59 protein-coding genes, 2 pseudogenes and 1 riboswitch are annotated in these 87304 nt (G+C 70.4%); of the genes and pseudogenes, 31 read left to right on the plus strand and 30 right to left on the minus strand.

What is annotated here, in order from left to right:
• Positions 1-99 precede the first annotated feature (99 nt).
• Both ACFVX4_RS28200 and ACFVX4_RS28205 read right to left on the minus strand, forming a co-directional pair.
• Positions 100-1398, minus strand: coding sequence for a hypothetical protein (locus ACFVX4_RS28200; RefSeq protein ID WP_389982065.1), 1299 nt, complete (start codon positions 1396-1398; stop codon positions 100-102).
• Positions 1395-3428 (minus strand): transglycosylase domain-containing protein, encoded by a 2034-nt coding sequence (locus ACFVX4_RS28205; protein WP_389982068.1) that lies wholly within the window; start codon positions 3426-3428, stop codon positions 1395-1397. The genes ACFVX4_RS28200 and ACFVX4_RS28205 overlap by 4 nt, the downstream gene beginning before the upstream one ends.
• Positions 3429-3898: 470 nt before the next feature.
• Between ACFVX4_RS28205 and ACFVX4_RS28210 the strand changes: the two genes are divergently transcribed.
• The 7 genes from ACFVX4_RS28210 to ACFVX4_RS28240 are packed head-to-tail and all read left to right on the plus strand — an operon-like array spanning position 3899 to position 15484.
• Entirely contained in the window at positions 3899-4966 is a 1068-nt protein-coding gene (locus ACFVX4_RS28210) for a pyridoxal-phosphate dependent enzyme (protein ID WP_389982071.1), read from the plus strand.
• Between the two features lie 2 nt (positions 4967-4968).
• The gene (locus ACFVX4_RS28215) at positions 4969-6195 is read left to right on the plus strand and encodes an MFS transporter (protein ID WP_389982074.1); all 1227 of its coding nucleotides are present in this window, start codon (positions 4969-4971) and stop codon (positions 6193-6195) included.
• Positions 6196-6254: 59 nt separating this feature from the next.
• Positions 6255-7328, plus strand: a complete 1074-nt coding sequence (locus tag ACFVX4_RS28220) for an ornithine cyclodeaminase family protein (protein WP_389982077.1) — start codon at positions 6255-6257, stop codon at positions 7326-7328.
• An 11-nt stretch (positions 7329-7339) separates the two neighbouring features.
• Entirely contained in the window at positions 7340-8155 is an 816-nt protein-coding gene (locus ACFVX4_RS28225; RefSeq protein ID WP_389982080.1) for a class I SAM-dependent methyltransferase, read from the plus strand.
• Positions 8152-11463, plus strand: coding sequence for an amino acid adenylation domain-containing protein (locus tag ACFVX4_RS28230; protein ID WP_389982083.1), 3312 nt, complete (start codon positions 8152-8154; stop codon positions 11461-11463). The genes ACFVX4_RS28225 and ACFVX4_RS28230 overlap by 4 nt, the downstream gene beginning before the upstream one ends.
• Positions 11460-13214, plus strand: coding sequence for an AMP-binding protein (locus ACFVX4_RS28235; protein WP_389982086.1), 1755 nt, complete (start codon positions 11460-11462; stop codon positions 13212-13214). The genes ACFVX4_RS28230 and ACFVX4_RS28235 overlap by 4 nt, the downstream gene beginning before the upstream one ends.
• Positions 13211-15484: a M20/M25/M40 family metallo-hydrolase gene (locus ACFVX4_RS28240; protein ID WP_389982089.1), complete on the plus strand. Its 2274-nt coding sequence runs from the start codon at positions 13211-13213 to the stop codon at positions 15482-15484. Before ACFVX4_RS28235 ends, ACFVX4_RS28240 begins: the two co-directional genes overlap by 4 nt.
• A gap of 60 nt (positions 15485-15544) precedes the next feature.
• Here the strand turns inward: ACFVX4_RS28240 and glpK are convergent, their stop codons facing one another.
• From glpK to ACFVX4_RS28255, 3 genes are all read right to left on the minus strand, one after another.
• Positions 15545-17062, minus strand: a complete 1518-nt coding sequence (gene glpK / locus ACFVX4_RS28245; protein WP_389982092.1) for a glycerol kinase GlpK — start codon at positions 17060-17062, stop codon at positions 15545-15547.
• A gap of 47 nt (positions 17063-17109) precedes the next feature.
• On the minus strand, positions 17110-17955 hold the full coding sequence (locus ACFVX4_RS28250; protein WP_389982095.1) for an MIP/aquaporin family protein: 846 nt from the start codon (positions 17953-17955) through the stop codon (positions 17110-17112).
• 137 nt (positions 17956-18092) lie between these two features.
• Positions 18093-18566, minus strand: a complete 474-nt coding sequence (locus ACFVX4_RS28255; RefSeq protein ID WP_389982098.1) for a MarR family winged helix-turn-helix transcriptional regulator — start codon at positions 18564-18566, stop codon at positions 18093-18095.
• Between the two features lie 57 nt (positions 18567-18623).
• On the opposite strand from ACFVX4_RS28255, the pseudogene ACFVX4_RS28260 reads away from it, so the two are divergent.
• A pseudogene (locus tag ACFVX4_RS28260) lies at positions 18624-19462 on the plus strand (alpha/beta fold hydrolase).
• A gap of 16 nt (positions 19463-19478) precedes the next feature.
• Here ACFVX4_RS28260 and ACFVX4_RS28265 read toward each other — a convergent pair.
• A complete protein-coding gene (locus ACFVX4_RS28265) occupies positions 19479-19880 on the minus strand; it encodes an ArsR/SmtB family transcription factor (RefSeq protein ID WP_389982101.1) in 402 nt (133 codons plus the stop codon).
• 103 nt (positions 19881-19983) lie between these two features.
• On the opposite strand from ACFVX4_RS28265, the gene ACFVX4_RS28270 reads away from it, so the two are divergent.
• Complete coding sequence (locus ACFVX4_RS28270) at positions 19984-22101, plus strand: heavy metal translocating P-type ATPase (protein ID WP_389982105.1); 2118 nt, start codon at positions 19984-19986, stop codon at positions 22099-22101.
• Here ACFVX4_RS28270 and ACFVX4_RS28275 read toward each other — a convergent pair.
• Positions 21986-22969, minus strand: a complete 984-nt coding sequence (locus ACFVX4_RS28275) for a helix-turn-helix transcriptional regulator (RefSeq protein ID WP_389982234.1) — start codon at positions 22967-22969, stop codon at positions 21986-21988. The two genes, ACFVX4_RS28270 and ACFVX4_RS28275, sit on opposite strands and share 116 nt — an antisense overlap.
• A gap of 60 nt (positions 22970-23029) precedes the next feature.
• On the opposite strand from ACFVX4_RS28275, the gene ACFVX4_RS28280 reads away from it, so the two are divergent.
• Together ACFVX4_RS28280 and ACFVX4_RS28285 are read left to right on the plus strand one after the other, a co-directional pair.
• Entirely contained in the window at positions 23030-23581 is a 552-nt protein-coding gene (locus tag ACFVX4_RS28280) for a DinB family protein (protein ID WP_389982107.1), read from the plus strand.
• A gap of 42 nt (positions 23582-23623) precedes the next feature.
• The gene (locus ACFVX4_RS28285) at positions 23624-23884 is read left to right on the plus strand and encodes a DUF305 domain-containing protein (RefSeq protein ID WP_389982110.1); all 261 of its coding nucleotides are present in this window, start codon (positions 23624-23626) and stop codon (positions 23882-23884) included.
• A gap of 86 nt (positions 23885-23970) precedes the next feature.
• Here the strand turns inward: ACFVX4_RS28285 and ACFVX4_RS28290 are convergent, their stop codons facing one another.
• Positions 23971-25641, minus strand: coding sequence for an ABC-F family ATP-binding cassette domain-containing protein (locus ACFVX4_RS28290; protein WP_389982113.1), 1671 nt, complete (start codon positions 25639-25641; stop codon positions 23971-23973).
• Between the two features lie 637 nt (positions 25642-26278).
• Positions 26279-26465: riboswitch (cyclic di-AMP (ydaO/yuaA leader) on the plus strand.
• Between the two features lie 4 nt (positions 26466-26469).
• Here ACFVX4_RS28290 and ACFVX4_RS28295 point away from each other — a divergent pair.
• Positions 26470-26958: a transglycosylase SLT domain-containing protein gene (locus tag ACFVX4_RS28295; RefSeq protein ID WP_389982118.1), complete on the plus strand. Its 489-nt coding sequence runs from the start codon at positions 26470-26472 to the stop codon at positions 26956-26958.
• A 39-nt stretch (positions 26959-26997) separates the two neighbouring features.
• Here ACFVX4_RS28295 and ACFVX4_RS28300 read toward each other — a convergent pair.
• Positions 26998-27894, minus strand: a pseudogene (locus ACFVX4_RS28300) (FAD-dependent monooxygenase); the annotation flags it as partial.
• A 9-nt stretch (positions 27895-27903) separates the two neighbouring features.
• Between ACFVX4_RS28300 and ACFVX4_RS28305 the strand changes: the two are divergent.
• On the plus strand, positions 27904-28317 hold the full coding sequence (locus tag ACFVX4_RS28305; RefSeq protein WP_389982237.1) for a TetR family transcriptional regulator C-terminal domain-containing protein: 414 nt from the start codon (positions 27904-27906) through the stop codon (positions 28315-28317).
• A gap of 17 nt (positions 28318-28334) precedes the next feature.
• Here ACFVX4_RS28305 and ACFVX4_RS28310 read toward each other — a convergent pair whose 3' ends face one another.
• Entirely contained in the window at positions 28335-28652 is a 318-nt protein-coding gene (locus ACFVX4_RS28310; RefSeq protein WP_266430696.1) for a hypothetical protein, read from the minus strand.
• Positions 28653-29011: 359 nt separating this feature from the next.
• Between ACFVX4_RS28310 and ACFVX4_RS28315 the strand changes: the two genes are divergently transcribed.
• From ACFVX4_RS28315 to ACFVX4_RS28325, 3 genes are all read left to right on the plus strand, one after another.
• Positions 29012-30409, plus strand: a complete 1398-nt coding sequence (locus ACFVX4_RS28315; RefSeq protein ID WP_389982122.1) for an APC family permease — start codon at positions 29012-29014, stop codon at positions 30407-30409.
• A 235-nt stretch (positions 30410-30644) separates the two neighbouring features.
• On the plus strand, positions 30645-31724 hold the full coding sequence (locus tag ACFVX4_RS28320) for an NAD(+)/NADH kinase (protein ID WP_389982125.1): 1080 nt from the start codon (positions 30645-30647) through the stop codon (positions 31722-31724).
• 77 nt (positions 31725-31801) lie between these two features.
• Positions 31802-32455, plus strand: a complete 654-nt coding sequence (locus tag ACFVX4_RS28325) for an HD domain-containing protein (RefSeq protein WP_389982128.1) — start codon at positions 31802-31804, stop codon at positions 32453-32455.
• 139 nt (positions 32456-32594) lie between these two features.
• Here ACFVX4_RS28325 and ACFVX4_RS28330 read toward each other — a convergent pair whose 3' ends face one another.
• Positions 32595-32726, minus strand: a complete 132-nt coding sequence (locus ACFVX4_RS28330; protein ID WP_389982131.1) for a hypothetical protein — start codon at positions 32724-32726, stop codon at positions 32595-32597.
• Between the two features lie 3 nt (positions 32727-32729).
• On the opposite strand from ACFVX4_RS28330, the gene ACFVX4_RS28335 reads away from it, so the two are divergent.
• Entirely contained in the window at positions 32730-33602 is an 873-nt protein-coding gene (locus tag ACFVX4_RS28335; RefSeq protein WP_389982133.1) for an EamA family transporter, read from the plus strand.
• 27 nt (positions 33603-33629) lie between these two features.
• Here the strand turns inward: ACFVX4_RS28335 and ACFVX4_RS28340 are convergent, their stop codons facing one another.
• Positions 33630-34646, minus strand: coding sequence for a LacI family DNA-binding transcriptional regulator (locus ACFVX4_RS28340; RefSeq protein WP_389982136.1), 1017 nt, complete (start codon positions 34644-34646; stop codon positions 33630-33632).
• 213 nt (positions 34647-34859) lie between these two features.
• Here ACFVX4_RS28340 and ACFVX4_RS28345 point away from each other — a divergent pair, with 213 nt between their 5' ends.
• The 3 genes from ACFVX4_RS28345 to ACFVX4_RS28355 all read left to right on the plus strand — a co-directional run bounded on the left by ACFVX4_RS28345 (position 34860) and on the right by ACFVX4_RS28355 (position 41097).
• Positions 34860-38222, plus strand: coding sequence for a glycosyl hydrolase (locus ACFVX4_RS28345; protein ID WP_389982139.1), 3363 nt, complete (start codon positions 34860-34862; stop codon positions 38220-38222).
• Between the two features lie 99 nt (positions 38223-38321).
• Positions 38322-40004 (plus strand): hypothetical protein, encoded by a 1683-nt coding sequence (locus tag ACFVX4_RS28350; RefSeq protein ID WP_389982142.1) that lies wholly within the window; start codon positions 38322-38324, stop codon positions 40002-40004.
• Positions 40005-40101: 97 nt separating this feature from the next.
• On the plus strand, positions 40102-41097 hold the full coding sequence (locus tag ACFVX4_RS28355; protein ID WP_389982145.1) for an aminoglycoside phosphotransferase family protein: 996 nt from the start codon (positions 40102-40104) through the stop codon (positions 41095-41097).
• On the opposite strand, the gene ACFVX4_RS28360 is transcribed toward ACFVX4_RS28355, so the two are convergent.
• Positions 41070-41660, minus strand: a complete 591-nt coding sequence (locus ACFVX4_RS28360) for a lytic polysaccharide monooxygenase (RefSeq protein WP_389982148.1) — start codon at positions 41658-41660, stop codon at positions 41070-41072. The two genes, ACFVX4_RS28355 and ACFVX4_RS28360, sit on opposite strands and share 28 nt — an antisense overlap.
• A gap of 257 nt (positions 41661-41917) precedes the next feature.
• Here ACFVX4_RS28360 and ACFVX4_RS28365 point away from each other — a divergent pair, with 257 nt between their 5' ends.
• Complete coding sequence (locus tag ACFVX4_RS28365; protein ID WP_389982151.1) at positions 41918-43426, plus strand: glutamate synthase subunit beta; 1509 nt, start codon at positions 41918-41920, stop codon at positions 43424-43426.
• Positions 43427-43538: 112 nt separating this feature from the next.
• On the opposite strand, the gene ACFVX4_RS28370 is transcribed toward ACFVX4_RS28365, so the two are convergent.
• Positions 43539-44177, minus strand: coding sequence for a chorismate mutase (locus tag ACFVX4_RS28370; RefSeq protein ID WP_389982154.1), 639 nt, complete (start codon positions 44175-44177; stop codon positions 43539-43541).
• Between the two features lie 479 nt (positions 44178-44656).
• On the opposite strand from ACFVX4_RS28370, the gene ACFVX4_RS28375 reads away from it, so the two are divergent.
• From ACFVX4_RS28375 to ACFVX4_RS28400, 6 genes are all read left to right on the plus strand, one after another.
• The gene (locus ACFVX4_RS28375; RefSeq protein WP_389982157.1) at positions 44657-45514 is read left to right on the plus strand and encodes a sterol desaturase family protein; all 858 of its coding nucleotides are present in this window, start codon (positions 44657-44659) and stop codon (positions 45512-45514) included.
• Between the two features lie 99 nt (positions 45515-45613).
• Positions 45614-55039 carry an amino acid adenylation domain-containing protein gene (locus ACFVX4_RS28380; RefSeq protein ID WP_389982240.1) on the plus strand — a complete coding sequence of 3142 codons (9426 nt, stop codon included), beginning with the start codon at positions 45614-45616 and terminating at the stop codon, positions 55037-55039.
• On the plus strand, positions 55029-56711 hold the full coding sequence (locus tag ACFVX4_RS28385) for a phytoene desaturase family protein (protein WP_389982160.1): 1683 nt from the start codon (positions 55029-55031) through the stop codon (positions 56709-56711). The genes ACFVX4_RS28380 and ACFVX4_RS28385 overlap by 11 nt, the downstream gene beginning before the upstream one ends.
• Positions 56712-56731: 20 nt before the next feature.
• Positions 56732-58456, plus strand: a complete 1725-nt coding sequence (locus ACFVX4_RS28390; protein WP_389982163.1) for a phytoene desaturase family protein — start codon at positions 56732-56734, stop codon at positions 58454-58456.
• The gene (locus ACFVX4_RS28395; protein ID WP_389982166.1) at positions 58453-59508 is read left to right on the plus strand and encodes an MDR family NADP-dependent oxidoreductase; all 1056 of its coding nucleotides are present in this window, start codon (positions 58453-58455) and stop codon (positions 59506-59508) included. Before ACFVX4_RS28390 ends, ACFVX4_RS28395 begins: the two co-directional genes overlap by 4 nt.
• A 75-nt stretch (positions 59509-59583) precedes the next feature.
• Positions 59584-60786: a cytochrome P450 gene (locus ACFVX4_RS28400; protein ID WP_389982169.1), complete on the plus strand. Its 1203-nt coding sequence runs from the start codon at positions 59584-59586 to the stop codon at positions 60784-60786.
• A gap of 24 nt (positions 60787-60810) precedes the next feature.
• Here ACFVX4_RS28400 and ACFVX4_RS28405 read toward each other — a convergent pair whose 3' ends face one another.
• The 6 genes from ACFVX4_RS28405 to ACFVX4_RS28430 form a co-directional block, all read right to left on the minus strand.
• Positions 60811-61689, minus strand: a complete 879-nt coding sequence (locus ACFVX4_RS28405) for an NmrA family NAD(P)-binding protein (RefSeq protein ID WP_389982172.1) — start codon at positions 61687-61689, stop codon at positions 60811-60813.
• Positions 61690-61736: 47 nt separating this feature from the next.
• Entirely contained in the window at positions 61737-63551 is a 1815-nt protein-coding gene (locus ACFVX4_RS28410; RefSeq protein WP_389982175.1) for a protein kinase, read from the minus strand.
• Positions 63552-63635: 84 nt separating this feature from the next.
• Positions 63636-64892, minus strand: a complete 1257-nt coding sequence (locus ACFVX4_RS28415; protein WP_389982178.1) for an MFS transporter — start codon at positions 64890-64892, stop codon at positions 63636-63638.
• 43 nt (positions 64893-64935) lie between these two features.
• The gene (locus ACFVX4_RS28420) at positions 64936-65415 is read right to left on the minus strand and encodes a hypothetical protein (protein ID WP_389982182.1); all 480 of its coding nucleotides are present in this window, start codon (positions 65413-65415) and stop codon (positions 64936-64938) included.
• Positions 65416-65668: 253 nt separating this feature from the next.
• The gene (locus ACFVX4_RS28425) at positions 65669-67090 is read right to left on the minus strand and encodes an NAD(P)/FAD-dependent oxidoreductase (RefSeq protein ID WP_389982185.1); all 1422 of its coding nucleotides are present in this window, start codon (positions 67088-67090) and stop codon (positions 65669-65671) included.
• An 81-nt stretch (positions 67091-67171) separates the two neighbouring features.
• The gene (locus tag ACFVX4_RS28430) at positions 67172-67777 is read right to left on the minus strand and encodes a TetR/AcrR family transcriptional regulator (RefSeq protein ID WP_389982188.1); all 606 of its coding nucleotides are present in this window, start codon (positions 67775-67777) and stop codon (positions 67172-67174) included.
• A gap of 175 nt (positions 67778-67952) precedes the next feature.
• Here ACFVX4_RS28430 and ACFVX4_RS28435 point away from each other — a divergent pair, with 175 nt between their 5' ends.
• Together ACFVX4_RS28435 and ACFVX4_RS28440 are read left to right on the plus strand one after the other, a co-directional pair.
• Positions 67953-69368 carry a purine-cytosine permease family protein gene (locus ACFVX4_RS28435; RefSeq protein ID WP_389982191.1) on the plus strand — a complete coding sequence of 472 codons (1416 nt, stop codon included), beginning with the start codon at positions 67953-67955 and terminating at the stop codon, positions 69366-69368.
• 102 nt (positions 69369-69470) lie between these two features.
• Positions 69471-71123, plus strand: coding sequence for an amidohydrolase (locus tag ACFVX4_RS28440; RefSeq protein ID WP_389982194.1), 1653 nt, complete (start codon positions 69471-69473; stop codon positions 71121-71123).
• A 132-nt stretch (positions 71124-71255) separates the two neighbouring features.
• On the opposite strand, the gene ACFVX4_RS28445 is transcribed toward ACFVX4_RS28440, so the two are convergent.
• The 5 genes from ACFVX4_RS28445 to ACFVX4_RS28465 all read right to left on the minus strand — a co-directional run bounded on the left by ACFVX4_RS28445 (position 71256) and on the right by ACFVX4_RS28465 (position 77764).
• Positions 71256-73268, minus strand: coding sequence for a right-handed parallel beta-helix repeat-containing protein (locus tag ACFVX4_RS28445; protein WP_389982197.1), 2013 nt, complete (start codon positions 73266-73268; stop codon positions 71256-71258).
• A gap of 92 nt (positions 73269-73360) precedes the next feature.
• Positions 73361-74227: a carbohydrate ABC transporter permease gene (locus ACFVX4_RS28450; RefSeq protein WP_385547088.1), complete on the minus strand. Its 867-nt coding sequence runs from the start codon at positions 74225-74227 to the stop codon at positions 73361-73363.
• A complete protein-coding gene (locus ACFVX4_RS28455) occupies positions 74224-75177 on the minus strand; it encodes a carbohydrate ABC transporter permease (protein ID WP_389982201.1) in 954 nt (317 codons plus the stop codon). Before ACFVX4_RS28455 ends, ACFVX4_RS28450 begins: the two co-directional genes overlap by 4 nt.
• A 4-nt stretch (positions 75178-75181) precedes the next feature.
• Entirely contained in the window at positions 75182-76444 is a 1263-nt protein-coding gene (locus ACFVX4_RS28460) for an ABC transporter substrate-binding protein (protein WP_389982204.1), read from the minus strand.
• Positions 76445-76513: 69 nt separating this feature from the next.
• Positions 76514-77764 carry a Gfo/Idh/MocA family protein gene (locus ACFVX4_RS28465; protein WP_389982207.1) on the minus strand — a complete coding sequence of 417 codons (1251 nt, stop codon included), beginning with the start codon at positions 77762-77764 and terminating at the stop codon, positions 76514-76516.
• Between the two features lie 79 nt (positions 77765-77843).
• On the opposite strand from ACFVX4_RS28465, the gene ACFVX4_RS28470 reads away from it, so the two are divergent.
• A complete protein-coding gene (locus ACFVX4_RS28470) occupies positions 77844-78995 on the plus strand; it encodes an ROK family protein (protein ID WP_389982210.1) in 1152 nt (383 codons plus the stop codon).
• Between the two features lie 106 nt (positions 78996-79101).
• Positions 79102-80736 carry a beta-N-acetylhexosaminidase gene (locus tag ACFVX4_RS28475; RefSeq protein WP_389982213.1) on the plus strand — a complete coding sequence of 545 codons (1635 nt, stop codon included), beginning with the start codon at positions 79102-79104 and terminating at the stop codon, positions 80734-80736.
• A 60-nt stretch (positions 80737-80796) separates the two neighbouring features.
• Here ACFVX4_RS28475 and ACFVX4_RS28480 read toward each other — a convergent pair whose 3' ends face one another.
• The 5 genes from ACFVX4_RS28480 to ACFVX4_RS28500 all read right to left on the minus strand — a co-directional run bounded on the left by ACFVX4_RS28480 (position 80797) and on the right by ACFVX4_RS28500 (position 87081).
• Entirely contained in the window at positions 80797-82278 is a 1482-nt protein-coding gene (locus tag ACFVX4_RS28480) for an amidase (RefSeq protein ID WP_389982216.1), read from the minus strand.
• Between the two features lie 52 nt (positions 82279-82330).
• Positions 82331-82885, minus strand: a complete 555-nt coding sequence (locus tag ACFVX4_RS28485) for a GNAT family N-acetyltransferase (protein ID WP_389982219.1) — start codon at positions 82883-82885, stop codon at positions 82331-82333.
• Between the two features lie 273 nt (positions 82886-83158).
• On the minus strand, positions 83159-84604 hold the full coding sequence (locus tag ACFVX4_RS28490; protein WP_389982222.1) for a glyceraldehyde-3-phosphate dehydrogenase: 1446 nt from the start codon (positions 84602-84604) through the stop codon (positions 83159-83161).
• A gap of 188 nt (positions 84605-84792) precedes the next feature.
• A complete protein-coding gene (locus tag ACFVX4_RS28495) occupies positions 84793-86007 on the minus strand; it encodes an MFS transporter (RefSeq protein ID WP_389982225.1) in 1215 nt (404 codons plus the stop codon).
• Between the two features lie 327 nt (positions 86008-86334).
• Positions 86335-87081: an AraC family transcriptional regulator gene (locus ACFVX4_RS28500; RefSeq protein WP_389982228.1), complete on the minus strand. Its 747-nt coding sequence runs from the start codon at positions 87079-87081 to the stop codon at positions 86335-86337.
• Positions 87082-87304 lie beyond the last annotated feature (223 nt).

The raw sequence follows: 87304 nt of genomic DNA on the forward strand, positions 1-87304 counted from the left end.
ACCCAAGGGAAACAGGGTGCGTTCCCTCCCAACAAACAGGCTCCTCCCGCACGGAAGCCGTCCCTCTCTTCCCCCCCCCCCCCCCCCCGATTCCGCCGCCTACTGCTTCCAGCTCGGTGGCTGGGCGGGGTCGAGCGTCCGCCACTGCGCGAGGACCTTCGGGTCCTGCGCGTCGAGCCAGTCGGTCAGCTCGCGGAAGGACACACAGCGGACCTCCTTGCGGGGGCAGACCTCGCGCATCGTGTCCTCGGCGGCGTCCATGTAGATCCCGCCGTTCCAGTCCTCGAAGTGGTTCCCGATGAACAGCGGCGCGCGGCTGCCGTGGAAGACCCGCTCGAAGCCCGCGACGTACGCGTTCCGGGCCTCCTTGCGCCATGTTTCGTACTTCGTGGGGTCGCCCTCGGTGCTGCCCTCGGACTGGTTGTAGAGGAAGTTGAAGTCCATGGACAGCACCTGGAAGTCCTTGCCGGGGAACGGCAGCATCTGCAACGGGAGGTCCCAGACGCCGTTCTTCTTGGACGGCCAGATCTGGAAGTCGCCCGGGGAGCTCGCGTCGTAGCGCCAGCCGAACGGCTTGGTGGCCGGCAGCAGGGTCTTCTGGCCCTCCAGACAGGGCGCACGCCCGCCGACGACCTCACGGGTGGGGTCGAAGGGGAGCGGATCGAGGTCCTTGAAGCCGGTGTTCGTCTTCCAGTTCTGCACGAAGGAGTAGAACTGGCCGATCTCGCTGATCCACTCGTCCTTGCTCCAGTCCCCGCCGCCCTTCTTTTCGCAGAAGTGGCCGTTGAAATGGGACCCGATCTCGTTGCCCTCCCGCCAGGCCTCGCCGAGCTGCTCCAGCGTCATCCGGATGTGCTCGCGCGTCGGGTAGGAGATCGCGGCGGCTCCGGCCTTGTGCTGGGGCGGCTGGTAGAGGTCCCGCTTCTCCTTCGGGAGGAGGTAGATGCCGGTGAGGAAGAACGTCATGTGGGCATTGCTCTCCTTCGCCGCACGACGGAAGCGCGAGAACATGTGGTCGTCGCCCTCCAGCGCGCCGTCCCAGGAGAACACCACGAACTGGGGCGGCCGCTCACCGGGCTTGAGCCGCTCGGCCTTCAACTGCTCCGGCTGCGGCCCGGTGTAGGACGTGGAGCCGTCTCCGAGGATCTTGACCTTTCCGTCCCAGCCCTTCTCCGCGCTCCCTCCGCCCTTGGGGTGCTCCCGGGCGGTCGGCTTCGGCGCGGCGACGGTGCGCGTGCCCTGCTGCGGGGTCCGGTCGTCCGAGGCGTTGTCGGACAGCAGCGGGACGAGCGCCGCGGAACCCGACACCACAAGACATACCGCGAGCCCCAGGACGATGCGGGGCGTGAGGCGGGCCCGTATTCGGCGGACGGTGGACTTGGCTCTGGTATCTGTCACTTCGTCATGGCTTCCGTGTATGTGTTCCAGATCTGGGCCGGGAGCTTTCCGTCGTCGGCCGGGCCCCCGGCCAGCCCCTTGAGCGGCAGTGGCGCGAGGCTCTTCGTCAGGTCCATGCGGTAGACGACGACGGCGGTGGACGCTGCCGGGCCGTATCCGACGAACCAGCGCGCGGTGTCGTCCTCGGTGGTTCCGGTCTTGACGGCGACCGGAGTGGGGGGCACGACACCGTTCCTGCCGCCCGGCCGGTTGAGCGATGCGGTGACCTCGTCGGCGACATCGGTCCGTACGGCGCGCCTCGGCCGCGGCAGGTCGAGCCGGACCGGCTCGCCGTTGCGGGTGACCTTGCGGACCGAGTACGGATCCATGTGCACGCCGTGGGCCGCGAACGTTCCGTACGCGTCGGCCATCCGGATGGCGCTGGGCGTGGAGTTGCCCATCGCGAACGCCGGAACGGGCGGGCCGAAGCTGGAAGGGAGCAGTCCCGACGCCTCGGCCGTACTGCGGACCTGCTGCAGGCCCGCGTCCATGCCGAGTTGGAGGAAGGGGGAGTTCACGGACTTCGCCATGGCGTCGTGCAGGCTGATGCGGCCGTGGGAGATGTCGCCGTCGTTGTTGCCCTTGACCATCTTCCCGCTGCGGTCCCAGTAGGGGCCTTCGGGTGTCATCACCGGGATGTCGTCATCGCCGTCGTACATGGTCGAGGGTACGACGGTGGAACGCGGACCGTTGCGCTGGTGCGACACACCGTGCTGCAGGCCGGCGGCGTAGACGAAGGGGGTGAACGCCGAACCGGCCGGGACGGTGCCCGCGTTGGATTCGTTGAACGCCTGCCGCTCGTAGTCCGGTCCGCCGTACACCGCGAGGATCCGGCCGTCCGGGGCGACGGACGCGGCACCGAAGCGGACGAACCGGTCGGCCTTGCGCTGCTCGGGGTCGAGCGCGCCGCGCGCGTCACGGACGGCCCGGGTGAGGGCCGTCATCCGCGGCTTCTCGAACGTCGTGTAGATCTGGTAGCCGCCGAGGTCGAAGCGCGCGTCGGAGATGTGCCCGACCCGCTTGGCGTACGACTCGGCGAGCTGGACGAGATAGCCGTCCTGCCCGCCCGCGCTGTTCGGCCGGTGCGGGGGCTTCGGGTCGGGAAAGGTGGTGTACGTGGCTCGTTCGGCCGGGCTCAGTTTGCCGATCTCCACCATGCGGTCCAGCGTCCACCGCCACCGTGCGACGGCTCGCTTCCGGTTCTGGGGGTTGACGGCCGGGTCGTACAGCGAGGCCCCCTTGAGCAGGGAGGCGAGGAACGCGCCCTCGCTGGCGTTGAGCTGGGTGACCTCCTTGCCGTAGTAGGCCTGCGAGGCACGCTGGAGACCGTAGGTGCCACGGCCGAACCAGCTGGTGTTCAGATACTCCTGGAGGATCTTGTCCTTGCTCAGGCGGCTGTCCAGCTTGACCGCCAGCAGCATCTCGGTGAACTTCCGCGAGAAGGACTGGTCCTGCGTCAGGTAGACGTTCTTGACGTACTGCTGGGTGATGGTGGACCCGCCCTGGGTGTCCCCGTCGCCGACCGTACGCCACAGCGCGCGGGTGATCCCTTGCGTCGATATGCCGTGGTCGGAGTAGAAGTTGGCGTTCTCCGCCGCCAGTACGGCCCATCGGACGTGGTCGGGGATCTTCGACAGGGGCATCTCCTGGCGGCTCACCCAGCCGGTCCGGGCCATCGGTGTGCCATCGGCCCAGTAGTAGACGGTGTCCTGCTGGGTGGCGAAGGCGTTGAGGTCCTCGGGTATGTCCGTGCGGGCGTAGGCGACCCCCACCACGGTCGCCAGTGTCGCGGTGAACATCAGGACCGAGCCGAGGACCAGCCGCCAGGAGGGCACCCATCTTCGCCAGCCGCGCCGGCCCGCGCGTGGATAGTCCGGTCTGCGTGGCAGGCGGGCGAATGGGCGCTTCGTCTGTTTCCGGCGCCCCGTTCCCGGGACCAGCACCGTCCGTGCGGCCCGCGCCGTCCTGCTGAAAATGTTGTGCTGTGTCATTCCGTCCAGCCATGACAGGCCGGGCCGGCCGCAGATCGCGACCGCGCCCGTGCAGTGGTCATTGAGCGTCCGCCGCCACACGCCGGCACGTCGACTCTCCGCAGCAAAGGCCAAAGCATGACCGAGAGTTCTGTTGCGAAGTCACGTAAAGATAACAGGCCGTCGGGAGAGGTCGTGCCGGTCGGCTCTCCTCGTCATCGAGCCCGCCCGGCGACCGCCGGGCAGTACGGGCGGACCGGCATCGAACCGGCCAATTCGTTTCTCCCTATTCGCCCGAGCCCACCGGAACACCGGACTGTTTCCGCACCTTCACCGGGTCCGGCAGCGGCCGGCGGACGGGCAGGAGGAAGCGTCAAGCGTTGTTCCGGCCAACACCGACCCGCGCCGTACGACAGGGACATGGTGGCACCGGGGCCCATTTGCCTAAGGTCTGAGGGCGCGCAGCTGGGCCGGCCGGTCGATCCATCGCCATGGTCAAACGACGCATCGCACAGGGGGAAGCAGTGTCGCGTGTCAAACCCGTCCTGGCACGGGCCCTCCGTACAACTCCCTTACTCCGCCTGGACGTCGCCCACCGGGGTCGGGTGCGGCGTCTGGGACTGAAGCTCGAAGAACACGGCCCCACCGGATCGGTGAAGGACCGCAGCGCCGTCGGACTGCTGCGGGCGCTGCACGACGAACGGCCGCTCACCCCGGGAACGGTGGTGGTGGAATCCACCTCGGGCAACCTGGGCCTCGCCCTGGCCCGGCTGCTGCCGACGGTCGGCTGCGACTTCCTCGCCGTGGTCGACCTCAAGACCCCGCACGCCACCCGCCGCAGGCTCGCCGACAGCGGAGCCCGGGTGATCGTCGTCGATGAACCCGACGGTCTGGGCGGCTACCTGCTGAGCCGGCTGCGCCGGGTGCGCGAGCTGTGCGCGGACAACCCCGGATACCGCTGGCCCGACCAGTACGAGAACTGGGCCGCGCCCGACATCCACCGGCGCATCACCGGTCCCGAACTCACCGAGCAGGCGGGACCGGATCTCGCCGCGGTGTACGTACCGGTCTCCACCGGCGGCACCCTCGCGGGCATCGGCGCCCATCTGCGCGAGCACCGGCCCGACGTCGCCGCGGTCGCCGTGGACGTACGCGGCTCACTGGCCGTCTCGGGCAGCGCCGGACGACGTCTGGTCCCGGGCATCGGAGCAAGTCGGCCGTCCGTCTTCCTGAGGGCACCGCACAGCTACGACCGCGCGGTGCACGTCGACGACATCGAGGCGATAGCCGTCTGCCGGATCATCGCCGAGGACGTCGGGCTCGCACTCGGCGGCTCCAGCGGTTGCGCCGTGCGAGCGATGCTGAGCGACCAGGAAGAGGCCGGGCCGGACGGCCGCCTCGTGGTCTGCCTGGCCGCGGACGGCGGCGCCAAGTACCGCGACACCCTCTACTCCGACGACTGGGCGACCGAACAGGGTGTAGCCAAGGAGATCACCTCCGCCGTGGCACGACTGCGCAGCGAAGGACTCTTCTTCGACCGGAAGCACCAGGAGCACTGAACATGGGCACCAGCACCACCCTTGACCGGCAGCGGACGCGCCCCGGCCCCCGGCAGTTCCTGCCGCTGGTGCAGGGCGCCACGCTGATCGAATGGACCGGAACGGGCCTCTTCCTCGCCGTCTCGACCATCTACTTCGTCAAGGTCGCCCATCTCAGCACCTCGTCCGTCGGTACCGGCCTGACCATCGGCGGGGCCGTCGCCATCGCCACCGCCGTGCCCATCGCCCGGCTGGCCGGACGGTTCGGGCCGAAGCCGGTGCTGATCGGTGTGATGCTGCTGCGCGCACTGGCCACCGTCGGCTACCTCTGGGTGGACGGCTGGTGGAGCTTTCTCCTCGTGGTCGCCGTCATCGCCGTCACCGAGCAGTCCTCACCCCCACTGGTCCAGTCGTACGTCGGGGCACGCGCCCCGGAGAGCCTGCGCGCGAAGGTCATGGCCGTGCAGCGCACCGTCGTCAACCTCGGCATCAGCCTGGGCGGGCTGATCGCCGGAGTCGCCCTGGGTTCCGGCGCGCCGGGAGCCTTCCGGCCGCTGCTGATCGGTGGCGCACTCGCCTATGTGGCGGTGGCCGCGGTGTACGCCACCGCGCGGCGGGAGGAAGCCGTGACGGCGGTGGGGAGCGCCCGGGTGGCGGATCTGCTCAAGGACCGCCGACTGCTGGGCTTCACCGCGTACAACGCGCTGGTGTCGCTCTGGATGCCGGTGCTCAACGTGGCCTTCCCGCTCTGGCTCGTCACCGAGACGGACGTACCGGAGCGCTATGTCGGCATCCTGTACGCAGTCAACACCGTGCTGTGCATCGCCCTCCAGTACCCGCTCAACCGCTGCTACAGCACCACGCGCCGGGCATGGTTCTCGTACGCGGCCGCGGCACTGCTGCTGAGCGGGGGCGCCCTGGCCTTCGCCGCCGCGCCCGGCTTCGGGGCCCGGGAGGCGCTGCTGGTGCTCGGCGCGGCCGTCGTCCTTCTGACGTTCGCCGAACTGCTCCAGGTCGGTGCCTCGTGGACCCTCTCCTTCGACCTGGCACCGGAAGAGGCGCGCAGCGCCTATCTGGTGCTGTTCAACACCAGCCGCACGGTGGCCAACCGGGTCGCGGGCCCGGTGCTGATGACCGGCGTCGTCCTCGCCCTCGGCACGGCCGGCTGGATCGCGCTCGCCTGCGTACTGCTGCTCGGCGCGCTCGTCCCCTTCGCGATGCTCCGCGCAGCGCACGCCACCGGCGACTGAACCCGCCCCCGCACCGTCCCCACCGCAACCGACCCACTCTCCAAGGAGCCCCGCCCGTCATGGACTTCGAGCAATACCCCGACAGCCACTTCCGCTATCTGACCCGCGCGGACGTCATCGAGGCAGCCCGCGACGTGGACATCGTGGCGGCGGTGGCCGAGGCGCTCAGGCTGCACTCCGCCGGACAGTCCGTCCTTCCCGAGGAGGCCTATCTCGGCTGGACCACCCCGCAGGGCGACTCGGCCAGGCTGCTGGCCATGCCCGGCGCCCTCGCCCAGGAGGGGCGGCCGCCGGTCGTCGGCATGAAGACCATCAACGCCTCGATCGGCAACCCGGGGCGCGGCATACCCCGCTCCCAGGGCTTCACCCTGCTCCTCGACCCGGAGACCGCCCGACCCCTCGCCCTGATGGAGGCCGCCTACATCAGCGCGATGCGCACCGCTGCGGTGACCGCGCTCGCGGTGCGCCATCTGGCGGTGGCAGAACCGCGCGGGCTGGCACTCCTCGGCTGCGGCGCCCTCGCGCAGGCACACATCGCGCTGCTGCTGCGCACCGTCCCCACCCTGCGCCGCATCACGCTGTACGACGTGGCGCCCGACCGCGCGAAGTCCGTCGCCCACCACATCGCCTCGCTGCCCGGTGCGGCGGACATCGAGACGGTGGTCGCCGACGCGCCGCGCGAGGCGGTGCGGGACGCCGAACTCGTCGTGCCCGTCACCACGGTGACCCAGGGGTACATCGAACCGGACTGGCTGCGGCCCGGCGCGCTCGTCTGCCATGTCTCGCTGGACGACCTCACCGAGGCGGCCGTGCTCTCGGCCGGCACGGTGATCGTCGACGACTGGAGCCTGGTCCGTGACGATCCGCGACGGCTGCTCGGCCGGATGCACCGGGCGGGCACCCTGCTCGGCCCCGACGGCACCCCGCGGCAAGGAGTGACCGCCCGGCCCGGGGCCCGCCGCGTCGACGGCACGCTCGGCGATGTGCTCGCCGGGCGGCACCCGGGCCGCCGCGACCAGGACGAGATCGTGATCAGCAACCCGTTCGGGATGTCGATCCTCGACGTCGCCGTGGCGGACCGCATCCACGCCCGCGCCGAAGCCGCCGGTCTCGGCGCCCGGCTCACGCTCTGAGGGGGATCCGCATGACGATCGATCAGAACATCCAGGAGATCAACCGCACCATGTGGTCGTACGGCGAGTACCGGCACGTCGCCGATCTGCTGCGACCGGGCGCCGTCGAGCTGGTCGACCGGCTCGCCCCCGCGTCGGACACCGCCCATCTCGACGTCGCCACCGGCAACGGCAACGTCGCGCTGCTGTCCGCCCTGCGCGGCTGCCTCGTCACCGGACTCGACCTGACCGACGAGTTCTTCCCCGACGCACGCGAACGGTTCGCACAGGCCGGTGTCGAGGTGGAACTGCGCCGCGGCGACGCCCAGGAACTCCCCTTCGCCGACGCCTCGTTCGACCTGGTGACCTCCACCTACGGAATCCAGTTCGCGCCCGACCACGCCGCGTCGGGCGGGGAGATCTCCCGGGTGCTGCGGCCGGGCGGCCGGATCGGCATGTGCAACTGGACGGCACGCAGCTGGACCGCGCACTTCCAGGAGATCCTCTCCGCCTACTTCCCCTCGCCCAATGGCCATCAGGGACAGCCCATGCTGTGGGGCTCACCGGACTACCTCGCCGAACTCCTCGGCCCCGAATTCACGATCACGTCCGAACGGCGGGAACTCTTCTACCCGTTCGCCGCGGCCGAGGACCTGGTGACCTTCTTCGAGAACTGCTTCGGCCCCTGCATCGCGGCGAGAAACACCATCTCGCCGCCCTCGCGATGGAAGGAACTGCGAGCGGAAATGGTCGAGATGACCGAGGGATTCCACACCACGGACGAACGCGGCACGGGCGTGCCCGTCGAGTACCTGCTGGTCGTCGCCGAGAAGCGGACGGCCCGGTGATCGGCCTGCCCGAGCACTACCCGCGGCTCCCGCTGGCGGAAGGGGCGCGGGAGAGCGCCGTCGCCGCGGCACTCACCCGCCATGAACCGTACGAGCTGGGCGAAGCAGTCCACGCCCACGTCGAGCGGTTCGCGGCCGCACACCCCGACCGGACCGCGATCGAGGACGGCGAAGTGTCCCTCGGATACGGCCGGCTGGCCGACCTGATGCGTCGCACCGCGGCGCAGCTGGCGGCTGCCGGGATCCGGGACGGGCAGATCGTCGCGGTCGGCGGCCGGCGCGGCGCCGACGTCGTCGTGGCCTTCCTCGCCCTGGAGCTGCTCGGCGCCGTCTACCTGCCGGTCGACGCGAGCTGGCCCGCCGCACGCGTCGAATCCCTGCTCACCGACAGCGGCGCGGCACTGATGCTGACCACCGGCGCACCGGCGGACAGCGGGGAACTGGTCAAGGGCGCCCGTGCGGCCGGCGTACCCACCACGACACCGCGACCGGCGGACCCTCCGTACACCCGGACCCTGCCGCCGGCCCCCGACGAGGTGCGCTACGTCCTCTACACCTCGGGGTCGACCGGCCGCCCCAAGGCCGCGATCGTCGAGCACCGGGGGATGCTCAACCACCTCCGGGCCAAGATCGACGACCTCGGGCTGACCGCGGACGACCGGCTGGCCCAGACCGCACCGCTGAGCTTCGACATCTCCGTCTGGCAGATGCTCGCCCCGCTGCTCGTCGGCGGCCGGGTACAGATCTTCGCCGACGAGCAGGCGCAGGACGGCACCCTGCTGCTGGAGGAGCTGCGCGGACGCGGAACCACGGTGCTGGAGACCGTGCCCACACTGATCCGCTTCCTGCTCGACGCCCAGGAGACCGCGGGAATCCGGCCCGGCGCGCTGCGCTGGATGATCGCCACCGGCGAGGAACTGCCACCGGCGCTGGCCCGGCGGTGGCACGACACCCTGCCGGGGATCCGGCTGCTCAACGCGTACGGCCCCACCGAGTGCTCGGACGACGTCACCCATGCCGAACTCGGCCCTCCGGCCGCCGGAGTACGCCATCTGCCGATCGGCTCGCCCATCGGCAACGCCGAACTGTACGTACTGCGCGAGGAGAACGGGCAGTGGCACGCCTGTGCGCACGGGGAGACGGGGGAGCTGTTCGTCGGGGGACTCGTCGTGGGACGCGGGTACCTCGGTGACCCGGAGCGTACCGCGCTCGCCTTCTTCACCGACCCCTTCGGCGCCGACGGCGGACGCCTCTACCGCACCGGGGACGCCGTACGCGTACTGCCGGACGGCCAACTGGAGTACCTGGGCCGGGTGGACCGGCAGGTGAAGGTCGGCGGCGTACGCATGGAGCTCGCCGAGATCGAGGCGGTACTCGGCGGCCACCCCGGAATCGCCGCCTGCGCCGTCACCGTCCACACCCCCGACGACACCGGAGCCCTGGTCGTCCGGGAGAGCGCCCACACCCCGGCGGCCGCGCAGCCGCCCCGGCTGGTCGCCTACGTCACCGCCTCCGGCGACGAGCCGGCGGAGGCATCGCTGCGCGCCCATCTGAGCGACCGGCTTCCCGCCCCCATGGTGCCGCACACCTTCGTCGTCCTGCCCAGGCTCCCGCTCACCCGCAACGGCAAGACGGACTACAAGGCCCTGCCCGCACCACCGCGCCGCAGCCGCCCCGACACCCGCCCGTACACCCCACCGCGGGGCGAGGCGGAGACCGCCATCGCGGCGGTCGTCGCCGGGCTCCTCGGCACCGGACGGGTCGGCAGGAACGACAGGTTCCTGGAACTGGGCGGCGACTCGCTGCTCGCCATGCGGCTGGTCGCCGCCCTGCGCGAGACCGGATCGGCGGCCGGTCTGCGTGACGTGCTGCGCGACGGCAGCCCCGCCGCGCTCGCCGCCCTCGGCCACGACCAGCGGCCCGCGACCGCTGCCCGCCCGGCGACGGCACGGGACGACGCGCCCCGTACCCGGCCGCTCACCCCGCAGCAGGCCGGGGTCTACTTCCACTGGCGGCTCGACCCGCTCAGCCCCTACTACAGCTACCAGGGCTCCCTGGAACTCGACGGGCCCCTCGACGTGGCACGGCTGGCACGGGCCTGGCAGCTGCTGCTCGCCGAGAATCCGCTGCTCCTCGCCCGGTTCGCCGAGACCGACGAGGCGGACGGGCGGGAAGCGGGGCACGAGGTGGTGCACCACTACCCGCACTGGGAGGTGCCGCTGCCCGCAAGCGCCCGGGACATCACCGCGGAGGCATTCCGCACGGTGGCCGCCGAAGAGGCGGCCAGGCCCTTCGACCTCCTCACCGAACCGGCCCTGCGGACCGGGCTGTTCCGGCTGCCCGGCGGACAGCACCGACTCCTGGTCACCATGCACGAACTGCTCCTCGACGGCTGGGGAGCGACCGTGCTGTTCCAGCGGCTGGCCGAACTCTACGAACAGCGCCCCGCCGGGCCCGACCCCGAACGTGCCACCCGCTACGACCGCTATCTCGACCACTTGGCGGAGCGGCTGGCCACCGAGGAGGTGGCCGAGGCGGGGGAGTACTGGCTGCGCCGCCTCGCGGGCGACCTCCCGGCACTCCGGATCGCCCAGAAACAGCGGCCCGCCACACCCGCCTACCGGGGTGAGATCACCGAGGCGGTCCTCGACGAGCAACTGTCCCGGCGGCTGCGCGACACCGCGCTGGCCGCCTCCGCCACCGCCTTCGTACCGCTGCTGGCCGCCTACGCCCTGGCCCTGAGCTACTACAGCGACGCCGACGACGTGATCATCGGCGCCCCGATGGCGGGGCGGGAGCGGCCGGAGACCGCCGACGTGCCCGCCTTCATGCTCGCCATGCTGCCACTGCGCCTGGACATCGACCCGGCCGCCACCCTCGCGGAGTTCACCGCACAGGTGCGGGAGACGGTGTACGACGCCTACGCCGCCGCCGAGCACCCCTTCGGCTGGACGCTGCGGCGGCTTCCGGCCGCCTCGCGGAGCGCATCGGCGACCCCGGTCTTCCAGACCATGCTCAACATGCTGCCCTACCCGGCGCGCGCCACCACCGCGTCGGACGTCCGGTTCCGTTTCGTCGAACTGGACACCGGCTACACCAAGTACGACTGCGCCCTGTACGTACAGCCGCACGGCCCCGGCGGCCTGCTGCTCCAGTACGCCTACCAGCAGGAGCTGCTCGACGCGCCGGCCGCCCGCAACGTACTGGAATCCACACTGATCGCGCTGCGGGCCCTCACCGACCCGGAGCGCGCCGAGCACACCACCGTTCGTTCCCTCGATCTGCTGCCCGGAGACGATCACCGATGAACACGCCGACCCTGCTGGAACGCTTCGCCGAGCAGGTGGCGGCCCACCCCCGGGCCGTCGCCCTGCGCCACACCGGCACCACCGTCACCTACCGCGAACTCGACGAATGGAGCGGCCGGCTGGCCGCCCGGCTCACCGCCAAGGGCACCGGTCCCGGCTCGCTGGTGGCACTCGCCGCCCAGCGCGGCCCCGCCGCCGTCGCCGGAGTCCTCGCCGTACTGAAGACCGGCGCCGCCTACCTCGGGCTGGACCCCGCGATACCCGTGCGACGGCAGCGCCGGATGGTGGAGGAGACCGGACCGCACTGCGTGCTGGCCGAGCCCGGACTCGACCAGTTCCCCACCCTGGACGCGCCGCGCGTCACCCTGGCGCCCCTCGCCGAGGGCCCGCTGCACCAGGCCCCCGAGCAGGAGCCCGACGAGGACGCCCTGTTCCACATCGTCTACACCTCGGGTACGACCGGAAACCCCAAGGGCGTACGCATCAGCCGCCGTTCGGTCCGGGGCCGGCTGGAGTGGATGTGGCAGGACCACCCGTTCCCGGAGAACGCGGTGCTCGCCGTCCAGAAGTCCCTGGCGCTGGTCGCCTCGCCCTGGGAGCTGCTGGGCGGACTGCTCAAGGGTGTCCCGTCCGTCGTGCTCGCCACCGACGAACTCCTCGATCCGGCGCTCTTCGCCGCCGCCGTCGAGCAGGAACGGATCACCCATCTCTTCCTGACCCCGCAGCTCATCGCCGGGCTGCTGGAGGAGAGCGCCGATCGCCCCGGCGGGCACCGGCCGGTTCTGGTCACCAGCGGCGCCGACACCCTGCCCGTGGACACCGTCCTGCGCTTCCGCGAGGTCTGGCCCGACGCCACCCTGCTCAACCTGTACGGCATGACCGAGACCGCCTCCAACGTCGCCGCGTACGACACCGCCCGACTGCCCGCCGACGCCGAACGCGTCCCCGTCGGCAGCCCCGTGGCGGGCGCCTCGCTCTCGGTCCGCGACCGGCTCGGCCGACGGCTGCCGACCGGTGTGGGCGGCGAGGTGTGGGTCTCCGGAACGCCACTGGCCCTCGGCTATGTCGGCGGCGACGACGAGGACCGCTTCATCACCGACGACGCCGGGGTCCGGCACTACCGCACCGGTGACCGGGGCCGCCAACTCCCCGACTCCGTGATGGAGATCACCGGCCGCGCCGACAATCAGATCAAGGTGCGCGGCTATCGCGTCGAGCTGGAGGAGATCGAGGCCACCCTGCGCAAGGCACCGGACGTCACCGACGCGGGGGCCTACGCGGAGAACGAGGACGGCGAGACACGCATCGTCGCCTGCGTCACCGCAGACGAGGAGACCGGCGCCGCCGCACTGCGCGCCCATCTGCGCGACCGGCTGCCCGACTACATGCTGCCCGCCCGCATCCAGCAGGTCCCGCAGCTCCCGCGCAGCACCAACGGCAAGCTGGACCGCACCGCCCTGCGCACACTCGTGGCAGGCATCGGGCAGGAACGGGCGGCCGGATTCACCCCGTCCGACGCCACCGAGACCGCCGTCGCCGCGCTCTGGCAGGAACTGCTCGGCGCCCCGCCCGCGTCGGCGGACCAGAACTTCTTCGACGCCGGAGGCCACTCCCTGCTCGCCGTACGGCTCGCCAACCGGCTGGCGACGACGGCGGGCCGCCGGGTGCCGCTGCGCCGCATCCTCGGCGCACCCACCGTCACCGCGATCGCCGCCCTGTGCCGCGACATCCAGCAGGAGGAGCAGATATGAACGTCCCATGGCTGACCGTGCCGGGCGAGCAGCCGCAGGGCGCCGCCACCGGCACCCTCGCCGTCTGCTTCGCACCCACCGGCGCCCACGGCTCCACGTTCGCGAGCTGGCGCGGCCGGCTTCCCGAGGACACGACCCTTGCCCTCGTCGCACCGCCGGGTCGCGGCACCCGCGTCGACGAGGAGCCCGTCACCGACATGGCCGCCTACGCCGACGCGACGGCGGCCGGGATCCGTGAACTGCGGGGCGGGCGGCGGCTGGTGCTGATCGGGGTCAGCCTCGGTGCCCTGCTGGCGTACGAGACCTGCCGCAGGCTGCTCGACTCCGGGGTGCCCGTCGCACGGCTGTGCGCCGTGGCCGGACAGTGCCCCGGCGACTTCCACGGCCGCGGCGAGGAAGTGACCGTCGAGGACGCCCGTGCCTTCGTCGCCGGGACCGGACTGACCGACCCGGAGCTGCTGGCGGACCCCGAGTTCGAGGAGGTGCTGCTGCCTCCCGTCATCGCCGATCTGCGGCTGGCCGCCGGGTACGACGGCCGCCTCGGAGCCGTTCCGCAGGTCGAGCTGCGCGCGGTGTGGGCCACCGACGACCCGCACGTGCCCGAGGTCACCGTGCGCCGCTGGGCCGAGTGGACCCGGGGCGACTGCACCCTGATGTCCGTCGAGGGCGGCCACTACGCCCACCAGGAGAACCCGGCCGCGGTCATCTCCGCATGCCTCGACGGACTCCCCGGAACCCGGCCGTCACGGCGCTCCGTGCTCGGTGCCGGGGCGACAGCCGTCGCGGCCACGGTGATGGGCCTCGGCGCGGTGGCCTCGTCGGCACCCGCAGCGCGGGCCGACGCGGCGACGGCGACGGGCGGCGTCTCCTTCGACGGCGATCCCACCGATCCCGTGGGCCTCGCCGTCGCCATGATCCGCCAGAACACCAGCAACCCCGGCGATGGCGCGGTCACCCTGCCGCTCGCCCGGATGCTCCAGGGCATCTTCCGGGCCGCCGGGGTCGGCACCGAGATCGTGCCCACTCCGAAGGACGGCAACGTCCACTTCTTCGCCCGCGTCCCCGGCAGCGGACCGGGCACGAAGAAGCCCCTGGTCCTGCTCGGCCACTCCGACGTGGTGCCCGCCATCGGCGACACGTGGGAGACGGACCCCTTCGCCGGCGAGATCAGGGACGGCAAGCTGTACGGCCGCGGCTCGCTGGACATGAAGGGCGTCAACGCCGCCTTCGTCGCCGCTCTGCTGCGCCATGTCCGCGAGGGAGCGGCCTTCGACCGCGACATCGTCTTCTGGTCCGACTGCGACGAGGAACAGGGCCCCTACGGCGTGCGCTGGTTCCTCACGGAACACCCCGGCAAGGTGGCGGCGGGTGCGGTCATCACCGAGGGCGGCTGGGTACTCGACCAGCGCGACGGCACCACGCCCATGATCGCCTCGCTCACCTGCAACGACAAGCGCTCCCTGCTGCTGCGCCTGGAGACGGCCTCGTACGCCACCCACACGTCCAAGCCGTTCAGCGGACAGGCGGTGATCCGGCTGGGCGAGGTGCTCGACCAGCTCGGGCAGTGGCGTGCACACATCCGCCCGAACGCACTGTCCCGGCGGTACTTCGCCGAACTGGCCGAGGCCACCACCGACCGGCCCTTCGCCAAGGCTCTCCGGGAGATGCTCGGCGCCCGCACGGACCGGCAGCGGGACAGAGCGGGGGAAGCGGTGGTGCGGCTCAGCGAGACCCCGGAGCTGCACAACGCGATGCTGCGGACCACGCTCGCCTTCACGGCCGCCCAGTCCGGCTACTACCCGAGCATCGTGCCCGGCACGGCGACCGCGGAGTTCCGGGCCGCCTTCCTGCCGGGGGCCGAGGACCCCGGACGCATCGTCGCCGAATTGCGCTCGCTGATCGGCAACCGGGCGACGCTGAGTGTCGTCGGCAACCCCGGTGAGACCGAGCAACAGGCCCTGGACCGGCTGCGCGGCTATCTGGCCACGCCCGACTCCGACTACGACACGGACGTCTTCCGCGCCTGGCAGAGCGCCGTACGTCGGACCCATCCCGGAGTGCGGGCCACCGCCTGCCAGTTCGAGGCGGTCACCAGCGCGGTGCCGTTCCGGGAACAGAACGTACCCGTGTACGGCATGTATCCGTTCACCGTGAACCGGGACATGCTCAAGCGCATGCACGGCACCGACGAACACATCGGCGTCGAAGCACTGCGGCAGGGCACCGAGACCGTCTACCAACTCCTGGCCGGGCTGCGGACCGACGCCTGAGTCCCTGACGCACCGCGCGGGCGTGCCCAGGCATGCACGCCCGCGCGGTGCGTCGGACCGTCATCCCACGCTGACCCAGTCCAGGGTGCGTTCCACGGCCCGCTTCCAGTTCGCGTACCCCTCCGCCCGCTGGTCCTCGCTCCACTGCGGTTCCCAGCGCTTCGACTCCTGCCAGTGTTCTCGCAACTCGCCCTGGTCCTGCCAGAATCCGGTGGCCAGCCCGGCGGCGTAGGCGGCACCGAGCGCGGTCGTCTCGGCGACGACCGGGCGGCTGACGGGGACTCCGAGCACATCCGCCTGGATCTGCATGCAGAGGTCGTTGGCCGTGACCCCGCCGTCGACCTTGAGCACGTCGAGGTGGACGCCGGAGTCCTGTTCCATCGCCTCCACCACGTCCCGGCTCTGGTAGCAGATGGCCTCCAGAGTGGCCCTCGCCAGATGGCCGTTGGTGTTGTAGCGGGCCAGGCCGACGATGGCGCCCCGGGCGTCCGAGCGCCAGTACGGTGCGAAGAGACCCGAGAAGGCCGGCACGAAGTACATCCCGCCGTTGTCCTCGACGGTCCGGGCGAGGTGTTCGCTCTCGCTCGCGTTCGTGATGATCTTCATCTGGTCCCGCAGCCACTGCACCGCGGACCCGGTGACCGCGATGGAGCCCTCCAGGGCGTAGACCGGCGGACTCTGCCCGAATTGGTAGGCGACGGTGGTGAGCAGGCCGTGCTTCGACCGGATCAGTTCCGTCCCGGTGTTGAGCACGAGGAAGTTGCCGGTACCGTACGTGTTCTTCGCCTCGCCCGGCTCGAAGCACACCTGTCCCACCGTGGCCGCCTGCTGGTCGCCGAGCACCCCGGTGATCGGGATCGCGGCGCGCAGCGGCCGGGACGTGCGCGTGCGGCCGTACGCCTCCGCGTCGGAGGAGGGCCGGATGACCGGGAGCATCGCCCGGGGGATGCCGAAGATGTCCAGCAGCTCGTCGTCCCAGTCGAGCGTCTCCAGATCCATCAGCATCGTCCGGCTGGCGTTGGTCACGTCCGTGGCGTGGATACCGCCGTCGGGTCCGCCGGTGAGGTTCCACAGCACCCAGCAGTCCGTGTTCCCGAACACCGCGTGCCCCTGCTCCGCGGCGGCGCGGACCCCGTCGACATTGTCGAGGATCCACTTGATCTTCCCGCCGGAGAAGTAAGTGGCCGGAGGGAGTCCCGACTTGCGCCTGATGACCTCGCCGTGCCCCTCGTTCTCCAGGGCCTTGGCGATCGAGTCGGTGCGGGTGTCCTGCCACACGATGGCGTTGCAGTACGGACGGCCGGTGCGTGGGTCCCAGACGACGGTCGTCTCGCGTTGGTTGGTGATCCCGATGGCGGCGAGATCGGTAGCGCTCAGACCACCGGTGCGCAGAGCGGTCTGCATCACCGAGTTGGTGCGTTCCCAGATCTCCACCGGATCGTGCTCCACCCAGCCCGACCGGGGCAGGATCTGCTCGTGCTCCAACTGGTGTCTGGCCACTTCGTTTCCGCCGTGATCGAAGATCATGAAGCGGCTGCTGGTGGTGCCTTGGTCCACTGCGCCGATGAAGTCCGCCATAGCATGCTGCCTCTCCTGAGTCCGGGCCCGTTGATGGAAACCGGGCGTCACTTCTCCGGCGGTAGCGGGATGCTGCCCTCCGGCTCCGGTTCGGCCGTGGGCAGGAAGCGGCTGATGAAGATCTTGTAGGCGAATGCTCCCAGCGGGCCGCCGACGAGCGGTCCCACGATCGGCACCCAGAAGTAGAAGTTCCCGTACTGATCGCGCCACGCCCCTCCGTAGCCGGTCAGGAAGCTCGCGAGACGGGGGCCGAAGTCACGGGCCGGATTGATCGCGTACCCGGCATTGGTCCCGAACGCCATGCCGATGGCCACCACGATGAGGCCCACGATGAAAGGGCCGAGATTGGAGCCCGGCGGGGTGTTGAGGAGATCCGTGACCGCGAAGATCAGCAGTACGAGGATGGCGGTGCCGATGACCTGGTCCCGGAACGCCCCCCATTCGTGGACCGGAAGCGCGGGGTTTCCGTTGGCGGGCAGAGTGGAGAACACGAACTGCGTCTTGATCGTGTGCCCGGGGTCCGCCTTCGCCAGCGCCTCCGTGTAATTCCAGCGAACCAGCAGTGCCGCGACGAACGCCCCCGCGAGCTGCGCGAGGGAGTAGGGCGCCACCTTCTTCCAGGGGAAGTCCTTGAAAGCGGCGAGCGAGAGAGTCACCGCCGGATTGAGATGGGCTCCGCTCAGTCTGGCCGCCACATAGACGCCCAGAGTGACTCCGAGACCCCACGCCCAGGCGATGCTGTCGTGATTTCCGAGGCCGCCCGCCGGATCGGTGAGCGCACCGCCGGCCACGACCTGGGCCACGACACCGCAGCCGAAGAGGATCAGAATCATCGTGCCGAGAAACTCCGCCGAGAGTTCCCCGACGATTCCGGACTTCTTGAGCCGCTCCATAGGGGTCTCGCTTCCTGTCGATCAACGACTCCTGGCGGCATAGATCCACATCTGAGCGTAAATGGCGGAAATTGGTTCCGCACTCGGTGGCGGACGCGCCGTTTCCGCACGCGCCGGAGCCGGAGCCCTGCGCGGTCTCAGTCCACGTCGACGTTGTCGAAGAGGTCCAGCATCCTGCCGAGCACCCGTACGCAGGCCGTCACATCGGCGTCGGTCAGATCCCCGTCCACCTGGCGCAGCAGGGACTGCTCGCGGGTGAGGGCCGCGGTGATCGCCGCCCTGCCGCCCTCGGTCAGCCGGACCAGGGACGACCGCTGATGGGCCGGGTTGGGAACGATCTCGACCAGTTGCCGGGCCGCGGCGTCGTTGACCATGCGCTGCACGAACTGTCGGCTCAGCGCCTGTGCCCGGCCCATCTGCGGGACCGTCATGGGTCCGTTTTCACGCAGCAGATCCAGTACGGCACGCACGCCGACGGACAGGCCCTCGATCGGTGCGGCCTGTTCCACCTTGCGTTGCACACGCCGGTAGAGCGGGCCGACCAGGGCGAAGACCTCCGTGAGCCGGTGGGCCAGTTCCTCGGGTGCCAGGGGCGGATCGGTGTCGGTCATGCGGCCATCATGACACCTTGGTTGTCAATATGGGGAGCAGATGGCACCTTGGTTGTCATGAATGCTGCCTCCGAGCTGGAATTCTTCGAAACCGACGACGGCCGCCTCGTCCACCGCGACACCGGGGAGGGCCCGCCATGGTGCTGCTGCACGGCGGATTCCTGGACCACGGGATGTGGGACGACCAGGTGCCGGAGCTCGCGCGGGATCACCGAGTGATCGTGCCGGACGCCCGCGGGCACGGCGGATCGTCCAACGCGAGCAGGCCCTTCCGGCACACGGACGACCTGGCCGCCCTGCTGCGTCATCTCGACGCCGGCCCAGCGGTCCTGGTCGGAGTGTCGATGGGCGGGGCCACCGCGCTCGACACCGCGCTCGAACACCCTGATCTGGTACGTGCGCTGGTCGTCAGCGGGGCGGGGACGAGTGAGCCCGAGTTCCACGACCCCTGGTCCCGCCAGGTCCTGGCCGAGCAGGCCCGCTCCCTGGCCGCCGGTGACATCGAGGGATGGATCGACGCCTTCATGCTCTTCGCGGCGGGGCCGCACCGCACGCTCGACGACGTCGACGGCGCTGTGGTGCGACGCCTGCGCGCGATGACCGAGCGGACTCTGGCCAAGCACACCGCGGACGAACCCGACCGGCTCGTGCCCGTCTCCGACACCTGGGCGCGGGCGGCGAAGATCGACGTCCCGGTGCTGGCCATCGCGGGTGGCATCGATTCGGACGATCACCTCGCCATGACCCGGCGCCTCGCACGGACGGTCGCCGACGGGCGCGAGGCAATCGTCGAGGGGACGGCGCACTATCCCCACATGGAACGGCCGGATGCCTTCGGCGAGATCCTCGGGGAATTCCTGACGGCCGTGTCCGCCCGGGAGGGCGGCGCCGTCTGACGGGTGGTCCCGGGGTTCAGCGCAGGGCGGCCACCGTGTCATCGGCCCCCGCGACTCCCTCCGCCGGGGCGTCGTGGAGGCCGAGCCGCAGGTGCTCGACGTGGAAGAGGGCCTGGTCGAGGAGTTCGGCCACGTGGTTGTCGTACAGCGCGTAGATCACCGAGCGGCCCCGGCGCTCGCCGGTGACGAGGCCGAGGTTGCGCAGCAGCCTCAACTGGTGGGAGCAGGCGGACTGCTCCATGCCGACCGCCTCGGCGAGTTCCGTCGCGGGACAGGGGCCCTCCTGGAGGCGGGCGAGAATGCGCAGCCGGGACGGGGTGGCGAGGGCCTGCAGGGTGGACGCCACCTCGGTGGCCCCCACCGCGTCGAGGCGCTCGCGCGCGGTGGCAGCGGTCTTCGCGTCAACTCCGTGGCCCATGTCCTCATCCTACGGAGATGCATACATGAATGCGTGTTCATGTGATCCTGTATGGTGTGGGGGTCGAACCACTCCGCCTTCTCGCGTGAAGGACCACCACCCCATGTCTTCCACCGTCACCCGCCCGGCCCCGTCCGCCGGTCCGGTCCGGGGCGCGGTCGCGGCCGAGCGGCGCACCCGGATCCTGGCTCTCCCGGAGGCCCGCTGGGCCGCGGCCGCGCTGGTGCTGTTCCTGGCTGCGCTGCCCCTGCACCTGCTCGGCGCCCCGTGGTGGACGTGGGGCCCGCTGTACGCGCTCACGTACCTCACGGGCGGCTGGGAGCCGGGCCGGGAAGGCCTGAAGGCGCTCGGGGCGAAGACGCTGGACGTCGACCTGCTGATGGTCGTCGCGGCCCTCGGCGCTGCGGCGATCGGGCAGGTGCTGGACGGCGCGCTGCTGATCGTCATCTTCGCCACCTCGGGCGCTCTGGAGGCCTTCGCCACCGCGCGGACGGCCGACTCGGTACGCGGACTGCTCGACCTCGCACCCGCCACGGCCACCCGCCTCGGCCACGCAGGCGCCGAAGAGGCCGTGCCCACCGAGGAGCTGAAGGTCGAGGACGTGATCCTGGTACGTCCCGGCGAGCGTGTCGGGGCCGACGGCCGGGTCCTCGACGGGGCGAGCGAGGTGGACCAGGCAACCATCACCGGCGAGCCGCTGCCGGTGCCCAAGGAGCCCGGCGACGAGGTCTTCGCGGGAACCCTGAACGGCACCGGGGCGCTACGGGTGGCGGTGGAGCGCGACCCGTCCGATTCGGTGATCGCCCGCATCGTCGCCATGGTCGAGGAGGCCTCCGGGACGAAGGCCCCCACCCAGCTGTTCATCGAGAAGGTCGAACAGCGGTACTCGATCGGCATGGTGGCCGCCACCGTCGCCCTGTTCGCCCTGCCCCTGGCCTTCGGCGCGGCACTTCAGCCCACACTGCTCCGGGCTATGACCTTCATGATCGTGGCATCGCCGTGCGCCGTGGTCCTGGCCACGATGCCGCCGCTGCTGTCCGCGATCGCCAACGCCGGACGGCACGGGGTGCTCATCAAGTCCGCCGTGGTGATGGAGCGCCTCGGCCGGATCGACGCCGTGGCACTCGACAAGACCGGCACCCTGACCGAGGGCACCCCGCGTGTCACCGACATCCGTCCGCTCGCCTCCTCGGACCTGACCGAGGACGCCCTGCTCACCCTGGCGGCGGCGGTCGAGCACCCCAGCGAACACCCCCTCGCACGCGCCGTCACCGAAGCCGCCCGGACACGCGGTCTCGCCCTGCCCCCGGCGGAGGACTTCAGTTCCGCCCCGGGCACCGGCGTCACCGCCACCGTGGACGGCCAGGTGGTCGCCGTCGGCAGCCCGGCCCGCCTGCCGGCCGCCCGGACCGGCGCCGACGGAGCGGCCGCCGAGCTCGCCGCTCGGCTGGAGGAGGCCGGCCGTACCGTCGCGCTGGTCGTACGCGAGGGCATGCCCGTCGGCGTCCTGGGCATCGCCGACCGGCTGCGCACCGATGCCCGGACCACCGTCGCCCGCCTCACCGAACTCACCGGCAGCACGCCGGTGCTGATCACCGGGGACAACCCGCGCGCCGCCGCCCGCCTGGGCGCCGACGCCGGGATCGGCGCCATCCGGGCCGGACTGCTGCCGCAGGACAAGGTGGACGCGGTCAAGGAGATGGAGAGCGCCGGGCGGAGGGTGCTCGTGGTCGGGGACGGCGTGAACGACGCCCCGGCACTGGCCGCGGCCCACACGGGCATCGCCATGGGCGGGGCCGGCTCCGACCTCGCCCTGGAGACCGCCGACGCCGTCGTCGTCCGCGACGAACTCGCCACCATCCCCACCGCCGTGGCGCTCTCGCGCCGGTGCCGCCGACTCGTCGTGCAGAACCTGGTGATCGCGGCCGTCTTCATCACCGGCCTCGTCGTCTGGGACCTGGTCGGCACGCTGCCGCTCCCGCTGGGCGTCGCCGGGCACGAGGGCTCCACCGTCATCGTCGGCCTCAACGGCCTGCGCCTGCTGCGGGAAGCCGCCTGGACGCGCGCCGCAGGCCACCGCTGCCCCCCCGGCGGGCGACCGGCGCTCAGCCCTCGTGGTCCCCTTCGGGCGGCAGGGTGCCGGCCCGCAGGAACCGCTCGCCGAGAACGCGGGCGGCTTCCCGCAGTTCGGGCGGCCCGACGATGCGGAACGCCGCCCTGACCGCCATGAGCTGTTCGGCGTACCAGTCCGGTTCGTCCGTGGTGGCGACGAGGCGGGTGCGGTCCGGGTCCGCTTCCTCCAAGCGCCCCAGGCTGCGCGGCAGCCATTGAGCGACCTCGGCCACGGGGGCGTCGATGACGACCTCCACCTCGTACTTCCAGCCTTCGGAGAGGTGCTCCTCCAGCGTCCGTACCGGGTCGAGACCGGCCGGAGGCGCGCACGTCTCCCCGAGCACGTCGACGGTGGCGACGCGGTCCACCCGGAGGACGCGTCTGGCGTTCTTCGGGTGCGACCAGCACAGCAGATACCAGCGGGAACGACGTACGACGACGGCCCACGGATCGACCTCCATCGTCCGTTCCGCCCCCGGACCCGACCGGTATCCGAGCCGCAGTCGGCGGCCCGCGGCGCAGGACTGGACGAGCAGGGCCGTGGTCTCGGGGCTGGGGCTCGTGGCGCCGGAGTCCGGAACCGGTGCGCTCACTCTCCGGACGGCCTGGGCCGGCTCGGCGACCGGCTCCGGCAGCACACGGATGATCTTGCCGAGCGCGCTCTCCACCGGGTTCTCGGCGGTGCCGGCCGCGTCCCGATGCCGCTCCAGCACGGCCATCACGAGCCCGAGGGCCTCGGGGGTGGTGAACATCAGGGGCGGAACCCGAAGACCCCGGCCGACGCGGTAGCCCCCGTAAGGGCCCCGCACGGACTCGACCGGGACACCGGCCTCCCGCAGGATGCCGACGTACCGGCGGGCCGCCCGTGCGGAGACGCCGAGCCGGTCCGCCAGCCGGTCGGCAGTGATTCCTGGGCCGTCCTGGATCAGCTCAAGAGCCAGGAGCGCCCGCGCGGTCGGGCTCGCGTCGTGCACCATCGGCAGATCGGTCCCCATTCCGGAAGTAGAACGTCCGCAATGGACTGTACTCTCCTCGCCATGAGTGAGAACAACGAGTCGGTCTCTCCGGAACCTCCGCTCGCGGGCGACGAAACCGCCACCCTCCTCGGTTCGCTGGAGCGCCAGCGCGCGACCCTGGCGTGGAAGTGCGGGGGATTGGACGCAGCCGGTCTGCGAGCGACGCTCGGCACGTCGACGGTCTCCCTGGGCGGGCTGCTCAAGCACCTGGCCTGTGTCGAGGACACGCATTTCGCCCGGTTGCTGCTCGCGCGGAAGCCGGGGGCTCCGTGGGACGCGGTGGACTGGGACTCCGATCCCGACTGGGAGTGGCGAACGGCCGCCGAGGACACCCCCGAGCAACTGATGGTGCTCTGGCGGGGTGCCGTGGAGCGCTCCCGCGCCATGGTCGCCGAGGCGCTGGCGGACGGCGGCCCGGGGCACATCGGCCGGTACACCACATCCAGCGGCGAGTCCCCGAGTCTGCGGCGCGTCCTGATCGACATGATCGAGGAGTACGCCCGTCACATCGGCCACGCCGACCTCATCCGGGAGTCGGTGGACGGTCTCGTAGGAGAGGACCCGCCGCGGTGACACCGCGTCCGCCGGACGGCCGCCACCGGTGACATGCCCGGGATGGACCACGGCTCGGACGGTTCGGGAATGCCCGGAATGATGTCCGGCAAGGACATGGGCGACCTGGCGGCCGCCAAGGGCAGGGACTTCGACAAGAAGTTCGCCCAGCTCATGATCGGCCACCACCGGGGCGCGGTCACCATGGCCGAGGACGAGCAGAAGAACGGCGACAACGCCGACGCGAAGAAGCTCGCCGGCGTTGTCGTCACGGCTCAGACCGCAGAGATCGAGCAGATGAACAAGATCATCGACAGGCTCTGATCCCGGCAGGGGTGCGGGCCTCCCTCGCATGGCGGTCCGGATGACGTCATGCGAAGGCCCGCACCCCCTCGGGCCTCTCGTCCGGATCAGGCCGGGCTCGCGTGCTCCGGCGTCGCCAGCAGATCGCCCACCTCCTGTGCGGTGGTCTCCCGGAGCTCCTCCGCGACCAGCAGCCACCGGGTGATGCCGACCGATTCGAGGAACGGCAGATCGTGACTGGCGATCAGCAGTGCGCCCTCGTAGGACTCCAGCGCACCGGTCAGCTGCCGCGCGCTGGCGATGTCGAGGTTGTTGGTCGGTTCGTCCATCATCAGCAGCTGCGGGGCCGGTGCGGCGAGCATCGTCGCCGCGAGGGCGGCGCGGAAGCGTTCGCCGCCCGACAGCGTGCCCGCCGGCTGCTCCGCGCGCTTCCCCCGGAACAGGAAGCGCGCGAGCTGGGCACGGATGTGGTTGTCGGTGACCCCGGGCGCCATGCGGGCCACGTTCGCCGCGACGCTCAGCTCCTCGTCCAGCACGTCGAGCCGCTGCGGAAGGAACCGCGTCGGCACGAAGGTCCTGGCCTCGCCGGACAAGGGGGCCAGCTCACCGGTGATCGTGCGCAGCAGGGTCGTCTTCCCGGCGCCGTTGCGACCGACGAGCGCGATCCGCTCGGGTCCCTGCACCCGGAGACTGCCCTCGCGCAGCCTGCCGAACCGGGGGCGCAACTCGTGCAGGTTCAACACGCTGCGTCCGGCGGGCACCGCCGTGTGGGGAAGGCTCACGCGGATCTCGGCATCGTCGCGGATCGCGTCCGCGGCCTCCTCCCGGCGCTCGCGTGCCTCGCCGAGCCGCGCCTCGTGGACGCCTCGAAGTTTGCCCGCCGACTCCTGCGCGGACCGCTTGCGGCGGCCGGCCAGGATCTTCGGGAGGCTCCCCTCGGCCTCGATCTTCCTGCCGGTCCTCTGGCGCCGGGCCAGTTTCACCTGGGTCTCCTCCAACTCGCGTTTCTGGCGGCGCACATCGGCCTCCGCGGCCCGCAACATCCGTCCGGCGGCCTCCTGTTCGGTGGCCACGGCCTCCTGGTACGCGGACCAGCCACCGCCGTACCAGTTCACGGACCCGGCGCGCAGTTCGGCGATGCGGTCCACGCGCTCCAGCAGTTCGCGGTCATGGCTGACCACGACCAGTACGCCCGAGCGCCAGGAGTCGACGGCCTCGTAGAGCCTCCGGCGCGCGAACATGTCGAGGTTGTTGGTGGGCTCGTCCAGGAGGAGGACATCGGGACGCTCCAGCAGCAGCGCTGCCAGGCGCAGCAGGACGGTCTCCCCGCCGGACAACTGGCCGACGGTGCGGTCCAGTTCGACGCCGCCGAGTCCGAGTGAGCCCAGTGTCGCCAGGGCCCTTTCCTCCACGTCCCAGTCGTTGCCGATCGTCTCGAAGTGCTTCTCGTCGACATCGCCGGCCTCGATGGCACGCAGCGCGTCGCGCCGTTCGGCGATGCCCAGGGCCTGGTCCACCCGCAGTGTCGTGTCGAGGGTGATGTTCTGTGGAAGGTGGGCGAGGCTGCCGCCCACGGTCACCGAACCCTGGGACGGGCGCAGTCGACCGGCGAGCAGCCGCAGCAGTGTGGACTTGCCCGCGCCGTTGGTGCCGACGAGACCGATGCGGCCCCGGCCGATGCTGAACGAGAGTCCGTCGAAGACCGTCGTGCCGTCCGGCCACCGGAAGGACAGGGCCGAGCAGGTGAGGGAGGCGTGGGGGGTGGTGGGTGTCGCCATGGTGTTCCTCGCATTCGCAAGCGTGGTGATGGGGGCTTCGTATGCGAGCACCACGCGGCGACCGAGCAGCAGAGAAAGGTGCGGCGTCCGGAAGACAGAGGGACGGCTCATGCACCGAGGTCGCATCCACGCGGGGTCACGGGCAGCGCGGAGCACTGCTACAGCGTGACGGGCGTACGGGCTGTGCCGTACGGCGCGATGTTCGCGAACCTCAGATGCGCAACGTCCACCTCTATCGGAGACAACAGGACATCAAAACCATAACCACGGGGAGGAGCGATGGCAATGCCTCCCGGTTTCGGGTGGGGGCCCGGGCGTGGGCCTCGGACGACGACGCGTACGTCCTGTATGAGCGATCCAAGGCGGTTGACCTTTTGGCCGATAAAGGGTCATTTGGCGCAATTGTGACTTTCGAGCGTGGGGCGATATGCCCCTTTTGGTATTTCGTGGCGCGAGTCACGTTCGAGCCCTCGGGTGTCGCACCGTGCAATTCGGTTCCCTTTCCGCGCAAGGAAAGCGGACCGTTCGATGTGAGGTGGATTACCCCGATTCTGATGACTCGATCTTGTAAGTGAATTGCATTCGGAAATTAGGGGCTTGTCCCTTTCGGTCCTTCTCGCCTACGGTCACCGTCAATCCGGACGGAACGCCGAATCCTGCCGCCGTCCGGCAATCCCACCCACTCGTGTACGGCAGGAGCGGGGAACCCAGGTAAGCCGCCGATCCGGTATCCGGAACGGCTCGGGGTGAAGTCGCATTCGTGTGCGGCCAGGCATCTCCAGCCCGAACCCGACAGCTCACCTCGCAGGCGACGGAGAGGAATCCATCATGACCTCAACGGGTACGTACCGTCGTCGCAGGCCCACCTCGCTGACCAGGGGCTTCATCGCCCTGGGCACGGGTGCCGCCGCACTCATGCTTCCGCTGATCGGTGCCCACGCCGCCTCGGCGGCGCCGGCGCAGACCGTCAGTGCCGCCGCGCCGACCGCGGCGTACACGGACGATCTGGACGGCTGGATCAAGGAGTCGCTGGCCGTCATGGCCCAGCACGGCATTCCCGGCAGCTACAACGGTATCCATCGCAACGTCATGCGCGAGTCCTCCGGTAATCGCCTCGCCATCAACAAATGGGACTCGAACGCCGCCGCCGGAACGCCGTCCAAGGGCCTCCTCCAGATCATCGATCCGACGTTCCGGGCCTACCACGTGCCCGGCACGGCGATGGACAGCTACGACCCCGTCGCCAACATCACGGCAGCGTGCAACTACGCGGCCGCCAAGTACGGCTCCATCGACAACGTCTCCGGGGCCTACTGACATACGGAACGAACGGTCTCCGGGCCGTCGCCCCCGCGGTCACCCCGGCCGCGGGGGCGTCCAGTCGGCGTGGCGCAGGATCGTGCGGACGGTGACGCGGGACGGTGCGAGGCGCAGTGCCGTGTTGCGCAGCGCGACGGCCGCCGGCCGGGACAGCCGCTGACCCATCCGGCCGGCCTGGCGGGCGGCTCGGGCGACCGACTGGCTGCGGGGCCGGCGTTCGGCGTCGTAGCGGCCGAGCGCCGACTCGACAGTGGGCTCGGTGCGGAGCGCGGCGGCCAGTGTCGCCGCGTCCTCCAAGGCCTGGCACGCCCCCTGGCCGAGGTTCGGTGTCATGGCATGGGCCGCATCGCCGAGCAGGGCGACCCGGCCCACCGCGTAGGAAGGGAGCGGGACGACCAGTTCGTCGACGTCATGGTGCAGGACGGCGTCGGGCCGGGTCGCCGCCAGCAGCGCGGGAATGGGGTCGTGCCAGCCGCCGAACCTGCGGCGGACCTCGGCGAGGGGATCCGAATGGCGCACACCGGCAGGGGCGTTGAGCACCGCGTGCCACTCGGCCCGGCCGTCCGTGAAGGCGATGTGGCCGAACTCGGCCCCCGGCCCCCAGGTGAGCTCGAAGTCGGCACTCAGGTCGACCGGGGACTCGATGATGGCGCGCAGCACGGTCGAGCCGCTGTAGGCCGGACCGGGGTGCCCCGGGAAGAGCTGGGAGCGCAATCGGCTGCCGATGCCGTAGGCGGCCACGACCAGATCCGCGTCGAGGCGGGTGTCACCGGCGGTGAGGCGCACCCGCGAGGAGTCGGAGCGGTCGACGGACGTCACATCGAATCCGACGAGCAGGGACTGGCCGAGGCGGGGATGCGCGGCCTGACCCACCGGGCCGTGGACCGGGCGGCGGACCTGCCGCCGGGCACCACCTCGGCGTACTTCCGTACCCGGTAGGCGCTGCTCACCGGGCTCGTGCGGCGGCTCGTCGCCCTCGACCAGGCGGAGCTGCAGGCGGCCGGCGAGCAGGCGGGGATGCCGCGCGACGCCGACGAACTGACGGACGGGCTCGCCGGCTTCGTCGAGTGGCGGCTGGCCGGTCGGGGTCGGCAGAGGTCGCTCGCCCGCTACGCGTGCGCGGTCGAGAGTGTGCGTCACCCGGAGCTGCGGGAGATCCTCGTGCCGCGCGAGAACGCGGCACGCGAGGCCGTGCGGGTCTTCCTGGACGCGCAGGGCGTGGCCGACGCCGAGGGCCGGACGCTCACGCTGCTGGCCTGCGTGGACGGGCTGGTGTTCGACCGGCTGGTGGGCGGCGGGGGAGTGCCGAGGGACGAGATCGCGGGGCTGGTCGCCGCCGCGCTCCGCGACGCGTGATCGTCGACGCGCCGGCGTCACTCCTGGGCGGGCTCCGCCGCCTGCTCCCGGGCGGGGCGGGGCGGCACGGGAACGGTGGCCGCCTCACCCTTCCGGACCGCCTGCACCACCGCATCGTGCAGACGACGGCTGTCCTCCTCCGAACAACACGGCACGGGACTGCCCGACATGGTGAACCAGTCGATCGCACCCGTGTACTGCACGGTCACCTGGGCCAAGTCATCCGCCCAGGTCGTGTGAACGGTCAGGTCCCCGGACAGGACACCGACCTCCTCCGTGAGCACGCCGCCGTGCCCGGAGAACACACCGCAAGTCGTCCACGACGCCCAAGCCATGACTCCAGGCTGGCACCAAGACCGCGGATGCGCGACCCGCGGGCTCCGCGCACCGACCGCGCCCGCTCGTGCGGGACACCGCCCCGCCCTTCCGGATGCTGGATATGGGGGAAACTTTCCATCGGGCCGGGCTGCGGTTCCCGCACCCGCCGATCCCCGGACTATGACGCGTTGTTAACGCCAAATCGTCGGATCGGCCCATCGGAACAACGAATTCCGAAGGTGAACACCTCTTGACCTGCGGAACACGTCAGGATTGCATGTCGCGCTGGGAGCGACGAAACCACTCACCACGTCCTCGTCTGGAGGCGATACCGCTCCCGTGCTCAGACACCGCACCTGTTGATCGGAACCGCACGATGACCGAAACGCTCAGCGCTCCCCAGGCGCTCGCCCCAGCGACCGGCCCCACTCCACAGAAGCTCAAGCGTTCCATCGGCGTGGTGGGCGGAACTCTGCTCACGCTCTCCTGCGTGACGCCCGCCTCGACCCTCTTCGTGGTCGTCCCGGACCTGTTCTCCAGCCTCGGCACGTACACCGCCCTCACGATCGCCATCGGCTCGCTGCTCTGCATCGCGGTCGCCTTCTGCTACTCGGAGCTGGGCACGCTCATTCCGAGTGCCGGAGGCGAGTACGCCATGGTGTCGACCATGGCGGGGCGGCTCGCCGGGTGGCTCGTCTTCGTGCTCTCGCTGCTGGTCGTGATGATCGTGCCTCCGGTCATCGCCATGGGAACGGCCGACTACCTCGCACCCATCGTGCACATTCCGGCTCCCGTCGCGGGTGCCGGCGTCATGGTGCTCGCCACCCTCGCCGGCCTCCTCGACCTGCGCGCCAACGCGTGGATCACCGGAATCTTCCTTGTCCTCGAAGTGATCGCGGCAGGTGTCGTCGCCGTTCTCGGCTTCGCCCACTCCGAGCGCGGTGCGTCGGCGCTGGTGCACGGGTCGGTCGCCTCGCCGGGCGGCACGAGCTCGACCGTCACCGCGATGATGGTGGTCTCCGGTCTCGCGATCGCGCTCTTCATCACCCAGGGCTTCTCCACGGCGGTCTACCTCTCGGAGGAGCTGGAGAACCCGCGGCGCAACGTGGCCCGCACCGTGCTCGCCACCCTCGCCATCTCCACGGCGGTCATCCTCGTCCCGGTCATCGCCATCACGCTGGGCGCCCCGGACCTGGAGGCCCTGACCTCGGGCGACCTCAACACCATGGTCGCCGCCTGGTCCAACTCGGCCGTCGGTACCTTCGTCAGCCTCTGCGTGGCCCTCGCGATCATCAACGCGGGCATCGTGATGGTCATCCAGAACTCACGGGTGCTGTTCGCCTCCGCCCGTGACAAGGCATGGCCCGCGCCGATCAACCACGCCCTGTCCCGACTCGGCCGGTTCGGGTCCCCGTGGGTCGCGACCCTGGTCGTCGGCGTTCCCGGAGCGGCGCTCTGCTTCGTCAACCTCGACACCCTGTACGGCGTCACCGGCGTATCCGTCACCGCCATGTACCTGCTGGTCGCCGTCGCGGCCCTGCTCTGCCGCCGTGGCACGCACCGCGAGGCGCCGGCCTGGCGCATGCCGCTGTGGCCCGCGATCCCCGTGCTGCTGATCGCCGTGCTGGCGTACATCCTGACCCAGCAGGAGACCGAGTACCTGCTGTGGACCGGCGGGATCACCGCGGTCGCCACGCTCTACTGGGCGCTCTACCTGCGACCCCGCCGGGAGACCCGCTGGCTGGTCAGCATTCCGGAGGACGCGCAGTCCTGACCCGGACATGTTCCGTGCGGTGCCCGGCCCGTCGGTGGAGATCATCCGCCGGCGGGCCGCTCCCGTGCCGTCCGCCACGTCCCGGTGCGGGGAGCCCGGATCCGGCCACCCGGGGCCCGTCACCGGACCCGATCGCCCGACCGGGCGCCGTGTCGGCCCGGCGACGGGCGGACACACCCCTGATTCCCTCACAGTGGGGTGAGGTCGTCGTCGGAACACGGGGAGTCGTGGCGGGATGAGTGTCGAGCGGGTCGGAGTCGTCGTTCACCAGGGCCATCCCGAGGCCGTCGTCGCGGCGGGCGTCGTACGCGGTTGGTGTGCCCGCGAAGGCATTCCGTGCACGGACATCGACGTGTGGCGCGACGACGAACGCAGGCGCGGCGGGCGCGAGGAGGCCGATGTCGCGGGCAATCCCGATCTCATCGTGACGCTCGGCGGCGACGGGACATTCCTGCGCGGCGCCAGGATCGCCGCCAAGAACGACGGCGCCGTCCTCGGGATCGACCTGGGCCGCGTCGGTTTCCTCACCGAGGTGCCGGCCGGGGACGTGGTCCGGGCCCTCGACGCCGTCCACCGGGGCCGGGCGGAGGTCGAGGAGCGCATGACCCTGACCATGAGGGCCTCCCGCGTACTCGAAGTGCCCCAGGACATCGATGCCCTGATGGGTTACGGGCGGCGCCCCATGCTGCCGCCTCCCCAGGTCGCCCTGGACGAGGAGGCCGCGGCGGAGGGCTGGGGTGTGGCGCTGGACGTCACCGCGCTCAACGACGTCGTCGTGGAGAAGCTCGCCCGCGACCGGCAGGTGAGTCTCGGCGTCTACATCGCTGGCCGCCTCCTCGCCTCGTACTCGGCCGACGCGGTCATCATGGCCACGCCCACCGGCTCGACCGCCTACAGCTTCGCCGCAGGCGGTCCGGTGGTCTCACCGCGCATGGACGCCGTCCTCTTCACGCCCGTAGCGGCGCACATGACCTTCGACCGCACCGTGATCGCCGCGGCCGACGAACCGATCGCCGTACGGGTCCTGCCGCACTCGGGCCAGGGCGCGGTGACCATCGACGGGCAGCTGCGCGGTGTGCTGGACGCCGGGGACTGGCTCGGGGTGTACGCGGCACCGCGCCGTCTGCGGGTCATCAGGCTCGGCCCGCACGACTTCTACGGGCGGCTGCGCACGCGCCTGCGCCTCACGGACGCGCCGGCCACGGCGGCCGACGGGGAGAGCGCGCCGCTCTTCCGACCGGACGGACCGGTCCCGCACGACCTGGCCCATCTCCATCTCTCCCCGGCGGACAGGGACGGGGCGGCCGGTGTCTGACCGCGCCGGGTTCCACCCGCCTCCCGCCGGGGAACCGGGGCCACGAGGCCGAAGTGCCGTACGACAAAGGAGTTCCCATGCCCAGCAGTGCCGATCTCCCCGCCTTCACCACCGTGACGGTTCCCGACACCGAACTGGCCTCGGCCGCGACCCAGTTGGTGCGTGACACGACCGACGACCTGATCTACCACCACTCCCGCCGCGTCTACTTCTTCGGCGGGCTCCAGGGACACAACGGCGGGCTGAGCTTCGACCCGGAGCTGCTCTACGTCGCAGCCATGTTCCACGATCTCGGGCTCAACGAGGAATTCCGCGGCAGCGGGCGCCGGTTCGAGGTGGACAGCGCCGACGAGGCACGGCGATTCCTGCAGAGCCGCGGTGTGCCCGAGGACAGCATCCGTCGCGTCTGGACGGCCATCGCACTCCACACGACGCCGGGAATCCCATCGTTCATGGAGCCCGAGGTCGCACTGGTGACGGCCGGTGTGGAGTACGACGTACTGGGCATCGGGTACGACGACATCAGTGAAGCGGACCGTGCGGCGATCGTCGCCCTCCACCCCCGCCCCGACTTCAAGCGGCGCATCCTCAGGGCCTTCACCGAAGGCATCGAACCCAAGCCGGACACCACGTTCGGCAATGTGAAAGCCGATGTCCTGGAGCGTTACGCACCCGGGTTCGAGCGTGGCAACTTCGTGGACACCATCCTGGATTCCGCCTGGCCGGAGTGACGCGGAGGAGCAGGCCCCATGACCTGGTGGAGACGGCACCCGTCGATATAGTTGGCGCCTACAGGAAAGTGACCGTGCAGAGGGGGCCGGTGCGGGATCAGCGAGCTCGGCCGCAGCGTCATCGCGCTCTTCGCACGGCTCACCGTTCCGGCCAAGTGGGCGTGTGCCCACCGACGATGGCTCCGATGGGCACCTCGGTGACGCGGGCGGTCCGGCCGTCGAACGGCTCCGCACTCTCCGCCCGCTCCTCCGCCACCCACGGAAAGGCCATGCGATGCCGGCCGTCCTCGTCCTGCTGCTCTCCGGAACCTGGCTGCTCTCCGGCGCCCTGGTCACCGGGACCGACCCGCTGATCGTCGCCGTCGGCCGAACCGCCGTGTGCTGCGCGGTGCTCACCGCCGTCGCCGCCTCCACCGCCGACGGCCGGGCCGACCTGCGCCGGGCCGCCGCCAGGCCGGGCACCGTATGGCTGCTGGGCCTGCTCGGATTCGCCGGGTACGCGGCAGGGACCCTCCTCGCCATCCCACGCATCGGAACCTCGCTCACCAACCTCGTCGTCGCGCTGATGCCGTGCGCCTCGGTGGCGGTCGGCGCGATGTTCTTCGGCGAACGGTCCGGGCCGCGCAAGGTGGCGGGGGCGGCGCTCGCCTGCGCGGCGGCCGCCGGATACGCGGCGCTCGGTGCGGACGCGGGCGATGCGGACGGGATGGGGCTGCTGCTGGTGGCGGCGGCGACCGTGGCCTTCGCCGTGTACGGGTTCCTGTACCGGGAGCGGCTGTCGGGGCTGCCACCGCTCGCCGTGCTGCCCGTGCTGCTCGCCGCCGCCACCTGTCTGCTGCTCCCGATGGCCCTGCCCGCGCTGATCGCCCATCCGCCGACACCCGCCGCGACCGGCGGCACAGTGGTGCTGGGCGCAGCCGTCTACGCGCCCGCCTACCTCGTGCAGCACCGGCTCATCCTGCTCCGCGGGCCGGTCTTCACGGCCGCCGTGCAACTGGCCGTTCCCTTCACCGTACGGCTGGGCGACTGGGCGCTGGACACCGCGCCCGCGCCCTCTCCCGCAGAGCTGCTGCTCCTCGCGGTGTGCTGCGGGGGCATCGCGCTCGTCACCGTCCAGCCGCAGGCCCGACTCGCCGCCGCCGAATGACCGCGGGACAGTCGGGGCCGGACCGGCTCAGGCCCCGGCCTGCTCCCCGACCGTCGTCGCGCCGACCACCAGCGTGCACGGGTGGGCGTGCATCCCGGGGGAGTCGCGCCCGTCGGCCACCTGGGCCGCTGCGGCGGCGCCCAGCGCGGCCAACCCCATGTCGACGGTGGTGAGATGGCGGGTGCGCTGGCCACTGATCACGTACTCCCAGTTGTCCACGCCGACCAGTGCGACATCGTCCGGGACCCGCCTTCCCGACTCCAACAGGACCGACTCCGCGCCGAGCGCGATCTGGTCGTTGCCGCAGAAGACGGCGTCGAACCGGGTGCCGGAATCGATCAGCCGGCGACAGGCGGTGACCCCCCAGGCCCGGCTCCAGTCGCCCCGGAGCGTGCCGGTCGCGGGGGAGAGCCCGGCTTCGGCGAGCGAAGACAGCAGCCCCTGCTCACGTCCCGTCGTGGCGGTGTCGGCCGCCTCGCCGGTGATGTGCGCGATGCGTCGCCTGCCCAGCGACAGCAGGTGCTCGCCCGCCAGCCGGCCGGCCATCCGGCTGTCGGGGACGTAGCAGGAGTCGCCCTCCCGGTCGGTGAGCCCGAACGCGTAGGCAACCGGGACGGAGAACTCGGCCGTGACGGACCGCATTTCGGCCCGGAGGTCGTCGCCGAGCACCAGCAGTCCGTCGACGCGCCGGGCCTGCAGCCTGCGGACGCTGTCGGCCATCGAGTCCGGGTCGAAACTCGTGTCGTAGAGGAGGCAGGCCTGTTCCCGGCCGCCGAGGTGGGTGAACGCCCCGACCAGTACCGGCTCGGTGAAGGCTCCCCGGGCATTCTGGGCGAGAATGCCGATCGTCCGGCTCCGCCCCAACGCGAAGGACTGGGCCAGAGCGTTGGGACGGAAGTCCAGCCTGCGCGCCGCCTCGGCTATGCGTGATCGCGTCGCCGTCGAGACCCGGCCGCCGCCGTTCAACGCCCTCGACGCCGTGGAGAGCGAAACCCCGGCGACCGCCGCGACATCGCTCAGTGTGACCCTGCCTCGTTCCGACATGGCATCAGCCTATCCATGGTGCGCAACTGCTTGTGCGATTACGTCGGTTACTGTGCGAACCCTTGACAGGGTCTATTTGCGGGACCAGTCTGTGCCGCGTTTGAGCAAGCGGTTGCGCAACGGCCCGGAGCCGCATCGGGCTCAGTCCGTCCACGTTCTCCGCAGAGATCCCGCGCAGCACCCCCGCGCCCGATGATCAGGGAGTTTCACGCCATGCGACATCGACCACGCAGACGCCTGTCCCGCGCGGCGGTGGCCTTCTCCACACTGCTGGGCCTGCTGGCCTTCGGCCCGGCCGCCGCCTCCGCAGAGAGAGCCGGATCCACCGCCACGGGCACCGAAGACTCGGCAACCGCCGTGTTCGGGAAGACACTTGAGGCCCAAGGCGCGACCATCGACGCGTCTCCCGGCAGCGACGAGGCGAGCGCCAACGTCAAGACGTACGGCGACCGCGACTGCTGGGAGATCGGCCCCGGCCGCCCCAGCCAGTACCTGTACGTCACCGTGGACGCCCGCCTCAAGCACGAGGGGGCGAACCACGCGGCCGTCGACATCGACTACTTCGACGCACCCGGAGCCAAGTTCGCGCTGGTCTACGACGCGGGCGCGAACCCGTGGAGCACCTCACGGATCGTGAAGACCACCGGCACCAACACCTGGAAGACCGCGCACTTCTACATCCCCGACGGGGCGTTCGCCGGCGGGCAGTACGGCCGGGACATGCGCATCGCCTCCTGGGCACAGGACATGGGATCCAGTGAGAAACCGGTCTGCTTCGCCCGCTACGCCTTCGCCCCGTCCCCGGTCGACACCGATGACGTACAGATCGACGTGACCACCCCGGGCAACCTCTTCGACCCGGGCGCGCGGGCGACCTTCGGAGTCCTCTCCGCCCGCGACCGCACCGTGCCCTGGAACGTCCGCGACTACCGGGGCCGCACCGTGCGGCAGGGCGCCGCAGCCATCGACCCGGCCACCCGCGAGGGCGCCATCGATGCCGGTGAACTCCCGGTCGGCTACTACACATTGACGCTTCGGGGGACCGCCGCGGACGGCGCCCCGGTCGCCCGTACGGCCGGCTTCGCGGTGCAGCACCCCGGCCCCGACCCGAAGCGCACCACCGACTCCTTCTTCGGCATCAACCACCACCACCGCTCCGCCCCCGGCGATGCCTGGGGCGACAGCACCAGGCTCGCCGCCCGTGCCGGTGCCGACGCACTGCGCGTCGACTCCGTCTACTGGAGCAGCATCGAGCACCCCAAGGGCGAGTACCAATGGCCCGAGGCCAGCGAACGCGTCACCGCGGACTTCGGCGCACGCGGCCAGAACGGCCTGATGCTGCTGGGCTTCGGCAACTCCGACTACGGCAACATCCCGAGCACCGACGAGGCGTACCAGGCATTCGGGAAGTACGCCGGACAGGTCGCGGAGAAGGCCGGCGGCCGGATCGAGTCGCTGGAGGTCTGGAACGAGTACTACGGCGGCTTCTCCAACGGCGTGTGCTCGCAGAGCGCGAAGTGCTACGCCAAGATGCTGGCCGCCGCGTACTCGGGGGTCAAGGCCGCCGACCCGAAGGTCACCGTGGTCGGCGCCTCGTCGTTCAAGGTGCCCCTGGACTGGTTCGAGGAGCTTTTCAAGCTCGGCGGGCTCAAGCACATGGACGCGATCTCCATCCACCCCTACCGCGCCCCGGGCGACCCCGAGGGCGTCGAGCTCGACATCGCGGGCCTCAAGCGGCTGATGCGTCAGTACAACGACGGCAGGGAACTCCCGATCTGGATCACCGAGCAGGGCTGGACCTCCGCCGACCGGGACGGCATCGGCGTCAGCGAGCAGACCCAGGCACAGGCCACCGCACGAGCCCTGCTGGAGGCCAAGGCCGCAGGCATCGCCCGCTACTACTGGTACGACCTGATCAACGACGGCAACGGGCCCAGCAACGGGGAACACAACTTCGGGCTGCTGCGCAAGACCGGCCCGGAGGCCAATGGGCTCAACCCGAAGCCCGCCTACCTCGCCTACTCCACCGTCGCCCGCGAACTGACCGAAGCGCAGTTCACCGGCCGGCTGCGCACCGGCGACCGCGACCTGTACGCGTACAGCTTCCGGTCCGCCTCCGGCTCACCCGGCGGCGGTGCGGTGACCACGGCCCTGTGGAGCGGCGACCGCTCCGGCAAGCCGGTCCGGGTGCGGACCGGGAAGCCGGTCACCGTGGTGGACATGCTCGGAGCGGAACGGGTGCTGGAGCCGGTGGACGGCTGGGTGCATCTGACAGCCACCGGCGCCCCGGTCTATCTGCGGGCCGCGGTGGACAAGGTCGAGGCGTCACCGCTGCTCTCGCTGTCCGCGCCGAAGGACATCGCGGCGGGCGCCGACGTACCGGTGACCGCCACACTCGACAACCGTGCCACGGGCCACGGCGACGGGGTGCCGACGCGCAGGCGCACCGCTGTCTTCGAGACCGAGGGCGAGCGGGTCACCGTCTCGGCGGCCCCCGGCCGGCGGGCGAGCGCCGTGCTGAAGGTCCCGGCCGGGGACACGCCCGGCAGCCGCGGTCTGGCGGCGGCGGTCACTCTCGACGGGAAGCGGGCCGGCGCGGTCGCGACCGGCACGCGGGTGACGGCCGAGCCGGTGACGGTCGACGTGTCCCCGGAGATGTCGGTGAAGGGCGCCACCCGCACCGACCGGCTCGCGGTGACCGTCACCAACCACTCGCCGGACGCATCGGTCGGGGTGGCCGGGATCGACTGGTCCTTCGGCGACCGCACCGGAACGATCGCAGGCAGCGGCAGCCGGGATACGGTCCCGCCGCTGACCACGCGCACTTTCCGCGCCACCGTCGACGGAGCCTCCGCCTACGCCGTCCGGCCCGTCGAGGTGACCGCGAGACTCACTGACGGACGCACCGCACACGACAGCGACTCCTTCGGCTTCAGCCCGATCGCCAGGGCCACTCCGCACCTGGTGGACGGCAGGCTCACCGGACTGGAGAACGTCCCGAAGGTGGATCTTTCCGAAGTCGGCTCGTACAACGGCATCGAACCCTCCGCCGCCGACGGCGACATGTGGGCGACCTGGGACGACAAGAACCTCTACGTGTCCGCGGTCGTCCGGGAGAAGGACCACCGAAAGGCGCAGAAGATCGCCTGGCTGCCCGCCGGTGACAGCATCGGGATCGGCGTCCAGCCGGGCAAACCCGGTGAGGGGCTTGGCAGTTGGGGCGCGGACTGGTACATGCTCTACGCCGGTGACACCGTGACGGAGGGGCCGGGGGTATTCGTCGAATCCCTGCCGAAGGACTATCCGGTGGGGTCCGTGGAGGGCGCCGATGTCCGGGTCGCCCGCGACGACGGGGCCGGGACGACGACCTACCTGGTCGCCGTGCCATGGAAGCGGATCGCCCCGCTGTCGCCCAGGGCCCCCTCGTTCTCGCTGACTCTGACGGTCAACAAGAACGACGGTGTGCAGCGGGAGAACAACTACCGCTCGCTCGGTCTGGACGGATGGCAGACCTGGGGCGACGGGCTCAACAACTGGAAGCTGGTGCGCTATCAGCAGGTGCAGCTGACCCGCTGACCCGAACCCGGCCGGTGGGCGCCGCCACACGCCGCGCCCACCGGCCGTCGTTCCCGACACCCGTGACGTCCACCATCAGCAGCGAGAGGCGGAACCACCATGACCCACACCTCCAGCACCGACGACATGTCCGGCCCCCGACGCCGCGACCGGCCAGGTCCATGGCGGCGCCCACGCTTCGCCCGCATCCCGGCCCTCGCACTCGCGCCGGCCCTCGCGCTCTCCCTGCTCGTGGCCCTTCCTCCGTCCGCCCCCGCCGCGACGCACACCCTGTCGGTCACCTCCCCGAGCCTGATCTTCCAACAGGGCCAGGGATCGGTGGAGTTCGGCTCATCGGCGGCCTCGGTCTCCTGGACGATCAACGATGAACAGGGAGCCCGGGTGCGCGGCGGCACCAGCTGGCTCTCCGGCGGGAAGGCCACGATTCCCGTCGCCGACCTCGCCCCCGGATACTTCGAACTCTCCCTGCACGCGGGCTCCTCCACCGACCCGACCGACCTGCGCACTTCGTTCGCCGTCATCGAGCCGGTGCCGGACGACGTGGTCGGCCCCACCTCCCCGTTCGGCGCCGCCGTGCACATCGGACGCGCCGGCTGGGGCCTGAACGTACTGGACGAGGCGCGCAAGACAGGCATCGCGCACATCCGTGAGGACGCCAGTTGGAACCGGTTCGAGACCACGAAGGGCAGCTACACCTTCCCGGCCGCCTTCTCCACCGAGATGGCGCGCGCCCGCGCGCTGGGCATCACCCCGATGATCATCGCGAACGGCGCCAACCCCCTGTACGACAAAGGCCATACGCCGAGTAGCCCCGAAGGCATCGCCGCCTTCGGGAAGTTCGCCGCGGCGGTCCTGAAGCAGTACGGCCGGAGCGACGTCGAGGTGCTGAACGAGTACAACGCGGACAAGTTCAACAACAGCGCCTGCGGGAAGAGCGCCGCCTGCTACCTGGACGTACTCGAAGGGGTGTACCAGGCCGTGAAGGCCGCGGCCCCGGGCGCCTCGGTCGTCGGCCCGGCCACCATCGGCATCGGCAACTGCGTGGCCGCCGACGGCACCAAGTGCTTCGCGCCGGACCTGATCGACCGCGGCGGACTGAAGTCGATGGACGCCTACAGTGTCCACCCCTACCACTACCCGGGCGGACCGGAGTGGCTGGGCGGCTCCGGCGACACCATCGCAGGCCTGCGGCAGCGGATCCGCGCAGCCAATGGTGGCAAGGACAAGCCGATCGTCCTGAGCGAGATGGGCTGGCCCACCGACACTGCTCACGGCACCACCGAACGTCAGCAGGCCGACAACCTGATCCGGCTCTACGCGATCGGCCTGGCCAACGGTGTGACCCGGGTCTACTGGTACGACCTGGTCGACGACGGCAGCGACCCCGCCGAAAAGGAACAGAACTTCGGCATGCTCCGGCAGCCCGTGACCGCCACCACCGCGAACCCCGTCTCGGTCACCGCCAACGCCCCCAAACCGGCCGCGGTCGCCCAGGCCGTGGTGGCCCGGATGCTCGGCGGCAGGACCTACGCGGGCACGGACGGCCTCTCCGCACCGGCCTACTCCCTCCGCTTCACCGGCAGCGGCACGACCCGCGTGGTCTGGGCCACCACCGTCCGTGACCTCACGGTGTCAGCGACCGGTCCGGTCACCCTGGTCGACTCCTGGGGCCGACGCACCGTCAGGCAGCCGGCGGACGGCCGCTTCACCCTGGAGGCGGGCCCGTCCCCGGTGTTCGTCGAGGGCCCTGTCACCGGCGTCGGCGCCGCGGCACCGCAGTGAGACCGGCCGGGAAAGCGGGTCGACAGGCGAGTGCCGGGCACGCTGTGACGACCGGCACCGCCCGCCGCGCGGAGCGGGCCGGAGGCAGGAGCCGTCCTTGACCGCCGAGCGAACGGTGGACATCCACCCCGCGATCGGCACCGCACTCGTCCGGCGTCCGGTCGACACACAGTTCCCCCGGTGGGCGGGGCTGCCGCTGAAACTGCTCGACCGGGCCGGCTCGGACCATGTGATCCACCGGCTCGGTGAGCGGCTCTCCGTCCGGCTGCCCCGGCACGCCGGGGCGACCGGGCAGGCCCGCAAGGAGTCCAAGTGGCTGCCCCGCCTCGCCCCGGGCCTGCCGCTGGCCGTCCCGATGCCGATGGGGGTGGGGGAGCCGGACTTCGGCTACCCGTGGCCCTGGGCGGTGTCCCGCTGGCTGGACGGCGAGGTGGCGACCGTCGAGGGCCTGGCGGACTCGGCGGACGCCGCCGTCGAGCTGGCGGGGTTCCTGGCCGCCCTTCAGCGCGCCGTGCCCGCTGAGGACCACGAGGGCCTGACCGTACGGTCACTGGCCGACCGGGACCGTGCGACGCGGGCCGCCATCGCGGAGGTCGACGGCACGTTCGACGCGGGGGCCATGACCGGGCTGTGGGACGCGGCGCTCGGGGCGCCCGGATGGGCCCGCCCCCCGGTCTGGTTCCACGGCGACCTGCACACCGGCAATCTGCTGACCACCGCAGGCCGCCTCAGCGCGGTCATCGACTTCGGCGAACTCGGCATCGGCGACCCGGCCTGCGATCTGACCATCGCGTTCACCCTGATGTCCGCCGACAGCCGGGCGGTCTTCCGCGACGCGCTGGGCGTGGACGAGGCCACCTGGACCAGGGGGCGGGGCTGGGCGCTGACCACCGGCCTGAACGCCCACACCTCGTACGCCGCAGGCAACCCCCGGGTCGCCGCGCAGACCACCCGTCAGATCACCGAGGCCCTTATCGGACAGGACGCCGCCGGACGTCCTCCGCCACCCGGGGTGGTGGGCCCACCACCCCGGGTGGCGGAAGTCGTGCGGGATGCGGACCCGACTCAGAAGGTGACGTCCGAGCAGGCGTAGAACGCGTTGCCGGTGTCGGCGATCGTCCAGACGCCGAGGATCAGGTGCTTGCCCGACTTCTGCGGCAGGACCCCGGCATGGGTCACGGTGGATGCCGGCAGGCGGCCGCCGAAGGGCACGGTCAGGAACGGCTGCGGCTCCAGGTCGGCCCGGGTGAGGGGCTTGGCGGGGTCGTAGCCGTCCTTGGTGATGTAGTAGCGGAAGTCGGTCGTGGCGTGCCGGGCCGTGATGCGCCAGCGGAAGGTGTAGCTCTGCCCGCCGGTGACCTGCGTCGCGGGCCAGGCGCCGCCGCGCGGGTCGTCGAGCTCGGAGAACCGGTCGTTGCCGCCGGCGCAGATCGTGCCGTCGACCGGGCCGCGGGCGGGGAAGCCCTTCGGGCCTTCGACGCTCGGCGGCTCCCACTGGATCTGGCCGCAATTGCGCACGGTGCCGTCGCCGCAGAGCTGCTGGCGGCTGACGGGAGCGTCCGTGTAGCCGTGGCTCTGGGCGCTGCCGGTGGTGACGAGGAGGGAGGCTCCGGCGATTCCGAGGCCGAGAACGAACGAGGTGATCCTTCTGCGCATGCTTCGCTCCTGAGCGAGGTGTGGGGGCGCTGCGAGACGAGTGGGGAGGGCGCGCTCCACCCCGTTAGGTCTAGACCAACTTCGAGACTAGCCAGGGCAATTGGTCATGTCCATACCAGCAATGCGCCGCCGGGTGACCTGCCGGTAACCCTTCCGATCGGACCGAAGGGGCGTCATCGGCATGGTGGCCGGTGGACAAAGCAGGCGTAGGCTGGCAAAAACGCCTGTACACCGCGAATGAGCGATCGAGGCGGCCCATGACCGACCCGCACGGCTTCCTCAAATTCCCCCGCCGACCCGTCCAGGCACGCCCCGTCGAGGAACGTCTGAGCGACTGGAACGAGGTCTACGCGGGACAGGCGCGGCTCCCCCTCGTATCCGAGCAGGCCGGGCGCTGCATGGACTGCGGCATCCCGTTCTGCCACAGCGGCTGCCCGCTGGGAAACCTCATCCCCGAGTGGAACACCTACGCGAGGCGGTCGGACTGGCGGGCCGCGGCCGAGCGGCTGCACGCGACGAACAACTTCCCGGAATTCACCGGGCGACTGTGCCCGGCCCCGTGTGAGGACGCCTGCGTACTGACCATCAACGCCGACCCGGTGACCATAAAGAACGTCGAGCAGACCATCGCCGACCAGATCTGGGAACGCGGGTACGCGTCACCGCGGCCGCCGGAGCGCCTCAGCGGGAAGACCGTCGCCGTCGTCGGCTCCGGTCCGGCGGGTCTGGCCGCGGCGCAGCAGCTCACGAGAATCGGCCACACCGTCGCCGTCTACGAGCGTGCCGACCGGATCGGCGGACTGCTGCGCTACGGCATCCCCGAGTTCAAGATGGAGAAACGCCACCTGGACCGCCGCATCGAGCAGATGCGGGCGGAGGGCACCAAATTCCGCACGGGGGTGGACATCGGCGGTGACCTCGACGCCGCCGAGCTCGCAGAGCGACACGACGCGGTCGTCATCGCCGTCGGTGCGCGAGGCCAACGGGAGCTGCCCGTCCCCGGCCGCGAGCTGTCCGGCATCCATCAGGCCATGGACTATCTGACCCTGGCCAACCAGGTCACCGAGGGCGACTGTGACGCGCCTGCTGTCACCGCCGAGGGCAAGCACGTGGTGATCATCGGGGGAGGGGACACCGGCTCGGACTGCATGGGGACTGCACTGCGCCAGGGGGCCGCCTCAGTGGTGCAGCTGGACATCAATCCGGAGCCCGGCGACACCCGGCGGGACAACGAGCCCTGGCCCACGTATCCGAAGGTCTACCGGATATCCCACGCCCATGAGGAGGCGCGGGGGCGGAAGGGTGCCGATCCGAGGGTCTTCTCCTCGGCCACCCTCCGCTTCGAGGGCGACCGGTCCGGGCGGGTGCACGCGTTGCGCCTCGCAGAAGTGGAACCCGAGGCCAGAAGGCCGCGCCCGGAGACCGAGCGGGGGATCCCGGCGGATCTGGTGCTGCTCGCCCTTGGCTTCTACGGCCCCGAACACGGCACGGGCCTGATGAGCCAGCTCGGGCTCACGCTGGACGACCGGGGCAACTTCGCCCGGAACGCCGGCTTCGGGGCCGAGGTGACGGAGCCGTCCGGGCGGGCGGTCCGTACCCGCACGGACGGGATCTTCATCGCCGGTGACGCGGGGCGCGGCCAGTCCCTCGTGGTGTGGGCCATCGCGGAGGGGCGGTCCGCCGCCGCCGCGACGGACCGCTACCTGACCGGCTCGACAGTGCTCCCGGCCCCGATCGCACCACAGGACCGGCCTCTGATGGCTTGAGCGCCCGGCTGCGATCGCACCGCAGGACCGGCGCTGGTGGCTTGTGCCCGGCCGCGTGAATCCGTCGACGTGCGGACCGGCCGCCGTCAACGCCCTTTGCTCGCCACGTACTTCAGACCCCTCGCTTGTCCGGCGGGCCGGTGGACGCTCCGCAGACGGACTTCAAGGAGCCGGCCAGCGCGGCCGCGTGCAGTTCGTCGAGGCGCCTCTCGTGACTCACGCGTTCCGCCGAGACGGCCAGCGCGACGCGGCACAGCGGAGCGGAGCGGCGGTACGGTGCCGAGTCGGCGACGGCCCGGACGAGCGCCTTGTTGAGGCGGTCGACCTCCTTGCGCACCTCGTCGAGGCCGGGACGTTCGGTGGGTGCCTCGGACGGCCGGTCCCGCCACAGGCGGTGCAACCCGCGCTGCACCGCCTTGTTCGCCTCGATCTGGTCCCGGAAGACCAGCCTCGTCAGCCGTGGGTCCGCTCCGAGCCTCCTGGCCTGCTCGGCCACGGAGTCCAGTACCCGCTGTTCCCTGGCGGGGTCGTCGATCGGGCTTCCGGTGCCCCACTTGGCCGCGGCGACCAGGTCACCGGTGGCGATGCGCCGGGCGGAGAGCTCGGCGACGGACAACAGGGGAGGCCGCCGGGCCGAACCGCCGGGACCCGTCGCGGCCGTGGAGAGCGGGGCGGCCGCCACTCCGACGAGCAGCGCCGCTGTGATCGCCGTGCTGGTCAGCAAATGGCGTGAGGTCGAGGTCCGTTGCACAGGTGTTCCTGTCGATCCGGGAGTAAACGCTCGAAAAATCGAAAAAGCTTATTGGTGTTACTAATAATTCATATTCATGACGGCCCGAATGGTCCGGGTGTCACCCGTGATTCTCGCCGTGCTCGCCGCAGAGTATCGCCACGAGGCTTGAATTCGACGGTTGAGGTCGCTGATGGGGGAAAAATAAGTAGGGCGGCCCCCGGTGGCGACACTCGGGTCCGCGGGGCCCATGAGGCGGCTCGCATCACACTTCAGCCCATCTTCCTCGCGCGTGACAGGTGACGTCCGGTGTGCCGGTCACGCGTGTCCGCGGTTAGTATTGAGTTTCTCTTTCACGGTCTGTGCACCCTTCTGTGCACTGCTCCGTGCTGGTTCCTTTCGTAAGGGTGCTGTGGGTGGAAAGTTGTGAACCGTTGCCCGGCGGTGATCCGGAGGTGAATTCCGGTCGGGTCCGGGGAAAAGTGGTGCCGGTACCGTCCGTGCGCGCTGTCCTGCGTGTGTCGGCGTACCCATTTCTGCTGGCGAGCACGGTTTCGGTGGCCGCTGCGGCGTTGTGTCTCGATTGGGATCCCGACCGTGTGAGCCCGCTCTTCCTGCTTGGCGTCATCGCTTATCTCACCGTGCTCGAACGTCTGATTCCGCACCGGTGGGCCTGGCACCCGAACGCCGGTGAGTGGCGTTGGTACGGGGTCTATTTCCTGTTGACGATGGTGGCCAGCGCCTTTGCGCAGTATCTGGTTTCCACGGTCGTCTCCGTGGTGTCTCCGAGCGAGCCGACGCTCAATCTCTGGACGGAAATACCCGCGGCGTTGCTGACCGGTTCACTGGCCAGTTATCTGGTGCACCGGCTCGGTCATACCAATGCGATACTGTGGCGACTGCACGGTGTGCACCATGTGCCGGAAAAGGTCAACGTCGCCAATAATGGTGTCAACCACGTCCTCGATATCGTTCTCGCGCAGGGAACCGTTCAGCTGGCTCTGGCGCTGGTCGGATTCTCCCGTGACTCGGTGTTAGTGGTGGGCCTTTTCGTGGCTGCCCAGGGCTATTTCGTTCACGCCAACATCGACGTGCGCATCGGGCGGCTCAATCATGTGCTCGCCAGCCCCGAACAGCACCGCCTGCATCACAGCACCGATCTGTCCGAGGCGGGCCACTACGGCTCGGACTTGTCGATCTGGGACCACTTCTTCGGCAGTTACACCTGGCGGCCCGGCCGCGAACCGGTCGCGGTCGGCCTGGGCGATCCCGCGTCCTTCCCCCGTACGGGGGAGATCGTTTCCAGCCTTCTCCACCCCTTGCGCCGTGCGAAGGGGCCCGGGACCGGTTCTGCCTGAACTGCCCTTCCATGCCGTGCCGCGGCGCCACGATCTAGGAGTACAGCCTTGCCCGACGTGAACAGTGCCTCTGTGAGCGACAAAGTAGCGATCATCGGCATGGGGTGCCGACTGCCCGGCGGTGCGTCGGACCATCGCGCTTACTGGCAGAATCTCATGGAGGGCAAGGACTGCATCACACCGACACCGGCCGATCGCTACGACGTCGGCAGCCTCGGCAGCAGACACAAGGAGAAACCCGGACGCCTGATCGGCGGTCGCGGGGGATACATCGACGGTTTCGACGAGTTCGACCCGGCCTTCTTCGGGATCAGCCCGCGCGAGGCCGACCACATGGACCCTCAGCAGCGCAAACTGCTGGAGGTCGCCTGGGAGGCACTGGAGGACGGCGGCCAGCGGCCCGCGGAGCTCGCCGGCAGCAACACCGCCGTGTTCGTCGGCGCGTTCACGCTGGACTACAAGATCCTTCAATTCTCCGACCTGGGCTTCTCGTCACTCGCCGCCCACACCGCGACCGGCACCATGATGACGATGGTCTCGAACCGTCTCTCGTACTGCTTCGACTTCCGCGGACCGAGCCTGTCGATCGACACCGCGTGCAGCTCCTCCCTGGTGGCGGTGCACCTCGCCTGCCAGAGTCTCAACAACCGGGAGACCGATCTCGCGCTGGCCGGTGGCGTCCTGCTGCACATGGCGCCGCAGTACACCATCGCCGAGACGAAGGGCGGATTCCTTTCTCCCGACGGCCGTTCACGCGCGTTCGACGCCGCGGCCAACGGCTACGTACGGGCCGAGGGCGTCGGTCTGGTCGCGCTCAAGCGACTGGACGACGCCCTGCGCGACGGCGACCCCATCCACGCGGTGATCCTCGGCGCGGGGGTCAACCAGGACGGCCGGACCAATGGCATCACCGTGCCCAACGCGGATGCCCAGGTCTCCCTCATCCGGCGCGTCTGCGGTGAAGCCGGCATCACGCCCGGCGACCTTCAGTACGTGGAGGCGCACGGCACCTCCACGCCCGTCGGCGACCCGATCGAGGCGAACGCACTCAGCCGGGCGCTGGCCGTGGGCCGCCGACCGGACGCGCCCTGCTACGTGGGCTCGGTCAAGACGAACATCGGGCACACCGAAGCGGCGGCGGGCATCGCCGGCCTGATCAAGACCGTGCTCTGCCTCAAGCACCGCCTCATCCCGCCCCACATCAACCTGGAGCAGCTCAACACCGCCATCGACCAGAGCTCCGCCCCGTACCGCATCCCGACCGAGCCGACCGCATGGCCCGAACACGAGGGACCCGCACGGGCAGGGGTGAACTCGTTCGGATTCGGTGGCACCAACGCGCACATCGTGCTGGAACAGGCACCGGACAGGGACGCACCACCGGCCGCGCCCGGCGAACGAGCCTGGAATCTCCTCCCGTTGACCGCCCATACCCCGGAAGCCCTGCCGGAGCTGGCGGCCGGCATCCGTCGCGAGCTGGCAGGTGTCCACGGGCCCGGGGTGTCGCTGCCCGACCTCGGCCACACACTGGCCCACCGCCGCCAGCACCTGGAGTCGCGGCTCTCCGTCGTGTACTCCTCGCGGGCCGGACTGGACGAGGCACTCGCCGCCTTCCAGCGCGGTGAACCGCATCCGGGAGTCGTCCACGGCAGGCTTCTCGAAGCCGAACAGCGCGGTCTGGTCTGGGTCTTCACCGGCATGGGGCCGCAGTGGTGGGGGATGGGCCGCCAGTTGCTGGAGGGCGACGAGGCGTTCCGGGACGCGGTCACCCGCTGCGACCGGGCCATCCGCTCGATCGCGGGCTGGTCCCTGCTCGACGAGATGAGGGCCGACGAAGCCGGATCGCACATGGGCGAGACATGGCTCGCACAGCCGGCCAACTTCGCCGTCCAGGTGGGCCTCGCGGCGATGTGGCGCCAGTACGGTGTGCGGCCCGACGCCGTGGTCGGTCACAGCACCGGGGAGGTCGCCGCCTTCTACGAGGCGGGGGTCTACACCCTGGAGGACGCGGTGAGAGTCGTGGTGCACCGCAGCCGGCTCCAGCAGAAGCTGACCGGCACCGGCACCATGCTCGCCGTGAGCCTGCCCGAGGCGGAGGCGCAGTACCGGGTGGCCGCGTTCGGGGACCGGGTGTCCGTGGCCGCGGTCAACAGCCCCTCGGCGGTCACACTGGCCGGCGACCGCGAGGCGCTGGCCGAGCTGGCGGACGCGCTGCGCTCCGAGCAGATCTTCGCCAAGTTCCTCACGGTGCGGGTTCCGTACCACAGCGCGGGCATGGAGTCGATCAAGGACGAACTGCTGGCCTCGCTGGACGGTCTCGATCCCCGGGCGGCGAAGGTTCCGGTGTACCTGACCGGGCAGGAGGGCACGGCGCACGGCAGCGAGCTGGACGCGGACTACTGGTGGAAGAACGTCCGCCACCGGGTCCGGTTCCGCTCCGCCGTCGACCGGCTCGTCGGCGACGGGTACGGACTCTTCCTGGAAATCGGCCCGCACCCGGTGCTCGGCCACTCCATCCGCGAGTGCCTCGAAGGCAAGGCGACGGCCGCACGGACCCTTCCGTCGATCCGCCGCCAGGAGAACGAACCGGAGCGCTTCGCCGCCTCGCTGGCGGAGCTGCACAACCTCGGCGTCCCCATCGACTGGGACACCCTGCACCCGGCGGGCAGACCGGTGGTCCTGCCCCGCTACCCGTGGCGGCGCGACCGCTACTGGACGGAGCCCGCCCCCGTCGCCCAGGTCCGCCTCGGCCGCGCCGACCATCCTCTGCTGGGCCGTCGCACCGTGGACACCGAGCCGACCTGGCACACCACGCTGGACACCGAGCGGCTGCCCTACCTCGAGGACCACCGCATCCAGTCCACAGTGGTCTTCCCGGCAGCGGGGTACCTGGAGATGGCCACGCAGGCGGTCCGCTCCCTGACCGGCGGCACCCATGTCGTGCTGACGGACATCGAGTTCCGCAAGGCATTGTTCCTGCCCGAGGGCGAGGACCGGGCCGTTCGTCTGACCCTCTCCTCGCAGAACGCGGTGTTCACCATCGCGTCGGCGGGGCAGGAGGAGGGCGGCCGGGCGGTGCACGCCAGTGGTGTCGTGCGCTCGGGGCAGCCGCGCCCGGCCGGGCGCCCCGCCGACACCGAAGCCCTCCGGGCGCGTACCCGGCGCCGGCTGGACGGCGAGGACTGCTACGCGGCGCTCGCCGCCCTGGGCTACCACTACGGGCCCGCGTTCCGGGCCATCGAAGAGGTGTGGATCGGTTCCGGAGAGGTCCTCGCCCGACTCCGTCCGCCTGCGGCGATCGGTGACGACGCGGCCGGGCACCACATCCATCCCGTGCTGCTCGATGCCTGCTTCCAGTCGCTGTTGACGACACAGCTCCCCGAAACCGAAACCAAAACCGGCCTCTACGGCACGGGCGAACCGGAGCGGCAGACCTCCGGGATCCGCCTGCCCCTGTCGATCGACGAGCTGTGCCTCGCCCCGGTGGGAGACCGGCCGATCTGGGTGCACGCGACGGTGACCCGCGGCGACGCGGACGAGCTCGTCGGGGACATGGCCCTGTACGCGGACGGCGGTGAGCCCCTCGGCGGCATCCATGGCTTCCGCGCAGCCGACGTGGAGAAGGCGTCCACCACGGTCGGTCTCGGTACCATCGACTCCTGGCTGGCCGAGACCGTGTGGATCGACAGCTCCTTCGATTCCGCCGCGGACGAGGGAGGAGTCGGCCCCGACTCCCAAAGCCCCGTGTCCACCGGCGGCGACTGGTTGGTGTTCGCGGACCGCCAGGGCGTCGGCGACGCCCTGAGCGAACTGCTCGCCGCACGCGGCGAGCGCTGCCACCTGGTGCGTCCGGGTGACACATACCGAAACGGCGGCGAAGGCAGCGGGTTCACGGTCGAACCGGGGTCCGTCACGGACCTGGAGCGGCTCTTCGCCGACCTGGACGAGGACAGGGACGGCGGAGACGGTGGTGGGGGACCCGTCGGCCCCATCGTGCATCTGTGGAACCTCGACCTGCCCCACATCGCCGAGGCCTCACCGCAGGACCTCGCACGGCACAGCGGTACCGGGGCCTACTCGCTGATCGCCCTCGCCCGGACGCTGCTCCGCCGCGAGTCGGCCGGCCGGCTGCACATCGTGACCCGCGGCGCGCAGAACGTCGAGCCGGGCGAGACCGTCGAGCCGCTGGGAGCGCCCGCGTGGGGGGTCGGCCGGGTGCTCAGACACCAGGAGCTGCTCTCCCACCCCGGCAAGCTGATCGACCTGGACCCCGGCGCGCGGAGCGACGAGGGACGCCGGGCCGAGGCACGGGCGCTGCTGCGTGAGCTCCGGACCGACGACGAGGAGGAGATTGCGCTGCGTGGCGCGGCTCGCCTCACCTGCCGGATCCGGCAGGCCGAACAGCTGACGCACCCCCTTCCGCTGCGACTGCGCACCGATGCGAACTACCTGGTCACCGGTGCCTTCGGAGCGCTCGGCCGACTGCTCTGCCGCACGCTCGTCCGGCGTGGGGCGCGCAGCCTGATCCTGATCGGACGCACCGCACTGCCGGAGCGCTCCGCCTGGCGGGACCTGGACCCCAGCAGCGCCGAAGGCCGTGCCACCGCCTTCGTCAAGGAGCTGGAGGCGCTCGGGGCACGGGTTGTCCTGGCACCGCTCGACATCACCGACGAAGCCGCGTTCACATCCTGGCTGGATGCTCACCGGCGCACCGATCCGCTGCCCGTCCGAGGCGTGTTCCATCTCGCCGGTCAGGTCCGCGACACCCTCGTCGAGGACATGGACCGTCGGACGTTCGCCGAGGCCCACGATCCCAAGGCCGTCGGTGCCTACCTGCTGCACCGCCACCTTCGGGACGAACCGCTGGACCACTTCGTCCTGTTCGCCTCGATCGCCTCTCTGCTGACCACCGCGGGCCAGACCAACTACGCCGCGGGCAACGCGTTCCTGGACGCGCTGGCCCAGCACCGCCGGGCACACGGGCTGCCGGGACTGAGCGTGGACTGGGGCCCGTGGGCCACCGGCATGATCGAAGAGCTGGGACTCGTCGACCACTACCTGCACAACCGAGGGATGAGTTCGCTCGCACCGGACGTCGGCATGGCCGTGCTGGAACGCGTCATCGGCCAGGACCGCGCCCAGCTGCTCGTCGCCACGGTCGTCGACTGGCCGGTCTTCCTGGCCTGGTACGCATCACCTCCCTCACTGGTCACCGATCTGGCGGCGGCGGCCCCCGCCGGAACGGCCACCGGGCCGGGCGAGGGCATCCTCGACACCTTCCGCGACGCGGACCCGGCGGAACGTCTGTCCCTGGTGACCGGGCGATTCATCACGCTGACCGCCACGGTGCTGCGGACAGGCCCGGACCGGATCGATCCGCAGGCGGGACTCAACGCGCTGGGACTCGACTCGCTCCTGGCCATGGAGCTGCGCGCCCGGATCAGCTCCGAGCTCGGCGTCGCGCCACCCGTGGTGGCGCTGCTCAGCGGAACGCCCGTCGTCGAGCTGATCACCCAACTCCACGATGCTCTGGCCGAGTTGGTCGCCCACGAGGCCGGCGGTGCCGAAACGGCCGCGGTGGAGGTGTTCGAGGACGAACTCCGTCACCCGCTGACGCAGAACCAGAAGGCCCTGTGGTTCCTCAGGCAGCTCAATCCCGAGGGCTACGCGTACAACATCGGCGGCGCGGTCGAGGTCCGGGTCGCACTCGATCCCGACCTCATGTTCGAGGCCGTCCGCTGTCTGGTGGCGCGGCACCCCGCCTTGCGTACCAACTTCCTCACGGTGGACGGCGTCCCACTGCAGCAGGTGTCGCCGGTGGCGAGCGCGGACGTCGAGCTGTTCGACGTGCAGGACCAGGAGTGGGAGGACATCCACCGCACGATCGTGGCCGAATACCGCAGGCCGTACGACCTGGAGCACGACCCGCTGTTCCGGTTCCGCCTCTTCAAGCGCGCCGACGACCGCTGGGTGATCATGAAGGCGGTGCACCACATCGTCTCCGACGCGATCTCGACGTTCACCTTCATCGAGGAGCTCCTGGCGGTGTACGAGGGGCTGCGCGAGGGCCAGGCCCCCTCGCTGCCGCCCGTCACCGCCCGCTATCTGGACTTCCTCAACGCGCAGAACCGCTTCCTGGCCGGACCCGCGGCGCCGCGCATGCTCGACTACTGGCGCTCGCACCTGCCGGCCGAGGTCCCGACCCTGGAACTGCCCGTCGACAAGCCCCGTCCCGCCGTACAGACACACAACGGCGCCTCGGAGTTCTTCGTACTGGACACCGCGCTCACCGCCCGGGTGCATGCCCTGGCCCGCGAGCACGACGTGACCCCGTTCATGGTGCTGCTGAGCGCCTACTACGTGCTGCTGCAGCGTTACTCCGGCCAGGACCAGGTCATCGTGGGCAGCCCGGTGACCGGCCGCACCGAGCAGGAATTCGCTTCCGTCTACGGCTACTTCGTCAACCCGCTCCCGCTGCACGCGGATCTGTCCGGCGACCCCTCGGTCGCCCGACTGCTGCAAGAGGTCCGCACCACCGTGCTGGGCGGCCTGGACAACCAGGAGTACCCGTTCGTCCTGCTGGTCGACGAGCTGGGGCTCCAGCACGACCCCAGCCGCTCCGCGGTGTTCCAGGCCATGTTCATCCTGCTCACCCACAAGGTCGCCACCGAGAAGTACGGCTATCGGCTCGAGTACATCGAACTTCCCGAGGAGGAGGGGCAGTTCGATGTGACGCTGTCGGTGTACGAGGACGAGGCGGAGCGCCGTTTCCACTGCGTCCTGAAATACAACACCGACCTGTTCCTGCCGGAGACCATGCGGCGGATGGCATCGCACTACACCGAACTGCTCGACAGCATGACCCGGGCTCCGGTGGATCGGCCCGTCTCCCGGCTGGAGATGCTCGGCTCCCAGGAGCGCGAGCGGCTGGTCGGCGAGTGGAGCGGTGCCGGGCGCACCGCCCTGCCCGCGAGGGCGGGGGACGGTGAGGCGGACGGCTTCCGCCCGGTGCACCGGCTGATCGGTGAGACCGCCGCCCGCCGCCCGGATGCGGTGGCCGTCACGGTCCCGGCGTTCCACGGGCCGGCCCACCGGCTGACGTACGCGGAACTGGACCGCGGGTCGGATGAGTTGGCCCGGAGCCTGCGAGGGTTCGGGGTCGGTGCCGGGTCGGTGGTGGCGCTCTGCCTGGACAAGTCGCCCGACCTCGTCGTCGCACTGCTCGCGGTCCTCAAGGCCGGCGGCGCCTATCTCCCGATCCCGGCCGACCACCCGGCCGACCGCGTAGCCCACACCGTACGCGCCGCAGGTGCCACCCTCGTCGTGGCCGAGGACGACGCCTGCCGCGACCGGATGGCGGAGCTGCCGGCCCGGACGCTGACGCTGCGGGAACTGCGTGAGGCGGCGCCCGCGGCGGACGACCGGAGCGGTACCGGCTGCGGCGCCGAGGACCCGGCCGGTCCCGACGCGCCTGCGTACATCATCCACACCTCCGGTTCGACCGGCCTCCCCAAGGCCGTGCGGGTCAGCCACGGCAATCTCGCCTCGGCGTACGGAGCCTGGCTCCAGGAGTACCGGCTGGACCGCGACGTCCGGGTGCACCTCCAGATGGCCGCCCCGTCGTTCGACGTCTTCACCGGAGACGTCGTGCGCGCGCTCTGCTCGGGCGGCAACCTGGTGCTGGTCGACCGCGATCTGCTCTTCGACACCGAGCGCCTGTACACCACGATGCGCCAGGAGCGCGTCGACTGCGCGGAGTTCGTGCCCGCCGTCGTACGCGGCCTCATGGACCACTGCGAACGCCGGGGACTGCGACTGGACTTCATGCGCCTGCTGGTCGTCGGATCCGATGTGTGGAAGGTGGGGGAGTACCGGAGGCTGCAGGAACTGTGCGGCCCGGAAACCCGTCTGATCAACTCCTACGGGGTCACCGAGGCGACCATCGACAGCGCCTGCTTCGAGGGACCCGTCGACGACCTGGAACCCGGGCGGACGGTGCCGATCGGACGGCCCCTGGGCAACAGCACGCTCCATGTGCTCGACCGGCACGGCGAACCGGTGCCGCCCGGCGTGCCGGGCGAGCTGTGGATCGGCGGCGACGGCGTCGCGCTCGGCTACGCGGGCGACCCCGCACTGACGGACCGGCGCTTCGTCACCCGGACCCTGAGCCGGGAGCCGGGTGCGGGCCCCGTACGCCTCTACCGCAGCGGTGACGCGGCGCGCTGGGACGCGGACGGCCGGGTCCATCTGCTCGGCCGGGCCGACGACCAGATCAAGCTCCGGGGCCACCGGATCGAACTCGGCGAGATCGAGGCACACCTCGCCCAGTGGCCCGGACTGACCCGGACGGTCGTCACGGTGCGCCCCGACGCCCGGGGCGAGGACATCCTTTGCGCCTACTGCGTACCGGCCGAAGGGGCGGCACCGGACCGGCGCGCCCTGCGCCGGCACCTCGCGGGCCGGCTGCCCGCGTACATGGTTCCGGCGTACTTCGTCACCCTGCCGGAACTGCCGTTGACCGCCAACGGCAAGGTCGACACCGCCGCCCTGCCGGCACCCCGGTTCGACGCGGACGACGAGCCCGAGGAGAAGCCGCGCACACCGTTCGAGGTGAGCATGGCCCGGCACTGGAAGGAACTGCTCGGACTGGAGCGGGTCGGCCTGACGCACGAGTTCTTCGAGGTCGGCGGCAGCTCCATCAAACTGATCGAGCTGATCCACCGGCTGCGCAAGGAGTACGGCGTCGGCATCCCCGTCAGCCTGCTGTACCGGGTGACGACCCTGCACGGGATGGCCGCGTCGCTGGAGCGCATCGCCACCGGCTCGGACTTCGACGACCTGCCCTGCCTCAGCTTCAACAGCGATCAGGAACGGACCCTGTTCTCCTTCCCGCCGGCGGGCGGCCACGGACTCGTCTACCGGGAATTCGCTGCCAAACTGCCCGAGTACCGGCTGATCGCCTTCAACTACGTCCCCGGCGCGGACAAGGTGGCCCACTACGCCGACCTCGTCGAGTCCCACCGGCCCGAGGGCAGATGCCTGCTGCTCGGCTACTCGCTCGGCGGCAACCTCGCGTTCGAGGTGGCCAAGGAACTCGAAGGCCGGGGACATGACGTCGCCCATGTGATCGTGCTGGACTCGCACCGCATCCTCGAACCGTACGTACCCGGCCCCGAACACATCGAGTTCTTCGAGGCGGAACTGGCCGAACACCTGCGCAAGCACACCGGATCGGACGCCGTCGCCCGCGAAACCCTCGATCAAGCCGCGGAATACCTGGCCTTCTGCGGCCGCACACCGAATCTGGGAACGGTGTCCGCGACCGTCAGTGTGGTCACCGACGAGGAGAAGACGGATCTCTACGCCGCCGACGCGCGCGGCACCTGGCACGGCAGCTCGATCACGGCCACGGCCGTGCTGCGCGGCTCCGGGATCCACGCCGACATGCTCGACCCCAAGCACGCGGCCCGCAACGCCGAGCTGGTGCGCGGCATCCTCCAGGAGGGCGGCGCCGATGTCCGATGAGGCGGAGGACGAGTGGAGCACCCGTGACCGGGCGGGAGACGGCGGCACCCGGGTCATCGTGATCGGCGCCGGCGTCGCGGGAATGTCCACCGGGTGCTACGCGCAGATGAACGGGATGCGCTCCCGCATCTTCGAGAGGCACGTACTGCCCGGCGGCTGCTGCACGGCCTGGTCGCGCGACGGCTACATCTTCGACTACTGCATCGAGTGGCTGATCGGCACGGCCGCCGGCAACGAGGCCAACCAGGTGTGGCGCGAACTGGGGGCGCTCGACGGCAAGACCATCACCAACTTCGAGATGTTCAACCGGGTCGTCGACGAGACCGGCCGTTCCGTGATCTTCTACAACGACCCGGACCGGCTGGAACGCCACCTGCTCGAAGTCTCGCCCGCCGACGCCCGGCTGATCCGCTCGTTCTGCCGTGACCTGCGCCGGTTCATCGACATCGAGCTGTATCCGTTCCTGACCGCCCCCGCCCTGCGGACCGTACGCGAGAGAGCGGCGCTGCTGCGCACCGTTCTGCCCGCGTTCCGGTTGTTCTGGCGCACGGCCTCGACGCCGATGCACGAATTCGCCGACCGGTTCCAGGACCCGTTGCTGCGCCGGGCGTTCCGCAACATCTTCTTCCAGGACCCGGAGGGCTTCCCGCTCCTCCCGTACCTGTTCAACATGGCCGGTGCCCACCACCACAACGCCGGGTTCCCGCAAGGAGGTTCGCTGGGCCTGTCCCGGTCGATCGAGGAACGCTACACATCGCTGGGCGGTCGGATCAGCTATCGGGCACGCGTCGAACGGATCCTGGTCGAGGACGGGCGCGCCGTCGGGATCGAACTGCGCAACGGCAGAAGGTACTACGCCGACCACGTCGTCTCCGCCTGCGACGGCCACACCACGATCCACGGTCTTCTGCAGGGCCGGTTCACCGGACCCCGGATCGACAAGCTGTACAACGAACTGCTGCACCGCCCCGGCACCCTGTTTCCCGCGGTGGTCTCCGCCTTCGTCGGGGTCCGGGGCGAGCTGGGCCCCGGCCGGCCCCACAGCACCACGTACCTGCTCACCCCCGAGGACGCCGTACAACTGCCCGGCGCGCTCCAGAGCAGTGTGGTGGTCCAGCTGCGCTCCGACTACTCGGACGGATTCGCCCCGCCCGGCAGATCGGTCGTCCACTGCACCTACTTCAGCGACTTCGCGTACTGGAAGGCGCTGCGCGCCGCCGACCGCAAGGAATACCGCGCGAAGAAGCGCCAAGTGGCCGAGTTCGTCAGAGGATTCCTGGAACGGCGGATGCCGGGGGTGGGCGAGCGCATCGAGCTGGTCGATGTCGCGTCCCCGGCGACCACCCGGCGCTACACCGGCAACCACGACGGCTCCATCCTGGCCTGGAAGGCGTTCTCCGAGGCCGACGACATCGCGGCCGAGCTGGTCGGAAAGGACCGCATGCGCCTGCCCGGTCTGAGCGGATTCTCGATGGCCGGGCAGTGGGTCGGCATGGGCGGACTGATCCGCGCCGCGTCCACCGGGCGCTTCGTCGTCCAGTACCTCTGCGACGAGCTGGGACGCGGGTTCACGGCGTCCGAGAGCCGGGGTACCGAGCCCTGGCACCCCGGGAAGCTGGGCCGGCTGCCCCAGCTCGACAAGTGGTCCATGCGTGGTGACAGCCGCACATGAACACCGAGGAGAACAGATTCATGCCGCCTTCCGAACGACAGTCGATGATCATCATCGGCGCAGGGCTGGGCGGTCTCTCCACCGGCTGCTACGCCCGGATGAACGGCTACCGGACCCATGTCCTGGAGATGCACGAACTGCCCGGCGGCTGCTGCACGGCCTGGGACCGCGGTGACTTCAGGCTGGACCCCTGCGTCAGCTGGCTTCTGGGCAGCGGCCCCGGCAACGAGATGCACCGGATCTGGCTGGAGCTCGGCGCGTTGCAGGGCAAGGAGGTCCGGCACTTCGATGTGTTCAACGTCGTACGCGGCACCTGCGGCCGGGCGGTGTACTTCTACTCCGATCCCGACCGGCTCCAGGCCCACCTCACGGTGCTCTCACCCGCCGACGCCGCCCTGATCAGGGACTTCTGCAAGCAACTGCGCGCCTTCCGCGAATGCCTCGCCGTCTATCCGTTCCTCAGACCGGTCGGACTGATGCCGGTGATGGAGCGCTGGCGCATGCTGGCCTCCTTCATCCCGTACTTCAACGTCGTGCGCAAATCCATCGGCGTACTCATGACCGACTACTCGGCGAGGTTCAAGGACCCCCTGCTGCGCGAGGCGTTCAACTTCATCCTGTACGAGAAGCATCCGGCTTTCCCCGTACTGCCGTTCCACTTCCAGCTCGCCTCGCACGCCAACCTCTCCGCGGGCGTCCCCGAAGGAGGATCGCTCGGACTGGCCGAGTCGATCGAGCGGCGCTACCGCAGGCTCGGCGGCGAAGTGACGTACAACGTCAAGGTCGAGGAGATCGTGGTCGAGGACGACCGCGCGGTCGGCGTGCGGCTCAGCGACGGGCGTGAACTGCGCGCCGACATCATCGTGTCGGCCTGCGACGGACGTACCACGATGATGGACCTGCTGAAGGGCCGCTACCTCAACGAGGCGTACCGACGTCTCTACACCCGGACCATCGAACAGCCCGGCATGGTGTTCCCCGGATACTTCACGCTCTTCCTCGGCCTGCGCCGCGAATTCCCCGACGCCGACCCCTGCACCACCTATCTGCTCGACGAGACGGAAGCGGCCGGACTGACCGGCATCCGGCACCCCAGCATCAACGTCCAGTTCCGCAACAGGCACTACCCCGAGCTGTCCCCGCCCGGGACGAGCGTCGCGTACGTCACCTACTTCTGCGACATCGCACCCTGGCGCGCCCTGGACGAAGGCCCCGAACAGGCGACCCGGACCCGTGGCGGGCAGGAACTCCACACGCTTCCGGTACGCCACGGGCGCGGCTACTACGCGGCCAAGCGCCGGGCCCGCGAGACACTCGTCGCGTTCCTGGAACGGCAGCACCCCGGCATCGCCGACGCCATCGCCGTACGCGATGTATCCAGCCCGCTCACCCAGGTCCGCTACACGGGCAACTACGACGGCACGGTGCTCGGCTGGCAGCCCTTCGTGGAGAGCGGGGAAACGCTGGAGAAGCTCATCAAGAAGCACGGCCCCGGCCTGCCCGGACTGCGCAACTTCTACCAGTCCGGCGTCTGGGCCACCACGGGTGGCCTGATCCGCGCGGCGGCGGCCGGCCGGCACGTCGTGCAGTTCATCTGCCGTGACGACGACCGCGCATTCACCGCGTCCGTGGACGAGAGCGGTCCGCCACCGACCCATCGGGTCATCGAAGTGTCGCCCCGGCCGGTGTCACGGTCCGTCGTGGAGGGCCGCCCGGTCCTCGCAGAGAGGAAGGGAACGGGATGAGGGCCAGGAAATGGGTGGTGCGCGAGCACATCGAGGGCGTCCCCGACGTCGAAAGGGTCTACGGACAGGTCGAGGAGGACATCGACACCGAGCTGGCCCCGGACGAGATGCTCCTGAGGACGCGCTACGTATCGGTGGACCCCTATCTCCAGGGCATCGCGCTGGACACCCCGCTCGGTGCGCACATGGGGGCCGACTCGATCATGGAAGTCCTGGAAGCGGGTCCGCAGGCGGCCCACCGTCCCGGTGATCTGGTGCAGGGGTTCGGCGGCTGGCGCACCCATCTCGTGAGCAACGGCGCGCCCACCCCCTGGCAGACCGGGACGTTCCCGATGGTCTTCCCGGCCTTCCGCCGCCTGGACCCCGGCTGGTACGACGACGCGCTGCCGCTCCCCACCGCGCTCAGCGCCATGGGCGGCCCCGGCATGACCGCCTGGGGCACCCTGACCAAGTTCATGTCGATCCGCTCGGGGGACACCGTCGTGGTCAGCGGCGCCTCCGGCTCCGTCGGCTCGCTGGTCGGCCAGATGGCCAAGCGCGCGGGCGCCCGGGTCGTGGGCACCACGTCGACGACGGTGAAGGCGGACTACCTCGACGAGCTGGGATTCGACGCGGTCGTCGTCTACCGCCACGGAGACAACCGCGAGGCCGTACGGGACGCTCTCCTGTGGGCCGCGCCGGACGGCGTCGACAAGTACTTCGACAATCTGGGCGGCACCGTCACCGATGCCGTGTTCTCCATGCTCAACATCGACAGCCAGGTGGCCGTGTGCTGGCAGTGGGCCACCCAGGTGGGCCGCGACGTCACGGGACCGAGGCTGCTGCCGTACATCATGTTCCCGCGCGCGCACGTGCGGGGCATCTTCTCGCTGGAATGGTTCACCGAGGAGAACTGGCGCGCGCTCCACGACGAGCTCGGCGGCCTGATCCGGCGGGGCGAGGTGCGCTGCGGACACACCCTCCACCACGGCTTCGAGAACATCCCCGACGCCTACCGGAGCCTCTACCAGGGCACCGGAGCCGGTCGGGGCAAGGTACTGGTCGAACTCTGACGCCGGCCACGCAACACCGCTTCCCGCCCGTCCCCGCCCAGCAGTTCGCCGTACCCGCGCAAGCCAGGAGGTCCCGTGTCCTGCCCCGCCGACGCCCACACCCGCCCCAGCCCGTCCACGCCCCCGCTGCACCGTCTGGCGTTCGATCCACCCGGACCGCCCCGGCCCGTCGAGTTACCCGACGGGACCCTGGCCTGGCTGGTGAGCCGCTACGCCGATGTCCGCAAGGTCCTGAACGACAGCCGATTCGGGCGCGCACGGCTCCACACGCCGGACTCCCCGTCCCTGTCGGGCGAATCCGGCCTGGTGAGCAGCGTCGACCTGATCTTCAACCAGGACGGCGAGGACCATCTGCGCCTGCGCCGCACCATGCGGCGAGCCTTCACGCCGCGGGCCGTCGCCCGCTGGCGGCCCTGGATCGCGACGATCGTCGAACAGCGCCTGGACGAACTCGCGGACAGCGCACCCCCGGTGGACCTGGTGGCCGGCTTCACCCTCCCGCTCCCGGTCGCGGTGATCAGCAGACTGATGGGTCTCGACACCGAGGCCCGGGAACGGCTGCGCCACTGGAGCCAGTACGCCTTCTCCGACGGCTCCCACCCGGAGGAGGAAACGGCGTCCGCGCTGGCGGAGTTCGCCGCCTTCGGAGCGGAACTGCTGGCCGAGCGACGCAGCGCGCCGGGCGAGGACCTGACCAGCGTGCTGGTCGCCGCGGCCGACGCGGAGGGCGGCGTCCCGGAGGGACAACTCGTCGATCTCGTATGCGGGCTGGTCGTGGGCGGTCACGACAGCACCATGACGATGCTCGGCAATTCGCTGCTCTATCTGCTCGGTGAACGGCCGGAGGTCTGGCCCCGGCTCGGGGCGGACGAACAGGCCGCCGGGACACTGGCGGAGCGTCTGCTGCACCTGATTCCGCTCGGCGACGACCGGGGGACCGCGCGCTACGCCGCCGCCGACACGGAGGTCGGCGGCGTGACGATCCCGTCAGGTTCGGTGGTTCTCGCCGACTGCGGCATGGCCAACCGCGATCCCGATGTGTTTGCGCCCCGGCAGCTCGACGATCTCTTCGCGCCCCTGGAGGCGCCCACCCTGGCGTTCGGCGCGGGCGCGCACTACTGCCTGGGCGCCTGGCTGGCCCGGCTGGAGCTCCAGCTGGCCCTGCACCGGCTCGCCGCCCGCCTTCCCGGCCTGCGCCTGGCGGAGCCCGCCGACACCGTCGAGTGGCACCTGGGCACCACCTCCCGCAGCCCGCGGCGGATCTCCGTCACCTGGTAGGAGCGCTCGTACGCGGTGCGGGAGTCATGCGGGGGGCTTCGGCCAGTCCTGGGCGTCCGCCCACGCGGCGTAGGAGGTCCAGGGGACGGTGGGGAACTGTGTCCGCAGCGCCGCCATGTCCACCCGGTATCCGGTGTTCGCGAGGAAGCTGTACATGGCAAACATATCGGGGTTGGTGGTGCGCAGGTCCTCCAGCGACGACTGACGGAAGGCGACCGTGCCGCCCGCGGCCCGCCCGATCTCCGCAGCCATCCGGACCGGCGTGGGATCGTCGCCCGCCACCTCGATCCGCTGCCCGATCCAGCGGTCCGGATCAGCGACGACCGCGGCCACGACACGGCCCAGATCCTGCCTCGCCACCTGTTGCAGGGGAGTGTCACCGGGGACCGGCATGGTGAGGAGGCCGGCCGCCACCTCGTCCACGGCGCCCAGGGCGTTGTCGTAGAAGTAGGCCGGTGCCACCACCGTCGCCGGCAGGCCCGAGGCGGCGAGCAGTTCCTCCGTCCTGGCCTTGGTCTCGAAGTGCGGGACACCGGTGTCCTGGTCCGCGCTGGCGACGGAGGCCATCACCAGATGCGGCAGTGCGGCGTCCGCGGCCGCCCGTACGATCGCCGCGCCCTGGGCGACCTCGGCGTCGAGTCCGTCCTGGAACGGGGTGGTGACGGCGAACGCGGCCGTCGCGCCCCGGAACGCATCGGCGAGCGAAGCCGCGTCGAACAGATCCCCCGGCACGACCTCCGCCCCGGCCGTGGCCAACGCACGGGCCCGCCCGCTGCCGGGATCGCGCACCACGGCCCGCACGCCACGTCCCGCCTCCAGCAGGGCGGCAGCCACCGCGCCACCCTGGCCACCGGTCGCGCCGAGTACCGCGATGGACATGAGGTCTCCCTGTTCGAGCGACATGTGTCCATGCTGACCAGAGCCGGCCGGAGCTGCCACCCGACAGCCTCTCAGCCGCCGGAGCCGGCCGCGTTGCGCCAGACGGTGAGGTCCAGAGTCATGTACGTACTGGGCGATTCCTCGCCCGAGAGCCCCTGGACCGTCACGAGGCCCATGTGCCCCGTGCCCGTCGTGACACAGATCTGCCGCCCCTTCGAGATCGTGTTCAGGTAGATGGTCTCGGTGAACCGGGTGTCCGTGCGGCAGGCATCGAGGGATCCCTCCTGCCCGGGATCGAGCAGCACCAGGCTTCCGCCCGTGGTCTCCGCGTCGAGATATCCACCGGTGTCGTAGGAGAGTTCGTACCCACCGTCCTCGCCCTGCTGGGGCCGCACGTTGTCGTCCCCGAGCGTCAGGTGGTAGCCGGCCGTCAGATTGATGCCCTTGTACTCGGCGGGCTTCGGCTCTGGCTTGGTACTCGGCTTGGAGCCGGTCTCCTCGTTCCCGCCCTTGTTCCCGTCCTTGGCCCCGTCGCTCGTCCGACTGCCCTGCGAGGAGCTGTCTGCCTTCGTCTGCTCGCCCCTGTCCTTGAGCAGGAAATACAGCGTGCCGCCGCCCACGACACCGAAGACCAGCGCGGCGGCGATCGCGATGACCGCACGCCGCTTGCCAGAGCTCTCCGGGGGCCGGGGAGCCTGAGGCACGGGGTGACCGGGGTACGTCTGCGCCTGCGTAGGCATCTGGGTCGGGGCGTAGGCATGGGCGTGAGCCTGGGCCTGGGCCGGATGGGGCGTCTGGTAGTGGGGCTGGGGCGGGACCTGAGAGGGCTGAGCCGGCTGAGTGGGCTGGTACGCCACGGGCGGACCGTAGCCCTGTGGCGGGGTGTTCGGGGCCACCGGCGTGGTCGGCGAGTAGGCCACGGGCGGGGCGGAGGCCGGCGGCGGCGGGGTCTGGACCGGCGCCGGAGCCGCCGCGCGCACCGTGATGTCGGCGGTGACCGGGGCCGGCAGCCAGTCCTCGGGGCGGCGCAGCACCGTCTCCGCGTTCGCGGACTGGCAGAGCGCGATGACCTCGGCGATCGACGGCCTGGCCGCGGGGTCCTTGGCGAGGCAACGGCCGACCAGTTCCATCAGCCGCTCCGGGACGCCGGTGAGGTCGGGCTCCTCATGGACGATCCGGTAGAGAACGCCGTGCGAGGTCCCCTCGCCGAACGCCGGGGCCCCCGTCGCCGCGTACGCCGCCACCTGGCCGAGCGCGAAGACATCGGTGGCCGCGGTCACCTTGCGCCCGGCGGCCTGTTCCGGTGCCATGAACGAGGGGGTGCCGATGGTGACGCCGCTGCCGGTGAGCGAGGTCGCGTCGGCGGCGTGGGCGATACCGAAGTCGATGACGCGGGGACCGTCGGCGGCGAGCAGCACATTGGACGGCTTCAGGTCACGGTGGACGATGCCCGCGCCGTGGATGACGTGAAGCGCCTCGGCCATGCCGGCGATCAGCAGCACCACCGTCTCGACGGGCAGCGCCCCGTGCGCGACGACGGCGTCGGCGAGCGAGGGGCCCGGCACGTACGCGGTCGCCAGCCACGGCTGCGCAGCATCGGTGGCGGCGTCGATGACCGGTGCCGTGAACAAACCCTGCACGCGTTGCGCGGACTGCACCTCCTGGGCGAACCGGCGGCGGAATTCGGCGTCCTCGCCGAACTCGGGCCGGATCACCTTGATGGCCACGGGCCGCCCGCCGGGTGTGTACGACAGGTACACCTTGCCCATACCGCCCGCGCCGAGCTTGGCGGCGAGCCGGTATCCGGCGATGGTGGTCGGGTCGTCCTTATCGAGCGGTTGGAAGACCTGAGAGGCCCTTCCCGGGTCCGGCTGCTGACCACTCATCACTTACGTCTCCCACGCAGAACGCCGATATCGAACGGCACCTTATACAAGGACGGGCTGTCGGCGCCCGTTCCGGCCAAGTACTCAGAACCGGGAGGACGTTGTAGGCGGTGGGCCCGGTTGCAGATCCGGGTCCTGAGGCAGCCTGCGTGCGGCGTACGTGCCCGCGCCCGCCGCCAGCAGCATCACGCAGCCCGTGAAGATCAGCCCGGCCTGACGCAGTCCGAGCCAGGTGGCCATGGCGCCGACCCCGACCACCGGCACGGAGATCCCGGCGTAGGCGACGACGAAGAACGCCGAGATGGTGCCGCCGCGGTGCTGCGCCGGGGCCGCGCCGCTGATCAGGGTGAGCGCGGCACGGAAGGCCAGTCCCTGGCCGGTGCCACCGCACAGGGCGCCCAGGACGAGCAGGAGCAGGGATTCGGCGATCAGCGATGACGCCACCAGCAGCAGGCCGACGACGAGGATGCCGCAGCCGACCGGGAGCGCGCGGCGTGCGCCGATCCGTTGGGTCAGGGACTGCCCGACGGTCGAGGCGAGGAAGACGGAGAAGACCACGGCACCCGCGACAGCCAGATTGTGCACACCCAGCGTCTTCGAGGCGAAGCTCGGCGCGACCGCGGTGAACAGGCCGAGAAGAGCGAAACCGGCGAAGGCTGCCAGCGAGGCGGGCAGGAAGACACCCTTCACCTCGGGTGGAACGGACAGTCCCTGTGGCTTCAGGGGCGGACGGCGCTTCGGCGCGGCAACGGTCTCCGGCAGGAGCCAGGTGATCCCGCAGGCCAGCACCACCAGTCCCAGGTGGACCCAGAACGAAAGGGTAAGTGGCCAGGGCGTGTACTGCGCGAGGATCCCGGAGAGCAACGGCCCGCAGCCCAGACCACCCATGTTCGCCGCGGTGGCGGCGAATCCCGCACGTGCCTTGTGCCCAGGATCCGCCAGTTCGATGACGGCCGCCGTCGCCGCGCCGCTCAGCAGCCCGGCCGCGCAGCCGGACAACAGCCGCCCCGTGAAGAGCAGCGGCAGACCGCTTTCCAGCAGGAAACACCCCGCGCTCGCCGCCGACAACGCCATGGCGCACAGGAGCACAGGTCTTCGGCCGACCTCGTCGGAGTAGTTTCCCGCCACCAGCAACACCGTGATGACCGCGACGGCATAAACGGCGAAGACGACGGTCACCGTCAGCTCGGAGAAGCCGATCTTTTCCTGGTAGAGCCCGTACAACGGGGTGGGCAGGGTGGTCCCGGCCATTCCGATGGCGAAGACCAGTGCCGCGGCCACATAGCCCGGCTGCCACCCGCCACCGACGTTCCATGTGCATTCGCGAACGTTCACGCACATCACCTCGCGGCCGGCGCCCCGTCGCGGCCGGGCCCGGGACGGGTCAGTCCCAGAGCTCGTGTGTCACGACCCGCTCCGTCTGCGCCGGCCTGCCGTCGGTGTAGACGAGGTGGAGCCGGGTGAACTGCCGCAGTTCCGGATGGGTCTTCCAGGCCTCCGGGCGGTCGAGGCGCACGATGACGGGGTAGGAGTGGAACTTGCCGGCCGCGCAATAGGGCTGGCAGTCGTTCACCGCGTCAAGTGCCGTGCCCACGGCGGATGTCGGTCCCCAGTGGGACCAGTGGATATCGATGAGGCGGTTGTTGCCGTCCCCGCAGGCGAGCAGGAAGTCGCCGGGGCGTACCCGCGCACCCGAGAAGCAGTCGACAGCCACCACGTGAGCCGATGGGCGGGACTCCGGGGACGCGGATGCGGCTGCTGATGCGGAGGTGGCTGCGGAAGCGGATGCCGGTACGGGAATCGCCGCTGCGAGCGCTGTGGCGGCGCACAGCATGACCGCTGTCCTGAGGTTGCGTTTTTGCATGTCGGCTCCTCGGCTGCCTCATGTCGAGCCCACGCCGCCCGGAGCAGCCGTCGGTCGTGGCGCCTTTCTTCCAGCCGTCGTTCCTGAATCGACAATATGGCCACTCCCAGTGATACACCACCCGTACGGGTGGGAACAGTGTAAAAATGGTGCGAAAGGTATTCGATTAGTCGCCGGACGTCATTCGTTTCCGGTCGGGTGCACCTTCTGGTCACTCCTGTGCACCGTCTGGTCACTCCGTCACTCCGGACGTTCAGATGGCGTGGTCCGGATGCCCCATGGCCGACTCCCACTCCGCACGTGCGGGGCCGTCGAACGCGGGTGTGAAGTCCGGGTGTTCGTCCAGCCAGTGCGCCAGACGGGCGCGTACCTCTTCGGTGCCGTATGCCTGATCGGCGGTCAGGACGAGGTGGCGGACCTTCGCTCGTGCGCGCATGACCAGCGGGTCGTCGAAGGCGCAGGCGGCGAGGGCGGCCCTCTCGCGGCCGGCCGCGGTGGGAGGTTCGCTCGACACCCTTGTGGGATCGCTGAGTTGAGCCGCACTGGCCTGGTCCGCGGCGACCTGGACGTCGAACCACGGGCGCAGGGCTCGCGCGGCCCATCGGTGGTATTCGGCGGTGAACGACGCCGGGTCCGAGGCGGTGCCCGCATGGTGGGCCACCCACTGCCCCGCCCGCAGGGCCATGGCGACTCCCTGCCCCATCGTGGGATTGGTGTACGCGAGTGAGTCCCCGATGCCCACGAGGCCGGTGACCACGGGCCCGTCGGCGTCGGCCAGTGCGGTCCATCGATTGTGCAGGCCGCCCATCGCGAGTACTCCGGAGACCGGCTCGGGCTCCAGGTCCAGCCAGGCCGCGATGGCGGGAAAGGTCCGGGCGGCCCGCTCGAACACCACGGGGTCCCGCAGGGCCGCGCGGGTGGGATCGGCGGTGGAGACCGTCAAGGACGCCGCGAAGATGCCGTTGTCCGACGGGAACACCCCGCCGACCGCGAAGGCCGCGAACGAGCCGGGTCTGACGCGTCCGGGGTCGCGCGGTCCATCGGGCCGCAGCCGGTACCAGCGGCAGAAGTAGGCGATCGGGACGCGGTGGTTCTCCACGACCGCTTCCCGGCAGCCCGCCTCGGTGAGCCACCGGGGCACCGGGGACCGGCGCCCGCCGGCGTCGAGCACCAGCTCCGCACGGTGAGTCCGCGATGCGGACCGCACCCCCGTGACCCGCGGAATGTCGCCGTGCCGGTCGACGAGGAGGCCATCGACAGGCTCCCCGAGTCGCACGTCGACGCCCGGCTCGCGGTGCACCGCATCGTGCAGAGCGGCCTCCAGCACGATGCGCCGGGTCCGGATCGTCACCAGATCCTCGTCTCCCGCGCGGGCGGGCGGACGCTCGGTGAACCAGGCGAATTCGTTGTGTTCGCGGGCCCCCATGCGCAGCATCTCGCGGTACACGTCCGGAGCCTCCGCGCGCAGCACGGTCCGGACCGGAGCCAGGAGTCCGTGCGGCTGGACCGCGTGCGGCACACCGGGGCGGTGCCAGTCGAAGAAGTCCCTGTCGAGATCGTGGCCCGGCCGGTGGCCGTCCCGCTCGAACAAGGTCACCTGATGGCCCCGACGCCCCAGGAACAGCGCTGCGGTCAGGCCGCCCATCCCGCCGCCGACTATCGCAACCCGCGTCAATGTGGTCCCCTCCACGCCGTGTTGCCGACCCACCGTATCCCAGGGTTCCAGGGGTAGCCGCCCTGCGGGGCGTCGGAGTGCTCAGCCCCGTTCCACCAGCCGCTCGGTCGCCGACAGCGCCATGCGCAGTGCACTCGCCCGGTCCGCTCCCCGCTGACCGAGGACGACGCGGGTACTCAACCCGTCGAGCAGGGCGAGGAGTTCGGAAGCGCGTGCTGCCGTGTCGAGGTCCGCGGCGAAGCGGCCCTGTCGCACGCCCTTGGCGAGGAGCGATTCGAGGTCCTCCTGCCAGCCGCGGTCGATCTCGGCCTGGGCCTGTCGCAGCGGCTCGTTCGACGCCGTCCGCGCCCACAACTCGATCCACAGTGTCCAGCGTGGGTCGCGTGGCCCACAGGGAAGGTACAGCTCAAGGAACTGGCCGAGCTTGCGTTCGGCACCGGCCCGGCCGGTCAGCAGCGCCCGGCGCTCCTCGGCGAGCGCGCTCTCGCTCCAGCTCAGCACCTCCAGGAGCAGTCGGTCCTTGCTGCCGAAGTAGTAGAGGATGTGGCCGCCGCTGGTGCCGAGGCGCTTGGCGAGTGCAGACATGGTGAGTGCGGCCAGTCCGTCCTCGGCGATGGCCGCCATCGCCTCCTCCAGCATGCGTTCCCGGGCCAGGTGCCCGTCACGCCGTCGCGCCGTCGCTGCCACGCCACCCCTCCACCCCTCCGCTGCGATGAACCCGGTGACGACCTTAGCCGCCGATTTCGGCAGAGGTCTTGACGGCCCCCGGAAACGCATCTTGAATGCCGTTCTAACTTTTAGAACGGCATTCAAAGTGCTGCTCCGGGGCTCCCGGAGCACGCACGGATGAGGGGCAGGCCGCATGACGCAGCAGGAGACGACCGCGAGGGCGCCCGGCGGGGCCATGGCCACCGACCAGGTCTTCCAGGTCGAGACACACGGCATCGACCCGATTCCCGACGAGGACCGCCACGGCAGCGCGAAGGACCTGTTCTGGCTCTGGTTCGGCTCCAACCTGACCTTCACCTACGTCATCAATGGCGCCCTGGCCGTCGCCTTCGGGCTGTCCTTCTGGCAGGCGACCGGTGTCGTCGTCCTCGGCGGACTCGCGTTCTTCGCCATCAGCGCCGCCGGACTGAGCGGCGTGCGTACCGGCACCGCCACCCTGGTGATCTCCCGGGCCCCCTTCGGCGTACGCGGCAACTGGCCCGCCGGCATGGTCAACTGGGTGGTCAGCATCGGCTACACGATCCTCAACACGGTCGTCGGCACGCTCGCACTCGAAGCGTTCTTCGCCGATCTGGGATGGGCGTCCGGTCGCACCGGGCGGGCCCTCGCCCTGCTGATCACTCTTGCGCTGACCTTCGTCGTCGCCCTCTGGGGCCACGCCACCGTCCAGTTCGCCGAGCGCTGGATCGCGTACGTCCTCGCCGTCGGGTTCGCCGCGCTCCTCGTGTTCCTGCTGCCGGGTGCCGACACGGGCGGGGCGGCGGTCCACCCCGGCGCGTCCGGGTGGAGCCTGGCCTTCGTGGTGATGCTGGCCGGGCCGTTCTCGTACGTTCCGATGCCCGCCGACTACACGCGCTACCTTCCGAGGACGACCTCGATGCGGTCGCTCACCTGGTACGGAGCCCTCGGCGGCTTCGTCTCCTCGGTCGCTCTGGGCGTGGCCGGGGTGGCCGCCGCCACGCAGACGGACATGACCGACGCCGTGGCGGGCACGGAGAAGCTGCTGCCGGGCTGGTTCCAGCCGCTCTTCCTCGCCCTCGTGCTCGGTGGCTCGGTCACCAACTCGATCGTCACGCTCTACTCGTCGAGCCTGAACCTCCAGGTGCTCGGCGTCCCCTGGAGCCGCTCCAAGGCCATCATCATCAGCGCGGCCGTCACCGCGGCCGGCTCCCTGTGCGCGCTCTTCCTCACCGACTTCACCAGCTCGCTGCTGTCGTTCCTCTCCCTGCTCATCATCGTGTTCGCGCCCTGGGGCGGCGTGTTCCTCGCGGACATGCTGATGCGCCGCTGCCGCTACGACGCCCCGGCACTGCACGCCGGACCCGACGGTGCCTACTGGTACCGGTCCGGCTACCACTCCGCCGGCATGACCGCGCTGCTCGCCGGCATGGTCTTCGCCGCCCTCACCTGCGATTCCGAGCTGTGGACCGGCCCGCTGGTCGCACCGTTGGGCGGCGCCGACCTGACGCTGCTCGGCGCGGTCGTCTCGGGGCTCGTCTACTGGGCGCTCGCCCGGCGGACCGTCGCACCGCACACCGACCCTTCCTGACCGGCCGCCACGCGACGCCCACCGGCCCGCGTGGCAACGCCCCGCCCGAACCACCGAACCACCGGACCGACCGCACCACCGCACCACAAGGAGTCATCTCACATGGCCAGCCCCGCCCGTCCCGCCCATCTCGTCCTGCGCAACGCCCGCATCCACACCGTCGACCCGGCGTTCCCCGAGGCGCAGGCCATGGCGGTGGTCGACGGCCGCATCGCCTGGCTCGGTGCCGACGAGGACGCCAGGGGGTGGACCGGACCGGAGACACGCGTGATCGATGCCGAAGGCAGGCTCGTGCTCCCCGGGTTCATCGACGCCCACAACCATGTCCGGCTCGGCTCGGACGACGCCTGCGTCCAGCTCTCCGGTGCCCGTACCCTCGACGAGGTCCACGCCCGCATCCGCGCCTGGCACACGGCCAACCCCGACGCCGAGTGGATCGAGGCGGAGGCCTTCGACTACTCGGCCATCCCGGACGGCCGGATGCCCACCGCCGCGGACCTCGACCCGGCCACGGGCGATGTACCGGCCTTCGTGCTCAGCTACGACGTGCACACCGCCTGGGTGAACACCGCCGGCCTGCGCCGTCTCGGTATCGACCGCGACCGCACCCACCTGCCCTTCGGTGAGGCCGCCACCGACCCGGAAACGGGTGAACCCACCGGCTTCATCAAGGACTTCGCGGTCAAGGGCCTCTCCCGCGACGGCCACCGGGCCCTGCGCGAGCTGGGTCTGCCGTGGGCCTCGCCGGACCGGCAGTACGGGCGACTCGCCAAGTCCCTGGACGACGCCATCGGCTTCGGCATCACCACGGTGGTCGAACCCCAGAACTCGCTCGACGACCTCCCCCTCTTCGAGCGCGCACGCGCCGAGGGCCGGCTCAAGTCCCGCATCGTCGCCGCCCTCTTCCACCCGCGCGGCACCACGGACGCCGACCTCGACGACTTCGCCGACGCCGCCCGGCGGCACGACGACGACCGGATCCGGGTCGGACCGCTCAAGCTCTACATCGACGACGTGGTGGAGCCGCGGACCGCGGCCCTCCTGGAGCCCTACGCGGGCTGCCGCCACCACCGGGGCGACACCTTCTACCCGCCCGAGGAGTTCGCCGAGCTGCTGACGAAGCTGGACGCCCGCGGCTTCCAGTGCTTCGTCCACGCCACCGGCGACAGAGGGATCCGTACGGTCCTGGACGCCGTCGAGCGGGCGCGCGCGGTGAACGGGGCGAGGGACGCCCGCCACCAGGTCGTCCACGTCGAGTGCCTCGACCCCGACGACACCCCGCGCTTCGCCGCCCTGGGCGTGGTCGCGTGCATGCAGCCCCGACACAGCGCCCCGGAGGTCGCCGGCCCCGGCAAGGACTGGGCGGAGAACGTCGGGGCCGAGCGCTGGCACAAGGCATGGCCCATGCGCAGCCTGCACACGGCCGGGGCCGTGCTCGCGCTGTCCAGCGACTGGAACGTGGCCGAGATGGACCCGATGGTCGGCATCCATACCGCCGTCACCCGGCGTCCGCTGAGCGGTGGGGAGCCCTGGATGCCGCAGGAGACGATCAGCGTGGAGACCGCGGTCCACGGCTACACGATGGGTTCGGCCTACGCCAACTTCCTTGAGGACGAACGCGGTTCGCTCACCGTCGGTAAGGCCGCCGACTTCGTGGTCCTCTCCCGCGACATCCTGCGCGCCGCACCCGAGGACATCCCCGGCACCGTGGCGGAGACCGTCGTGGTCGGCGGCGTCGTCGAGCACACCGTGTGAACGGCCCTGACGGCCTCCCGGAGTTCCACGCGTCCGCGCAGCCGGGAGGCCGTCAGGGTTCCATCCGTTCACGAACTCGGCGGGGCGGCCCGAGTGTGCGGCCCTCGGATGCCGTACGGGCCGCCCCACCCGTCAGGCGGCCTGGATCTCGTAGACCGCGAAGTTGCCCCACTGGAGGTGGGCGTCGCGGATCGTCAGGCGCAGACGTTCGGTCGTGACCCGCTGCGGCAGGGTGATCGTGCGCTGCTCGACGGTCGACGTGTTGCCGGTCCAGGCCAGTTGCTGCCCGGCGACCTGCGTCACCCACGACGAGCCGTTCCAGGTCTGCACGTCGAGCTGCTTGATGCCCTGGCCGGTGGCGAAGGCGGTGTGCAGGGTGACGGAGCCGATGCTGGTGGGCTGCCGGTAGTCCAGGTCGATGGTGCCGGGGAAGGCGATGCCTGCGGCCGCGCTGCTCCACGCGGTCGAGGTGTCGCCGTCGGCCATCCGGTAGGGATGGCTGTTGCCGAGCGTGGGGTACGACGTGGTGACGGCCGGATGGTACGGGGCTCCGGCGAACTGGTGGAAGCCCCGGTCGGGAGCGGTGGCCGGGGCCGGGTTGCCGAAGTAGTCCTTGAGGCCCTGCGCCACCGCCGCGCCGCGCCCCCGCGCGGGGGAGTCGGCCTGGAGCTTGTAGCCCGCCGGGTCGGTGCCGATGGAGACAAGCTTCGGGTCCGCCTTGATCGCGTTGATGTCGCCGGAGGGGGCGACGGGCGTGCCGGTGCCCCAGTAGAGGTTGGAGTCGTAGACGGTGCCGTTGGCGGTGTCGTAGCCGGCGGTGGTGCGGTTGTAGAAGATGTTGTTGCGGATCTCGATGCCGCTCGCGTTGTTGTAGATGTGCACGATCTTGCCGAGCGGGTAGTCGCCGGCCCCGGTGTAGGGCGGGTGCACGGTGACGACCCGGCCGCTCGCGTAGACCGTGTTGTTGTAGATGTGGGTGCCCGACGTCTCGGTGGAGAGGCTGAAGACCTCGTAGCCGTCGTCCTTGCTCAGGTTGTACCGGACCACGGTGTCCTTGGTCGGTGCTCCGTTGAAGGAGACGGTGATGAAGAACCCGCCGTCGTTGTCGTGGCTGTAGTTGTACTGGACGACGCTGTGGTTGTTGTCGGCGTCCGCGTCGAAGCCGTGGCCGTCGGTGCCCGGCCCGTTGAAGCCGGTGCCCGACACCTCGTTGCGCTGCACGAGCAGGTCGTCGTTGCCCTGCCACCAGATGGCGACGTTGCCGCCCTTGGCGTTGAGCCGGCCGCTGGCGGCCTTGTGGACGCGGTTGCCCTCGACGACGGCGCCCTTGGTGTGCATGGGAGTGATGCCGCCGGCCGTCACGTCATGGACGTAGTTGTCGCGGATCCTGACGCCGGTGCTGGGCGTCCAGGTGACGACCTCGCTGTCGGGGATGCCGGTCTCCACCGGGTACAGGCTGGTCATGCCGTTGCGCCGGGACCAGGTGGACCAGGTGATGATCCCGTACGAACGGATCCTGCTGACCTCGTTCTTCTCCACCACCAGGTTGTCGAAGTACGTGGGCGTCTGGTTGCCACGGATGGAGACCAGCAGCCCGGCAGAGCTGACGGTGCTGCCGCCGGGGCCGTCGACGTCATGGATCTTCAGATTGCGCAGGGTGATGTTGGACAGCTTGCCCGCGTCCTTGGCGAAGAGGTTCACACCGGAGCGGGGGGTGGTGCTGTCGCTCCAGTTGGTCACCTCCAGCCCGTCGAGGGTGAAGTCGTGGACGTTGTTGAGCTTGACCGCGACATCGGTCGTGCCGCCGCCCTCGATCACCGGCTTGGCGCCGCTGCCGTACGAGCCGACGAGTGCCGGGGCGCCCACCGCCCCCGCCCCCTGGACGTCGAGCCGTCCCTTCCACCGCTGACCGGACTTGAACAGCAGCTGGTCACCGGGACCCAGCGTCAACTGACCCGCCTTGGCCAGGGACTTCCAGGCAGCTGACTTATTCCGGCCCGATGCGCTGTCGTTGCCGGATTCGGCGTCCACGTAGTACGTGGTGCCCGCCGCGCGCGGATGGTGCTGGGCCGGGGTCGCCGCCTGCGCGGGCCCGGCCGCCACCGCGGAGAGCGGGAGGGCGAGAGCCGCCAGGAGCGCCCCCACGAGTTGCCTCCGCGGGGTGGGTGAGGTGCTTGGGATACGTGAGGTACGCAAGTCTCGGTCCTTCCGATCGGATTGCCGGTCTCTGTCGCGCGTTACTTACCGATCCCCGCAGTCATGCCCTCGACGATGCGGCGGCCCAGCCAGAGGTAGAGCACGATCATGGGATAGACCAGGATCACGATTCCGGCGAACAGGGCGCCCCAGTCGGAGCTGTACTGCATGGAGCCATAGAGGCTGAGAAGGGCCGCGGGCAGCGTGCGCTCCTCAGGCGTGGGAGTGATCAACAGGGCGAGCAGCGTCTCGTTCCACAGGCCGATGACGTTGAGGATCAAAACTGTCATCACGCCCGGCTTGGCCACCGGCAGCACGACCTGGACGAAGGCGCGCAGCGGACCCGCGCCGTCCAGCTCGGCCGCCTCCTCGATCTCGTGGGGCAGCGAGCGCATGTAGCCCGTGAGCACGAACACGGCGAACGGCAGCGACAGCACCACCTGGAAGACCAGGAGTGTGATGCGGTTGTCCCACCAGCCGGTCACCCAGTCGATCATGAACGTGGACACGGACAGCTTGATCACGATGATGGGGATCACGATCGTCTGGACCGGGATGCTCAGACCCATCGCGAAGTACCCGGTGAGCCGCCCCGCGGCGCGCCGGTCGGAGCGGGCCAGGACGTACGCGGCGGGCGCCGACAGCGCGACGATCAGCAGGGATCCGACCAGGGTCAGGACGGTGCTGTTGAGCGCGGCGGCGGAGAAGCCGGCCGCCTTCCACGCCGCTGAGTAGTTGCCCCACTCGACGGTGTCCGGCAGCGCGAACGGCGAGAGCCAGACCTGCCCGGACTCCTTGAGCGACTGGAGGCCGACCCAGGCGACCAGCGCGAGGTTGAAGACGACCCAGGCCCACAGCGCGACGGTCGTCGCGCGCGGCACCAGAATGTCGCCGAGCAGGCGCCTCATGACAGCTCCACACGTTCGCGGCGGGTGACACGCCGGGTCAGTACGATGAGGATCGTCGTCACGATCAGGATGACGACGCCCATGGCGGCACCCGAACCCAGCTCGGGCACACCGCCGCCGGCCACCGAGGCGTACTGCTGCACCGCCACAGTGCGGGCCTGGATCGGCGGGCTGGCCGGAGTGCCGGCCGTGGTGAAGGCGATCACGATCTCGAACACCTTCAGGCTGTTGACCACCCACAACACGGCCGACACCGCGAACACGTCCCAGGTCAGCGGCAGTGTGATGTGCCGGAACTGCTCCCACTTGGTGGCGCCGATCAGCTTGGCGTCCTCGTACAGGTAGGGCGGGATGGAGTCGGCGGCCGACATCATCAGGGCCACGTAGAAGCCGGTGCTCGACCACACGAGCCCGGCGACGATGCACTTGAACACCATGTCCGGACCCAGCCACGGCCGCGCCTCGATGCCGACCCAGCCCAGGATCGTGTTGACCGCGCCGTCGGGATTGAGGAGGAAGCCGATGGCGACACCGACCGCGATCACCGAGATGATCATCGGCAGGAAGATCACGGACCGGATGAAGGCCCGGCCCTTGACCTGCCGCAGCACCATCATGGACAGGAAGGTGAAGGCGAAGACCAGGGCTCCGCCCCCGAAGGCCAGCACGAAGGTGTTGACGAAGGCGGTGCGGAAGGCCTCGCTGCGCGTCAGCTCCAGGTAGTTGCCGAGGCCGTTCCACGTCATGGCGGAGCCGGGACCGGCCCACTTGTTGAAGCTGACCCAGAAGCCGAACAACGACGGCAGGACGAAGAGCGCGGTGTAGGCGATCAGCGCGGGGAGCAGGAAGGGCCAGAAGGCCCGCTCGCGCGCCGGCCGCACCCGTTTGCCCGCCTTGCCCGCGACGGGCGGCGCCGCTGTCGTGGGCGGGGTGAGTGTTGCTGTCCCCATGGGCTCAGCCCTTGCTGGCGAGGTAGTCGGCGGCCTTCTTCTTGCCGGTCTTCACGAAGGTCGCCGCATCGATCTTGCCGGAGAGCAACTGGTCGTCCAGGGGCAGGAAGACGTTGTTCCACCAGTTCTTGTCCGCGGCCATGTCGTCGTAGGTCCGATGGGTGAACTTCGCCTCGGCGACGTCCTTCTGCACGCCCGCCAGATAGCCGGGCGCGGGGACGTCCGGGCGCGCGGGGATGTTGTGTGCGGTGCCGGAGATCTTCTCCTCGTACTTCTTCTGCAGGGCGAAGGCGAGGAATTCCTTGGCCGTCTCCACGTTGTGGCCCTTGGCGTTGACACCCCAGCCGAGCGTGCCGACCTCCACGGAGTTCTTGCCGCCGGCCGGCAGCTGGAACGAGGCGACCTCGGTGCCCTTGGCCAGCTTCGGTCCGGTCTCGGCGGCCAGCCAGGTGCCGTTCAGGTTCAGGTCGTACTTGCCCTGGGCCCAGGCATCCTGCGCGGCAGGGTACTTGGTGGCCATGAAGTCCTTCTGGAAGTAGCCGCCGCCAGCCAGCTGCTCCACCTTCTTGGCCGCCGCGAGAACGGCCGGCTTGTCCCAGGCGGCCGGATCCTTGCCCAGGGCGCTGAGGCTGCCGGCACCCTCGGAGCGGACCAGGGCCGAGTAGAACCAGTACGCGTTGTAGAAGTTGACCGTGCCGTCCTGGCCCAGCGGCGTGCGGCCGTCCTTCTTCGCCTCGTCGAGATAGGCGATGAACTCCTTCCACGTCCTGGGAGCGAGCCCCGCGTGCTTGGACGCGTCGTACCAGACGGCCGTGGAGATCACGGTGTGGGCCATGAAGCGCACATGGCCCTTGTCGGTCGACGCCTTCTGCACGGAATCCGGCAGCACGTCCCGCACCTTCTTGCCCTCGCCCGGCACCTCCATGTCCAGGACGTCGTCGAGCGGCTCGGCGAGATTCTGGGCGACGAAGGCACCGACACTGTCGGTGGAGGTGTCGAACAGGTCCGGTCCCTGGCCCGCGTTCATCTCGGTGGGGAGGGTGTCGGTGCCCTTGCGGCCCACGAACTTCAGGTCGACCTTGGTGCCGGTCGCCGCGGTGAAGTCGTCGGCTATCGACTTGATGAGCTTCCCCTGCGGTTCGTCGGCACCCCAGGAGGAGGTGTAGACAAGTTCCTTGTCCGAGGAGCCGGAACCGTTCTTCTTGCCGCAGGCGCCTACGCTCAGGGCGAGAGCTCCGACGGTGAGCATGGCTGTCAACTTACGCACGGGAGTGTGCCTTTCGTGAGGGTGGCTGGTGGGCGCGGAAGTCCGCGGGCATGGTGCGACGGCCGGGGATCAGTCCGGCAGGAGGGATACGACGGTGCCGGTGCGGCGAGCGCGCTCGGCCGCCCAGACGACCCGGTGCGTGGCCAGGCTCTCGGCGCCGTCGGTGAGTACCAGGGAGGGGTCGTTCCCGCTGACGGCGTCGACGAAGGCGTCGAACAGGGACGCGTCACCGCCGCCGTGCCCGGTGGCTGCCGTGGGATCGCCGTTGGCACCGGTGTCGATGACGGTGACCTCGTCGGTCACGAAGTCATGCACGCGCAGGACGACGCCGTCGCCGTCGATGGAGCCGCGGGTGCCGAAGATCCGGGTCTTGCGGTGTTCCAGCGCCGCGAACGCGGTGACCGTGCAGGTGGCGGAGGTGCCGTCGGCGAACTCCATGGTCACCACCTGCGTGTCGACCACGTCGTTGTCACAGGTGTACGCGCACCGGCCGTACGGGCCCTCGCGCAGAGCCGCGAGCACCCCCTCCTCGGTGTGGTCGGCCGTGACCGCGGACAGCGGCCAGAACTCCTTGTCCACGTCCCCCAGACAATCGAGGTAGATGCGCTTGGCGGAGTACGGGCAGGTGGACTCCACCGGGCACGCCACGCATCGGTCCGCCGCGCCGTCGGGCCGGTTCTCGGCCCGGAAGTGCACCAGATTGCCGAACGAGGACACCCGTTCGGGCAGTGCTCCCTTGACGTGGGCGATCCAGTCGAGGTCGTGGCAGGCCTTGGTCATCAGCATCGGGCCCGACTCCTCCTGGCTGCGCCAGTTGCCCCGGACGAACGAGTGGGCCTGATGCCACCAGCCGACCTGTTCCAGGTGCTGGATGTTCATCACGTCGCCGATCCGGCCCTCGGCGATGAGCTCCCTGAGCCTGACGGTGTAGGGGGTGTAGCGCATGACGTGACAGACGGCCAGCAGAACGTCATTGCGGTCGGCGGCAGCGGAGATGGCGGCGGCCTCCTCCTCCGTCTGCGCCATCGGCTTCTCCAGGAGCAGGTGGTAGCCGAGCTCCGCCGCCCGCACCGCGGGCGCCGTGTGCATGCTGTCCTGCGTCGAGATCACCGCGGCGTCGGCCAGTCGGTCCCGGGCGAGCAGATCCCGCCAGTCGGCGAAGACGTTCTCGGCCGGTACGTCGTGCGCTGCGGCCATGCTGCGCCTGCGTTCCGGATCGGGCTCGGCGACGGCCACGACACGCGCCGCGCCGGTCGCCAGAGCACGCCGCGCGTAACTCATACCGCGCAGCCCCGCCCCGATGATGGCGAGAGTGACCACAAATACCCCCTCGGACTTGCCACTTACTAATGCAACCTGTTTTTATTTCTCGGGTACAGAGCCTGTCAAGGGAGTGACGGTGACAATTTCCGGAGGCGACACCTCGCGGCTGCGGCGCATCAACCTGGTCACGACACTTCGCGCCCTGCGCGGCCAGGGCCCCCTCAGCCTCACCGAGGTCACCAGGCGCACAGGTCTGTCCCGCCCGACCGTGGAGAGCCTGACGGAGGAACTGCTCGGTTCCGGATGGTTGAAGGAACTGCCGCCGCAGCCAGGCCACATGGGTCGTCCCGCCAGGCTGTTCAGCTTCCACTCCACCGGCGACTACGTGCTCGGGATCGACATCGGTTCGTACAGCATCAGGGCGGCTGTCGCCGACCTCGACGGCACCGTCGTCGCGTCCCGCACCGAGCGGGTGAGCGCGGACGCGGGGCGTGCCGTGCGGCTGGCCGCCGTGCGCGCGACGGCCGTGGACGCACTGGAGTCGGCGGCGGTCGGGCGCGCCCGGCTGGCCGCCGTCTGCGTCGGCACCACGGGGGTGGTCAGCCATGACGGCCTGGTCAAACGCTGCGTCGGCCTGCCCGAATGGGACGGGCTGGACCTCGCGGGCGAGATGGGCGTCGACTTCGACTGCCCGGTCCTGGTGGAGAACGACTGCAATCTGGCCGCACTCACCGAGGGCTGGATCGGCGAGGCCCAGGGCGTCGACGACGTGGCCTTCGTCCTGTCCGGAGTACGTACCGGGGCCGGTCTGCTGATCGGCGGCCGGGTGCACCGGGGGCGCGGGGGAGCGGCCGGCGAGATCGGCGCACTGTCCCTGGTGGGCTGGCACCGGGCCACCTCGCATCTGACCGGCTATCCGAAGATGCCGTCGGACACCCTGCCCCAGGAGGCCGCCGAGTACGTCTTCGCCCAGGCCCGCACCGGTGAACCGGCGGCCCGCTGGGCCGTCGAGCAGTACGCCCACGACCTGGCCGAGGGCATCGCCGCCCTGGTCCTGGCCCTGGACCCGGAACTCGTCGTGATCGGCGGCGGGGTCTCGCGCTCCGGTGACGTACTGCTGGAGCCGCTGCGGCGGCACCTGGACCCGCTGTGCCTGGAACCCCCGGCGCTCGCGGTCTCCTCCCTCTCCGACCAGGCCGTGGTGCTGGGCGCCGTGCGGCTCGCCCTCGATCACGTGGACGCCCGGCTGTACGACGTCGACACGGTGCTGCCCGAACCGTCTTCCTGAGCGTGCCCGTCGGCGCGGTCCATCCAGGTCCGGTCTTAACCAAAGTCTCTGTATATGTAGGGCGGGTGTCCTCGGGGCACGGGCCCGTCGAAAGGAATCGGCAGGAATGACGACCCCCATGTTGCTGCCCCGGCCCGTCACGATTCGACCCGCCCCGGGAGAGTTCCCGCTCGACGCGGCCACCACGATCAAGGCCCCCGGCGAACTGGCCACGACCGCCGCCTGGCTGCAGTCGGCCCTGCGCCCCGCGACGGGGCTGCCCCTGCCGGTCACGGATGAGGAGTCCCGACCGGGCATCGCCCTGACGCTGTGTCCGGAACTGGGGGCCGAGGCATACCGGCTGGAGTCCGGGCCGACCGGTGTTCGCATCGAAGGCGGCGACGCCGGCGGGGTGTTCTACGGCTGCCAGGCCCTGCTGCAACTGCTGCCGCCACGGGTCTACCGCAGCTCCCGGACCGCCGACGAGCGGTGGGCGGTGCCGGGGACGGTCGTCGAGGACGCGCCGCACTTCCGCTGGCGCGGAGCCATGCTGGACGTGGCCAGGCACTTCCTGCCCAAGCGGGAGGTACTGCGCTTCATCGACCTGATAGCGATGCACCGCCTCAACACCCTCCACCTCCATCTCACCGACGACCAGGGATGGCGCGTGGAGATCCTGCGCTTCCCACGTCTCACGGAGACCGGTGGATGGCGCAGTTCGTCCCAGTTGGGTTCCACGGACGACGACAGGACCGACGACAGGCCGCACGGCGGCTACTACACCCAGGACGACATCCGCGAGATCGTCGCCCACGCGGCGGAGCGCGGCGTCACGGTCGTACCGGAGATCGACGTCCCCGGACACTCCCAGGCGGCCATCGCCGCCTACCCCGAACTGGGCGTGACGGGCGAGCAGTTGGAAGTCATGACCCGATGGGGCGTCAGCCCCCACACCCTGAACGCGGAGGAGTCGACCATCGACTTCTTCCGGGGGGTCTTCGACGAGGTCATGGCCCTCTTCACCAGCACCTTCATCGGCGTGGGAGGCGACGAGTGCCCCAAGGACCAGTGGAAGGGCGATCCGCGCACCCGGCAACTCATGGCCGAGCGCGGCCTGCCCGACGAGAAAGCCCTGCAGGCGTGGTTCATCGCCCGGATCGCCGCCCACGTCGCGGAAGGCGGGAGGCGTGTCTTCGGCTGGGACGAGATCCTGGAAGGGGAGCTCCCGCCAGGTGTCGCCGTTGCCTCCTGGCGCGGGATGACAGGCGCCGTGACCGCCGCACGCCGGGGCTTCGACGTGGTGTCCTGCCCGGACGACCAGGTCTATCTCGACTACCGCCAGTCGGAACATCCCGACGAGCCGATTCCGGTCTCCGTCCCCGTGACCCTGGAGGACGCCTACTCCTTCGACCCGGTCCCGGGCGGCCTGACCGACGAACAGGCCGCCCGGGTGCTCGGGGGACAGGCCAATCTGTGGACCGAGCACATGGACACGCCGCGCATGGTGGACTACTACGCGTTCCCCCGCCTGTGTGCGGTGGCCGAGGCGCTCTGGCGCGGCGCGGGCGACCGTGACTTCGACGAGTTCCGAACCCGTCTGCACGACGCGCACCTGCCCCGGCTCGACGCCATCGGTGTGGAGTACCGGGCGCCGACGGGCCCACTGCCCTGGCAGACACGGCCGGGCATCGTGGGCGCACCCGCGACGAGGGCCGATCGCGAGGCACACATGAACCGACGTGTGGCGGCCATCCGTTCCTGAGCGGGTGCACGGCGGTCCTCCGCAACCCGCGAGCTCCTGCGCGGGTTGCGGACCGCGCGCTCAGAGCGATGGTTCCAGGTGCGCCCAGGGGCGTTCGGCCTCGATCCCGGCCGCGAGCGCGAGAAGCGTTCCCTCGCCGCCCAGTGGGCCGACGAACTGCACACCGAGGGGCAGACCGTCGGGAGTGCGGTAGGTGGGGACGCTCATCGCCGGCCGGCCGGTGATGTTGGCCAGCTGGGTGTACGGGGTCGCCGAGAGGTTGGCGATCACCGCGCGCTCCCACGCCCTGGTCCCGGCGAGGGCTCCCAGCAGCCCCACTCGCATCAGGGTCCGGGCCACGGCACGTACCAGTCGAGGGGTGTCCAGTTCACCGATCCGAACGGCCGGCCGGGCCAGGGTCGGGGTGAGGAGCAGGTCGTAGCGGCCGTGGAAGGAAGCGAGTTGCCGGCTGTACGTGTTCCAGCGGTCGTGGGCGGCGTAGTAGTCCGGTGCCTTCAGGGAGCGGCCGGCGGCGGCCAGCAGATGGGTGTCGAGTTCGAATGCCTCAGGCCCGGCGCCGGTCGACCGGCGGATCCCGTCGACGGTGTGGGCGAGCTGAGTGGTCCACATCGCCAGGAAGTCGAGGGCGAGCCGTCGCTGGTCGATCTCCGGTTCTGCGGGCTCGATGTCGTGACCCAGGTGGCGGAGCAGGGCGGCGGCGTCCTCGACCGCGGCGACCGCCTGTGGGTCGACCTCGGTGTCGATGGGCGAGCGGGTGGTGAACCCGATGCGCAACTTCCTCGGTCTGCGGGCGAGTTCGGCGTACGGCAGCTCGGGGCGGGCATGCAGGTACGGTCCGGCCGGGTCCGGTCGCGAGGTCAGCACGTCGAGCATGGCCGCGCTGTCGCGGACGCTGCGTGAGATGACGCCGTCGGTCGCGGCACCGTGCAGGTGCTCGGCGACGGACGGACCGGCCGGGACGAGTCCGCGTCCCGGCTTCAGGCCGAACAGGCCGCAGCACGCGGCCGGAATGCGGATCGATCCGCCGCCGTCGTTGGCACCGGCCACCGGGACGATGCCCGCTGCCACAGCTGCCGCCGTCCCTCCGGACGAGCCGCCCGGGGTGCGGGTGAGGTCCCAGGGGTTGCGGGTGGGCCCGTTCGCCTCCGGTTCGGTGATGCCCTTCGCACCGAACTCCGGGGTGTTGGTCTTGCCGAAGATCACCAGTCCGGAGTCCAGCCAGCGCTCGACCACCTCGCTGTGCCGCTCGACGGGACGGTGGCGAAGGGCCCGACTGCCGCTGCCGGTCGGCAGCCCGGCGTAGTCCTGCGACAGGTCCTTGATCAGGAACGGAACCCCGGCGAACGGCCCGGTCAGTGGCCCCTTCGCCCGCTCCCGGGCGAGTTCGTGCATCGGCCGGACGATCGCGTTGAGTCTGCCGTCGACGGCCTCCGCGCGGGCGATGGCGACATCGAGCAGTTCGTCCGGTGAGACCTCTCCCCGGGCGACCGACTCGGCCAGACCCACCGCGTCATGGGCTCGGTACTCGCTGTAGTGCATCATCAGGACCCCACCTCTTACTGCGTCCCGCAGCTCATGTGACGTCCAGACGCTCTCACAGCGCGTCCGAGGCGTCACCCCGGATGCGGGCGTGCAGATGCTGGTCGTGCCATCCGTCCGTGTGCAGCAGTGCGCCGCGCATGACGCCTTCGAAGGGGTATCCGGCCTTGTGCGCCACTCGGCAGGAGGCCGGGTTGGCCACCGAGTGGCACAGCCGCAGGCGATGCAGCCCCAGATCCTCCAGGGCCCACTGGCTGACCCGTCCCACGGCCTCGACCGCGACACCATCGCCACGGGCCGACGGCAGGAGCCAGTAGATGATCTCGGCGCTGCCGCCTTCGAGATCGACGTCGTTCAGCCCGATGAGTCCCGTGGCCGCGCCACCCGGCCGGGCGATGGCCCAGATCGCGCCCGTCTCGGCCTGCCAACGCCCGTGCATGCGCTCGATCCTGTTGCGCGCGTCCTGCACCGACTCCACGACGAGGAGGTTCCATCGGCGAATCGCCGGATCCTGGCCGGCGGCTGCCAGCACATCGGCATCGTCCTGGCACCAGGGGTGCAGCTCCAGGCCGTTGGCGAGGCCGAGTACCGGTTGGCGGTTGCGGGCCATCCGACCTGCGGGAACGACAGAGGATATGGGTGCACTGGAGATCATCGGGGCATCGTGCCACAGGCCTTCGGCGCGCGATATCCGATAATCCGCCGCGAAGACAATCCGCCACGGAGGCCGCGTACGTGGACCGTCTCGGGCACCGGGAAACGCAGAGGCACCAAGAAGGGCGCCCGATGAGCATCTGCCCATCGGGCGCCCTTCGTGGCGCGTCCGGATGATCCTCGTCCCGGGGCAGGCGTGCCGGCCCGGGTGAGGGGGAGTCCGCCGGTCTCAGACCGCCGGGGCCGGGTAGGTCGGGTACTCCACGCCGGAGACGTGCTGGACGACGCGGATGACCTGGCACGAGTAGCCGAACTCGTTGTCGTACCAGAGGTAGAGGATCGCGTTGTCGCCGTCGACCTTGGTGGCACCCGCGTCGACGATCGAGGCGTGGCGCGAGCCCATGAAGTCGCTCGACACCGCGTCGGGGGCGGTGGTGAAGTCGATCTGGCGCTTGAGCGGCGAGGTCAGCGACACATTGCGCAGGTAGTCGAGGACTTCGTCACGGGTTGTCTCGCGCCCGAGCCGCAGGCTGAGGATGGCGATCGAGACGTCCGGCACCGGGACACGGATCGAACTGCCGGTGATCGGCGCCTTGAGCTCGGGCAGCGCCTTGGCGACCGCGGACGCGGCACCGGTCTCGGTGATGACCATGTTCAGCGGCGCGGAGCGGCCGCGGCGGTCGGCCTTGTGGTAGTTGTCCAGCAGGTTCTGGTCGTTGGTGAACGAGTGGACGGTCTCCACGTGGCCCCGCAGCACGCCGTACTCGTCCGCCATCGCCTTCAGCGGCGGCACGATCGCGTTGGTGGTGCAGGACGCGCAGGACAGGATCTGCTCGTTCGGCTTGATCGTGTCGTGGTTGACACCGTGCACGATGTTGGGGACGTCGCCCTTGCCCGGAGCGGTCAGGACGACCTTGTCGATACCGGGACGCAGGTGCTTCGACAGACCCTCGCGGTCGCGCCACTTGCCGGTGTTGTCGATGAGGATGGCGTCCTTGATGCCGTACGCCGTGTAGTCGACCTCGGACGGGTCGTTGGCGTAGATCACCTTGATCTCGTTGCCGTTGGCGACGATTGTGCTCTTCGCCTCGTCGACGGTGATCGTGCCCTGGAACTGGCCGTGGATCGAGTCGCGGCGCAGCAGCGAGGCACGCTTGACGATGTCCTGGTCGCCGCCCTGACGGACGACGATGGCGCGCAGCCGCAGCCCGTTGCCGGAGCCGGCCTTCTCGATGAGCAGGCGGGCGACGAGGCGGCCGATACGGCCGAAGCCGTAGAGGACGACATCGCGTCCGTCACCGCCCTCGATCTTGTTGGCACCCGTGGCACCGGCGACGGCCTCGGCGGTGAACTCCTCCACGGAGAGACCGCGCTCGTCGGCCGCGTAGGTCGCGGCGAGCATGCCGATGTCGATCTGGGAAGGGCCGAGGTCGAGCGTGGTGAGGGCCTGGAGGAACGGCAGCGTGTCGGTGACCGAGAGCTCCTCACCGGCGATCTGGCGGGCGAATCGGTGGGTCTTCAGGATGCTGACCACCGACTTGTTCACCAAGGAGCGGCTGTGGAGCAGGACCGTTACGTCCCGCTCCCGGTGCAGTTTCCCGATGACCGGGATCATCGACTCCGCGATCTCCTCGCGGTTCTTCCAGCTGGTGAACGAGTCGTCATTGACAGTCACAGGTTTATCTTTCGAGCTAGGCGGCGCTCATATGGTAACCCCTCGCTACTTTGATCATTCAGACGGGTCACCCGGGCCGGGTGCCGTGATCGGCCTCTTTCCCGGACCTCGCGCGGCTCCTTCGTCGGCCACCGGCCTCCGGCGGACCTGGAACAGTTCCTCCCGCCGTGCCCTGCGGTTCGCGGGAGTCAGCTGTGGGTCCGGCGGGCGGGCGAGCGCTCCATCCCGGTCCCGTCCTCGGCGGGTGGCGGGGTGACGAGGCGCTTGGGCATCGCGGGCTCGGGCAGGGTGCGATGCAGCAGCCAACTCAGGGCGGGCATCAGGACCAGCGGCGTGAGGGCCGTCTGCAGGGAGGTGGCGTCGGCGATGCTGCCGATGACAGGGCTGATCAGGCCGCCGATGCTGACGGTCAGCCCGAGGGTGATCCCACTGGCGGTGCCGACGCGCGAGGGCAAGTAGTCCTGGGCCAGGGTGACTTGCAGCGAGAACGGGACGTACAGGCCGACGGAGGTCAGGGCGGTGAACAAATAGATCGCCGGGCCGGGGACGAAGACGATCCCGGCGACGGCGCCGACCGTGATCAGATACGACATCCGCACCACCGCGACCCGGTCCCACCGGTTGGCCAGGCGGCTGCCCAGCGCGGTGCCCGTCGCGCCACCCAGATAGAGGACGAAGAGTGCGGCCGTGCCCGCCGCCGTACCGCCTCCCGTGCGCTGCCGGGCGTAGAACGAGATGAAGGTGCTCAGGCCGACGAAGGCGATCGACCGGCAGACCACGGCGAGCGACAGCTTCACGAACGAAGTCTTGTCGTCGGTCCCCGTCGCGGCCGCGGCCCCGGGGCCGTTGGCTGTCGACTTCTCCAGCGCGCGCAGGACGGGCAGACACAACACACTGCCGACGACGGCCGGTACCACGAGCAGTGGGGAGAACCGCAGCCCGCCGGTGGCCACGACGGCGGTGACCATGAGGGGGGCGACCGCGAAGCCGACGTTGCCGCCGAAGGAGAACCACCCCATCGAACTGTGGCTCCCCTTGCTGGCGAGCCGTGCGACGCGGGCGGATTCGGGGTGGTAGGCGGCGATCCCGATTCCGGACACCGCCACGAACAGCAGTGTCAGTGGGTACGAACCGCTGAGGCCGCTGACCGCGACACCGAGACCGCCCAGGACTGTGCTCACGGGCAGCAGCCAGGGTATGGCCCGTCGGTCGGTGAGTGCACCGAACACCGGTTGTGCCACCGAGGACAGCAGCGATGCGGCGAGTACGATGCCCGAGGCCGCTGCGTAGGAGTAGGCACGCTCGGCGACGAAGAACGGGACGAGCGACGCAACAGCACCCTGATAGACGTCCACACACGCATGCCCGACCGACAGTAGAACGATTGATCTATTCCTTGGCATGACACGATGGTCATCGCCGAGTGCCGTGTCGCGCTTCCGATAATCTGCCAACCATTGCCGAAAATCCGCCCTCGGCGCCGCTGGGAACCGCGTGCGGTCGGAAACGTGGCCGTTCGTCGGGGAGGTCGGCGCTTCGGCTGATCTGCGAAGCAGCTTGTCATGGGCGCCACGTTCCGGGTGTCGTGGCCCAACGGAACGGGATGTCGCCGGCCACTGTCGACGGCCTCGGACTCGTGGCCAACTCGGTTTACCGTGAGGCCTGCTGGCGAATCGGCGACGGTGAGTACTCGTGCCGGGCCGCGCCCGTGCTCTTCGTGCCGTGATGAGTCAGGGCCGGCGGTTGTGGGTGCCCGGGGTGTAGCCGAAAGTGCGGCGGAAGACATCGATGAACGCGCTGGTGGACGACCAGCCGCATCGGTGGGCGACCGTGGTCACCGGTACGTCGTCGGCCAGCATGCGAAGGGCGTGGTAGAGGCGCAGTTGAGTGCGCCACTGCGGGAACGTCATGCCCAGTTCGCGACGGAAGAGACGGCTGAGGGTGCGCTCCCCGGCTCCTGCCGTGGTCGCCAGGGCGGCCAGTGTGCGCGGGTCCGCGGGGTCGTGGTGCAGGACGTCGCAGACGGCTATGAGGCGGGGGTCGGTGGGGGCGGGCAGTTGCACGGGCTGCTGGGGTGAGGCGCGCAGCCGGTCGAGGAGTACCGCGCGTAACCGCAGCCGTTCCGGGACGTCTTGGTGGGGGCTTCGGGTGTGGGCGAGGATCAGTTCGCGCAGCAGGGGGTCGACCGAGAGGACGGCCGGGGCGTCGAGGCCGAGGGGGTTGGTGTCGGCGGGCAGGCCCAGCAGATGCAGGGCGAGGTGCCCGTGGGCGCGGTGGGCGTGGACGCAGCCGGCGGGGACCCAGATGGCCCGGGTGCCGGGGGTGAACCAGGTGCCCGCGTCGGTGGTGACCGCGAGGACGCCGGAGCCCGCGTAGACGACCTGGTGGTCGTCGTGTCGGTGTGCGTCGATGCACTCTCCGGGCGCCATCGCCTGTGTGCGGGTGGGCGCCTCGGGGGAGTGGCGGATATCCGGCATGAATGAAACTCCATCGGAAGCGCGCCGGACCGTACGGCGCCGTTGTCGTCGAACCGGGCTCGGGTGCCTCGAAATGGCCCCGGAACGGCCCTGTGGATGTGATGCCACCCATAGGGGCCAGGTCACATCCTAGGGAGGGTAGTAGGAACAGGGCCGCCCGAACAGCATGGAATCGACTCAGAATGGTTCATTTCGGACATTGCTCCGTATTGGGGTAGTACGT

The organism is Streptomyces sp. NPDC058240, from assembly GCF_042882135.1.
In the GTDB taxonomy this organism is placed as follows: domain Bacteria; phylum Actinomycetota; class Actinomycetes; order Streptomycetales; family Streptomycetaceae; genus Streptomyces.

Excerpts from the sequence above, each read along its gene's own strand:
- ACFVX4_RS28205 (WP_389982068.1), bottom strand. The coding sequence starts at position 3,428 with ATGACACAGCACAACATTTTCAGCAGGACGGCGCGGGCCGCACGGACG.
- ACFVX4_RS28210 (WP_389982071.1), top strand. The coding sequence starts at position 3,899 with ATGGTCAAACGACGCATCGCACAGGGGGAAGCAGTGTCGCGTGTCAAA.
- ACFVX4_RS28215 (WP_389982074.1), top strand. The coding sequence starts at position 4,969 with ATGGGCACCAGCACCACCCTTGACCGGCAGCGGACGCGCCCCGGCCCC.
- ACFVX4_RS28220 (WP_389982077.1), top strand. The coding sequence starts at position 6,255 with ATGGACTTCGAGCAATACCCCGACAGCCACTTCCGCTATCTGACCCGC.
- ACFVX4_RS28225 (WP_389982080.1), top strand. The coding sequence starts at position 7,340 with ATGACGATCGATCAGAACATCCAGGAGATCAACCGCACCATGTGGTCG.
- ACFVX4_RS28235 (WP_389982086.1), top strand. The coding sequence starts at position 11,460 with ATGAACACGCCGACCCTGCTGGAACGCTTCGCCGAGCAGGTGGCGGCC.
- ACFVX4_RS28240 (WP_389982089.1), top strand. The coding sequence starts at position 13,211 with ATGAACGTCCCATGGCTGACCGTGCCGGGCGAGCAGCCGCAGGGCGCC.
- glpK (WP_389982092.1), bottom strand. The coding sequence starts at position 17,062 with ATGGCGGACTTCATCGGCGCAGTGGACCAAGGCACCACCAGCAGCCGC.
- ACFVX4_RS28250 (WP_389982095.1), bottom strand. The coding sequence starts at position 17,955 with ATGGAGCGGCTCAAGAAGTCCGGAATCGTCGGGGAACTCTCGGCGGAG.
- ACFVX4_RS28255 (WP_389982098.1), bottom strand. The coding sequence starts at position 18,566 with ATGACCGACACCGATCCGCCCCTGGCACCCGAGGAACTGGCCCACCGG.
- ACFVX4_RS28265 (WP_389982101.1), bottom strand. The coding sequence starts at position 19,880 with ATGGGCCACGGAGTTGACGCGAAGACCGCTGCCACCGCGCGCGAGCGC.
- ACFVX4_RS28270 (WP_389982105.1), top strand. The coding sequence starts at position 19,984 with ATGTCTTCCACCGTCACCCGCCCGGCCCCGTCCGCCGGTCCGGTCCGG.
- ACFVX4_RS28275 (WP_389982234.1), bottom strand. The coding sequence starts at position 22,969 with ATGGTGCACGACGCGAGCCCGACCGCGCGGGCGCTCCTGGCTCTTGAG.
- ACFVX4_RS28280 (WP_389982107.1), top strand. The coding sequence starts at position 23,030 with ATGAGTGAGAACAACGAGTCGGTCTCTCCGGAACCTCCGCTCGCGGGC.
- ACFVX4_RS28285 (WP_389982110.1), top strand. The coding sequence starts at position 23,624 with ATGGACCACGGCTCGGACGGTTCGGGAATGCCCGGAATGATGTCCGGC.
- ACFVX4_RS28290 (WP_389982113.1), bottom strand. The coding sequence starts at position 25,641 with ATGGCGACACCCACCACCCCCCACGCCTCCCTCACCTGCTCGGCCCTG.
- ACFVX4_RS28295 (WP_389982118.1), top strand. The coding sequence starts at position 26,470 with ATGACCTCAACGGGTACGTACCGTCGTCGCAGGCCCACCTCGCTGACC.
- ACFVX4_RS28310 (WP_266430696.1), bottom strand. The coding sequence starts at position 28,652 with ATGGCTTGGGCGTCGTGGACGACTTGCGGTGTGTTCTCCGGGCACGGC.
- ACFVX4_RS28315 (WP_389982122.1), top strand. The coding sequence starts at position 29,012 with ATGACCGAAACGCTCAGCGCTCCCCAGGCGCTCGCCCCAGCGACCGGC.
- ACFVX4_RS28320 (WP_389982125.1), top strand. The coding sequence starts at position 30,645 with ATGAGTGTCGAGCGGGTCGGAGTCGTCGTTCACCAGGGCCATCCCGAG.
- ACFVX4_RS28325 (WP_389982128.1), top strand. The coding sequence starts at position 31,802 with ATGCCCAGCAGTGCCGATCTCCCCGCCTTCACCACCGTGACGGTTCCC.
- ACFVX4_RS28330 (WP_389982131.1), bottom strand. The coding sequence starts at position 32,726 with ATGGCCTTTCCGTGGGTGGCGGAGGAGCGGGCGGAGAGTGCGGAGCCG.
- ACFVX4_RS28335 (WP_389982133.1), top strand. The coding sequence starts at position 32,730 with ATGCCGGCCGTCCTCGTCCTGCTGCTCTCCGGAACCTGGCTGCTCTCC.
- ACFVX4_RS28340 (WP_389982136.1), bottom strand. The coding sequence starts at position 34,646 with ATGTCGGAACGAGGCAGGGTCACACTGAGCGATGTCGCGGCGGTCGCC.
- ACFVX4_RS28345 (WP_389982139.1), top strand. The coding sequence starts at position 34,860 with ATGCGACATCGACCACGCAGACGCCTGTCCCGCGCGGCGGTGGCCTTC.
- ACFVX4_RS28350 (WP_389982142.1), top strand. The coding sequence starts at position 38,322 with ATGACCCACACCTCCAGCACCGACGACATGTCCGGCCCCCGACGCCGC.
- ACFVX4_RS28360 (WP_389982148.1), bottom strand. The coding sequence starts at position 41,660 with ATGCGCAGAAGGATCACCTCGTTCGTTCTCGGCCTCGGAATCGCCGGA.
- ACFVX4_RS28365 (WP_389982151.1), top strand. The coding sequence starts at position 41,918 with ATGACCGACCCGCACGGCTTCCTCAAATTCCCCCGCCGACCCGTCCAG.
- ACFVX4_RS28380 (WP_389982240.1), top strand. The coding sequence starts at position 45,614 with ATGGGGTGCCGACTGCCCGGCGGTGCGTCGGACCATCGCGCTTACTGG.
- ACFVX4_RS28385 (WP_389982160.1), top strand. The coding sequence starts at position 55,029 with ATGTCCGATGAGGCGGAGGACGAGTGGAGCACCCGTGACCGGGCGGGA.
- ACFVX4_RS28390 (WP_389982163.1), top strand. The coding sequence starts at position 56,732 with ATGCCGCCTTCCGAACGACAGTCGATGATCATCATCGGCGCAGGGCTG.
- ACFVX4_RS28395 (WP_389982166.1), top strand. The coding sequence starts at position 58,453 with ATGAGGGCCAGGAAATGGGTGGTGCGCGAGCACATCGAGGGCGTCCCC.
- ACFVX4_RS28405 (WP_389982172.1), bottom strand. The coding sequence starts at position 61,689 with ATGTCGCTCGAACAGGGAGACCTCATGTCCATCGCGGTACTCGGCGCG.
- ACFVX4_RS28410 (WP_389982175.1), bottom strand. The coding sequence starts at position 63,551 with ATGAGTGGTCAGCAGCCGGACCCGGGAAGGGCCTCTCAGGTCTTCCAA.
- ACFVX4_RS28415 (WP_389982178.1), bottom strand. The coding sequence starts at position 64,892 with ATGTGCGTGAACGTTCGCGAATGCACATGGAACGTCGGTGGCGGGTGG.
- ACFVX4_RS28420 (WP_389982182.1), bottom strand. The coding sequence starts at position 65,415 with ATGCAAAAACGCAACCTCAGGACAGCGGTCATGCTGTGCGCCGCCACA.
- ACFVX4_RS28435 (WP_389982191.1), top strand. The coding sequence starts at position 67,953 with ATGACGCAGCAGGAGACGACCGCGAGGGCGCCCGGCGGGGCCATGGCC.
- ACFVX4_RS28440 (WP_389982194.1), top strand. The coding sequence starts at position 69,471 with ATGGCCAGCCCCGCCCGTCCCGCCCATCTCGTCCTGCGCAACGCCCGC.
- ACFVX4_RS28450 (WP_385547088.1), bottom strand. The coding sequence starts at position 74,227 with ATGAGGCGCCTGCTCGGCGACATTCTGGTGCCGCGCGCGACGACCGTC.
- ACFVX4_RS28455 (WP_389982201.1), bottom strand. The coding sequence starts at position 75,177 with ATGGGGACAGCAACACTCACCCCGCCCACGACAGCGGCGCCGCCCGTC.
- ACFVX4_RS28475 (WP_389982213.1), top strand. The coding sequence starts at position 79,102 with ATGACGACCCCCATGTTGCTGCCCCGGCCCGTCACGATTCGACCCGCC.
- ACFVX4_RS28480 (WP_389982216.1), bottom strand. The coding sequence starts at position 82,278 with ATGATGCACTACAGCGAGTACCGAGCCCATGACGCGGTGGGTCTGGCC.
- ACFVX4_RS28485 (WP_389982219.1), bottom strand. The coding sequence starts at position 82,885 with ATGGCCCGCAACCGCCAACCGGTACTCGGCCTCGCCAACGGCCTGGAG.
- ACFVX4_RS28495 (WP_389982225.1), bottom strand. The coding sequence starts at position 86,007 with ATGCCAAGGAATAGATCAATCGTTCTACTGTCGGTCGGGCATGCGTGT.
- ACFVX4_RS28500 (WP_389982228.1), bottom strand. The coding sequence starts at position 87,081 with ATGCCGGATATCCGCCACTCCCCCGAGGCGCCCACCCGCACACAGGCG.